The organism is Oceanobacillus sp. NCCP-135, assembly GCF_059698015.1.
The window spans coordinates 1-81364 of record NZ_BAAKSZ010000018.1 but is presented as its reverse complement, the minus strand read 5'-3'; the positions used below and the strand labels follow the sequence as shown (position 1 = coordinate 81364).

85 protein-coding genes, 1 rRNA gene and 2 other annotated features are annotated in these 81364 nt (G+C 38.4%); of the genes, 81 read left to right on the top strand and 5 right to left on the bottom strand.

Annotation, left to right across the window (positions count from 1 at the left end):
* Positions 1-90 precede the first annotated feature (90 nt).
* From rrf to rpsI, 67 genes are all read left to right on the top strand, one after another.
* Positions 91-206: ribosomal RNA gene (rrf, locus tag AC6HVZ_RS13370) — 5S ribosomal RNA — on the top strand.
* Positions 207-587: 381 nt separating this feature from the next.
* Complete coding sequence (locus AC6HVZ_RS13365) at positions 588-1286, top strand: MgtC/SapB family protein (protein ID WP_497558669.1); 699 nt, start codon at positions 588-590, stop codon at positions 1284-1286.
* Between the two features lie 723 nt (positions 1287-2009).
* On the top strand, positions 2010-2477 hold the full coding sequence (locus tag AC6HVZ_RS13360; protein ID WP_497558668.1) for a CtsR family transcriptional regulator: 468 nt from the start codon (positions 2010-2012) through the stop codon (positions 2475-2477).
* Positions 2478-2492: 15 nt separating this feature from the next.
* The gene (gene mcsA, locus AC6HVZ_RS13355) at positions 2493-3041 is read left to right on the top strand and encodes a protein-arginine kinase activator protein McsA (protein WP_497558667.1); all 549 of its coding nucleotides are present in this window, start codon (positions 2493-2495) and stop codon (positions 3039-3041) included.
* Positions 3038-4102 (top strand): protein-arginine kinase McsB, encoded by a 1065-nt coding sequence (gene mcsB / locus AC6HVZ_RS13350; protein WP_497558666.1) that lies wholly within the window; start codon positions 3038-3040, stop codon positions 4100-4102. Before mcsA ends, mcsB begins: the two co-directional genes overlap by 4 nt.
* A gap of 17 nt (positions 4103-4119) precedes the next feature.
* Positions 4120-6546, top strand: coding sequence for an ATP-dependent protease ATP-binding subunit ClpC (gene clpC, locus AC6HVZ_RS13345; RefSeq protein ID WP_497558665.1), 2427 nt, complete (start codon positions 4120-4122; stop codon positions 6544-6546).
* 207 nt (positions 6547-6753) lie between these two features.
* The gene (radA, locus tag AC6HVZ_RS13340) at positions 6754-8127 is read left to right on the top strand and encodes a DNA repair protein RadA (protein ID WP_497558664.1); all 1374 of its coding nucleotides are present in this window, start codon (positions 6754-6756) and stop codon (positions 8125-8127) included.
* 177 nt (positions 8128-8304) lie between these two features.
* Positions 8305-9399: a PIN/TRAM domain-containing protein gene (locus AC6HVZ_RS13335; RefSeq protein WP_497558663.1), complete on the top strand. Its 1095-nt coding sequence runs from the start codon at positions 8305-8307 to the stop codon at positions 9397-9399.
* Positions 9400-9526: 127 nt separating this feature from the next.
* A complete protein-coding gene (gene gltX, locus AC6HVZ_RS13330) occupies positions 9527-10996 on the top strand; it encodes a glutamate--tRNA ligase (protein WP_497558662.1) in 1470 nt (489 codons plus the stop codon).
* Positions 10997-11040: 44 nt separating this feature from the next.
* Positions 11041-11262: a binding site (T-box leader), on the top strand.
* Between the two features lie 79 nt (positions 11263-11341).
* Positions 11342-12010, top strand: a complete 669-nt coding sequence (gene cysE / locus AC6HVZ_RS13325; RefSeq protein WP_497558661.1) for a serine O-acetyltransferase — start codon at positions 11342-11344, stop codon at positions 12008-12010.
* The gene (gene cysS, locus AC6HVZ_RS13320; protein ID WP_497558660.1) at positions 11991-13391 is read left to right on the top strand and encodes a cysteine--tRNA ligase; all 1401 of its coding nucleotides are present in this window, start codon (positions 11991-11993) and stop codon (positions 13389-13391) included. The genes cysE and cysS overlap by 20 nt, the downstream gene beginning before the upstream one ends.
* A 1-nt stretch (position 13392) precedes the next feature.
* Positions 13393-13791 (top strand): Mini-ribonuclease 3, encoded by a 399-nt coding sequence (locus AC6HVZ_RS13315; RefSeq protein WP_497558659.1) that lies wholly within the window; start codon positions 13393-13395, stop codon positions 13789-13791.
* Between the two features lies 1 nt (position 13792).
* The gene (gene rlmB / locus AC6HVZ_RS13310; RefSeq protein ID WP_497558658.1) at positions 13793-14536 is read left to right on the top strand and encodes a 23S rRNA (guanosine(2251)-2'-O)-methyltransferase RlmB; all 744 of its coding nucleotides are present in this window, start codon (positions 13793-13795) and stop codon (positions 14534-14536) included.
* Positions 14537-14538: 2 nt separating this feature from the next.
* Complete coding sequence (locus tag AC6HVZ_RS13305) at positions 14539-15048, top strand: NYN domain-containing protein (protein WP_497558657.1); 510 nt, start codon at positions 14539-14541, stop codon at positions 15046-15048.
* A 111-nt stretch (positions 15049-15159) separates the two neighbouring features.
* Positions 15160-15810, top strand: a complete 651-nt coding sequence (gene sigH, locus AC6HVZ_RS13300; protein WP_497558656.1) for an RNA polymerase sporulation sigma factor SigH — start codon at positions 15160-15162, stop codon at positions 15808-15810.
* A 298-nt stretch (positions 15811-16108) separates the two neighbouring features.
* Positions 16109-16258, top strand: a complete 150-nt coding sequence (gene rpmG / locus AC6HVZ_RS13295) for a 50S ribosomal protein L33 (protein ID WP_497558655.1) — start codon at positions 16109-16111, stop codon at positions 16256-16258.
* 36 nt (positions 16259-16294) lie between these two features.
* Positions 16295-16462, top strand: a complete 168-nt coding sequence (gene secE, locus AC6HVZ_RS13290; RefSeq protein ID WP_497558654.1) for a preprotein translocase subunit SecE — start codon at positions 16295-16297, stop codon at positions 16460-16462.
* A 374-nt stretch (positions 16463-16836) separates the two neighbouring features.
* Positions 16837-17373 (top strand): transcription termination/antitermination protein NusG, encoded by a 537-nt coding sequence (gene nusG / locus AC6HVZ_RS13285; RefSeq protein ID WP_497558653.1) that lies wholly within the window; start codon positions 16837-16839, stop codon positions 17371-17373.
* A 151-nt stretch (positions 17374-17524) separates the two neighbouring features.
* Positions 17525-17950 (top strand): 50S ribosomal protein L11, encoded by a 426-nt coding sequence (gene rplK / locus AC6HVZ_RS13280; RefSeq protein ID WP_497558652.1) that lies wholly within the window; start codon positions 17525-17527, stop codon positions 17948-17950.
* 237 nt (positions 17951-18187) lie between these two features.
* A complete protein-coding gene (rplA, locus tag AC6HVZ_RS13275; RefSeq protein WP_497558651.1) occupies positions 18188-18880 on the top strand; it encodes a 50S ribosomal protein L1 in 693 nt (230 codons plus the stop codon).
* 48 nt (positions 18881-18928) lie between these two features.
* Positions 18929-19078 (top strand) — a sequence feature (ribosomal protein L10 leader region).
* A 61-nt stretch (positions 19079-19139) separates the two neighbouring features.
* Positions 19140-19640, top strand: coding sequence for a 50S ribosomal protein L10 (gene rplJ, locus AC6HVZ_RS13270; RefSeq protein ID WP_497558650.1), 501 nt, complete (start codon positions 19140-19142; stop codon positions 19638-19640).
* 69 nt (positions 19641-19709) lie between these two features.
* Entirely contained in the window at positions 19710-20075 is a 366-nt protein-coding gene (gene rplL, locus AC6HVZ_RS13265; RefSeq protein WP_497558649.1) for a 50S ribosomal protein L7/L12, read from the top strand.
* 151 nt (positions 20076-20226) lie between these two features.
* On the top strand, positions 20227-20838 hold the full coding sequence (locus tag AC6HVZ_RS13260) for a class I SAM-dependent methyltransferase (protein ID WP_497558648.1): 612 nt from the start codon (positions 20227-20229) through the stop codon (positions 20836-20838).
* A gap of 420 nt (positions 20839-21258) precedes the next feature.
* The gene (rpoB, locus tag AC6HVZ_RS13255) at positions 21259-24795 is read left to right on the top strand and encodes a DNA-directed RNA polymerase subunit beta (protein WP_497558647.1); all 3537 of its coding nucleotides are present in this window, start codon (positions 21259-21261) and stop codon (positions 24793-24795) included.
* Between the two features lie 101 nt (positions 24796-24896).
* A complete protein-coding gene (gene rpoC, locus AC6HVZ_RS13250; protein ID WP_497558646.1) occupies positions 24897-28508 on the top strand; it encodes a DNA-directed RNA polymerase subunit beta' in 3612 nt (1203 codons plus the stop codon).
* Between the two features lie 183 nt (positions 28509-28691).
* Complete coding sequence (locus tag AC6HVZ_RS13245) at positions 28692-28943, top strand: 50S ribosomal protein L7ae-like protein (protein WP_497558645.1); 252 nt, start codon at positions 28692-28694, stop codon at positions 28941-28943.
* A 154-nt stretch (positions 28944-29097) separates the two neighbouring features.
* Complete coding sequence (gene rpsL, locus AC6HVZ_RS13240) at positions 29098-29514, top strand: 30S ribosomal protein S12 (RefSeq protein WP_497558644.1); 417 nt, start codon at positions 29098-29100, stop codon at positions 29512-29514.
* Between the two features lie 70 nt (positions 29515-29584).
* Positions 29585-30055, top strand: a complete 471-nt coding sequence (rpsG, locus tag AC6HVZ_RS13235; RefSeq protein ID WP_497558643.1) for a 30S ribosomal protein S7 — start codon at positions 29585-29587, stop codon at positions 30053-30055.
* Between the two features lie 42 nt (positions 30056-30097).
* Positions 30098-32176 (top strand): elongation factor G, encoded by a 2079-nt coding sequence (fusA, locus tag AC6HVZ_RS13230; protein ID WP_497558642.1) that lies wholly within the window; start codon positions 30098-30100, stop codon positions 32174-32176.
* A gap of 123 nt (positions 32177-32299) precedes the next feature.
* The gene (tuf, locus tag AC6HVZ_RS13225) at positions 32300-33490 is read left to right on the top strand and encodes an elongation factor Tu (protein ID WP_497558641.1); all 1191 of its coding nucleotides are present in this window, start codon (positions 32300-32302) and stop codon (positions 33488-33490) included.
* 581 nt (positions 33491-34071) lie between these two features.
* Entirely contained in the window at positions 34072-34380 is a 309-nt protein-coding gene (rpsJ, locus tag AC6HVZ_RS13220; RefSeq protein WP_497558640.1) for a 30S ribosomal protein S10, read from the top strand.
* Between the two features lie 32 nt (positions 34381-34412).
* Positions 34413-35045: a 50S ribosomal protein L3 gene (gene rplC / locus AC6HVZ_RS13215; RefSeq protein WP_497558639.1), complete on the top strand. Its 633-nt coding sequence runs from the start codon at positions 34413-34415 to the stop codon at positions 35043-35045.
* Positions 35046-35071: 26 nt separating this feature from the next.
* Positions 35072-35695 (top strand): 50S ribosomal protein L4, encoded by a 624-nt coding sequence (gene rplD, locus AC6HVZ_RS13210; RefSeq protein WP_497558638.1) that lies wholly within the window; start codon positions 35072-35074, stop codon positions 35693-35695.
* Positions 35695-35982: a 50S ribosomal protein L23 gene (rplW, locus tag AC6HVZ_RS13205; protein ID WP_497558637.1), complete on the top strand. Its 288-nt coding sequence runs from the start codon at positions 35695-35697 to the stop codon at positions 35980-35982. Before rplD ends, rplW begins: the two co-directional genes overlap by 1 nt.
* A gap of 29 nt (positions 35983-36011) precedes the next feature.
* The gene (gene rplB, locus AC6HVZ_RS13200) at positions 36012-36842 is read left to right on the top strand and encodes a 50S ribosomal protein L2 (RefSeq protein ID WP_497558636.1); all 831 of its coding nucleotides are present in this window, start codon (positions 36012-36014) and stop codon (positions 36840-36842) included.
* A gap of 57 nt (positions 36843-36899) precedes the next feature.
* Positions 36900-37178: a 30S ribosomal protein S19 gene (gene rpsS, locus AC6HVZ_RS13195; protein ID WP_497558635.1), complete on the top strand. Its 279-nt coding sequence runs from the start codon at positions 36900-36902 to the stop codon at positions 37176-37178.
* An 18-nt stretch (positions 37179-37196) separates the two neighbouring features.
* Positions 37197-37538 carry a 50S ribosomal protein L22 gene (gene rplV, locus AC6HVZ_RS13190; protein ID WP_497558634.1) on the top strand — a complete coding sequence of 114 codons (342 nt, stop codon included), beginning with the start codon at positions 37197-37199 and terminating at the stop codon, positions 37536-37538.
* Between the two features lie 3 nt (positions 37539-37541).
* The gene (rpsC, locus tag AC6HVZ_RS13185; protein ID WP_497558633.1) at positions 37542-38183 is read left to right on the top strand and encodes a 30S ribosomal protein S3; all 642 of its coding nucleotides are present in this window, start codon (positions 37542-37544) and stop codon (positions 38181-38183) included.
* Positions 38184-38201: 18 nt separating this feature from the next.
* Positions 38202-38636, top strand: a complete 435-nt coding sequence (gene rplP, locus AC6HVZ_RS13180; RefSeq protein ID WP_497558632.1) for a 50S ribosomal protein L16 — start codon at positions 38202-38204, stop codon at positions 38634-38636.
* Positions 38626-38826 carry a 50S ribosomal protein L29 gene (rpmC, locus tag AC6HVZ_RS13175; RefSeq protein WP_010095760.1) on the top strand — a complete coding sequence of 67 codons (201 nt, stop codon included), beginning with the start codon at positions 38626-38628 and terminating at the stop codon, positions 38824-38826. The genes rplP and rpmC overlap by 11 nt, the downstream gene beginning before the upstream one ends.
* Before the next feature lie 26 nt (positions 38827-38852).
* Positions 38853-39116, top strand: coding sequence for a 30S ribosomal protein S17 (gene rpsQ / locus AC6HVZ_RS13170; RefSeq protein ID WP_497558631.1), 264 nt, complete (start codon positions 38853-38855; stop codon positions 39114-39116).
* A 42-nt stretch (positions 39117-39158) separates the two neighbouring features.
* Positions 39159-39527 (top strand): 50S ribosomal protein L14, encoded by a 369-nt coding sequence (gene rplN / locus AC6HVZ_RS13165; RefSeq protein WP_497558630.1) that lies wholly within the window; start codon positions 39159-39161, stop codon positions 39525-39527.
* Positions 39528-39564: 37 nt separating this feature from the next.
* Complete coding sequence (gene rplX / locus AC6HVZ_RS13160) at positions 39565-39876, top strand: 50S ribosomal protein L24 (RefSeq protein ID WP_497558629.1); 312 nt, start codon at positions 39565-39567, stop codon at positions 39874-39876.
* A gap of 27 nt (positions 39877-39903) precedes the next feature.
* Positions 39904-40443 carry a 50S ribosomal protein L5 gene (gene rplE / locus AC6HVZ_RS13155; RefSeq protein ID WP_497558628.1) on the top strand — a complete coding sequence of 180 codons (540 nt, stop codon included), beginning with the start codon at positions 39904-39906 and terminating at the stop codon, positions 40441-40443.
* Between the two features lie 31 nt (positions 40444-40474).
* A complete protein-coding gene (locus tag AC6HVZ_RS13150; protein WP_497558627.1) occupies positions 40475-40660 on the top strand; it encodes a type Z 30S ribosomal protein S14 in 186 nt (61 codons plus the stop codon).
* A gap of 29 nt (positions 40661-40689) precedes the next feature.
* The gene (gene rpsH / locus AC6HVZ_RS13145; protein WP_497558626.1) at positions 40690-41088 is read left to right on the top strand and encodes a 30S ribosomal protein S8; all 399 of its coding nucleotides are present in this window, start codon (positions 40690-40692) and stop codon (positions 41086-41088) included.
* Between the two features lie 30 nt (positions 41089-41118).
* On the top strand, positions 41119-41655 hold the full coding sequence (rplF, locus tag AC6HVZ_RS13140) for a 50S ribosomal protein L6 (protein WP_497558625.1): 537 nt from the start codon (positions 41119-41121) through the stop codon (positions 41653-41655).
* A gap of 32 nt (positions 41656-41687) precedes the next feature.
* Positions 41688-42050: a 50S ribosomal protein L18 gene (rplR, locus tag AC6HVZ_RS13135; RefSeq protein WP_497558624.1), complete on the top strand. Its 363-nt coding sequence runs from the start codon at positions 41688-41690 to the stop codon at positions 42048-42050.
* A 23-nt stretch (positions 42051-42073) separates the two neighbouring features.
* Positions 42074-42574 carry a 30S ribosomal protein S5 gene (gene rpsE / locus AC6HVZ_RS13130; RefSeq protein ID WP_497558670.1) on the top strand — a complete coding sequence of 167 codons (501 nt, stop codon included), beginning with the start codon at positions 42074-42076 and terminating at the stop codon, positions 42572-42574.
* 12 nt (positions 42575-42586) lie between these two features.
* A complete protein-coding gene (gene rpmD / locus AC6HVZ_RS13125; RefSeq protein ID WP_497558623.1) occupies positions 42587-42769 on the top strand; it encodes a 50S ribosomal protein L30 in 183 nt (60 codons plus the stop codon).
* Between the two features lie 31 nt (positions 42770-42800).
* Positions 42801-43241: a 50S ribosomal protein L15 gene (gene rplO, locus AC6HVZ_RS13120; RefSeq protein WP_497558622.1), complete on the top strand. Its 441-nt coding sequence runs from the start codon at positions 42801-42803 to the stop codon at positions 43239-43241.
* Entirely contained in the window at positions 43241-44533 is a 1293-nt protein-coding gene (gene secY, locus AC6HVZ_RS13115; RefSeq protein ID WP_497558621.1) for a preprotein translocase subunit SecY, read from the top strand. Before rplO ends, secY begins: the two co-directional genes overlap by 1 nt.
* A 34-nt stretch (positions 44534-44567) precedes the next feature.
* Complete coding sequence (locus tag AC6HVZ_RS13110) at positions 44568-45212, top strand: adenylate kinase (protein ID WP_497558620.1); 645 nt, start codon at positions 44568-44570, stop codon at positions 45210-45212.
* Between the two features lie 186 nt (positions 45213-45398).
* Entirely contained in the window at positions 45399-45734 is a 336-nt protein-coding gene (locus AC6HVZ_RS13105) for a KOW motif-containing protein (protein WP_497558619.1), read from the top strand.
* A complete protein-coding gene (infA, locus tag AC6HVZ_RS13100; protein ID WP_497558618.1) occupies positions 45712-45930 on the top strand; it encodes a translation initiation factor IF-1 in 219 nt (72 codons plus the stop codon). Before AC6HVZ_RS13105 ends, infA begins: the two co-directional genes overlap by 23 nt.
* Positions 45931-45962: 32 nt before the next feature.
* Positions 45963-46076, top strand: coding sequence for a 50S ribosomal protein L36 (rpmJ, locus tag AC6HVZ_RS13095; RefSeq protein WP_497558617.1), 114 nt, complete (start codon positions 45963-45965; stop codon positions 46074-46076).
* Positions 46077-46182: 106 nt separating this feature from the next.
* Positions 46183-46548 (top strand): 30S ribosomal protein S13, encoded by a 366-nt coding sequence (gene rpsM / locus AC6HVZ_RS13090; RefSeq protein WP_497558616.1) that lies wholly within the window; start codon positions 46183-46185, stop codon positions 46546-46548.
* A 21-nt stretch (positions 46549-46569) separates the two neighbouring features.
* Positions 46570-46962, top strand: a complete 393-nt coding sequence (gene rpsK / locus AC6HVZ_RS13085; RefSeq protein ID WP_497558615.1) for a 30S ribosomal protein S11 — start codon at positions 46570-46572, stop codon at positions 46960-46962.
* A 214-nt stretch (positions 46963-47176) separates the two neighbouring features.
* Positions 47177-48121, top strand: a complete 945-nt coding sequence (locus AC6HVZ_RS13080) for a DNA-directed RNA polymerase subunit alpha (protein WP_497558614.1) — start codon at positions 47177-47179, stop codon at positions 48119-48121.
* A 247-nt stretch (positions 48122-48368) separates the two neighbouring features.
* Positions 48369-48722: a 50S ribosomal protein L17 gene (gene rplQ / locus AC6HVZ_RS13075; protein ID WP_497558613.1), complete on the top strand. Its 354-nt coding sequence runs from the start codon at positions 48369-48371 to the stop codon at positions 48720-48722.
* 149 nt (positions 48723-48871) lie between these two features.
* On the top strand, positions 48872-50140 hold the full coding sequence (locus AC6HVZ_RS13070; protein ID WP_497558612.1) for a hypothetical protein: 1269 nt from the start codon (positions 48872-48874) through the stop codon (positions 50138-50140).
* Positions 50125-50964: an energy-coupling factor ABC transporter ATP-binding protein gene (locus AC6HVZ_RS13065; RefSeq protein ID WP_497558611.1), complete on the top strand. Its 840-nt coding sequence runs from the start codon at positions 50125-50127 to the stop codon at positions 50962-50964. Before AC6HVZ_RS13070 ends, AC6HVZ_RS13065 begins: the two co-directional genes overlap by 16 nt.
* Positions 50940-51809 (top strand): energy-coupling factor ABC transporter ATP-binding protein, encoded by an 870-nt coding sequence (locus AC6HVZ_RS13060; RefSeq protein WP_497558610.1) that lies wholly within the window; start codon positions 50940-50942, stop codon positions 51807-51809. The genes AC6HVZ_RS13065 and AC6HVZ_RS13060 overlap by 25 nt, the downstream gene beginning before the upstream one ends.
* On the top strand, positions 51806-52606 hold the full coding sequence (locus tag AC6HVZ_RS13055; RefSeq protein ID WP_497558609.1) for an energy-coupling factor transporter transmembrane component T family protein: 801 nt from the start codon (positions 51806-51808) through the stop codon (positions 52604-52606). The genes AC6HVZ_RS13060 and AC6HVZ_RS13055 overlap by 4 nt, the downstream gene beginning before the upstream one ends.
* Before the next feature lie 22 nt (positions 52607-52628).
* Positions 52629-53381 (top strand): tRNA pseudouridine(38-40) synthase TruA, encoded by a 753-nt coding sequence (gene truA / locus AC6HVZ_RS13050; protein WP_497558608.1) that lies wholly within the window; start codon positions 52629-52631, stop codon positions 53379-53381.
* Between the two features lie 171 nt (positions 53382-53552).
* Positions 53553-53990: a 50S ribosomal protein L13 gene (rplM, locus tag AC6HVZ_RS13045; RefSeq protein WP_497558607.1), complete on the top strand. Its 438-nt coding sequence runs from the start codon at positions 53553-53555 to the stop codon at positions 53988-53990.
* A 20-nt stretch (positions 53991-54010) separates the two neighbouring features.
* A complete protein-coding gene (rpsI, locus tag AC6HVZ_RS13040) occupies positions 54011-54403 on the top strand; it encodes a 30S ribosomal protein S9 (protein WP_497558606.1) in 393 nt (130 codons plus the stop codon).
* Positions 54404-54550: 147 nt separating this feature from the next.
* Here the strand turns inward: rpsI and AC6HVZ_RS13035 are convergent, their stop codons facing one another.
* From AC6HVZ_RS13035 to AC6HVZ_RS13025, 3 genes are all read right to left on the bottom strand, one after another.
* On the bottom strand, positions 54551-55573 hold the full coding sequence (locus tag AC6HVZ_RS13035) for a tyrosine-type recombinase/integrase (protein ID WP_497558605.1): 1023 nt from the start codon (positions 55571-55573) through the stop codon (positions 54551-54553).
* A gap of 112 nt (positions 55574-55685) precedes the next feature.
* Complete coding sequence (locus AC6HVZ_RS13030; RefSeq protein ID WP_497558604.1) at positions 55686-55991, bottom strand: transposase; 306 nt, start codon at positions 55989-55991, stop codon at positions 55686-55688.
* Positions 55992-56026: 35 nt separating this feature from the next.
* A complete protein-coding gene (locus AC6HVZ_RS13025; protein ID WP_497558603.1) occupies positions 56027-57472 on the bottom strand; it encodes a transposase in 1446 nt (481 codons plus the stop codon).
* Positions 57473-57900: 428 nt separating this feature from the next.
* Here AC6HVZ_RS13025 and AC6HVZ_RS13020 point away from each other — a divergent pair, with 428 nt between their 5' ends.
* Positions 57901-58824: an NHL repeat-containing protein gene (locus AC6HVZ_RS13020; protein WP_497558602.1), complete on the top strand. Its 924-nt coding sequence runs from the start codon at positions 57901-57903 to the stop codon at positions 58822-58824.
* Positions 58825-58831: 7 nt separating this feature from the next.
* Entirely contained in the window at positions 58832-60082 is a 1251-nt protein-coding gene (locus tag AC6HVZ_RS13015) for an MFS transporter (RefSeq protein ID WP_497558601.1), read from the top strand.
* 762 nt (positions 60083-60844) lie between these two features.
* On the opposite strand, the gene AC6HVZ_RS13010 is transcribed toward AC6HVZ_RS13015, so the two are convergent.
* Together AC6HVZ_RS13010 and AC6HVZ_RS13005 are read right to left on the bottom strand one after the other, a co-directional pair.
* A complete protein-coding gene (locus tag AC6HVZ_RS13010) occupies positions 60845-61579 on the bottom strand; it encodes a transposase (protein WP_497558600.1) in 735 nt (244 codons plus the stop codon).
* A gap of 23 nt (positions 61580-61602) precedes the next feature.
* Entirely contained in the window at positions 61603-62100 is a 498-nt protein-coding gene (locus tag AC6HVZ_RS13005; RefSeq protein ID WP_497558599.1) for a helix-turn-helix domain-containing protein, read from the bottom strand.
* A gap of 151 nt (positions 62101-62251) precedes the next feature.
* Between AC6HVZ_RS13005 and AC6HVZ_RS13000 the strand changes: the two genes are divergently transcribed.
* The 12 genes from AC6HVZ_RS13000 (at position 62252) to AC6HVZ_RS12945 (ending at position 81262) form a co-directional block, all read left to right on the top strand.
* Complete coding sequence (locus AC6HVZ_RS13000) at positions 62252-63382, top strand: LPD25 domain-containing protein (RefSeq protein WP_497558598.1); 1131 nt, start codon at positions 62252-62254, stop codon at positions 63380-63382.
* A 90-nt stretch (positions 63383-63472) separates the two neighbouring features.
* Complete coding sequence (locus AC6HVZ_RS12995; protein WP_369405161.1) at positions 63473-63553, top strand: putative holin-like toxin; 81 nt, start codon at positions 63473-63475, stop codon at positions 63551-63553.
* A 342-nt stretch (positions 63554-63895) separates the two neighbouring features.
* Positions 63896-67162 carry a helicase-related protein gene (locus tag AC6HVZ_RS12990; protein WP_497558597.1) on the top strand — a complete coding sequence of 1089 codons (3267 nt, stop codon included), beginning with the start codon at positions 63896-63898 and terminating at the stop codon, positions 67160-67162.
* Positions 67162-67896, top strand: coding sequence for a DUF4391 domain-containing protein (locus tag AC6HVZ_RS12985; RefSeq protein ID WP_497558596.1), 735 nt, complete (start codon positions 67162-67164; stop codon positions 67894-67896). Before AC6HVZ_RS12990 ends, AC6HVZ_RS12985 begins: the two co-directional genes overlap by 1 nt.
* Entirely contained in the window at positions 67889-69724 is a 1836-nt protein-coding gene (locus AC6HVZ_RS12980; RefSeq protein WP_497558595.1) for a site-specific DNA-methyltransferase, read from the top strand. The genes AC6HVZ_RS12985 and AC6HVZ_RS12980 overlap by 8 nt, the downstream gene beginning before the upstream one ends.
* A 16-nt stretch (positions 69725-69740) precedes the next feature.
* A complete protein-coding gene (locus AC6HVZ_RS12975) occupies positions 69741-72728 on the top strand; it encodes a restriction endonuclease (protein WP_497558594.1) in 2988 nt (995 codons plus the stop codon).
* Positions 72729-72863: 135 nt separating this feature from the next.
* Entirely contained in the window at positions 72864-74780 is a 1917-nt protein-coding gene (locus tag AC6HVZ_RS12970; protein WP_497558593.1) for an ATP-dependent nuclease, read from the top strand.
* Positions 74767-76548, top strand: coding sequence for a UvrD-helicase domain-containing protein (locus tag AC6HVZ_RS12965; RefSeq protein ID WP_497558592.1), 1782 nt, complete (start codon positions 74767-74769; stop codon positions 76546-76548). Before AC6HVZ_RS12970 ends, AC6HVZ_RS12965 begins: the two co-directional genes overlap by 14 nt.
* A gap of 409 nt (positions 76549-76957) precedes the next feature.
* Positions 76958-79021, top strand: coding sequence for a catalase (locus AC6HVZ_RS12960; protein ID WP_497558591.1), 2064 nt, complete (start codon positions 76958-76960; stop codon positions 79019-79021).
* A gap of 358 nt (positions 79022-79379) precedes the next feature.
* On the top strand, positions 79380-79652 hold the full coding sequence (locus AC6HVZ_RS12955; protein WP_497558590.1) for a type II toxin-antitoxin system Phd/YefM family antitoxin: 273 nt from the start codon (positions 79380-79382) through the stop codon (positions 79650-79652).
* A complete protein-coding gene (locus AC6HVZ_RS12950; RefSeq protein ID WP_497558589.1) occupies positions 79639-79941 on the top strand; it encodes a type II toxin-antitoxin system RelE/ParE family toxin in 303 nt (100 codons plus the stop codon). The genes AC6HVZ_RS12955 and AC6HVZ_RS12950 overlap by 14 nt, the downstream gene beginning before the upstream one ends.
* 160 nt (positions 79942-80101) lie before the next feature.
* Positions 80102-81262 (top strand): GNAT family N-acetyltransferase, encoded by a 1161-nt coding sequence (locus AC6HVZ_RS12945; RefSeq protein ID WP_497558588.1) that lies wholly within the window; start codon positions 80102-80104, stop codon positions 81260-81262.
* Positions 81263-81364: the final 102 nt, after the last annotated feature.

Here is an 81364-nt window from a genome sequence, read left to right as displayed (position 1 = left end):
TCTTATTTAGTTTTTAGGGTATAAACTAAAAACACTTGCATTTTTTAAGTGAAATGCATATAATATATCTTGTCCTTGTTTTTAGGAATGTCTGGCAGCAATAGCGAAGAGGTCACACCTGTTCCCATCCCGAACACAGAAGTTAAGCTCTCCAGCGCCGATGGTAGTTGGGGCTTTGCCCCTGCAAGAGTAGGACGCCGCCAGGCTTAAAACTTAATTGAAAAAGGCTAAGAAGCATATATTGCTTCTTAGCCTTTTTCTATTTCTACCAAAGTTTAAAAGGAATTACCAAACCATTCACGATCCAATTGAAATAAATTTAAATTTATCTATTATTGGTATTTTTCATTTATTTCATCACCGCATTAAACTTATATAGTTACCTTTTGATATTTTACAGGTGAAATCCTGCTATTTAAGTTTAAAGTTGTGAGGTGGATGCAGTACATAGGATAAAAAACTTATATCATTTATAATTAAAAAGGTATTTCATATATATAAATAGAGTAGTGAAATCACTTTTACTATAATTTTTTTTGAATCTGCTGTAATATAGGAAAATATAGACTAAAAAGGAGGTGTGGGAAATGGGTGCTTTTTTTGATCAATTCATTGGGGATGATTTTTTTATAATTATGACTCGTGTGCTGATTGCTCTAATCTTATCAGGATTAATTGGCTTTGAACGTGAATTAAAAAATCACTCAGCTGGTTTTCGTACACACATTCTTGTTGGTGTTGGAGCTTGCTTAATGATACTGATGTCATTATATGGATTTGAGACATTTATTGAAACATATGATAATGTTCGTTTTGATCCTGCTAGAATACCATCATATGTAATTAGTGGGATAGGCTTTCTTGGTGCTGGTACGATCATTGTTTACGGTGGAACAATTCGTGGCTTGACTACCGCTGCTTCTATCTGGACCGTTGCTGGAATTGGATTAGTTGTTGGTGCAGGAATGTATGCAGCAGCAGTTTTTACAACATTAGTCATCTTGCTAAGCTTAATTTTTCTTAATAATTTTGAAAAACTGTTTACCAGGGGGAGAATTACGAACAATGTAATAGAAATTGTTGCATTACCAGAGCTGAAAATTAATAATATAGTAGCAATTTTTGAAGCGTATCATTTAACTATAAAAAAAGTCGAAATTATAAAAGTAGAAAATAACGTACGAAATATTTTTATTAAAATTGAGCGAAAGAAAGATTTGGATCGTGTATCTTTGTTTGGGGAAATTTCTAGAATTGATCATGTAAAGAATATTTCCGAATTATAACTGTGTGAAAAACCGTATGAAAAGCTTGGCTTATCATCAGGCTTTCTTCCTCCCTAGGAAACTTCAACATTCAAATGCGATGGATAACTTAGGTTCTTGATTAGCTACTTCCAGCTTCAGATCCAGCGCTAAAGCGACTAGCAGATCTTTTGGTAGGGCAAGTAACCGCAGTCTTAGACTTCACAATCCTCCACTATGATATAGAAGGCTTGCTGATCGGCAAACAGTGGCTTAGTCGCACTAATATCCTTGTGGTGAAAGTCAACATCGGCTCGTACCTCACCGTGATTCCTTTTAAATGAACTTGCTTTCGTCCTTAAAGGGGAAAGTTTAGTAAATTTTATCACGCATTAACGGGCTGTAATACCCCCACCTCCAAGCGTGAGAAATCCCAAACGTGAAGGTGGGGGAGGAAGGGAAACCCTCACTGAATGAAGTTTCACTTTATACTCTGGAGTGCATCTCATTGCGAGTCTTTTGGTGGGACGAACATAATGCAGTTCCGGATTGCTCCAATTCGTACGTTGCTAAACCGGTGCTCTTATGCTATTGTCCATCAAATCTATAAAGTTAGATTTTTACCATGTTTTTTTTTTCTATTTTTTGTCTAAAATATATTTATCTGACCAACTTGTTTGCATCTTACATAAATTGAAGTATAATAAAAATAAAGTCAAAGATAGTCAAAGTCAAAGGCTTATAACATAAAGGGGAGGTGACTCCTTGAGTAATATTTCAGATGTAATTGAAAAATATTTAAAAAAGATTTTACAAGCTAAAGGTCAAAATGTAATCGAAATTAAGCGTAGTGAAATAGCTGATCAATTTCAGTGTGTTCCCTCACAAATTAATTATGTGATTAACACAAGGTTTACTGTGGAAAAGGGGTATATAGTAGAAAGCAAACGTGGTGGTGGTGGGTATATTCGAATCATGCGTGTCATATATCAGGATAAATCTGAGCTCATTGATGAGATTATCCGAATGGTAAACCCTAAAGTGACCCAGCAAGCATCCATTGATGTACTTGAGCGGCTTTTGGAAGAAGAAATTATTACCGAACGAGAAGCGAAGATAATTCTAAGTGCAATTGGCAGGAATACGTTAGCGTTTCAGCTTCCACTCCGTGATGAGGTTCGTGCACGCATATTAACAGCGATGCTAACAGCCCTAAAATATCTAAACAAATAAAGGGGGTAAAACAAAATGAAATGTCAAGAATGCCAAGAGCGGCCAGCTACACTTCATTTTACCCAAGTAATTAATGGTAACAAAGCGGAAGTTCATGTTTGTGAGGTTTGTGCAAAGGAAAAAGGCTATATGATGTATCCGGAGGAAGGATACTCTCTTCATAATTTGCTCTCAGGACTATTTAGCTTTGATTCTGCAAAAGTGGGAAGTCATCATGATAATACATTTAAACAAGTACATGAGCTTCAATGTCCAAAATGCGAAATGACATTTTCAGAATTTAAACGGGTTGGTAAATTTGGTTGTGCTTCTTGTTATGAAACATTTTCCGAACGACTTGATCCGATATTTCGCCGAGTACATTCGGGAAATACCAAACATTTTGGTAAAATTCCTAAACGTAAAGGCGGAATTTTGCATGAAAGGAAACAACTGGAAGATTACAAAGTTCAGTTGCAACGTTTAATTGAATCGGAAGCCTTTGAAAAAGCAGCACAGGTAAGAGATAAAATAAAGGAATTGGAAAATCGAAAGGGAGATTTGGAAGCGGGTGATAATTCATGACATTACAGCACTTTATGAATGAAGCGATAAGTCCATGGATGCGTGAGGAAGGACCAGACAGTGATATTGTTTTAAGTAGTCGAATACGTCTTGCCAGGAACTTCTCGGAGGTTTCTTATCCGATATTGGCTGATCTGGAAAAACTGGAAGAAATTCGTGCCTTTTTTAAGAAAGAATATGAACATCGGTCATTCCATGATTATAAGGATTTTGCATTTATTCCCATTAGTGAATTAACGACAGTTGAAAAACGAGTTTTAGTTGAGAAGCACTTGATCAGTCCGCATTTAGCGAAGCATGCACAAGCGGCAGCAACACTGATATCAAAAAATGAACAGGTGTCTGTCATGATTAATGAGGAGGACCATATTCGTATTCAACTATATTTTCCTGGATTTCAATTAAGTAAGGCATTAAAAAAAGCATTTGAGTTTGATGATTGGTTAGAGGAGAAAATTAATTATGCTTTTGATGAAACAAGAGGATATTTAACGAGTTGTCCAACGAATGTTGGTACAGGCATGCGCGCCTCGGTTATGATGCATCTCCCAGCACTTGCAATGACGAAACAAATCAATCGAATGATTCCTGCTATTAACCAATTAGGACTTGTTGTTCGTGGTATTTATGGAGAAGGTAGCGAAGCATTGGGTAGTATTTTTCAAATCTCAAATCAAATTACACTTGGAAAGTCTGAAGAGGATATAATAGACGATTTAGAAAGTGTTGTTAGACAATTAATTGGTCATGAAAGAAAAGCACGAACTTATTTAATGGAGCAATCGAGTACAACGTTAGAGGATCGAATTTTTCGTTCCTATGGTGTTTTGGAATATAGCCGGATCATTGAATCAAAAGAAGCTGCGAGGTGTTTATCCAATGTCCGGTTAGGAATTGATCTGGGACTCATTAAAAATACTTCTCGAAATATACTTAATGAACTGATGGTTCTTACACAGCCAGGATTCTTGCAGCAATATGCAAAGAAAACATTAACAGCAAACGAACGCGATATGCTTCGTGCGACTTTAATACGGGAACGATTACAATTGGAGAAATAGATAGGAGGAAATTCTTTATGATGTTTGGACGTTTTACAGAAAGAGCACAAAAGGTGTTGGCATTATCACAAGAGGAAGCAGTCCGATTAGGCCATAATAATATTGGTACGGAGCATATTCTATTGGGACTTGTACGTGAGGGAGAAGGAATTGCTGCCAAAGCATTGCAGTCTTTAGGTCTTGAGGTACCAAAAATCCAAGAGGAAGTTGAGAAACTTATCGGTGTAGGTAAACAGCCAATGCAATCCATTCATTATACACCGCGTGCTAAGAAGGTGGTTGAATTATCCCAGGATGAAGCAAGAAAGCTTGGCCACTCTTATGTTGGTACAGAGCATATTTTACTCGGGTTAATTCGTGAGGGCGAAGGTGTTGCTGCACGTGTCTTAAATAATCTTGGAGTTAGTTTAAATAAAGCCAGACAGCAGGTGCTGCAACTTTTAGGCAGTAATGAATCACAGGCTGGCAGGCAGGGTCGTGGACAACAGACAAGTGCAAATACACCGACACTTGATTCTTTGGCAAGAGATTTAACTGTCAGTGCAAAAGAAGGAAATATCGATCCAGTTATTGGCCGCAGTAAGGAAATTGAACGGGTTATTCAAGTGTTAAGTAGACGCAGAAAGAATAACCCAGTTTTAATTGGGGAGCCAGGTGTTGGTAAAACAGCTGTTGCAGAAGGATTGGCGCAGCAAATTATTAATAACGAGGTTCCGGAAACATTACGAGATAAACGTGTGATGACACTTGATATGGGAACAGTAGTTGCAGGCACTAAATACCGCGGGGAATTTGAAGACCGCCTCAAAAAAGTGATGGAGGAAATTCGCCAGGCGGGTAATATTATTCTGTTTATTGATGAATTGCATACATTAATTGGTGCCGGTGGTGCAGAAGGAGCGATTGATGCATCAAATATTTTAAAACCATCTCTTTCCCGTGGTGAGTTGCAATGTATCGGGGCAACTACATTAGATGAATATCGTAAATATATTGAAAAGGATGCAGCACTCGAACGCAGATTTCAGCCAATTCAAGTAGATGAACCAACACTGGAGGAAACGATCCAAATTCTAAATGGTTTGCGTGATCGTTATGAGGCACATCATCGTGTAACAATTACAGACGATGCTATTGAAGCGGCAACTAATCTTTCCAACCGCTATATTACAGATCGTTTTCTGCCAGATAAAGCAATTGATCTCATTGATGAAGCAGGGTCAAAGGTTCGCTTGCGTTCCTACACTGTTCCACCAAACCTGAAAGAACTGGAACAAAAACTGGAAGAAGTGCGTAAAGAAAAAGATGCAGCAGTACAAAGTCAGGAATTTGAAAAAGCAGCTTCTTTGCGTGATTCGGAGCAGCGTCTGCGTGAGGAATTAGAAGAAACAAAAAATGATTGGAAGGAAAAGCAGGGTCAAACGGATTCAGAAGTAACGGTGGAGGATATTGCCAGTGTTGTTTCTATTTGGACCGGGGTACCAGTCTCCAAGCTTACAAAGGATGAAAGTGATCGGTTGTTAAACATGGAAGAGACTTTGCATCATCGGCTAATTGGTCAGGAAGAGGCTGTTAATGCAGTATCTAAGGCGATTCGTAGAGCCCGCGCTGGATTAAAGGATCCTAAGCGTCCAATCGGCTCTTTCATTTTCCTTGGTCCAACAGGTGTCGGTAAAACAGAGCTTGCCCGTGCGCTGGCAGAAGTAATGTTTGGTGATGAGGATGCCATGATCCGGATTGATATGTCTGAATATATGGAGAAGCATGCTACATCGCGCCTTGTTGGTTCACCTCCAGGTTATGTGGGATATGAAGAAGGTGGCCAGCTTACGGAAAAGGTACGCACAAAGCCTTATTCGGTTGTATTACTTGACGAAGTTGAAAAAGCACATCCAGAAGTATTTAATATTTTGCTGCAAGTATTGGAGGATGGCAGGTTAACAGACTCCAAAGGTCGTGTGGTAGATTTCCGAAATACCGTAATGATCATGACATCAAACGTTGGAGCAAGTGAGTTAAAACGTAATAAATTCGTTGGGTTCAATCTTGATGAAGAAGGTCAGGAATATAGTGACATGAAGAAAAAAGTGATGGATGAACTGAAAAAGGCATTCCGTCCGGAGTTTTTAAACCGGATTGATGAGACAATTGTTTTCCATTCACTTGAGAAGAAACATATGAAGGATATTGTTGTTCTGATGATTGAACAGTTAAAACGCAGATTAAGGGATCAGGAAATCGAATTATCATTAACCGACAAAGCCATTGAAAAGATTGCGAATGAAGGATTTGATCCGGAATACGGGGCACGCCCATTAAGAAGATCCATTCAGAAAAATATAGAAGATTTATTGTCAGAGGAAATGCTTAAAGAGACCATTGCAAAAGGCCAAAAAGTAAAAGTTGGGCTTAATAATAAGGGAGAGTTTATTGTACTTTCATAGAAAAGTGGATATTACTGAATATTTCTGCTTAAAAGCTAGAAGAGACCAATCTTCTAGCTTTTTTCAAAAAATTTAAAAACCCCTTATCATGGCAATATGTAATTGTGGCATGAATATGGAAATATTTTAAGCAAATTGATAGAGTCCTGTAACTTTTAACGCTTCAAAATCGTATATAATAGAGATATAAAGAAGGGATAGAGAAATGTGGCAAAACGTAAAACGAAGTATGTGTGCCAAGAATGTGGATACGAATCTGCTAAATGGATGGGAAAATGTCCGGGCTGCAATCAATGGAATACATTAGTCGAAGAAATCGAAGCATTGAATGTACGGAACAAGCATACATTTAATGTGGGTTCAAAATCAGCCGGAAAGCCGGAAAAAATCACATCCATTGAATCACAGAAAGAACCACGTGTAACGACCTCGATGAAGGAGTTTAATCGTGTACTTGGTGGTGGAATTGTCCCTGGGTCACTCGTTTTAATTGGTGGAGATCCCGGTATTGGTAAATCAACCTTACTCCTGCAAATATCCTCCCAATTAGCTGAAAAACAACTGCCAGTTCTGTATATTTCAGGGGAGGAATCTACCCGTCAAACAAAGCTTAGAGCAGATAGGCTTGGGGTAAAAGCTGATTTATTATATGTTTTGTCGGAAACCAATTTATTCGATATTGCCAAGCAAATTGAAGAAGTTCGACCATCATTTGTTGTCATTGATTCGATTCAGACCATTTTTCGTGAGGAGGTTTCCAGTGCTCCAGGAAGTGTGTCACAGGTTAGGGAATGTACGAGTGAACTGATGAAAATAGCCAAAACAAATGGAATTCCGATCTTCATTGTGGGTCATGTAACGAAAGAGGGAGCGATTGCTGGTCCGAGACTTCTAGAGCATATGGTGGATGCGGTGCTCTATTTCGAAGGGGAAAGACATCATACTTATCGTATTCTACGTGGTGTAAAGAACCGGTTTGGCAGCACGAACGAAATGGGTATTTTCGAAATGAAGGAAGAGGGACTTCGTGAAGTATTGAACCCTTCCGAGATATTTTTAGAGGAACGCTCACAGGGGGCTGCAGGCTCTACTGTTGTTGCATCAATGGAAGGTACAAGGCCTGTGCTTGTAGAGATTCAAGCATTAATTTCACCATCCAGCTTCGGGAATCCGCGGAGGATGGCTACAGGGATTGATGCGAATCGTGTGCCATTACTAATGGCAGTGCTGGAAAAAAGGGTAGGATTAATGCTACAAAATCAGGATGCTTACATTAAGGTTGCGGGTGGTGTGAAGCTTGATGAACCAGCAATTGATTTAGCGATAGCCGTAAGCATTGCTTCAAGCTTTCGTAATCAGCCAACGAAGCCTGATGATATTTTCGTAGGTGAAGTGGGTTTAACGGGGGAGATCAGACGGGTATCCCGGATTGAACAACGTGTACAGGAAGCAGCTAAGCTTGGATTTAAACGGGTTATTTGTCCAGAGAAAAACTTGGATGGCTGGCAGGTTCCGAAAAGCATTCAGGTTATCGGTGTGAATACAGTACAGGAAGCATTGGATGCAGGGCTAAAAAGATAATAAATCGGGCAGCTTTATTTGATATTCAAAAACGATTATGGTAGAATGATATGTTTTACGAATTGAATGTTTCCTGTAGCTATGCTATGCTTTATTTGAAATCATAGTCTATTTCTTATTTTTATGGGATTATTTTTGGTTTTAAAAGGTAATAATAAAGGTTAGGAGGTGACAGTGGTGCTAAAAAAGATTGTACATTTATTTTTTCTTATTTTGGGTGGTACCATTGGGTATTTATATGTACCAGATATTATAAATTTATTAGATTTTACTGATGCAAAATGGGTAGCATCCCCGTATTTAGGCTTATTAATTGGGGTAATTATATTTTTTATTTTTACTTATTGGCTGGCAGATTATATTGTTGGATTCTTACGATGGGTGGAAGAAGCACTTATAAGATTACCAGCTATGGATTTATTCTTTGGGAGTATCGGTTTAATTGTTGGACTAGTAATCGCCTATTTTATTAATATGCCACTGCAGGATATTAATATCGAAATTGTTTCACAGCTATTACCACTTTTTATTATGATTTTATTAGGTTACTTTGGATTTCAAGTTGGTTTTAGACGTAGAGAAGAATTCAGTAATTTTTTAAATATAAATAAAAAGGACCGGGATAAACGAAAAGTTGCAGCAGAAGATCCGGAACAAAGCCAACCGAAGGCGAAAATATTGGATACGAGTGTTATTATTGATGGACGAATTGCGGATATATGCCAGACTAATTTTCTGGAAGGAACACTGGTTATTCCGCAGTTTGTCTTAGGAGAATTGCAGCATATTGCTGATTCATCAGATGCTTTAAAACGTAATAGAGGTCGCCGGGGACTGGATGTGCTAAATCGTATTCAGAAGGAACTACCTGTTAAAGTAGAAATTTACGAAGGCGATTTTGAGGAAATTCATGAAGTTGATAGTAAGCTGATTAAATTAGCCAAAGTAATTAATGGTATTGTTGTTACGAATGATTTTAATTTAAATAAGGTTTGTGATCTGCAAGGGGTCAGTGTGTTGAACATTAATGATCTGGCAAACGCAGTAAAACCTGTTGTTTTACCCGGAGAAGAATTAATGGTACAGGTAATCAAGGATGGAAAAGAGCATAATCAGGGTATTGCTTATTTAGATGATGGTACAATGATTGTGGTAGAAGAAGGCAGAGATTATATCGGCAAAACAATTGAAGTGTTAATTACGAGTGTATTGCAAACCTCGGCAGGCAGAATGATTTTCGCAAAACCAAAATTACTTGAAAAAGCACAATAAAAAGGGTATAACTTATAGAGGATATAGTAAAAAGTGATAACGAAATAAGTTATCACTTTTTGTTACATGAGGGATAAAAGAAAAAACACTGAATAGATATGTTAAAAGCTAGAGAGGAGCTCATATTATGACGAAAGAAGTCCGTGTAAGATATGCACCTAGCCCAACAGGTCATTTGCACATTGGGAACGCAAGGACGGCATTATTTAATTATTTATATGCAAAGCATTTCGATGGTAAATTTATTATTCGTATTGAGGATACCGATGACAAACGAAATGTGGAAGGCGGCGAAGAAAGTCAGCTTACATTTTTAAACTGGCTTGGTATCGAGTGGGATGAAGGTGCAGATGTTGGTGGACAGTATGGTCCGTATCGCCAAACAGAACGGCTTGAAATCTACAATAAGTATGTTGAAGAATTGCTTGAAAGAAATCTTGCCTACAAATGCTATGTGACAGAAGAGGAATTAGAAGCAGAACGCGAGGAGCAGCGTGCGAACGGACAAGTTCCAAAATATTCGGGAGCCCATCGTAATCTGACTTCTGAACAAATCGCTGCATTCGAAGCAGAAGGACGTAAACCTAGTATTCGCTTACGTGTCCCTGAAAATCATACCTATACATTTGATGATCTGGTACGTGGGAAAATCAGCTTTGAATCAAGTGACTTTGGCGACTGGGTGATTGTAAAGAAAAACGGTATCCCGACCTATAATTTTGCAGTGGCGATTGATGATCATATGATGCAAATCAGTCATGTTCTGCGTGGAGAAGAGCATATTTCAAATACACCAAAACAAATGATGGTCTATAATGCATTTGACTGGGAAGTACCTACCTTTGGTCATATGACATTAATTTTAAATGAAGAACGCAAGAAACTAAGTAAGCGTGATCAGCATATTTTACAATTTATTGAGCAATATCGTAACTTAGGTTATCTACCTGAGGCGCTATTTAATTTTATTACGTTACTTGGCTGGTCTCCAGTTGGGGAAGAAGAAATCTTTGATAAAAAGACATTAATTGAGATATTTGATCCTGAACGTCTTTCAACTTCAGCGGCAATTTTTGATCGCCATAAGCTTAAGTGGATGAACAATGAGTATATTAAAGCTTCTGAGCTTGAGAAGGTTATTGATCTAGCAATGCCGCACTTAATTGAAGCGGGTAAACTACCAGAGAATATGGATGAGGAACAAAGGAATTGGGCAGAAAACGTCATTGCCCTGTACCGGGAACAAATGAGATATGGTGCAGAGATTGTCGAATTAACAGAGATGTTCTTTAATAAAGAGATTACATTTGATGAGGATTCTATGGTTGTGCTACGTGAAGAACAGGTGCCAGAAGTCCTGCAGGTTTTTGCAGATAAGCTGATTCATTTGGATGACTTTACAAAAGAATCAATTAAAGCACAGTTTAAAGCAACACAAAAAGAAACCGGGCATAGAGGAAAAAAATTATTTATGCCAATTCGTATTGCTACAACTGGTCAAAAACATGGACCAGAATTGCCTTTTGCAATAGAACTATTAGGTAAAGAAGTAATTCTTGAGCGCCTGGATAAAGTTTTAAAACAATTAGGAGCTTAATTAATTCACAAACAACACAGAATGTAATATAGTAATAATACGAATCTTGAACGTTGAAGAGGAAAAGTAGAAAACGAATGTTTTACGATAAGAGAGAATCACCACCGGCTGAAAGTGATTTTAAAGCATCGTTTTTGAAGTGCCCCTCGGAGTCCGTTATGGAAATACAGTACATAACGGCGGTACTCTACCGTTAAAGGAGCACGAGTTGGGAGGGTAATCCCCTCCAAACAGAGTGGAACCGCGCAAAAGGAAGCGTCTCTGTGTATTTATTGCACAGAGACGCTTTTTATTTCTTCTTTAAGAATATCTGCTATATAAATCCAAGTAGGGGGAGGTATACGAATGGGATTTATAAAACGAATGAAAGAAGATATGGATGTTGTGTTTGAACAAGACCCTGCAGCACGAACCTATATGGAAGTATTTCTTACGTATTCCGGTCTGCATTCGATTTGGTTTCACCGGATTGCGCATGCTTTTTATAAGAAAAAATTATTTTTTATTGCACGAGTTATTTCACAAGTAAGCCGATTTTTCACTGGTATTGAAATCCATCCAGGAGCAATCATTGGCAGACGCTTCTTTATCGATCACGGGATGGGCGTAGTTATCGGGGAAACTTGCGAAATCGGTGATAATGTCACTGTATTTCAAGGTGTCACATTAGGTGGAACTGGAAAGGAAAAGGGCAAACGGCATCCTACGATTAAGGATAATGCGCTTATATCTACAGGTGCAAAGGTACTCGGTTCGATTACGATTGGGGAAAGCGCAAAGGTTGGTGGTGGATCGGTTGTATTGAAGGATGTTCCGGCCCACTCCACGGTTGTTGGTATCCCGGGTAGAGTAGTGAAGCAAAATGGGGAGAAAGTAAGAAGAGACTTAGATCATCATAAAATACCTGATCCGGTTGCTGATTGTTGCGCACACTTACAACAGGAAATTGATGAATTAAGAGTAGAAATTGCAAAGCTGAAAGAGGGTAAAGCATATGTCGATAACAGTCTATAACACATTAACTCGTAAAAAGGAAGAATTCAGACCACTGCAAGAGGGAAAAGTCAGCATGTATGTTTGTGGACCGACAGTATATAATTATATTCATATTGGGAATGCCCGCCCTGCAATTGTGTTTGATTCGGTACGCAGGTATTTTGAATACAAAGGGTTTACTGTTGATTATGTATTAAATTTTACCGATGTAGACGATAAAATTATTAAAACTGCAAAGGAATTGAAAGAAGAGGTTCCAGCAATTGCAAATCGGTTTATTGATGCTTATTTAGAGGATGTAGGGGCATTAGGTGTCAAAACAGCAACGCATAATCCGCGTGTAACGGATACGATGGATGACATTATCCGTTTTGTTGATACACTTATCGAAAAGGGCTATGCCTATCAAGTGGATGGAGATGTTTATTTTAAACCACGTTCATTTAATGATTACGGGAAACTATCCCATCAATCTATTGATGAATTACGCTCTGGTGCAAGAATTCAAATTGGCGAGAAAAAAGAAGATCCACTTGATTTTGCTTTATGGAAAAAAGCAAAGGATGGAGAAATTGCGTGGGATTCCCCATGGGGAAAAGGGAGACCTGGCTGGCATATTGAATGCTCAGCGATGGCTAAGAAATATCTTGGTGAAACCATTGATATTCATGCGGGTGGACAGGATTTAACGTTTCCCCATCACGAAAATGAAATTGCTCAATCGGAAGCAATGAATGGAAAACCCTTTGCAAACTATTGGATGCATAATGGGTATATTAATATTGATAATGAAAAAATGTCAAAATCACTGGGGAATTTTGTCTTAACAAGGGACTTAATTGAACATCATGATCCGCATGTCCTGCGTTTCTTCATGCTTAGTGTCCATTATCGTAACCCAATTAATTTTACCGAGGAATTATTGGAGGGGGCTCAGAACAGTTTAAATCGCATCAAAACAGCCTATTTAAATTTAGAGCACCGAAAGGATACAAGCATGAATTTAGCTAAGGATACGGATAAATGGATAGAGAAAGTAAATGCTTTTAAAGGACAATTTGAAAAAGAAATGGATGACGATTTTAACACTGCAAATGCCATTTCTGTTTTATTTGATTTATCGAAAGAAGCGAATGTTTACTTGCAGTCTAAACAAACATCATCAAACGTAATCGAGGCATTCCAGGAGACGATTTCCACGCTGCTTTCTGTACTGGGAATTACGTTGCAGGAGGAGTTAGAACTTCTTGATGAAGAAATTGAATCATTAATTAAAGAGAGAGGCGAAGCAAGAAAAGACCGCAACTTTGCTCGGGCAGATGAAATAAGGGATATATTGAAAGGAAAAAATATCATTTTGGAAGATACAGCCCAAGGGGTTCGCTGGAAAAGGGGCTAATATGGAACTTAACGTAAAACAAATGAAAAGTTTAGCCCTCGCCTATATGGGGGATGCTGTATACGAATTACACGTACGTGAGTATTTGCTGCATACTGGTCAGGTGAAACCCAATCAGTTGCATAACCACGCAATTACTTTTGTAGCGGGAAAGGCACAAGCAGCTATTATATTATATTGGTTGGAAAAGGGATATCTTACGGAGGAAGAGGAGCGGATCGTTTTCAGGGGTAGAAATGCAAAATCCGGTTCTATCCCCAAAAACACAAGTGTACAAACATACCGCTACAGTACGGCTTTTGAAGCATTAATTGGCTATCACTATCTTTTAAATAATCAAAGGAGACTAACCGAGTTGCTACAAGCTGCTGTCAGGTTCATTGAGGAGAGGGATGTATAGCATGGATCCAGAAATGATTATTGGAAAAAACCCTGTTATAGAAGCATTGAAGTCGGGTCGCTCCGTTAACAAGGTTTTTGTAACGGAGCAATTAAATTCGAATACATATGCGAAGTTACACCAACTGGCTAAACAAGCTGGAACAATTGTTCAAAAAGTACCGAAAAGCAAATTGAATCAGCTTACCGATGGCAATCATCAAGGGGTTATCGCCTATGTTGCTTCCTATGAGTATACATCACTTGAGGAGTTGTTTGCTAAAGCCGAAGAAAAAGAAGAAGCACCCTTTTTTATTATATTGGACGGGCTGGAGGATCCACATAACTTGGGGTCTATTTTGCGGACAGCTGATGCTACTGGTGCTCATGGGGTAATTATTCCTAAAAGGCGTTCAGTTGGACTCACGTCTTCCGTTGCAAAAACTGCTGCAGGTGCAATGGAGCATATTCCGGTTGCCAGGGTAACCAATATTGCTAATACAATTGATGAATTAAAAGGACGCAATGTATGGATTGTAGGTACTGAAGCAGATGCAACAGAGGATTACCGTATGCTTGATGGTGAATTGCCGTTAGCTCTGGTAATTGGTAATGAGGGAAAAGGGATGAGTCGTCTAGTTAAGAGCAAATGTGATTGGACCCTCAGCCTGCCAATGAAAGGTCAGGTTTCATCGTTAAATGCATCTGTTGCATGCAGTTTATTACTATATGAAGTATATCGCAAAAGGTTTCCGCTTGGTGATTAATGATGATCGTTCTAGTAGTAGATGGTTATAATATAATCGGAGCATGGGACGAATTGCAGCGGCTGAAGGAAAAAGACATGGGTCAGGCTCGTGATCGCTTAATTGATTTGATGGCAGAATACCAGGCATATATAGGCCATCGAGTAATTATCGTATTTGATGCTTATTATGTACGTGGTATTGAAAATAAGTTAGAAACACGAAAAGTGGAAATTATTTTCACAAAGGAAAAGGAAACAGCTGATGAATGTATAGAAAAATTGGTCAAAAAAATAAAAAATGTACGCACCCAGGTTTATGTAGCAACCTCTGATTACGCAGAACAACGAACGATTTTTGGTCAGGGTGCATTACGTAAATCATCTCGTGAGCTTTTTGTTGAATTAAAAAATATTGAAAGAGAAATTGAAGAAACAATAAAAAGCCATCATAAGGTACAGCCTCAATCAAAGATTCACCTTGATCAGAATATACTTGAAACATTTGAAAAGTGGAGAAGAGGGGATAGATAACTTTTTCTCCTGATAATAAATGAAATCGCTTTTATATTGTATTGACGGGCTTGGTGGGCTTCTGTATAATGATTCTAAAGTGACTGCATTGTAGTCAGGGGGTCATTCTTGGTGATTGTCAAGCAATTAGAGGTAAAAAATGACAGCTTAAGTGAACATGCTGATGAAGAAATCATACAACTGTTTCATCAGGGAAACAGCCATGCGCTTGATTTTCTAATACAAAAGTATAGGAATTTTGTGTGGGCAAAAGCACGTACCTATTTTCTGATTGGTGCTGATAAAGAGGATATTATTCAAGAAGGAATGATTGGGCTTTATAAGGCAATCCGAGATTTTGACGGGGACAAGCTTTCTTCATTTAAGGCATTTGCAGAGCTATGTGTAACCAGGCAAATTATTACGGCAATTAAAGCAGCAACAAGGCAAAAGCATATTCCTCTGAATTCCTATGTATCATTGGATAAGCCGATTTATGATGAAGAATCAGACCGAACGTTGTTGGATGTGATTGCAGGATCACGGGCGATAGATCCACAAGAATTATTGGTGAACAGAGAAGAGTTCGTGGATATGGAATTAAAGTTATCTGAATTATTAAGCGAGTTAGAAAAGGAAGTTCTCCATTTATATTTGGATGGCCGTACATACCAAGAGATTTCTATTGCATTAAAACGGCATGTGAAATCAATTGATAATGCACTTCAGCGTGTGAAACGAAAGCTGGAGCAATTGATGGAATCAATGAGAGAAAGCTACTAGGAATATCATGGATATCGGCTTTAGCGGTGGGAGTCTCATGTTGACATAGATGAACAACCATGCTACATTTATATTTGTTAAAATTCTATAAGTATTGGTTTAAAAAAAAGAGGAAAAAGGACACAATTTACTTCGAGCACTCGAAAGGCTATAAAATATGAATCGCACGAAGGAAAGGTGGTTTTTCCTTTCCAAACATTGGAACATATGCAATGAATATGTGAGAGTGCTAACGAAGAATTTCGATCTGCTCTATTTGCTGGAATTTTTGAATAACCTCTATAATTGGGGAGATATAATGAGTAAAAAAATCACTTTAGCGTGTACGGTTTGTTCAAATAGAAATTATTCTACTTCTAAAAATATATCCACAACACCTGTGCGGTTAGAGGTTCGCAAATTTTGTAAAGCATGTGGAGAGCACACACTGCACCGTGAGACAAAATAAATAGCGTATTTTCAGTTATGGTTTGGGGGTACAAGCATGTTCAAGTTTTTAAAAGACGTATCAAGAGAAATGAAAAAGGTCAGCTGGCCAAAAGGCAAGGAATTAACGAGCTATACGATTACCGTTCTTGTAACTGTAACGTTTGTAGCGGTGTTTTTCTTTCTGATAGATCTTGGAATTACCCAGGTTTTGAATTTACTTTAAGGTAATTAGTTGAATAATTATTACGTATTTATGCTATAATGAAAAATAATATCTTAAATTTAGAAAAACCCGGACTAACGGGTTTTTTAATATTGGGGTAATAATGATAAGTGGTATTGATCAAAAGGTTCTTTATAAAAGTTTCGGGAATACACTTCGTTCTCCCTAGCAAAATACTGGAACGGCGCATGCTCGCCGGTATGTTACGCCACTTTTTTATATCTAAAAAAAATGCCACTTTAGGGCGGAACGAGCGGTGCGTGGTCTAAACATGAAAAAGAGCAGTACATTATTCGAAAACGACTGTGTTAAACAACGATATAAAACAAAATTAATCAAAGGGAGGGAAGGGCAAATTACATTGTCCTATTTGCATGGAAAAAAATTGGTATGTCGTTCATACGTATTCCGGGTATGAAAACAAAGTAAAATTGAATTTAGATAAGCGTGTGGAAACAATGGGGATGGAAGATAAGATCTTCAGAGTTATCGTCCCAGAAGATGAAGAAACCGAGATTAAAAATGGAAAAAAGAAAGTGGTCAAAAAGAAATTTTTCCCTGGCTATGTATTAACAGAAATGATTATGACAGATGATTCCTGGTATGTCGTACGTAATACGCCGGGTGTTACGGGCTTTATTGGTTCAAGCGGTGGCGGAACGAAGCCGACCCCTTTGTTGCCTGAAGAAGCAGAAATGGTATTGAAGCGTATGGGTGTTAATGAATCTGTTGTTCAAGTCGATTTTGAGTTAAAAGAAAATGTCCGTGTCACGGAAGGTCCGTTTACTGATTTTGCAGGATCGATTGAACATATTGATGTTGATAAACAAAAAGTGAAGGTTCATGTTAATATGTTTGGCAGGGAAACACCTGTAGAGCTGGATTTTTCACAAGTTGAAAAGATAGGATAAAAAAATTCGGACAAAACCTTGCATTATTTTATTATTCATGCTAAAATTCTTTTGTTATTCATGCCCTCAAACTAGAGGAGCGAAAGTTAAATTTGAGTGGGAGGGGAAATACCCCTATTACCACATCACGGACTTTAAGGAGGTGTGTCTCGTGGCTAAAAAAGTAATCAAGTTAGTGAAATTGCAAATTCCGGCTGGGAAAGCTAATCCGGCACCACCAGTAGGGCCAGCGCTTGGTCAAGCAGGTGTTAATATCATGGGATTTTGTAAAGAATTCAATGCACGTACGCAAGAACAAGCGGGTATGATAATCCCTGTTGAAATTACGGTATTTGAAGACCGTTCATTTACATTTATTACAAAAACTCCACCTGCAGCTGTACTATTGAAAAAAGCAGCTGGTATTGAAACTGGATCAGGTGAGCCTAATCGTAATAAAGTCGCTACAGTAAAACGCGATAAAGTAAAAGAAATTGCAGAAACAAAAATGCCTGATTTAAACGCCGCTGATGTAGAAGCAGCGATGCGCATGGTTGAAGGAACTGCTCGCAGTATGGGTATCACAATCGAGGACTAATCTTTGATAGATATGCATCCAGCGTATTCGAAAAACGTTAATACGGTACAGGTTGCGATTGCTTGCCTACTCGCAACCTTTTTCGTGAAAGTGATATTCTGCGCTCGATGAGGTTAGGTTATGTCGATTTTTCCAATCGGACCGCTGACCATACCCTTTGGCATCTAGAAAAACGCATTAGCGTTTTTCTCAAGTGGGAGGTATTACCGTTATAACCACAATAGAGGAGGAAATAAAATGGCTAAAAAAGGAAAAAAATATCAAGAAGCATTAAAGCTTGTTGATCGTTCAAACATTTATGAGATAACAGAAGCAGTTGCTTTAGCAAAAGAAGCTGCAAAAGCGAATTTTGATGAAACAGTTGAAGCCGCATTCCGTTTGGGAGTAGATCCTAAGAAAGCAGACCAGCAAATTCGAGGTGCAATGGTACTTCCTCACGGTACTGGGAAAACACAACGTGTATTAGTTTTCGCAAAAGGTGAAAAAGCAAAAGAAGCTGAAGCAGCTGGAGCAGATTATGTTGGAGAATCTGATTATATCAACCAAATCAACCAGGGTTGGTTTGAATTTGATGTAATTGTTGCAACTCCAGACATGATGGCTGAAGTTGGTAAACTTGGTAGAGTGCTTGGACCAAAAGGACTTATGCCTAACCCTAAAACTGGGACAGTAACTTTTGAAATAGAAAAAGCTGTAAAAGATATAAAAGCTGGTAAAGTAGAGTATCGTGTAGATAAACAATCTAACATTCATGTTCCGATTGGCAAAATTTCATTTGATAATGAAAAATTAATCGAAAACTTTAAAGCTCTAACAGAACAACTTGTAAAAGTTAAGCCGCAAGCTTCAAAAGGAACATATATGAAGAATGTTTCGATATCTTCTACAATGGGACCGGGAATTAAAGTGGATGTTTCTGATTTTCGCTAATTAGGTATTGACTTTTCGGGATCCATTGGTTATACTGAATTTCGTTATATAAATGAATACGTTATACCGTAGACAGTAGGGGTGCGAATGCACTTAATATCCTGCCGAGGTGTTTATAAACAGATGCGATAATTCGTTTTGATTATCAATTATTATAAAGAGCCTCCATGTCTATATGGGGGCTTTTCTTATATGTCTATAATCCAGGAAGTCTAGGCTTTATGAAGCGGTATGATGAACTAAAGTAGGAGGTGGAATGATGTCTAGTATTATCGAAAAAAAGAAACAGATCGTTGAAGAAATTGCGGATAAGTTCCGTGCAAGTCAAACATCCGTGGTGGTTGATTACCGTGGTCTTGATGTTGCTGAAGTAACAGAATTGCGTAAACAGCTGCGTGAAGCAGGTATCGACTTCAAGGTGTATAAAAACACAATGACTCGTCGCGCGATTGAAGCTGCTGAATTAAGCGAACTAAATGACACATTAGTTGGACCAACTGCTGTTGCGTTTAGTAATGATGATATCGTAGCACCTGCAAGAATTATTAATGATTTTGCAAAGAAAAATGATGCACTTGAAATTAAGGGCGGAGTAATCGAAGGTGAAGTAGCAACACTTGATCAAATCAAAGAACTTGCCAGTCTTCCAAATTACGAAGGTATGGTTTCCATGCTGCTTAGCGTGCTTCAAGCACCTATTCGTAACTTTGCATATGCTGCAAAATCTGTTGCGGATCAAAAAGAAGAACAAGGTGCGTGAACGAACGCCCGTCTATTTTTAATAAAAGGTAACCATTAAAATTAAAAGGAAATTAGGAGGAAATATATCATGACTAAAGAACAAATCATTGATGCGATTAAAGAAATGTCAGTATTAGATTTAAATGATCTAGTTAAAGCAATTGAAGAAGAATTTGGAGTAACAGCTGCAGCACCTGTTGCAGTAGCAGGCGGCGCAGGAGCTGGAGAAGCTGCTGAAGAACAAACTGAATTTGATGTAGTACTTACGGGTGCTGGAGCATCAAAAATCAAAGTTGTTAAAGCGGTACGTGAAATCACCAGTCTTGGTCTTAAAGACGCAAAAGACATGGTTGATAATGCACCAAAAGCAATTAAAGAAGGCGTTTCAAAAGAAGAAGCTGAAGAAGTTAAAGCTAAACTTGAAGAAGCTGGCGCTGAAGTAGAAGTTAAGTAAGTTTTATGTATACTATCTGTGAGCTCGTCGTTTTGCGGCGGGCTCTTTATATCAAATGTGCTTAGCCTAGTTCCGGTTTTATGGTCGGTAGGAATCGAAAGTGTTGCAGGCTTTTCATATCTTCTAAAATTCTATTAAAAGTAGGTGCTAAATGTCTGAGCATTACTTTTCGCAAAAACCTCAATCTAAAAGTTCACCCAAGAAATGGATTTATCAGTTAAAAGGAAAACCATATACATTTACCAGTGATGTAGGTGTTTTTTCAAAAGATGAAGTGGATTTTGGTTCACGATTACTCATAGAAAAATTCAGGATGCCTGCAATTGCCGGTGATTTGTTGGATCTTGGCTGTGGTTATGGCCCTATTGGTATTTCTCTAGCAGATCGTCACGAGGAACGTAATATAGTGATGTCTGATATAAATGAGCGAGCATTAACATTAGCAAAGCAAAATGCAGAAGAAAATCATGTCGAAAACATTGAAATTATCCAAAGTGATCGATTGGTTAAATTAGGTAATCGCAAATTTGCGGCTATTCTAACAAACCCACCGATTAGAGCGGGAAAAAAAGTAGTTTATCAAATGTTTGAGGAATCCAAAGAAGCATTAATGGATCATGGGGAATTGTGGGTAGTTATTCAAAAGAAACAAGGCGCCCCATCCGCCAAAGAAAAAATGGAAGATTTATTTGGCGATGTTGAGGTAGTTGCAAGAAATAAAGGTTATTTTATACTCAGGGCTATTAAATATTTGACCGAGTAATATTCATGTGATAGTATAGGTAAATGCTAACATGGGGATTGTTCTGTCAAGCAGAATAATCATGTAAAATAAAATGTATATTTCATTGGTGATCGGAGACAATGATAAAATCGAGAAAATTTAACGGTGAGGTTTTTTTGGAAAAAGCCTTTTTTCTATTTTATTTTATTTCTAAAGTTGGGAAAATGAATAGTTTATAACCAATGAAATTTGTACTCTTCTTAACCTATTTAGGAAAGCTTGTGATAACTCCGAGATCGCAGGTTTGTTCCGAATGTCTAAGAGAACGTAAGGTATTCGAATTTGTAGGATACGAAAAACAAAAGCTGCAATTATTATTCAGCAATGTTTTTCTAAACATAATAACCATTTTAAGTAGAATAATTCTACGAAAAATGCTTGATTTAAGGGGTGAAGCAGTTGACAGGTCAACTAGTTCAGTATGGACGGCACCGCCAACGCAGGAGCTATGCGCGTATCAGTGAAGTTTTAGAGTTGCCAAATTTAATCGAAATTCAAACAGCTTCTTATCAATGGTTTTTAGAAGAAGGTTTGAGGGAAATGTTTCAGGATATTTCTCCGATTGAAGATTTTACAGGAAACCTATCACTAGAATTTATAGATTATAGTTTAAGTGAGCCAAAGTATCCTGTTGATGAATCGAAGGAAAGAGATGTAACATTTAATGCTCCACTTCGTGTGAAGGTTCGTTTGATCAACAATGAAACAGGTGAAGTTAAAGAGCAGGAAGTATTCATGGGTGATTTCCCGCTTATGACAGATACGGGGACGTTTGTAATTAATGGAGCAGAACGAGTTATCGTGTCGCAGCTCGTGCGTTCACCGAGTGTCTACTTTCATGAAAAAATGGATAAAAACGGAAAAAGGGGCGTTGCTGCCACTGTTATACCCAACCGCGGAGCATGGTTGGAATTTGAAACAGATGCAAAAGATGTCGTTTATGTCCGGATAGATCGAACACGTAAACTTCCTATTACCGTGCTTTTACGTGCGCTTGGATTTGGTACAGATCAGGAAATCATTGATCTTCTAGGGGATAATGAGTACCTTAAGAATACACTTGAAAAAGACAACACAGAAACTACTGAAAAGGCATTGCTTGAAATCTATGAACGCCTTCGTCCAGGAGAACCACCGACTGTTGATAACGCAAGAAGCTTATTGGTATCTCGCTTTTTTGATCCAAAACGCTATGACCTTGCGCATGTTGGTCGTTATAAAATGAATAAGAAATTGCACATTAAAAATCGTCTGTTTAATCAAGTTTTAGCTGAAACAATTGTTGATCGGGAGACTGGTGAAGTTTTAGCAGAGAAAGGCGATAAGTTAGAGCGTAAAATATTAAATAAACTTCTTCCTTACTTAGAGAAGGAAGAAGAAAAACTTGGTGAGAAAGTAATTAAGCTGCATGATGGTGTGCTTGATGATGATATTGTGCTGCAATCGATTAAAATTGTAGACCCTACTGATCCTAGTGGAGAGAGGGAACTCCATATTATTGGAAATGGAAATGTGGATACTTCAATAAAAAATATAACACCAGCTGATATTTTATCATCAATCAGTTATTTCTTTAATTTATTACATCGAGTCGGAGATACGGATGATATTGATCACCTTGGAAATCGCCGACTCCGTTCTGTCGGAGAACTATTGCAAAATCAATTCCGTATTGGATTGTCACGCATGGAACGTGTTGTGCGTGAGAGAATGTCCATTCAGGATACATCCAGTGTTACACCACAACAGCTAATTAATATACGACCAGTGATAGCTTCAATCAAAGAGTTCTTCGGAAGCTCTCAGTTATCACAGTTTATGGATCAAACAAATCCTTTGGCAGAACTAACGCATAAGCGCCGATTATCTGCATTAGGACCAGGTGGTTTAACGCGTGAACGTGCAGGCTTTGAAGTTCGAGATGTTCACTACTCACACTATGGTCGTATGTGTCCAATTGAAACACCTGAAGGACCGAATATCGGATTGATTAACTCGCTATCCAGCTATGCAAAGGTAAACAAGTTCGGTTTTGTTGAAACACCATATCGAAGGGTCGATCCGGATACTGGTAAAGTAACTGCACAAATTGATTATTTAACCGCAGATGAACAAGATAATTATGTTGTCGCACAGGCTAATGCTCACTTGAATGATGACGGTACATTTACTAATCATGAAGTAATCGCACGTTTTCGCGAGGAAAACGTAATCGTACCTCGTGATCAAATTGACTATATGGACGTATCGCCAAAGCAGGTTGTATCTGCTGCTACCGCATGTATTCCTTTCTTAGAAAATGATGACTCCAACCGGGCATTGATGGGAGCAAATATGCAACGTCAAGCAGTACCATTGATTAATCCGGAAGCACCTATTGTTGGTACGGGAATGGAGTATGTTAATGGGAAAGACTCCGGTGCTGCAATGATCTGTCGAAATTCAGGAGTTATAGAGCGTGTTGAAGCAAAAGAAATTATCGTTCGTCGCATCTCTGAAGTAGATGGTAAAGAAGTACAAGGTGATGTAGATCGCTATAAATTACAAAAGTTTATTCGCTCAAATCAGGGGACCTGTTATAACCAGCGACCAATCGTGAGTGAGGGTGATCGTGTAACCAAAGGCGAAATTCTTGCCGATGGACCTTCGATGGAAGATGGAGAGCTTGCGCTAGGTCGAAATGCTCTTGTTGGTTTCATGACATGGGAAGGCTACAACTATGAAGATGCTATCATCATGAGTGAAAGACTGGTAAAGGAAGATGTATACACTTCAATTCACATTGAAGAGTATGAATCAGAAGCTCGTGATACTAAACTTGGACCTGAAGAAATTACAAGAGATATTCCAAATGTTGGAGAAGAGGCACTGAAGGATCTCGATGAACATGGAATTATCCGTGTGGGTGCAGAAGTCACTGATGGTGATATCCTGGTTGGTAAAGTAACGCCAAAAGGGGTAACGGAACTATCTGCTGAAGAGCGTCTGCTCCATGCTATTTTTGGTGAAAAGGCTCGGGAAGTTCGTGATACTTCTCTACGTGTGCCGCATGGTGCGGGAGGAATTGTCTTAGATGTTAAGATTTTTAACCGTGAAGATGGTGATGAGCTACCACCAGGAGTTAACCAGCTAGTCCGTGCTTATATCGTACAAAAACGTAAAATTCATGAAGGGGATAAAATGGCAGGGCGTCATGGTAATAAAGGGGTAATATCCAGGATCTTACCAGAAGAAGACATGCCGTTTTTACCTGATGGTACACCAATCGATGTTATGCTTAACCCATTAGGTGTTCCGTCACGAATGAATATTGGTCAAGTATTTGAATTACACTTAGGAATGGCTGCCAGGCAGCTTGGACTTTACGTTGCATCACCTGTATTTGATGGTGCAAGTGAACAAGATGTTTGGGATACCTTGGAAGAAGCGGGAATGCCACGAGATGCAAAAACGGTTCTGTATGATGGAAGAACTGGAGAACCATTTGATAATCGTGTGTCTGTTGGTGTCATGTACATGATTAAACTCGCCCATATGGTCGATGATAAATTACACGCTCGTTCCACTGGTCCTTACTCACTGGTTACACAACAGCCACTTGGTGGTAAAGCCCAGTTTGGTGGTCAGCGATTTGGGGAAATGGAAGTTTGGGCACTGGAAGCATACGGTGCTGCATATACACTCCAGGAAATTTTGACTGTTAAATCAGATGATGTTATTGGCCGGGTGAAAACGTATGAGTCAATTGTTAAAGGTGATAATGTACCAGAGCCTGGTGTGCCAGAGTCATTTAAGGTACTGATCAAAGAACTGCAAAGTCTTGGAATGGATGTTAAGATGCTTACCAGTGACGAAGAGGAAATTGATATGCGTGAACTGGAAGAGGAAGAAACAGAACAAGCAAGCAAGCTTAACTTGGAAGTGGAAGAAAATTAATAATGAAGGTTGACCTATTAACAGGTCAACCTCCAGCTTTATATTTACAACTCAGGTTGTAAGCTTAAGGGAAATCGGACATTAAAAGGGAGGTTGGCCCCTTGCTAGATGTAAATAACTTTGAGTATATGAAAATAGGTTTAGCTTCATCAGAGAAGATTCGCTCTTGGTCATACGGCGAGGTAAAAAAACCAGAAACAATTAATTATCGTACATTAAAACCTGAGAAAGACGGGTTGTTTTGCGAACGTATCTTCGGGCCGCAAAAAGATTGGGAATGTCATTGCGGGAAGTACAAGCGTGTAAGGTATAAAGGTGTCGTCTGTGATCGATGTGGGGTAGAAGTAACGAAATCTAAAGTTCGCCGTGAACGGATGGGGCATATTGAGTTGGCGGCTCCAGTATCACATATTTGGTATTTTAAAGGAATTCCGAGCCGGATGGGTTTAGTGCTGGACATGTCTCCACGAGCGTTGGAAGAGGTTATCTACTTTGCTGCGTATATCGTCACAGACTCAGGAAATACACCATTAGAGAAAAAACAACTTTTATCAGAGAAGGAATACCGGGCTTATTATGATAAGTATGGAAAATCTTTCAAAGCACAAATGGGAGCTGAAGCAATTCGCAAGCTTCTTCAGGATATTGATCTTGAAAAGGAAGTTGATACTTTAAGAGAAGAACTGAAAACAGCTCAAGGACAACGTAGAACCCGTGCAATCAAGCGTTTAGAAGTATTGGAGTCATTCCGTCATTCAGGAAATGATGCTTCTTGGATGGTACTTGATGTATTACCTGTCATTCCACCCGAAATTAGACCGATGGTACAGCTTGATGGTGGACGTTTTGCTACATCTGATTTAAATGATCTCTATCGTCGTGTGATTAACCGAAATAACCGTCTGAAGCGCCTATTGGATCTTGGAGCACCTAGCATTATCGTGCAAAATGAAAAACGTATGCTTCAAGAAGCGGTAGATGCATTAATTGATAATGGTCGTCGTGGTAGACCAGTTACAGGTCCTGGGAACAGACCATTGAAGTCTCTTTCCCATATGTTGAAAGGGAAACAAGGTCGTTTCCGTCAAAACTTGTTAGGTAAACGTGTGGATTACTCTGGTCGTTCTGTTATCGTCGTTGGACCTCATTTGAAAATGTATCAATGTGGTTTGCCGAAAGAAATGGCGCTGGAGTTATTCAAGCCATTTATTATGAAAGAGCTAGTAGCTAAAGGTCTTGCACATAATATAAAATCAGCTAAACGTAAAATCGAGCGTGTTCATCCAGATGTTTGGGATGTATTGGAAGAAGTAATTAAAGAACATCCTGTACTGTTAAATCGTGCACCGACATTGCATCGATTAGGAATTCAAGCTTTTGAACCAACACTTGTTGAAGGTCGTGCTATTCGCTTGCACCCATTAGTATGTACAGCTTATAACGCTGACTTTGATGGAGACCAAATGGCTGTGCATGTTCCTTTATCAGCAGAAGCTCAAGCTGAAGCAAGAATCCTTATGCTGGCAGCACAAAACATTTTGAATCCGAAAGATGGTAAACCAGTTGTAACTCCATCACAGGATATGGTATTAGGAAATTATTACCTAACATTGGAACGTGAAGCTGCTGTGGGTGAGGGAACTGTATTTAAAGATCTTAATGAAGCCTTAATCTCTTATCAAAATGGATATGTACACTTACACACAAGAGTAGCAGTGCATGCTGCCGGTTTAAATAATAAAACATTTACAGAAGAACAACAAAATCAATTGTTGATAACAACAGTAGGTAAGCTGATCTTTAATGAGATCTTGCCGGATTCATTCCCATATATCAATGAACCTACAAAACACAATTTAGAGGTTGAAACCCCTGGAATGTATTTTGTAGAAGGTGGAACGAATATTAAAGAAGAAATTAAAAAGCGTGAAATTATTAAGCCATATAAAAAGGGCTTCCTGGGTGATATTATTGCGGAAGTGTTTAAACGCTTTAAAGTCTCCGAAACATCGATAATGCTGGATCGAATGAAAGATCTTGGTTTCAACTATTCCACAAGAGCAGGTATGACTGTTGGTATATCAGATATCGTTGTATTAGCTGAAAAAGAACAGATACTTGATGAAGCTCAAGTGAAAGTTGATAAAGTATCCAAACAGTTCCGTCGTGGTTTAATTACGGATGAGGAGCGCTATGATAGGGTAATTGCTATCTGGTCACAAGCAAAAGATACGATCCAGGATAAACTGATGCATTCATTAAGTGATAGAAATCCTATATTTATGATGAGTGACTCAGGAGCTAGGGGTAATGCATCAAACTTTACGCAGCTTGCAGGTATGCGTGGATTGATGGCCAACCCGGCTGGTAAAATTATCGAACTGCCAATCAAATCAAGTTTCCGTGAAGGATTAACTGTGCTGGAGTACTTTATTTCTACCCATGGTGCACGTAAAGGTCTTGCTGATACCGCACTGAAAACTGCAGATTCTGGTTACTTGACACGTCGTCTGGTAGATGTAGCGCAAGATGTAATTGTACGTGAAGATGATTGTGGAACAGATCGTGGTTTAACAGTCTCTAGTCTAATGGATGGGACGGAAATGATTGAACCTTTAATTGATCGCTTAATTGGTAGAACTACTTTTGTTGCGGTAAACCATCCTGAATCTAATGAAGTAATTGTGGAAAAGGATACACTTATTTCGGAGGATCAGGCAAAACAGATTGTTGAAGCCGGAATTGAAGAAGTAACCATCCGATCCGCATTCACATGTAATACAAAACATGGTGTATGTCTAAAATGCTATGGACGTAACCTCGCAACAGGTGCCGATGTAGAAGTCGGTGAGGCGGTAGGGATTATTGCGGCACAATCTATCGGTGAACCAGGTACACAGTTGACGATGCGTACTTTCCATACAGGTGGAGTTGCCGGTGATGATATTACACAAGGTCTCCCGCGGATTCAGGAGTTGTTTGAAGCTCGTAATCCTAAAGGGCAAGCCGTTATCAGTGAAATCTTTGGTACGATCGATGAAATCAAAGAGGTTAAAGATAAACAAGAAATTATCGTTCAAGGTGAGGTAGAACAGCGAGCATATGCAGTTCCATACAATGCACGTATGAAAGTTTCTGTTGGTGATGAAATAATTGCAGGTCAAGAGCTGACAGAGGGTTCTGTTGATCCGAAAGATTTGCTTCGTGTACAGGGTGTGGACGGAGTTCAAGCTTACCTGTTGCGTGAAGTACAACGCGTATATCGTATGCAAGGTGTTGAAATCGGTGATAAGCACGTTGAAGTAATGGTACGTCAAATGCTGCGCAAGATCCGCGTGATTGACGCTGGAGACACAAATGTTCTTCCAGGTTCATTGCTTGAATTGCATCAGTTTAAAAACGCAAACCATACTGTCTTGAATGAAGGCAAGCAACCTGCGATTGGAAAACCAGTATTGCTGGGGATCACGAAGGCATCCCTAGAAACAGATTCATTCTTATCTGCCGCATCATTCCAGGAAACAACAAGAGTTCTTACAGATGCTGCTATAAAAGGGAAACGTGATGAGCTATTAGGTCTTAAAGAGAATGTTATCATAGGTAAACTTGTGCCGGCTGGTACCGGTATGCAAAGATATCGTAATATAAAAACATCGATAGACGAGCTCGAAGAAGTTATAGAAGAAATAGAAGAAACGGAAACGGTTCAATAAGAAATGCGAAAATGCTGTATTTACTTCAAGGGGGAGCAGGCATTTTAGCAGAATATTATTTTTAAACAAGTAAAATAATCAGAAGCACCTAAAATTTATCATTTTATATTGACATAGAAAAATGGGAATGATAAAATATTCAAGGTGCTTCTGATAAAGCTTGTTGCTTTGGAGGATATGAGGGTGTCTTATGATAAAGTGACTAAGGTTCAATCACAAGTGATAATCGGAACAAAACAAACACTTAAAGCCATGAAAAACGGCGAAATAAGTGAAGTGTTTATTGCTGATGATGCTGATGAGCATATAACACAAAAGGTAGTTAACTTAGCGAATGAACTAGACATACCTTGCAAGCGAGTAGATTCCATGGATAAACTGGGAGCTGCTTGTGGCATTGAGGTTGGTGCATCAACAGTTGCGATAAAACGATAGAGCTTTTGGCGCAATAGTCGTTAAAGCTTTGTTTTTTTACTAAAAGATGAACCACCTGGATGTGTGGTATTACAAATAGCCCTAAATGTTAGGCGGTATCTAGTTTTCATACACTAAACGAAACATATACTTGTAAGAAGGGAGGATAAATTTTATGCCTACAATTAATCAGCTTATACGTAAAGGTCGCGTAAGCAAACCAAAAAAATCAGACTCTCCTGCACTTAACAGAGGGTACAATAGCTTTAAGAAAAAAATCACGAATCAAAACTCACCTCAAAAACGTGGCGTTTGTACTCGTGTTGGTACATTGACACCGAAAAAGCCAAACTCTGCACTTCGTAAATATGCGCGTGTTCGTTTGTCAAATAACATGGAAGTAACAGCCTATATTCCTGGAATTGGACATAATTTACAAGAGCACAGTGTTGTGTTGCTTCGTGGTGGCCGTGTAAAAGACTTGCCTGGTGTGCGTTATCACATAGTTCGTGGAGCGCTTGATACAGCAGGGGTTGAAGGTCGTATGCAAGGTCGTTCTAAATACGGTACTAAAAAACCTAAGAAAAAATAAATGATTGCTTTTAAAATACAAATCACGATCTAACGTATAAAACAACACAGCAAAGAAAGGAGGAGGACATATGCCACGTAAAGGACCAGTACCTAAACGCGATGTCTTGCCAGATCCACTTTATAATTCAAAATTAGTGACTCGTTTAATCAACCAAATCATGATCGATGGTAAACGAGGAAAAGCACAAAAAATTCTTTATAATGCATTTGAACTTGTTGGACAAAGAAGCGGACAAAACGCTATGGAAGTTTTCGAACAAGCTATGAAAAATGTAATGCCAGTACTTGAGGTTCGTGCGAGACGAGTTGGTGGTTCAAACTATCAAGTGCCAATGGAAGTTCGCCCTGAACGTCGTCAAGCACTAGGCTTACGCTATATCGTTAATTACTCACGCCTTCGCGGAGAAAAAACGATGGAAGAACGTCTTGCGAATGAAATTCTGGATGCTTCCAATAACACGGGAGCAGCTGTTAAAAAACGCGAGGAATTGCATAAAATGGCAGAAGCAAATAAAGCATTTGCTCACTATCGTTGGTAAGTTAAAACAATCAAAAGCTTTTAAGAGGAAGGAGAAGAATACATGGCTAGAGAGTTCTCCTTGGAAAAGACGCGTAATATTGGTATTATGGCTCACATTGATGCAGGAAAAACCACTACTACTGAGCGTATTCTTTTCTACACAGGCCGTATTCATAAAATAGGTGAAACACATGAAGGTGCTTCACAGATGGACTGGATGGAGCAGGAACAAGAACGGGGAATCACAATTACTTCCGCCGCAACTACTGCTGCATGGAATGACCATCGTATAAATATTATTGACACACCAGGTCACGTGGACTTCACAGTGGAAGTTGAACGTTCATTACGTGTGCTGGATGGAGCAGTAACTGTTCTTGATGCACAATCAGGTGTTGAACCACAAACGGAAACTGTATGGCGTCAAGCGACAACATATGGTGTACCACGTGTTGTGTTCATTAACAAAATGGATAAAATTGGTGCTGACTTTCTGTACTCAACTGGTACATTGAAAGAACGTTTAGGTGCTAATGCTCATCCGGTTCAGTTGCCAATTGGTGCTGAAGATAATTTTGAAGGAATCATTGACCTGATCAACATGGAAGCACATTTCTATGTAGATGATTTAGGTACAAAAGATGAATCCAGAGAAATCCCTGCAGAATACAAGGATAAGGCTGAAGAATTACGCGCTAGCTTGATCGAGGCTGTATCCGAACTTGATGAAGATCTAATGATGAAATTCCTTGAAGGTGAGGAAATCTCCAACGAAGAATTAACGAGTGCTATTCGTCAAGCAACACTAAATGTTGAACTTTATCCTGTGTTTTGTGGATCAGCATTTAAAAATAAAGGGGTTCAATTATTACTTAATGGTGTAATTGATTACCTACCAGCGCCAACAGATGTTGCTGCGATTGAAGGTATTGTACCAGGTACGGAAGAAAAAGTAACACGTCCGTCAGCGGATGATGCTCCATTCTCAGCACTAGCATTTAAAGTTATGACAGACCCTTACGTTGGAAAATTAACTTTCTTCCGCGTATACTCTGGAACGTTGGATTCCGGTTCATATGTGAAGAACTCTGTTAAAGACAAACGTGAACGCGTTGGACGTATCCTGCAAATGCATGCAAACTCTCGTGAAGAGATCTCGAAAGTATACGCTGGAGAAATTGCAGCAGCTGTAGGTTTGAAAGATACCGGAACAGGGGATACACTATGTGATGAAAAAAACCTTGTAATCTTGGAATCAATGGAATTCCCAGAACCAGTTATTGGTGTAGCTATTGAGCCAAAAACAAAAGCTGACCAGGACAAAATGGGTATTGCTTTAGCCAAGCTGGCTGAAGAGGATCCGACATTTAAAACAGAAACAAACGTAGAAACAGGTCAGACAATCATTTCCGGTATGGGTGAACTTCACCTGGATATCATCGTCGATCGTTTGAAACGTGAATTCAAAGTAGAAGCAAATGTAGGTGCGCCGCAAGTAGCGTATCGTGAAACATTCCGTGCTAGTGCTGAAATTGAAGGTAAATTCGTGCGTCAGTCTGGTGGTCGTGGCCAGTATGGACACGTTTGGGTTAAGTTTGAGCCAAACGAAGAAGGTGCCGGCTTTGAATTTGAAAATAAAGTCGTTGGTGGGGTAGTACCACGTGAATACATTCCTTCTGTTGAAGCTGGAATTAAAGAAGCTACTGAAAATGGTGTGTTAGCTGGCTATCCGCTGATTGACGTAAAAGCAACATTATATGATGGAAGCTACCATGATGTTGACTCGAACGAGATGGCATTTAAAATAGCTGGTTCAATGGCGCTAAAAGCAGCGAAAAATAAATGTAACCCAGTACTTTTGGAACCAATGATGAAGGTTGAAATTGTTATTCCAGAAGAATATATGGGAGATATCATGGGAGATGTAACTTCCCGTCGTGGCCGTGTTGAAGGTATGGAGGCTCGCGGTACTGCACAAGTAGTTAAAGGTTTCGTGCCATTAGCTGAAATGTTTGGTTATGCAACTGCATTACGTTCAAACACCCAAGGACGCGGTGTCTTCACGATGCACTTTGACCACTATGAAGAAGTACCAAAAAGCATCTCTGAAGAAATTATCAAGAAAAATGCTGGTGAATAATTGATTTTTATTCAAATCTAACGTATAACATTTAGTAAAGGCTAAGAAATAATAGACAAGGTTATTTCTTAGCTGCATATAAAACATAAAATTACTTTTATTTATTTAAAGGAGGAACTATAAATGGGTAAAGAAAAATTTGACCGCTCAAAAAGTCACGTAAACGTTGGGACACTTGGCCACGTTGACCATGGTAAAACAACATTAACTGCTGCAATTACAACTGTTATGAACAAAAGAAACGGTTCTGGTACTGCGATGGGGTATGACCAAATTGATGGTGCCCCAGAAGAAAAAGAACGTGGAATTACTATCTCCACTTCCCACGTAGAATATGAAACTGAAACGCGTCACTATGCACACGTTGACTGCCCAGGACACGCTGACTATGTTAAAAATATGATCACTGGTGCTGCGCAAATGGACGGAGCAATCCTAGTAGTATCTGCTGCTGATGGTCCAATGCCACAAACTCGTGAGCATATCCTTCTATCACGCAACGTTGGGGTACCTGCTTTCGTAGTATTCCTTAACAAAACGGATATGGTAGACGATGAAGAACTGCTTGAATTAGTAGAAATGGAAGTTCGTGATCTATTAACTGAATATGACTTCCCTGGTGATGAAGTACCAGTAATCAAAGGTTCTGCTCTTAAAGCACTTGAAGGCGATGCAGAATACGAAGAAAAAATCGTGGAACTAATGGCTGCAGTTGATGAGTACATCCCAACTCCAGAACGCGATAAAGAAAAACCATTTATGATGCCAGTTGAGGATGTATTCTCCATCACTGGTCGTGGTACAGTAGCTACTGGTCGTGTGGAACGTGGTGAAGTTAAAGTAGGGGACGAAGTAGAGATCATTGGTCTTAATGAAGCACCTGGTAAAACAACTGTAACTGGTGTTGAAATGTTCCGTAAGCTTCTTGATTATGCAGAAGCTGGAGATAACATTGGTGCACTACTGCGTGGTGTAGCACGTGAAGATATTAACCGTGGTCAAGTGCTAGCAAAGCCTGGTACAATTACACCACACACAAGCTTCAAAGGTGAAGTTTATGTGTTGTCAAAAGAGGAAGGTGGACGTCACACTCCATTCTTCGCTAATTATCGTCCGCAGTTCTACTTCCGTACAACTGACGTGACTGGTGTTATTGAACTTCCAGAAGGAACTGAAATGGTAATGCCAGGGGATAATGTAGAAATGAAAGTAGAATTAATTTCACCAATTGCAGTTGAAGAAGGAACTCGTTTCTCCATTCGTGAAGGTGGACGTACTGTTGGATCTGGTGTTGTATCAACAATCGATAAATAATAGCGTTTATAAAAAACAGATGGCGTGACGACGCTGTCTGTTTTTTTATTGCTTAAGCAATGATAAAAATCAAGTGCTGTGGATAACTTAGATACCTCAGGCAGCTACGTTCAATGCCCAGTAACCATTTGGTCGGACGAACGTAGTGCAGAGGTATATTGCTTCAACTTGTACGTCGCTAAACGGACGCCCCGCACTTTTGTTCTTTTCGGGCAGATACTATACAAACTGCGAATTAGACCGGACAAACCATAAATGATGCTGGACAATCCACAAATATAACTGAACAAAAGCTGGAATAGGTGAATCGAAAGCACGGAACTCGAACATGCAAAAAAAATACCAGAAACCCTTGCAATTACTGAAAAAAGTAAGTATAATACATAGATGTGCAATCACGTATATCTTTTTTAAAAAAAGATGTTGCACTTACCAGCATTTTTCTATATAATATGAATGTTGGTCAAAAAGGCGATGAAGTGGAAGGTTGTTGGAACACCCGGCCCCTTTGCCATGGCGGGTGCTCAAGAAATTTCTGCGGAGAATGTCTATAAAAATATGGGCGAAAGGGAGGGAAAATAATGGCAAAAGAAAAGATTAGAATCCGTTTAAAAGCATATGATCACCGTATTTTAGATCAATCTGCTGAAAAAATTGTAGCTACTGCGAAACGTTCTGGTGCAAATGTGTCCGGTCCGATTCCATTACCTACTGAAAAATCCGTTTATACTGTATTGCGTGCGGTGCATAAATACAAGGATTCACGTGAGCAATTCGAAATGCGTACACACAAACGCTTGATCGATATTGTTAATCCAACACCACAAACAGTTGATTCATTAATGCGTCTTGACTTACCGTCGGGTGTGGATATTGAAATTAAATTATAAAATAATTGTTTTATTATAGGAGGTGCAAGCGGATGACGAAAGGAATCTTAGGTCGTAAAATCGGCATGACTCAGTTGTTTTCTGAAACTGGAGAATTAATCCCAGTAACTGTTATTCAAGCTGAGCCAAACGTAGTTTTGCAAAAAAGAACATTAGAAAATGATGGCTATGAAGCATTGCAAATCGGTTTTGCAGATGCGAAGGAATCACGTACTAATAAAGCGAGTAAAGGTCATGCTGAAAAAGCGAACACAGCCCCTAAGCGCTACGTTCGTGAAATCCGTTACGCAAATCTTGACGAATATGAAGTTGGTCAAGAAATTAGCGTTGATGTTTTTCAAGCTGGAGACAAAATCGATGTAACTGGAAATTCTAAAGGAAAAGGATTTCAGGGAGCAATCAAGCGGCATAATCAACAACGTGGCCCATCTTCCCATGGATCGCATTTTCACAGAAGTCCTGGTTCAATGGGGATGGCAGCTGATCCAGCAAAAGTATTTAAAGGTAAAAAACTACCAGGACAAATGGGTGCTGAACAAGTAACGATTCAAAACCTTGAAGTTGTTAATGTAGATGTAGAAAAAAATCTACTATTAATTAAAGGCAATGTTCCTGGTGCAAAAAAATCATTCGTAAAAATTACGAGTGCAATAAAGGCTAACTAATCATATACACGAAGGGAGGATATGTCATGCCTAAAGTAGCACTATTAAAACAAGACGGAACTCAAGCTGGAGACGTGGAATTAAATGATTCAGTTTTCGGTATTGAGCCAAACACTCATGTTTTACATGAAGCGGTAGTTATGCAACGTGCGGCAATACGTCAAGGAACGCATGATGTTAAAAACCGTTCCGAAGTACGCGGTGGCGGTCGTAAACCATGGCGCCAAAAAGGAACTGGTCGTGCTCGTCAAGGTTCTATTCGTTCGCCACAATGGGTAGGTGGAGGAACAGTTTTTGGACCAACACCACGCAGCTACAGCTATAAATTACCAAAGAAAGTACGTCGATTAGCACTTAAATCTGCATTATCTTCAAAAGTAAAAGAAGAAAATCTAGTAGTTTTAGAAAGCATTGTAATGGACGTACCGAAAACAAAAGAAGTAATTAATATGCTAAATGCACTTCATGTGGATACAAAAGCGTTAATTGTAACTACTGAGAAAAACGAAACAATCATTCGTTCAACAAACAATCTTCAATCAGTTAAAGTTTTAACTGTAGAGGAAATGAATGTATTAGACTTGCTTTCGCATGACAAGCTGATCATTTTGAAAGACGCAGCTGAAAAAGCAGGGGAGGTGCTTGCATAATGAAAGATCCTCGTGATATTATAAAGCGCCCTGTCATTACAGAGAATTCCGCTGATTTAATGGCAGAGAAAAAATACACGTTTGAAGTATATCCAAAAGCGAATAAAACAGAAATTAAAGACGCTGTTGAATTAGTTTTTGGTGTAAAAGTAGAAAAAGTAAACACAATGAACCTCAAAGGTAAATTCAAGCGAATGGGACGTTATGGTGGATACCGTTCGGATCGCAAAAAGGCTATCGTTCAGCTTTCAGAAGATAGTAAAGAACTGGATATCTTTGAAGGCTAAGAAAAAAGTAAGTGAAGGAGGGAAACAAGATGGCGATTAAAAAGTTCAGACCAACTTCAAATGGTAGACGTAATATGTCTATATTGGACTTTTCTGAAATAACTACAGATACTCCGGAAAAATCATTGCTGAGCCCGTTGTACAAACGTGGCGGTCGTAATAATCAAGGAAAGTTAACTGTTCGTCATCAAGGCGGCGGTCATAAACGGCAATACCGTATTATTGACTTTAAACGTGACAAAGACGGTATACCAGGACGCGTTGCTACGATCGAATATGATCCAAACCGTACAGCTAATATTGCATTAGTACATTATGCTGATGGTGAAAAACGTTATATTTTAGCTCCAAAAGGACTTAAAGTAGGGCAACAAATTGAATCTGGTAAAAATGCGGATATCAAATTAGGTAATGCACTTCCACTAGCGAATATTCCTGTTGGGACTGTTATTCATAATGTTGAATTAAAGCCAGGTCGTGGAGGGCAACTTGCACGTTCAGCCGGTGCAGAAGCACAAATTCTTGGGCGTGAGGATAAATACGCACTCGTTCGTATGGCTTCAGGAGAAGTTCGATTAATTCTGATGACTTGCCGTGCCACTGTTGGTCAGGTTGGGAATATTGAAAATGAGCTTATTCGTGTTGGTAAAGCAGGACGTTCTCGCTGGTTAGGTAAACGACCAACTGTTCGTGGATCTGTTATGAACCCGAATGATCATCCACACGGTGGTGGTGAAGGTCGTGCACCAATCGGACGTAAATCACCAATGTCACCATGGGGTAAACCAACACTTGGTTACAAAACACGTCAGCGCAATAAGCCGTCTGATAAATATATCGTTCGTAAACGTAAAAAATAATAGAATTAGATGGCGGGGAATAACGCCCGTCTCTAAAGCCTGAAAGGAGGTTTATCCATGGGTCGTAGTTTGAAAAAAGGACCTTTTGCAGATGACCATCTATTGTCAAAAATCGAGAAACTAAATGAAACGGATAGGAAGCAAGTTGTGAAAACTTGGTCTCGTCGTTCAACCATTTTCCCTACATTTATCGGTCATACGGTTGCTGTATATGATGGACGTAAACACGTTCCAGTTTATATTACAGAAGACATGGTAGGACATAAATTAGGTGAATTTGCGCCAACACGTACGTTTAAAGGACATGCTGGCGATGATAAGAAAACAAAACGCTAATGAGAGGAGGCTACTCAAATGCAAGCAAAAGCCATTGCGAAATCGGTTCGTATTGCTCCTCGTAAAGTACGTTTAGTCATTGATCTGATTCGAGGAAAAAATGTTGGTGAAGCAGTTGCAATATTACGTCATACACAGCGCGGTGCGTCACCGGTTGTAGAGAAAGTTTTAAAATCTGCAGTCGCAAACGCAGAGCATAACTATGAAATGGATGCGGATAATCTGATCATTTCGGAAGCATTTGTAAATGAAGGTGCAACATTGAAACGTTTTCGTCCACGTGCACAAGGACGTGCAAGTAAAATTAATAAACGCACAAGCCACATTACGGTGGTTGTAACAGAAAAGAAGGAGGGATAGTCAGTGGGCCAAAAAGTAAATCCAACAGGTCTTCGCGTGGGTATCATTAAAGACTGGGAGTCAAAATGGTATGCAGGTAAAGATTATGCAGACTTACTACATGAAGATATTAAAATCAGAGAATATCTTGAAAACCGTTTAGCGATAGCTGCTGTTTCTTCTATTGAGATCGAACGTGCAGCAAATCGTGTAAACATAACAATTCATACTGGTAAACCAGGTATGGTAATTGGTAAAGGCGGTTCAGAAGTAGAAGCTCTACGTAAATCATTAAATAGCTTGACTGGCAAACGCGTTCACATTAATATCGTTGAAATCAAAAAAGTAGATCTTAACGCAAAATTAGTTGCTGATAATATTGCTCGTCAATTAGAAAATCGTATTTCATTCCGTCGTGCTCAGAAACAAGCAATTCAACGTGCGATGCGCGGTGGAGCAAAGGGAATTAAAACACAAGTATCCGGACGTCTTGGTGGAGCAGATATCGCCCGTGCGGAACATTATAGTGAAGGAACAGTGCCACTACACACATTACGTGCTGACATTGACTATGGTACAGCAGAAGCTGATACAACTTATGGTAAATTAGGTGTTAAAGTGTGGATCTACCGTGGAGAAGTCCTTCCAACTAAAACTAATAAATAAGGAAGGGGGCAATGTGTTATGTTAATGCCTAAACGTGTTAAATATCGTAGACAACATCGTGGTAAAATGAGAGGCCAAGCAAAAGGTGGAACTACAGTAGCTTTTGGTGAATTTGGTCTACAAGCAACGGAGGCTTCCTGGATTACAAGCCGTCAAATCGAGGCTGCTCGTATTGCAATGACTCGTTACATGAAACGTGGCGGTAAAGTTTGGATTAAAATTTTCCCAGACAAACCATACACTGCAAAACCCCTAGAAGTTCGAATGGGTTCCGGTAAAGGGGCACCAGAAGGATGGGTAGCAGTCGTGAAGCCAGGAAAAATTATGTTTGAAATCGCAGGTGTGGAAGAAGAAGTTGCCCGTGAAGCGTTGCGTCTTGCTTCTCATAAGCTGCCGATCAAAACTAAATTCGTAAAACGTGAAGAAATTGGTGGTGAAATCAATGAAGGCTAATGAAATCAGAGAACTAACCACTGCCGAAATTGAACAAAAAGTTAAATCATTGAAAGAAGAACTATTTAATTTACGCTTTCAACTTGCAACTGGTCAATTGGAAAACACAGCACGAATTCGTGAAGTAAGAAAAGCTATTGCTCGTATGAAAACTGTTGTACGTCAACGTGAACTTAGCGTAAATAACTAGTACTAAGAGAGGAGGTTAACCTCAAAATGACTGAGCGTAATAATCGTAAAGTATATACCGGCCGTGTTGTATCAGACAAAATGGATAAAACAATCACTGTTTTAGTTGAAACCCATAAATTTCACAAATTATACGGAAAACGTGTGAAGTACTCGAAAAAATTTAAAACACATGATGAAAATAATCGTGCTAAAACTGGTGATATTGTTCGTATTATGGAAACTCGTCCGCTATCAGCAACTAAACGTTTTCGTCTAGTTGAAGTCGTAGAAGAAGCGATAATCATATAATTAAAGTTTGCTAAGGAGTATCCGAAGGGAGGTCACAGTGTTATGATTCAACAGGAAACAAGATTAAAAGTTGCAGATAACTCTGGTGCTCGTGAAGTATTAACCATCAAAGTATTGGGTGGATCAGGACGTAAAACTGCTAACATTGGTGATGTAATTGTTTGTTCAGTCAAACAGGCTACACCAGGAGGCGTTGTCAAAAAAGGTGAAGTTGTTAAAGCTGTCATCGTACGTACAAAATCTGGTGCGCGCCGTAAAGATGGATCATATATTCGTTTTGATGAAAATGCAGCGGTAATTATCCGTGATGATAAAAGTCCAAGGGGAACTCGTATCTTCGGACCAGTCGCACGTGAGTTACGTGATGCAAAATTCATGAAAATCGTATCTCTAGCTCCAGAAGTCTTATAAGCGAAAGAATTGACAGTGTCAAGGAGGTGCGTCAAGCATGCATGTAAAAAAAGGTGATAAAGTCAAAGTATTATCCGGTAAAGACCGTGGTAAACAAGGTACTATTTTAGAAGCATATCCGAAAAAGGATCGCGTTCTTGTAGAAGGAATTAATATGATCCAAAAGCACGCAAAGCCTTCACAAGATAACCCACAAGGTGGAATTCTTAACCAAGAAGCGCCAATTCATGTTTCTAATGTAATGCCAATTGATCCTAAGTCCGGTGAGCCAACTCGTGTTGGATATGAAGAACGTGATGGAAAGAAAGTCCGCATCGCTAAAAAATCCGGTGAAGCATTAGATAAATAATTATTAGGCGAAAGGAGGGCAATCATGATGAATGAATTAAAACAAAAATATAAAGATGAAGTATCATCATCTTTAATGAATAAATTCAACTATAAATCTGTTATGCAAGTGCCAACAGTAGAAAAAATAGTCATTAATATGGGTGTTGGTGATGCAGTTCAGAATTCAAAGGCATTAGATGCTGCTGTTGAAGAACTTTCATTAATTTCCGGTCAAAAGCCACTGGTTACTCGTGCTAAAAAATCAATCGCTGGTTTCCGCCTTCGTGAAGGAATGCCAATCGGAGCAAAAGTAACACTTCGCGGTGAGCGTATGTACGAATTCCTTCAAAAGCTTATTGCGGTATCACTCCCACGTGTTCGTGATTTTCGTGGTATCTCCAAGAAAGCTTTCGATGGTCGTGGTAACTATACATTAGGTGTTAAAGAACAGCTGATTTTTCCGGAAGTTAACTATGATAAAGTAAATAAAGTGCGTGGGATGGATATTGTTATAGTAACAACATCCAACACTGATGAAGAGGCTCGTGAACTTCTAACTCAACTAGGCATGCCTTTCCAAAAATAAGCTTTTAGAGCTAACACAAGGAGGAAAAATTGTGGCTAAAAAATCAATGGTTGCGAAACAACAAGGAAAGCACAAGTATAAAGTTCAAGAATATACTCGTTGTGAACGTTGTGGTCGTCCGCATTCTGTAATTCGTAAATTTAAACTTTGCCGTATTTGTTTCCGTGAACTGGCCTATAAAGGTCAAATTCCTGGTGTCAAAAAAGCAAGCTGGTAAACCCCGATTCGGGAAGGAGGTAATGATTAATGGTTATGACAGATCCAATCGCAGATATGCTTACTCGCATTCGTAATGCTAACATGGTAAAACATGAGAAGTTAGAGCTTCCAGGTTCTAAAATGAAAAAAGAAATCGCTGATATCCTGAAACGTGAAGGTTTTGTTTCTGGTTATGAATTTATTGAAGATAACAAACAAGGTATTCTGCGTATTTTCCTTAAGTACGGTGCAGGTGAAGAACGAGTAATTACGGGTATCAAACGTATTAGTAAACCAGGACTGCGTGTTTATGCAAAAGCTGATGAAGTACCACGTGTGCTTAATGGCTTAGGTATTGCTATCGTATCAACATCAAAAGGTGTGTTATCTGATAAAGAAGCACGTTCTCAAGCTGTCGGTGGCGAAGTTCTAGCATATGTTTGGTAATTAACATTTTTTGATAAGGAGGTGCATGGAATGTCTCGTATAGGACTTAAGCCAATTGAAATTCCACAAGGTGTTGAAGTGAAACAAGACGGTAATACCGTTTCTGTTAAAGGACCTAAAGGTGAATTAGCTAGAGTTTTACACAGTGATATAAAAGTTAATATAGTGGATAATGTTATTACAGTTGAACGTCCGAGTGACCATAAAGAACATCGTGCATTGCACGGTACTACTCGTAGCCTGATTAATAATATGGTTGAAGGTGTAAGTAAAGGTTTCGAAAAATCCCTTGAAATTATTGGTGTCGGATATCGTGCACAGAAACAAGGAAATAAAGTTGTGGTTAACGCTGGTTACTCACATCCGATTGAAATCGATCCAATTGATGGCATCGAAATCGATGTTCCTAAAAACACTCAAGTAATTGTTAAAGGGATTGATAAAGAATTAGTTGGAGCAATTGCAGCAAACATTCGAGCAATTAGACCACCTGAACCGTACAAAGGTAAAGGTATTCGTTACGCTAACGAATATGTACGACGTAAAGAAGGTAAAACTGCTAAGTAAGATTAGTTAGGGAGCAGAAAGGAGTGACCTAGATGATCACAAAACCTGACAAAAATGTTACACGTAAAAGAAGACATGCACGCGTTCGTAAAAATCTTTTCGGAATTGCTGAACGTCCTCGTTTAAACGTGTACCGTTCAAATAAACACATTTATGTACAATTAATCGATGATAATAACGGAACTACAGTAGCAAGTGCTTCTACAAAAGATAATGAATACAGTGCTCAAAGTACGAATAATGTAGACGCAGCTAAAGAGGTTGGAGAATTGATCGCTAAACGTGCCCTGGATAAAGGTTATAAATCGGTTGTTTTCGATCGCGGAGGCTACCTTTATCATGGACGTGTCAAAGCATTGGCAGACGCTGCAAGAGAAGCAGGTCTTGAATTTTAAACGATAAAGGAGGGACATACATGATGACAAACATTGATCCAAACAAATTAGATCTTGAAGAACGTGTTGTTACGATCAACCGTGTTGCAAAAGTAGTTAAAGGTGGACGTCGATTCCGCTTTGCAGCTTTAGTTGTTGTGGGAGACAAAAATGGTCATGTGGGCTTTGGTACTGGTAAAGCTCAAGAAGTACCAGAAGCAATTAAAAAAGCAGTGGACGATGCGAAGAAAAACTTGATTACTGTACCAATTGTCGGAACTACAATTCCACATGAAATTCATGGTAGATTTGGTTCTGGTAATGTATTAATGAAACCTGCAGCAGAAGGTACCGGGGTTATCTCTGGTGGTCCTGTTCGTGCAATTCTTGAACTTGCTGGTGTTGGTGATATTTTAACAAAATCGCTAGGATCTAATACGCCAATCAATATGATTCGTGCGACATTAAACGGCTTAACAAACTTAAAGCGTGCAGAAGAAGTTGCGAAACTACGTGGAAAGTCTGTAGAAGAACTGTTAGGATAAGGAGGGAAAACTATGTCTAAAAAATTAGAAATCACCCTCACTAAGAGTGTTATCGGTGGAAAAGATGGGCAGCGCAAAACTGTTCAAGCATTAGGACTTAAGAAAATTCGTCAATCCGTAGTTCTTGAAGATACTCCTGCCATCCGTGGTATGGTTAATAAAGTATCTCATTTAATTTCGGTAAAAGAAGTTTAATAACACATTAGCGTAAAGAGGAGGTGCTCGAATGAAACTTCATGAATTGAAAGCATCGGAAGGAACTCGCAGAAAAAGAAATCGTGTAGGTCGCGGCATGTCTTCAGGTAACGGAAAGACTTCCGGAAGAGGACATAATGGCCAAAACTCACGTTCGGGTGGTGGTACACGTCCAGGCTTTGAAGGTGGTCAAATGCCATTATTCCAACGTCTGCCAAAGCGTGGATTCACCAATATTCATCGTAAAGAATTTGCTATTGTTAACTTAGATGCATTAAATCGTTTTGAAGACGGCACAGAAATTACACCTGAGCTATTACTTGAAGAAGGTGTCGTAAGTAAACTTAAAGCTGGTATTAAAGTGCTAGGTAAGGGTACTGTCGAAAAGAAACTAACAGTAAAAGCTCATAAGTTCTCTGCGTCAGCTATCGAAGCTATTGAGGCAGCGGGCGGTAAAACCGAGGTGATTTAATGTTCCGAACGATCTCCAATTTTATGCGCGTGGGTGATATTAGACGGAAAATAATCTTCACATTGTTAATGTTAGTTGTCTTCCGTCTAGGCACATTCATTCCAGTGCCTTATACAGATAAACAAGCAATTGATTTTATGAATCAGCAAAATGTCTTTGGTTTCCTAAATACATTTGGTGGAGGTGCACTCCAGAACTTTTCCATTTTTGCAATGGGAATTATGCCTTATATTACCGCATCAATTATTATGCAATTACTGCAAATGGATGTTGTCCCAAAATTCACCGAATGGAAAAAGCAAGGTGAGATGGGCCGTAAGAAATTAGCTCAAGTCACTCGTTATGGAACAATTGTACTTGCGTTTGTTCAAGCGATCGCAATGTCAATTGGATTTAATGCAATGGCGGGCGGTATGCTTATTGCTGATCCGGGTATTGATAAATTCCTTATCATTGCTATTGTATTAACAAGTGGAACAGCGTTTTTGATGTGGTTAGGTGAACAAATCACTGCAAATGGAGTGGGAAACGGGATTTCAATTCTTATTTTTGCAGGTATCGTTGCAGCAGTGCCAAATGGTGTCCAACAATTATACAGCCAGTATTTCATCAATCCTGGGGATGAATTGTTTATCAATATTGTTATTGTAACCATTATTGTATTGGTTGTTATTGCTGTAACTGTTGGAGTAATTTTTATCCAGCAGGCATTACGTAAAATACCGGTACAATATGCAAAAAAACTTGTAAATCGTTCTCCGGTAGGTGGACATTCTACACATTTACCGTTGAAAGTAAATGCTGCAGGTGTTATTCCAGTAATTTTTGCAATAGCATTTATTATTGCACCTAGTACGGTTGCTGGTTTCTTTGAAGGCAACAGTATCGCAGCAACAATCCAAAATATTTTTGATTATACGCAGCCGATTGGTATGGTTATATATGTGATATTAATTATTGCTTTCACGTATTTCTATACATTCGTTCAAGTTAACCCTGAACAAATGGCTGAGAATTTACAAAAACAAGGTGGATATATTCCAGGAATCCGACCTGGAAAAAATACAGAAACGTATCTTACACGTGTTATGTATCGATTAACATTTGTAGGTTCAATCTTTTTAGCAGCAGTTTCTGTACTACCTATTGTTCTAGGTGGTCTTGCAAATCTACCTCAAGCAATACAAATCGGCGGCACCAGTTTATTAATCGTTGTAGGTGTAGCATTACAAACAATGAAACAACTCGAAAGTCAGCTTGTAAAACGTCACTACAAAGGATTTATTAAATAGACTTTGCTGCTAGTGAGAAGCGAGGGGAAATTTGTTGAACTTGATATTAATGGGTATGCCTGGTGCTGGTAAAGGTACACAGGCTAAAGAAATAAATGAAAAATATAATATCCCACATATTTCAACAGGGGATATGTTCCGATTAGCAATTAAAGAAGGTACAGGGCTTGGAAGGAAAGCTAAGGAATATATGGATCAAGGTGAACTTGTTCCGGATGAAGTAACCATTGGAATTGTTAAAGAACGTTTGAGTAAAGCTGATTGTGCGGATGGATTTTTATTGGATGGTTTTCCAAGAACCATTGCGCAGGCTGAAGCTTTACAAGAGCTTTTAATAGACATGAAACAATCAATTGACTATGTATTGCATGTAGATGTACCGGAAGATAAACTAATGGAGCGTCTAACTGGTCGTAGAATATGTCCAACATGTGGAGCTACTTATCATGTTATGTATAATCCTCCTGAAAAAGAGGGTATATGTGATAATGATGCTTCCGAGTTAATTCAGCGTGATGACGATAAAGCTGAAACGGTTAAGAAACGTTTGGCGGTTAATATAGAACAAGTAAAACCGTTACTGGATTTTTATCAGGAGAAAGGATATCTTGTAACAGTGAATGGTGATCAGGCTATCGATCAAGTATTCAAGGATATTCAATCAAAAATTGAAAAATAAGTAATTTTACTGTATTTCACCGCACAGGATAGATACAATTCTAAGTGTTAAAAGTTATAATTAGTCGCAAGTTAATTTAGAAAAACGTGTATTGCTTCATATAAAGTGACACATGATTGGATTAGCTAGTAACCCTAAAGTTTCAATGAGCAATATAAACTATAGCCTAAGTGAAGGTGATCGTTGTTGAGCGAAGATGATTCTATTCCACTAATAGGTCAAGTTGTTCGTATAATGCAGGGACGCGAGGCAGGACAATATGCTGTAGTTATTAAAGTGGTTGATAATCGGTATGTCTTGTTAGCAGATGGGGAAAAACGTAAATATGATCGACCAAAGAAAAAGAATATACATCATATTGAACTTATGGATTCTATTTCTCCGGAAGTCCAAAACAGCCTTCTAGAAACTGGTCGTGTCACAAATGGTAAATTACGTTTTGCCATAGCAAAATATTCAAGTGAGGTTGTGACTGATTTGAAGAAGGGAGTAGGGCACGATGGCGAAAGACGATGTAATTGAAGTGGAAGGTACTGTAACCGAAACATTGCCGAATGCGATGTTTCATGTTGAGCTTGAAAATGGTCATACGGTCTTGGCACATGTATCTGGTAAAATCCGTATGCATTTCATCCGCATTCTACCGGGCGATAAAGTAACGGTTGAACTTTCTCCGTATGATTTAACTAGAGGACGAATTACGTATCGTTATAAATAAGGCGAGCTCCGATATAAAAGGAGGTAAAGATGATGAAAGTAAGAGCATCTGTAAAACCAATATGTGAAAAATGTAAAGTAATAAAACGCAAAGGCAGAGTAATGGTGATTTGCGAAAATCCAAAACACAAGCAAAAACAAGGCTAGAAACTTATGTCCTGCGTTTTAGAGATTAGAGCAAGTAGTCGGGTTGGAAGAAATCGGTGAAGTGAGCCGATATACAGATAGTAAAAACAGGAGGTGCAAAAGATTTATGGCACGTATTGCAGGTATAGATATTCCACGTGAAAAACGTGTAGTAATTTCATTAACTTATATTTATGGAATTGGAAAAGTTACCGCACAGAAAATCCTTAAAGAAGCAGGCGTCTCAGAAGATACTCGTGTACGCGACTTAACAGAAGACGAATTAAGTAATATCCGTAAAGCAATGGATGAATATACAATTGAAGGTGATCTTCGTCGTGAAGTATCACTTAATATTAAACGACTAATCGAAATTGGTTCGTACAGAGGAATGCGTCACCGCCGCGGGTTACCTGTTCGTGGACAAAAAACAAAAAATAATTCACGTACTCGTAAAGGACCACGTCGCGCAGTAGCTGGTAAGAAAAAGTAAGTGAAGGAGGTAAGCTAATCAATGGCACGTAAAACAACAAATACACGTAAGCGTCGTGTGAAAAAGAATATTGAGTCAGGTGTAGCACATATTCGTTCTACGTTTAACAATACAATTGTTACTATTACGGATACGCAGGGGAATGCAATCGGCTGGAGCTCTGCAGGTGCACTAGGCTTTAAAGGATCTCGTAAATCAACACCATTTGCTGCACAAATGGCTGCTGAAACAGCAGCTAAATCAGCAGTAGATAATGGCATGAAAAAATTGGAAGTAACAGTAAAAGGCCCTGGAGCTGGTCGTGAAGCAGCCATTCGTTCACTTCAAGCAGCAGGACTGGAAGTTACTGCAATTGTGGATGTAACACCAGTTCCTCATAATGGTTGTCGCCCACCAAAACGTCGTCGTGTTTAAATTTTCTGTATAGAATTTGTCACCCTGTCTATAATGGGTTATGATAGCTAAAAGTGTAAAGGCGTATAAACCTTTAATATAAGGCATCCAAGAGACAAGAAAGTACGAAACCAACACAGGTAGTGAAATGTGAGCCAACTGCCTATTTGAGGAATTTCGGTTAGGCAAAGATGTCTAGCCGGGGTTTCGACGTTTTAAAGGAGGGTTTTATTGGATGATCGAAATTGAAAAACCAAAAATTGAAACGGTAGAAATCAGCGAGAATGCTACTTTTGGAAAATTTGTAGTCGAACCGCTTGAACGTGGATATGGTACCACTCTAGGGAACTCCTTGCGTCGTATCCTATTATCCTCACTTCCAGGAGCTGCTGTTACATCGGTCCAAATCGAGGGAGCGCTACATGAATTTTCAACAATTGAAGGTGTTGTTGAAGATGTGACAACAATAGTTTTGAACCTGAAAAAACTGGCTCTAAAAATTTACTCTGACGAAGAGAAAACATTAGAGATTGATGTGCAGGAAGAAGGAAAAGTTACGGCTGCAGATCTAACTTACGATAGTGATGTAGAAGTGCTAAATCCAGATCTACCTATAGCTACACTAAATAGTAAAGGTAAATTGCATATGAAGATTACTGCAGAACGTGGTCGTGGCTATCGTCCAGCTGATGAAAATAATCATGATGACCGACCAATTGGTGTGATTCCAATTGATTCTATTTTCACTCCAGTTTCACGTGTTACCTATCAAGTAGAGAATACACGTGTAGGACAAGATGCGAACTTCGACAAATTAACTTTTGATGTTTGGACAGATGGAAGCATTCGACCTGAAGAAGCAGTTTCTTTAGGAGCTAAAGTCTTTACAGAGCATCTTAATATTTTTGTGGGTTTAACAGACGAAGCACAAAACGTAGAAATCATGGTAGAAAAAGAAGAAGATCAAAAAGAAAAAGTTATGGAAATGACTATTGAAGAACTTGATCTATCTGTTAGATCTTATAATTGCTTAAAACGTGCTGGTATTAATACAGTTCAAGAACTTGCAAATAAATCTGAAGAAGATATGATGAAAGTCCGTAATTTAGGTCGTAAATCCCTTGAAGAAGTTAAAGTTAAATTAACTGATCTAGGTTTAGGCTTACGTGACGACGACTGATCAATAGATATCTTTAGAGTTAGAACAAAAGTGCAAGCGCCTGTTCAACGGCGTATGGACTGACCTATGTAAGATAAAGGAAAGCCAAAAATGGTTTTTCTTTTGTGCTTGACTTATCGACAACATAGGGTGGAAGTTCACTAGACGTTAGGCGCTGGAGCAGGACATGGCCCTATGCAGTTGTTCAAATAAATAACCTCTAGTTTTAAATATTATTTCTAAACAACGAGAAAGGGAGGGATAGTCCATGGCTAGAAAACTTGGTCGTACAACAGACACTCGTATGGCACTACTTCGTAACCTTGCATCTGATTTAATCATTCATGAACGGATTGAAACAACAGAAGCAAAAGCGAAAGAACTTAAATCTGTAGTAGACAAAATGATTACGTTGGGCAAACGTGGTGATCTTCATGCACGTCGTCAAGCTGCAGCTTTTCTTTATAATCAAGAGGCAAATGAAAACGAAAGTGTTATTCAAAAACTTTTCGATGACGTTGCTGCACGCTACGATGATCGACAAGGCGGATATACACGTGTACTTAAATTAGGTGCTCGTCAAGGTGACGGAGCAAAAATGGCAATCATTGAACTAGTTTAATGAATTGGTACGCGTCAAGGGCAGGACTGAATCTCTCTCACGAGGTGAATCCAAGCCCTTTTTTTGTAGTATTAAAAGGCGAAGTCAACAGTTTAGAATCGGATGCATAAATAAGGTGGGGGGTAGCCGGGTGTTTTTTTGCGCTTGAATTGAAGTGTCCACTGTTTATGACGGCAGCTTCTAGGAGCTGTAGAGAGCGAGAATATCGCCCGGAGAAGCGTGGGTATCGCCCGGAGAGCGGGAATATCGCCCGGAGAGCGAGAATATCACCCGGAGAGCGGGAATATCGCCCGGAAGAGCGAAGGTATCGCCCGGAGGAGCGCGGGTATCGCCCGGAGAGCGTGAATATCACCCGGAGGAGCGCAGGTATCGCCCGGAGAGCGAGAATATCGCCGGGAGAGCGAGAATATCACCCGGAGAGCGAAGGTATCGCCCGGAGGAGCGTGGGTATCGCCCGGAGAGCGAGAATATCGCCCGGAGAGCGAGATTATCACCCGGAGAGCGAGAATATCACCCGGAAGAGCGCAGGTATCGCCCGGAGAGCGGGAATATCGCCCGGAAGAGCGCGGGTATCGCCCGGAGAGCGAGAATATCGCCGGGAGAGCGGGAATATCGCCCGGAAGAGCGCGGGTATCGCCCGGAGAGCGAGAATATCGCCGGGAGAGCGAGAATATCACCCGGAGAAGCGCGGGTATCGCCCGGAGAGCGAGAATATCACCCGGAGGAGCGCAGGTATCGCCCGGAGAGCGAGAATATCGCCCGGAGAGCGAGAATATCACCCGGAGAAGCGTGGGTATCGCCCGGAGAGCGGGAATATCGCCCGGAGAGCGGGAATATCGCCCGGAAGAGCGCGGGTATCGCCCGGAGAGCGGGAATATCGCCCGGAAGAGCGCAGGTATCGCCAGGAGAAGCGTGGGTATCGCCCGGAGGAGAGCGGGAATATCGCCGGGAGAAGCGGGGATATCGTCCGGAGAGCGTGGGTATCGCCCGGAGAGCGGGAATATCGCCCGGAGAGCGGGAATATCGCCCGGAGAGCGGGAATATCGCCCGGAGAGCGGGAATATCGCCCGGAGAAGCGAGAATATCGCCCGGAGAGCGAGAATATCGCCCGGAGGAGCGCGGGTATCGCCCGGAGAGCGAGAATATCACCCGGAGAGCGGGAATATCGCCCGGAGAAGCGCGGGTATCACCCGGAGAGCGAGAATATCGCCCGGAGAAGCGCAGGTATCGCCCGGAGAGCGAGAATATCACCCGGAGGAGCGCAGGTATCGCCCGGAGAGCGAGAATATCACCCGGAGGAGCGCAGGTATCGCCCGGAGAGCGAGAATATCGCCGGGAGAGCACCACCCGCTATACATAAATTAAAAAAATCCCAGGCAGTAGAGTTAGAGGAGGTATTCATATGCGAAGAAAGTTAATAGAGTTCAGAAATGTTTCGTTTCGATATGGAGATGAGGAACCCTGGGTGTTAAAAAATTGTTCTTTTCACGTATATGAAAAAGAATGGCTTGCTATTATTGGTCATAATGGCTCAGGTAAGTCAACTATTGCAAAGCTGATGAATGGATTATTATTCCCACAGGAAGGGGAAATTATCATTGATGGTCAGCAAGTGAACGAGGAGTCAATTTGGGGTATTCGTAAAGAAGTAGGGATGGTTTTTCAAAATCCGGATAATCAGTTTGTTGGAACAACGGTGCAGGATGATGTAGCGTTTGGTATGGAAAATCGTGGTATCCCAAGGGATGAAATGATTATGCGTATTAATGAAACCTTATCAGCTGTGGGAATGCAAGATTATCGTCTTACTGAACCGCATCGCCTTTCAGGTGGACAAAAGCAACGGGTGGCAATTGCTAGCGTATTAGCAATTTCTCCACAAGTGCTGATTTTAGATGAGGCAACAGCCATGTTGGATCCTAAAGGTCGTACAGAAATTATGCAAACTATTTCTGATGTACAGGAAAAAAATGAGCTATCATTAATTATAATCACACATGACTTACATGAGGTTGTTCAGGCAGATCGTGTAATCGTAATGAATGATGGTGAAATTTGGGATGAAGCACTACCTCGTGATATTTTTTCGAAAAAAGAAGCACTTAGGGAAATTGGCCTCGATGTCCCATTTGTTGCCACTTTGGCAGACGAATTAAAAGCTGCTGGTGTATCCATCTCAAAAGAGCCATTAAGTCATGAAGAATTATTGGAGGAACTATGGACATTACATTCAAGAACGTAAGCTATATATATCAGCGTAATACACCATTTGCACATAAAGCTGTGGATGATTTGTCATTTCATATTCCATCCGGTTCCTTTGTCGCAGTTATTGGTCATACAGGCTCAGGGAAGTCTACCCTTATTCAGCATTTAAATGGTCTTGCCATACCAAGTGAAGGCGAAGTAATGATTGGGGATTTCCGTTTAACACATGATGAGAAGCCAAAAAATATGAAAGAATTACGCAGTCGTGTTGGCGTCGTATTTCAATATCCGGAGCATCAATTATTTGAAGAAACCGTTGAAAAAGATATCGCATTTGGTCCTGAAAATTTTGGGGTATCCAAAAGTGAAATAAATGAACGGATCAAAAGAATCATACCAGCTGTAGGACTACCGGAAGACCTACTGGAACGTTCTCCATTTGAATTAAGTGGCGGCCAAATGAGAAGGGTTGCTATTGCTGGCGTGTTAGCAGTTAAACCTGAAGTTCTGGTGTTAGATGAGCCAACCGCAGGGCTTGACCCAAGAGGACAAAAAGAAATGATGGAAATGTTTCATACACTGCATAAAGAACAAGGTCTAACAACAATCCTTGTAACTCATAGCATGGAGGATGCAGTAAAATATGCTGACCATGTTATCATTTTAAATGAAGGGACCAAATATATGGAAGGAAATCCGGAAGTGGTTTTTACACAGAAGGAAGCACTTCATAAGGTGCAGCTTGATGTACCGGAAATGGTTCAGTTTTTAAACTTATTTGAAAAGAAATTTAATCAAAAGGTTCCCTTTAAACGGCAATCGGTTAAAGAAATAGCACAATCTATTCAGCATATCGTTGAGGGGGCTGGAAGGCCGTGAATAATTCATTGATTATTGGTCAATATGTCCCAGGAGAGTCAATTGTTCACCGATTGGATCCGCGGACAAAAATAACGATTATTTTCCTTTTCGTATTCATTGTATTTTTTGCAAATAATCTAGTGAGCTATACAATATTAACGGTTTTTGCTTTAGCCAGTATGTTTATTTCCCGTGTACCAATTCGCTTTATTCTAAAAGGCTTAACACCAGTATGGTTTTTAATTGTATTTACATTTATTTTGCACTTATTCGTAACGAAAGAGGGAACCTTAATTTTTGATTTATATATATTTGAATTTTACACTGGTGGTGTTGTCCAGGGGATTGCGATTTCGATGCGCTTTTTTCTGCTTATCCTTATGACCTCTCTTCTGACATTGACAACAACACCGATAGAGATTACGGATGCAATTGAGGATATGCTTCATCCTTTGAAAAAAATTAAATTCCCAGTACATGAGCTTGCACTAATGATGTCGATCTCACTTCGTTTTATACCAACACTTATGCAGGAAACGGAAAAGATATCAAAAGCACAAGCATCACGTGGAGTTGATTTTAAAACAGGCCCCATTAAAGAACGGGCAAAAGCTGTTGTACCTTTGTTAGTCCCACTGTTCGTCAGTGCATTTAAACGTGCCGAAGAGCTGGCGATGGCAATGGAGGCAAGAGGTTATCAAGGAGGCGAAGGACGTACGAAACTTCGTGAATTAAAAATAGAAAAACGTGATGTCGTTATTTATGTGGTGTTTGCATGTGTGATCGCTGGATTATTTTATACAAGAAATTATTAACTGAAAGAAAGGCTGGAGCAACATGAAAAAAATTAAATGTATTATTAGTTATGATGGTTCCGGTTTTTCTGGTTTCCAAATCCAGCCCAAGAAACGTACGGTTCAAGGGGAATTAGAAAAAGCATTAACAAAAATTCATAAAGGTACTCATGTGCGAATACAGGCCTCTGGACGCACGGACACAGGTGTTCACGCAAAAGGACAGGCGATTCATTTCGAGACGTCATTTGACATCCCTATGGCCAATTGGAAGCAAGCATTGAACACACTACTCCCTGATGATTTATTTGTACAGCAAGTTGCTTTTATGCCTGCTGCTTTCCATGCGCGTTATAATGTTGTGGAAAAGGAATATCGCTATTATGTATGGAATGAAAAAGAAGCCGATGTTTTTAAACGGAATTATACGTATCATTTTCCCTATGATGTGAAGATAGAAGCAATCCAGGAAGCATGCAAATATCTGGAAGGAACACATGACTTTACAACATTTTCCTCTGCTAAGGCTACCACGAAAGGCAGTAAGGAAAGAACACTCTACCTAGCAACATGTAAGAAGCGTGGTTCAGAATTAGAGTTTATTTTCCGAGGAAACGGCTTTTTATACAATATGGTGAGAATTATCGTTAGTGTATTATTAGATGTTGGGCAGGGGCGACGAAAGTCCACTGATATTATTAGATTATTGGATCAAAAGGATCGCCAGCTTGTTGGTGAAACCATTCCTCCTCAAGGGTTATATTTATGGCAAGTGAAGTATAAAGAGGATCAATAAATTATTTGTGCAAATAACACGCTTGCCCCTTGACAAATCCCGCTGTTTTGGTATATTATGATCTATGGCATTTTATTTCTTAAAAACCATGATTAGCCCCGGAATCTAATTATGTTGAATATAGGAATATCGAATTGAAAATGAATTAATGAATTTTGGAGGGAAATTATCATGCGCACAACTTTCATGGCAAATGAGAATAATATTGAACGCAAATGGCTTGTTGTGGATGCTGAAGGTAAGCGATTAGGTCGCTTAGCGAGTGAGGTTGCTGCCATCCTTCGTGGAAAGCACAAACCAACATACACACCACATGCTGATACTGGTGATCATGTAATCATCATTAACGCTGAAAAAATAGAACTTACTGGAAATAAAATCAATGACAAAATATACTACCGTCATTCAAACCACCCAGGTGGATTAAAAGAACGTAATGCAGCTGATATGCGTACAAAATATCCTGAACGCATGCTGGAGCTTGCTGTTAAAGGTATGCTTCCTAAAGGGCCATTAGGTCGTAAAATGGGTAGTAAATTACATGTGTTCAAAGGTTCAAACCACAATCATCAAGCACAAAAACCAGAAGTTTACGAGCTTCGTGGATAATTAAAAGGAGGTAAAATAAATTGGCACAAGTACAATATTACGGCACAGGTCGTCGTAAAAAATCAACTGCACGTGTACGCTTAGTACCTGGTACAGGAAATATAACAATAAATGGTCGTGATGCAAAAGCATATTTCCCATATGAAACACAACTTTTAATTTTGAACCAACCACTTGCTACTACTGAAACTCAAGGAACTTATGATGTTTTAGTAAACGTTCATGGTGGAGGATTTACTGGTCAAGCTGGTGCAATTCGTCATGGTATCGCTCGTGCACTTTTAGAAGCAGATCCAGAATATCGCACTCCTTTAAAACGCGAAGGATATCTGACTCGTGATCCTCGTATGACCGAACGTAAGAAATACGGTCTTAAAGGCGCGCGTAAAGCACCTCAATTCTCAAAACGTTAATAAATCAACAGTTAAAAATCCCTCAACCATCTGTGGTTGGGGGATTTTACTGTGTATGCGGTGCTTTAAAAACAGGGAAAAATTCACACGTAGCATACACGTAACATACAAGTAGCAGACAAATAATTTAAAGAAAAAGCAGCTTTCTTATAGCTTGTCAATTGCCATAAGAAGCTGCTTGATATCTTTATGCGTATAAACTTTATCAGTGATATCTTTAGCTGCGTGACCCATGATCCGTTTGATTGATAGTTTATTTGCATCAGCATTATCCATAAGGGTTGCGAAGGTATGTCTGCAATCGTGTGGTCTATGATTCAATTCTAGTTGTTGCATAATCTTCTTGAATTTCTCATGATAATAAACATAATAACTCAGTTTGTTTCCCTCAAAGTTTGTAATCAGATATTCATTATTGGGATCCATACGATTTTCAATTAATTTATGGACTTTTTTATGAATAGGTATGACCCTATTCGTCCCAGCTTCCGTTTTGAAGCCACCCCGAAAATACCTTTCATCTAATTGAATACTTTTATTTTTTACTTCCACAAGTTCCCCAGGGCGCAAACCAGTGTAAATCATAATTAAAACAGAATCAATGTCATTGAAGCGGTCGATGTTTTCCCACAGAATATTAATCTCATCCAAAGTAAATGGTTTTCTGGAATTCTTTGTATCATTTTTTGGAAGCTCAACAAATCTAGCATAATCTTTATGTGTTAAATCGTTTTCTAAAGCATGTTTATACATTTGATTAAATAATACTTTTATTTTTTTCTTTGTACCCCATGATTTATCACAGTTATCAATCACAGATTGCAGGTGAGCTTTCCTGACTTCATTAAATTTCATATCGTGTAAAGGTTCTGATCTTCTAAAAGCCATTTCATAGCCAAGTTGATTTGACTTTGAAATTTTAGGGAAACGTTCTTTTATTAAGCGTTCATATACTTCTTTAAATGTGAGCTTGCCAGCTGATAAATCATATGGGTTATTATTGTAATCAGCTAATGCTACCATTGCCTCTCTTCTACTTTTATAATATCCTAGATACTCCCGTCTTTGTTTCCCTTCGTCACTCCATCCAGTAGTGACTATGACTGCGAATGGTTTTCTTCGTTTACCGGATAATTTGCATACGGAGCCGTATCCATTTGGATTTTTCAATTTCCTTACCACCTTTCATATCAGCAGGATAGACATATGGGAATATATGTTCTATATATGTGTTAAAAAAAAGAATGCAATATTTGCAGGCTCTTTCTCAAATAGGATGATATCACCCGGTAGGTTCTACTTGCCCGATGAATTCACCTGCCTTTAGCACATTATAGGCGTTTATCAGTTCCATACCAGCTCGTCCGCCACTTCTTCGATACTTCATTTTAATGCGACTATTCATCCCCTCAAGTGGTCCATTACTAATGTCTTTATGTATCAAACTGTTTTTGACGGCCTCATAATCACCAAGCAGCCCATTTGCATATTGCGCGAATGGAGCCATTTCAGAGTCCTTGTATTTATCAATAAATGAATCCAAATCAACTATACTAGCATTATCAAAAACTTTATAGCAATCGCTCAAAAAACTCACACAATCCGTAATTACCGGGTACAAGGCTACTGTTTTTTCAAAAAGTTGTTTTTTTTTGCCCCATTTTCCTTGTTTTCTGATGGAGTACGATCACAATCATGATGATTTTCTTGATCACCATAAATCAGTTCTTTTGCTTTGTTGCTTAATGACGAATTGTCTTCAGTTTGACTCTTTTGTGGAGCGTTTTCTTTCTCCTTTTCATCCTTTTTCGGGCGACTTTCGGACGCTTTCTTAAGCACTTGTTTATAAATCGAATCGCGCGAAACCTTTTCCAATTTTATTTCAGGGGGTTGTGGGGTGGCATCCTTTCTGATTTCCTCTGGCGTTTCTTTGCGGAGCTTAAGGATATACTGATAAATAGCATTTTTGCTCCCATTGAATCCTTGTGCTTGAATGATGGGATGTATCGTTCTGTGGTTTCCCCCTTTTTTTAATTCTGCAATCACTGTTTCTTTATAGGGGGCAACGATGGAGTCGCCAGAAGGATGGGCTTTTGGCTTAAGTGTTTTTATTTCACGCTTGAGCAACATATCCTCATGCCGAATAATGGCTTCGTTGGCTTGATTAACCTCTGACTCTATCTTCTTCTCAACATAGTCCAATGTACTCACTGCAGTTCTACGTAATTGTCGTACCTTTGCGAGGGATATATTCAAAGCATCGGCGATATCAGCAGTTTTAACACCTTGACCGGCCAATTCTAGTATCTTTAATGTGTGCCTGTATTTTCTGGCTTTTGATTCTGTCAACTTGGCCAGTCTGATCCGCTCTTCAACCTTTTCATCAGGCACATAGAAATTTGGTCTGTGAGAAACCATGCTCTCCCTTTGTGTGGCTTGGATCCAGCCGTCCCCTTCGCGAATAAATATAGTGGCTGGAATAGATGACATTAAAATTTCTTTGACGGCCTCTTGGGCATTTTTGATCAAGTGAAAGCGATCCGCCACCTGCGTTTTTCCGCATTCCGCTCCTGCAGAAGAATACGCGCTTGCTCGATCTCTACTAAAAAACGGTGCAGAAGGAAACATCTCAATGGCTTTTTTAGCAGCTTTTTTAGTCGTGCCACGTATGATGATTAAGACCTTATGAGTTTCTGCATCCAATAACACCGTACATCCAGTTGACTTATCCCCTTTGCGAAGATTGATGTCATCAATGGCCAAAACCTTGACATCGTCCCGATTAATATTCGATTCAATTTGCTTGGCAGATGCGACTTTTAAATATCTTGCAATGGAGTCATTACTCACTACAGCTCCCTCTCTTTTGAGTGAATCTTCCGCAGGTTTGCATCCGCTTTCCAATGACCGTTCTACACAGTGTCTTTTGAAACGGATAGTTTTTCGTGCGTTTTCTTCAGCAAACCCATCTAAGCGTTCCACAAAGCGGGTATGATCGCATTTGGGGTTGTCACAAAAATATTTCTTACTACGCACCACATGATAGACGGCCAATCCATCCTGTGGCATGTCTTGTAATGGCTTTTCAAACTATCAGATAGCTTTTCTACAAGCAAGGCACAGGTTGTATTTTTCAAAACGCCTCCGCTGAAAAATCTCCACCTTTTTCTCCTTGCTTTTCGAAATGTTGACGGTATTTGAAAGTTGCCAAGTCAACTATACTCAAAACGGAATGAAATAAATTGACTTGTCTTTTTCTAGTTTACCGTCAAAACCACTAGAGCTTTCGTTCGAGATTACTGCCTTTAATGATAGTTCGTAACGTTACATTTGTGGTGTTTGGTCACCACACTACCAGCCAATATCACTAACTCAAATTTAAGAAAATAAATTCAGGTTATTTATTAAATAAACACAAAAATTTGATAATAAAAATAGTTTGAATTAATTGGTAATATATGTTATATTCAAATTGGCAAATTTTTAGGAGGGATTTTTTGTTTGAGAAGACTAGAAGTCGAACTGAAGTTAGTATTGACATTCATGCTTACAACCTAAGAACTCCTACACACATGGAATGGACAACAAATGGACGATTGATTGTATCGGAACATACGTCAGGAACGATAAAAGATATAACAGATGGTGGAGATCAATCTAAAAATGAACCATTTGTTCATGGGCTTCAAGGTCCTTCGAGTATTGCTCCATTGAAAGATGGACGAATTTACGTTTCTGAAATGTGGGGAAATAGAATAACAGATGTTAGCATTGGAGGAGATGCTACAAACAATCTACCTTCCTTTAATGGATTAAGCGCACCGTATAGCCTCATTTATTTAGATGAAACCTTTTATGTTGTTGAACGTGAAAGCAAAATTAGCAACCGTGTCTCAAAAGTTAACCCAGACACAGGAGATATAGAACATTTTATAACTGAAATACCTGTAATGCCAATGCCTGGGATTGAAAATCTATTACCACCGGAAGCATTCCCGGACAAATGGGAAGATTATTTATTTTCAATAACTTCCTGTACTGGATGGACAGAGCCACCATTTATTAATGGTAAAGCAACAGGAGTTATTAGTAGTTCAGTATTGGGGATTATTGCTAAATATCCAGATAAACCAACTAGATTCATGGATTTAGCTAAAGGAGATAATTTAATTGCTACCGGATTAGATTGGAAAGGCGGAATGAAAACAAACCCTAGTGATGGATTTATTTATCTCACCCAGCCTCAGAAAGGCACAATAATTGCAATCGATCCTAATATAACTAAAGATTATCGATTTGAAGCACCAGTGCTACAAGGATTAACAATGCCATCGTGTTTGAGATTCAATGAAGATGGGTCAGAAATGTATGTTTGTTCTATGGCTACAGGGATTGTATGGAAAATAACTGGGTTTAATTAAAATGGTAATGTTACAAAAAATCTTAAAATCCAATCTATTAAATACACTATCCAATCGAAACTTTTTTAGGTTTTGGTTTGGGCAGTCTGTTTCTGTTTTTGGAGCTTCTATGTATCAAGCCGCCCTGCCATTTTTGGTATTTCATATAAATGGTGGAGCTGCTGAATTAAGTCTTGCCAATACATTTTATATAGCTCCTCAGGCAATTGTTCTGTTATTTGGCGGTGTTTTTACTGACCGCTGGAATCGAAAACATACATTAGTAATATCTGACCTAATTAAATCTTTAAGCGTTTTCCTTATTTTCTTACTTTTGGTGTTTGATGAATTAAAAATGTTTCATGTATATGGATTGACTGCATCTCTTGGAATCGTAAGCACATTTTCTCGACCAACAACAAGAGGTATTATTCCACAATTAGTACAGAAAGATCAATTGGTTAATGCAAATTCCCTTAGAGCTATATCAAGGCAAGTTAGTCAAATGCTTGCTCCTGTAGCAGGAGGCTTTTTCATTTCAGCAGTTGGTATATTTGTTGTATTTGGGATTAATACCTTTACTTTTTTATTTTCAGCACTCTTTATATCAACCATTCACCTATATCATAAAACAACTAAAACAGATGATACAGTAAATAAACAAAGCTATTGGAAAGATTTATTAGATGGTTTTAAAACCGTTAAATCAATAAACTGGTTATTTATCGGTATCTTTGTTTCTTCTATTAATAATATTTTTATTGCATCATTTGATGTCATTGCTCTTCCTATCTATATTAGAGAAACTTTTTATACTTCTCAATTTTCAGGAGCTGAAGTTTATGGTTTTACCTTGTCCTCTATGGCAATCGGTGCTTTATTAAGTGCTTTTTGGATGGGACGCCAAAAAAAGCTACCATCCAGAGGGATACTATACTACACTTTAATAGGAGCAACAGGAATAACTATATTTTTGTTGACATTAACTACTTCAATAATTATTACACTTTTGATTACTACAATCATAGGATTTTTAATGACTACTTTCATTATTGTATGGGAGAGCTTACTACAAGATCTTATTGATAATGATAAATTAGGGCGAATAACAAGTATTGATATGTTCGGAGGGCTTGTTTTGCTTCCTGTCGGTTATTGGATTTTTGGTTTTCTAATAGAAACGACTACTGTATCTCTTGTTATTAAAATAACAGGTTTAGGAATCATTCTTATGGCTTGTATTCCAATGCTGTTTTCATCTGTACGAAGGCTCAAGTAGAGAGTTAACTTTATATGCAAATGGCTATTGATAAAATTTAAGTGTTTTTCATAAACTGTTACTATTTATTTTCAGTTTATACACCCCCAGTTAATTGATTTATATACAAATACTGTTTATGGCGAGTATTATGATTGGTTTGAAAAAGAATAAAAATGAGTACTTTAAAGCAAACACCATCACTACTTATTCTATTAATATTGAATAAATGGTGATGGCTTTTTTCATATCAGATAGCTTTTTTTACAAGCTAGATACAGGTTGTATTTTTCAAAACGCTTTCGCTGAAAAATCTCCACCTTTTTCTCCTTGCTTTTTGACATTTTGACGGTTTTTGAAAGTTGCCAAGTCAACTATACTCAAAAGTGAATGGAGATAAATTGACTTGTCTTTTGGAAGTATACCTATACCGTCAACACCACTAAAGCTTCGTTTCAGATCACTGGGCTCACCCCAATTAATTGTGTCTATTTCTTCCTTTAATGCCCGATTTCTTTAAATTACGTTGTCTTCATAATATTTGGTGCTAGACCACCGCAGTTGACATACACTTCGCTTTCCGCGGGCGGTCTGCGAGCCTTGCTTTTCCCGCAGGAGTCTTCCTGTATGTCAACTGCTGGTTATTCTTCCTAAAACTACAACCATTTAGGAAGTAGCGTTCACTTTGAAACGGGTTGTTTGCATTCCATTCGAATCCGCAAATTAAAATTGTCTAGTGCACGTTGTCGTAAATACGTAGTCATTACTCCCTTGCCCTTTTTATTAGATTTGAAGCAATTCCCCATCAAATTTCCAGTTGTATGCCTTTGCTAAAATTTCATTGTAATAAGCAATCCATGCGCATAGTTTTTCTTCGAGTTGTTTAACGGAACGAAAACTGGAACGCTTATTCAATAGGCGTCGAGTCAAAACACTAAACCAGCACTCAATCTGATTGAGCCAAGACGTATGCTTCGGTGTATAAATGATTTGAATGCGGTGTGAACAATCAGAAAGAAATGCGGCACGTGTCGTCTTGTTTTTGAGAATGCCTGTTTTGCCTTTTACACCAAGGGTCTCCGTATCGATATCAAGATCTTCTTGTTCGATGACGAACCGCACCAGGGATTCGGACATGTGGGTATTCAAATTGTCCATGACAAAGCGATAGCCTGCTTCAGGGTCAAGGGCAACGACATCACGTAAATGCTGTACAAAGTCTGTTTCTGTTCGAGTTGGTTGAATCATTAGTGCTACAATTTTCCCGTCTGTAACCGATCGGGACGCAATCAAACCAGAAGTTCCGCGACGATGGTATTCTTGCTCAATTCGTTCGGCTTGACCAGGCTTCACCGATCCTTTTTCATGAGCATGCTCAAGTGCCTGGATGCCTGTCTTTTCATCCGTTGAATAGACATGGATACCCTGTTCTTCCAATTGCTCCGCATTTTTATAGATGTCGCATACATCTTCCACTTGTTGTTTGAACTGTTCCGGGTCATCAATCTTTGGAAACAACCAGCCTTTGTATTGATCAAGCTTTAAATTGGCCCCATTTTAAAAAAACGCGTCACGGAGCGTGGCGATATGCTGTCAACTATGCCATTTTTAACTGCTTGTCGTGCCAATTCCGATGGGGTCCAGTGGCTTCCTTCTACTCCATAGTCAGATGGTGATTGCAGGGACATGGAGATGATTTGTGCGACCACTTCATTTGAGAACGTTGCCGGTGCTCCGGGACGGTAATCATCCTGAAGAACGGATTCAATTAAACCACGGAGCTCCCGTGGAAAACTCTTTTCACGTCGCGTAATTTCCGTAGTAGCCTGATCATAGCGAATCCGCCACTTTTTTACAGTATTACGATTAAATCCAAGGTTCCGTGCAATTTCTGAATTGGTCCTTCCTGCTGATGCTTCGAGAATAATCGTTGCACGTTGTTTTAAATGTAAGGGCGTATGTGATCCCTTCGATAGGGATTCTAGTATATCCTGTTCTTTTTCGCTCAGTTCTATCGCTACGGCTACTGGTTTAGGCATGGTCGTTCCCTCTTTCGATATAGTGTTTACCTCTATCATAATGGGTCGAGGGGACTATGTCCAGCATTATTTTAATTGATTCATGCCACCTGATTATTTATTTCGGACAACGTGCACTAGTGACCTTCCAGATATTTTTCCAAATAGATGGATGGAAGGGAACATTGCAAACTATCAAAATATGTTAGAAGCCATGCAAAAAGTGGGAGATAAACTAGATGTGACGATTGGCGAGCCTTTGGAGGAGCTAGGTGCTTCAAAAGGTGCGTTTTATCAAGGGATAAATGGTAGGAAGAATCATATTGGTTTAAATCCACGCAATGGTGAATTGCAAAACGTGAAAACATTAATCCATGAATTGGCTCATGCCAAGTTGCATGGTACGCCCGATAAGCATTTCAATCTAACTTCAGAAGAAAAAGAATTCCAAGCAGAAATGACAGCTTATGCCGTTGCATCCTACTTTGATATTGATACAAGTGATTATTCTTTGGGCTATCTTGCCAACTGGACACAGGGCAAGGAATTGAAGGATAAAGCGCAGTTACTTGAAGAAGTAAGGGGAGCAGCTGTAGAGTTTATAGAAACCATGGAGCCTGAATTGATGAAAGAACAGGAGAAAGGCATGGAAAATGGAAAAGATGTGTTCATACAGGCTGTTCACGACAGGAAGGATCTATCAGAACTGACAGAAGTTAATAAAGCGGCGATGGGTTATGTAATTGATCATAAGGAGGAAGAGCATACAAAGGGATTATATTATTATGTGGATGGTGATGTCGTTGTCGGAGTTGATAATTCAACAGGTGAAGCTTGGACGGAGGAATTTGACCATATTGTAAAATGCAAAGCATGGTTAAAGCGATATGATTTGGATATTGAGCAGCCACAAATATTTATTGAATCAACGGAGGCACCAGAATTAGACTCTGATTCGATGATGGATTTTGCAAAAGGTAATGCATTTATGGAGAAGCTGGAGGAAAGATATCAGGATGATAATAGATACTATAAAACACGGTATAGCATTGTTTTTCCTAAGAGCAAGAATTCAAAGATGGAAGTTATTAATATGGAGCGGCTAGATGTTGGTGATGGCGAATTTTTAAATCCTCATCATCAGGCTAGAAAGGAAGGAAATCTTACTGACGAACAACAAATGATGCTTGATGATGCTGTTTATGGTCATTTGCTTGAAAGTGAAAGACTTGATATTAATGATTGGTTGAAAGGCAAAAATGAGAAGAAAAAACTACAAACAGTAGATATGGATATGATGTGATAATCTTCATAGTTTGATATACTTGCTATTAGTGTAATAGGGCTTTCATGGGTGGTAGCTCACCCCTTTTTTGAGAAAGGGGGTGATACGATGACAGTATTCGAAGCATTGATCCTGATGATCACGTTCGCAACCTTAGTTGTAGCCATACTGTCAGAACAAAAAAAGTAACCACCCGATGAATGCCTAGCCGCATTTTGGTTGGTTACTTTTCCGATTCAAACATGTGAGCTGCCCCCTTGAAGGGCTTTTACACACTAGACCGTTCCATGTTAGAGCATGGGCGGTCTTTTATTATTGTATGTGTTTCTACGTATAGTATACCTCAATTTGCATATAAAATAAACATTTGAAATGGCTTCTTTTTATTGAACATTAATCACTTACGCATTTCATTCAAGGAAGATATATCTTATATATATTTAATACCGAAGATAACTTTGGACTGTCACTATTAAAATGGTAGAATAGATGTAATATAGTGCTTTCTTCACTGTATTGGAGGCGGTTATTATGGATTTTAAAATGGTAGATAATAAAGGCGACAATACCCTTATAAATATGCTGAAAGCTGAAATCAAAACTGGTTCTAAAGTTGCGGTGGCATCTGCTTACTTTAGTTTGTTTGCCTTTAATGAATTAAAAAAGGAATTGAAAAAAAGTGGCAACTTTCGTTTCTTATATACAAAACCAACATTTTATAAAAAAGAAAATGATCTAAAAAGGCAATATAAGATCAGTCAGAGTAGTAAGGAAGTAGCACAACAGCCAACATTTGATGGTAATCATTTTGAAATCCAATTACGAAATAAAATGATTTCAAATCATATTGCTACAGAAGCAACTAAATGGATTAAAAAAAAGGTTGTATTTAAAACGATTGTCGGAAATACACAGTTTCCAAAAGAACTTTTAATAGAACAAACGAAAGAAAATGGTAGTCTGCATTTGCAGTCGGAAATTGAGTTTACTGCAGATGGGCTTGGCATCACAGAATCTCATAGGGTTGCAAGTTTCCCTGTTATTTTAAATAATGACCAATTGATTAGGCAATCTATGAAGGAATTTGATCAGATTTGGCACGATGAAGAAAAGGTACGTGACGTAACAAATAAAGTGTTAGATCAACTTAAGCTTATTTATAAAGAAAACTCTCCTGAGTGGCTCTATTTTATTACATTATACAATATTTACTCAGATGAGTTAGAAAGTCTGAATGAAGAAGAAGTCATTAAAGAAGGGACAAATTTTAAGAGCACAGTTATCTGGAATAAGTTATACCCTTTTCAACGTGATGGAGTCGTTGGTATTATTGATAAAATTGAAAAACATAATGGCTGTATTCTGGCTGATAGTGTTGGGTTGGGGAAGACATTTTCAGCGCTTGCAGTTATTAAATACTATGAATTAAGAAATGATCGTGTGCTCGTTTTAAGTCCAAAGAAGCTACGTGATAACTGGACAGTGTATACACAAAACGATAAAAGAAATGTGCTCATTGATGACCGCTTTAATTATGATGTCCTCAATCATACAGATCTTAGCCGTGATGGTGGGTATTCGGGCGAAATCAATCTTGATACAGTGAATTGGTCAAACTACGATCTAGTTGTTATCGATGAATCACATAATTTCCGTAATAACAATCCACGAAAAGATCGGTTAACAAGATATCAGAAATTGATGCAAGAGATTATTAAAAAGGGAGTAAAGACAAAGGTACTCTTACTTTCTGCGACACCTGTCAATAATAAAATGAGTGATATAAAAAATCAAATTGCCTTTATTACTGAGGATCAAGATGACTCACTAAGCAATGATGGCATTGAATCTATTGAATACACACTAAAGATGGCACAAACGGTCTTTAATCGCTGGTCAGAACTACCAGCTCAAAAACGTACAACCGAGAATTTTCTTGACATGATTGATTCCGAGTACTTTCAGTTGCTTGACTTACTTTCGATTGCAAGGAGTAGAAAACATATTGAGAAGTATTACGGCATGGAGGAAATTGGAGAATTTCCGGAACGGCTCAAACCTGAAAATAAAAAGGCAGATATAGATATTGAACAGGCATTCTTGAAGATGGATGAAGTGAATGACCGCATTGAATCTTTGACATTCGGTATCTATAAACCAATGAATTACATCTTGCCAGCGAAAAGAAGGCATTATGAAGAACTCTATGATACTAAAATTGGACGTGGTTCAGGTGTGTTTAAACAAACAGATCGTGAATCTGCTGTCGCATCATTAATGAAAGTAAATATATTTAAACGATTAGAAAGCTCTATTCATTCCTTTAATAAAACGCTCGAAAGACTTGTTGATAGATTAGAGAAGACGATCAATTTACTCACTAGCAACAAACATAACAATATAGGTTCCATGGTTGCTGAAGATATGGAAGATATGGATGATGACGTGCTTGAATCAATCATAGTTGGAAGTGATAAAATAAAAATTGATTTATTGGATATTGACCATGTGAAATGGCTTGATGACCTGGAACATGATTTAAGCATATTAACCGAATTGCTCTCGCGTTCATCTCAAATTAATGCGAATAGGGATGCAAAGCTAGACATACTAAAAGGCTTGATTCATAAAAAAATAGAACATCCAATTAATCCAGCAAACAAAAAAGTCATCATTTTTTCAGCATTTGCAGATACAGCTAAATATTTGTATGAACAATTAGCACATCATTTAAAAGAAATTGGCTTGCACTCGGCGCTTGTTGTGGGTTCTGGGGAAAACAAGGCAACAATGAAGGGTGTTAGAACAAAAGATATTAATGATGTTTTAGTTAATTTCTCACCAATTTCTAAAGAGCGTGGAAAGCTAATAGAAAACTCACATGAAGAAATAGATATATTGATTGCAACAGATTGTATTTCTGAAGGACAAAACTTGCAAGATTGTGATTACCTAATCAATTATGATATTCATTGGAATCCAGTGAGGGTCATCCAGCGTTTTGGAAGAATTGATCGAATTGGTTCACTTAATAAATATATACAACTTGTAAACTTCTGGCCCAATATGGATATTGATGAATATATTAATCTAGAAAACCGGGTAAAAGGCCGAATGAAAATATTGAGTACATCTGCCACAGGCGAAGAAGATATCCTTGATATATCTAGTAAAGAAATGAACGATATAGAATATCGTCGTAATCAATTAAAGCAATTACAAGATGAAGTAGTTAATCTTGAAGATGTATCAGGCGCTATATCTATAACTGATTTGACATATGCAGAATTCAAAAGTGATTTAAGCACAGCTTTAAAGGAGCATGGGAAGGATTTGCAAAAAGCTCCCAAAGGTATGTATGCACTCACGACAAATGAGATGCTTGAAGAGGCAAAGCTAGGAGTTATTTTTTGTTTTCGACAAACTGCAGATTTTGATATGTCGAATAATAGCCTGGCACCGTATATTTTACTATATTTAACAGATGACAGTGATGTTCACTTACATTACGCTCATGCAAAAAAGATTCTTGATTATTACCGAAAACTTTCACTAGGTTTGAAAGAGCCACTTACCCAATTAGTAAAAGGATTTAATAAAGAAACAAATGACGGAAAGGATATGCGACGTTACACAAATCTGTTACGACAATCAATCGATATCGTAAAAGATAAGCATGAAACAGATGTATTTGATAGCTTTTTTACACTTGGTGGTACTTCTATCCAGTCGGAAATGGATTTGGACTTCAATGAGTTGGAACTTATTTCTTTTCTGATTATTAGGGAGGAAGTGTAATGGGAGAAAAAGAAATCTTGCAAGCACTTGAATTACCGAAAGAGACGCATATTTTACGGACTTTTCCCTTTAACAGATTAGCTCCACGCTTTGAGACGAAGGATAAGAAGTTTTTTCAAGCATCAGTGGAGCCACATGGTGTACGCTTACTTGCAACAATAAACACCCATACTACGAATATACCAGCATACGAAGATGAGCAAAAAAATTATCAAGAGATACATTATTTTCAAATTAAAATGAATGACGTAAAAGGTGCAAAGCGGATATATCGTATTATTGCTGAAGCAATGCCTTATCCACTTCTTATCCGTTTTGTCACAAATAAAGAAATTTTATGGATAGGTGCAATCCATGAGAAAATCGAAAAAACAGGATTACTGAAAATGCAGGATGTGTTTAGCTCCAATCCGGAAATTGACGAAAAGTTATATTTAACTAACTGGGCTTTTTCTAGAGCCGATAACTATAACTTGAAGGCATTTTATGAAAATCTGCTAAACCAAATGGTGCATATTGAGCTAAAAGAGAGGTATGAAGCGGTTACTGATCAAGAACTTACAAATAATATTGTTACGCTCGATAAAATCATTGCACTAGAAAAGGAAATCGCCTTCTGCATCAGCAAAGCTAAAAAGGAAACCCAAATGAACAAACGAATTGAATGGCAAATGAAAGCCAATATATTAAAAGAAAAAAAAGAAAAATATATTAAGGGGGAAAATAATGGATAACAATCGTATCTCATCTGGTTCAACAGATTTAACCCAGGCGAATATCGAAAAGATGAAGGAACTATTTCCGGAAATAGTCACTGAAGGAAAAGTGGATTTTGACATGCTTAAAACAGTTCTTGGGGAAGAAATAGACGATAGAAACGAACGTTATAAATTCGAATGGCATGGAAAAAAGGAATCTCTACTGGGATCACAACAACCGTCCAAAGGAACGCTACGTCCTGATAAAGAAGCCAGTAAAAATTTTGATACGACTGAAAACCTTTATATTGAAGGAGATAACCTGGAAGTATTAAAGCTATTGCAGAAGTCTTATAACGGAAAGATTAAAATGATTTACATAGATCCACCTTATAATACAGGAAATGATTTTGTTTATGAAGATGATTTTAAAGATAATATACAAAATTACTTGGAGCAGACAGGTCAAGTAGATGGCGAAGGAAATAAAATGTTAACAAACACGGAGACTAATGGAAGGTACCATACTGATTGGTTGAATATGATGTATCCAAGACTGAAATTAGCGAGGAACCTTCTTAAAGATGATGGAGTTATTTTTATAAGTATTGATGATCATGAAATAGAGAATTTAATGAAAATCTGTAATGAAATATTTGGTGAAGAAAATCTGTTAGCAAATTTTTCTTGGAGAAGAACTGATAATCAGGCAAATATAGGCTACATTGCAAAAGTTAAAGAATATATATTATGTTATTGCAAAAATCGATTGGCAGAAGGATTTAAATTGAATAAAATGCCATTATCTGATGTAGCGAAAAAAGAATATAACTATAGTGATAAGTTCGGTTCATTTAGAAGAAAAAATATACTAGATAAAAGTAGAGGTAAGAAATTCTATAAAATTGCATCTCCAAACGGGGATGTGCTAGAAGGTCCGTGGATGGTGGAAAAAGATGAGTTTAATAAATTAAATTCTGAAGGGAAAATATACTGGGCTAATAATGCAACGCCGTATGGAAAAAGATACTTACACGAAGTTGAAGGGCAAATCATCAGTGATTGGTTAACAAAGGATTTTGGTACAAATCAAAGAGGTAGTAATGAGATAGATAATTTATTTAATAAAAGAGTTTTTGATTTTGTAAAACCAACCCAATTAATTAAAACATTTATTAAAATAGCGACTAATGATAATGACTATGTGCTTGATTTCTTTTCCGGTTCAGCAACAACTGCACACGCAGTTACGAAATTAAATGCCGAAGATGGTGGTAATCGTAGATTTATCATGGTGCAATTACCGGAAGAAGTTGAAGAGAAATCAGAGGCATACAAAGCTGGTTATAAAACAATTTCTGATATCGGACAAGAACGAATTCGTCGTGCTGGGGAGAAAATCATTGAAGAGCATCCAGATAAAGCAGATACCTTAGATATTGGTTTTAAAGTTTTAAAATTAGATAAGTCCAATATCCGTGAATGGAATTTTGATTTTGAGGAATTGGAAGGACAAATTACTTCCTATGATAATATGTTTGTTCCAGATCGCACGGAACTAGATGTGGTCTATGAAATTATGTTGAAATACGGTCTCGAACTCACTTATCCAATAAATAGCTTTCAAGTAGATGACAAGAACATATACGATATTGCATTTGGCAATCTATTTATTTGTTTAGATGGAAAGATAGACACAACGATTGCGCAGGCAATCATTGATAAACGGAATGAATATGGAATTGAGACAAGTTCCGTTGTGCTTGCAGATCATGGTTTCCATGGTAATGACTCTGAAAAATTGAACTGCTTTAAACTACTGGAAGATGCAGGATATCAGAACGAACAGCTGATGACGATATAGGAAAGAGGTGATCATAGTGCAAATTCAATTTAAAGAACTTCAGTATCAGGAAGACGCCATTGAGGCAGTAACACGTGTGTTTGAAGGACACCAGATTCGCCAATCACGATTTACGATTACAAATAATAGTCTTCAGGGGAGTTTGTTTACGGAACAAGGAATTGCAAATAATATTATTTATAATCCGGCTAAGATGCTGCAAAATGTTCAGCAAATCCAAATAGATAATGAGATTCCGACGGCAGATAAGTTATCCGATTCTTTCCCGCAGTTTAATATTGAAATGGAAACAGGTACAGGGAAGACATTTGTATATTTGAAGACCATTTTAAAATTGAATGAGTTTTATGGTTTTAAAAAGTTTGTGATTGTCGTCCCTTCTGTTGCAATACGTGAAGGGGTTATGAAGACATATCAGATCACAAAAGATACCTTTCAACCCGTATTAAAGGATAAATCATATAATACCTTTGCATACAACAGTTCAAAGCTTGGAGAAATAAAGAACTTTGCTCAAAATGACAATATTGAAGTTATGGTTATCAACATCCAAGCTTTTTCTAATCGAGAAGAGCGAAAAGGCACGAAGAATATCATTTATCGTGATGATATAGAAGATATGGGCGGAGTTGCTCCAATTGAGTTAATAGCTGAAACAAATCCGATTATTATTATTGATGAGCCACAAAGTGTGGATAACACCGAAAATGCCCAGGCGGCTATTAAGGCGCTTAATCCGGCAACTGTATTTCGCTATTCCGCAACACATCGGAATAAAAGCTATCCATTACTTTATAAACTGGGTCCCGTAGAGTCCTACCAACAGAAGTTAGTGAAACAAATTGAGGTAGCTGGTATTCGCAATGATTCATATGGTAATGACGCATATATCCGATTGATTAATGTGAAGGCTTTAAAATCAGGGATTACTGCAACTGTTGAGATGTATGTGAAGTCAAAAAATGATGTCACCAAAAAAGAAGTGAAATTGAAACAGGGTGATGATCTGTACATAAAATCAAAGCGAATTGCAGCCTATGAAAAAGTGGGGTTTGTACAGCATTTATCCGCGGAACCTGGTAATGAATCAATCGAGTTTTCTGGAGAACCATCTCACCTTCGTTTGAGTGATATGTTTGCGATAGACAATCAAATTAAGCGGGGACAGATTCGAAAAACGATTGATGAACATTTAGGCCGTGAACTTCGTTTAAATAAGCTAGGAATTAAAGTGTTAAGTCTTTTCTTTATTGATAATGTTGCTAATTATAGACAGTACGATAAAGATAACAATCCCCTGCCTGGTGAGTATGCAAAAATATTTGAAGAGGAATACCAAGATGCTATTAAGAACCCTCGTTATAAGGAATTAAGAGATTATCATATTCCAGTAAATGAAGTACACGATGGTTATTTTGCAGCGGATAAGAGTGGTAAGAAGTATAAAAATACAGGTGGATCGAGTGCGGATGATGAAACAGCCTATGAAATCATTATGAAAGATAAAGAGCAATTGCTCACTTTTTATGATGAAGAAAAAGGACAGACAAAGCGTGCCAACAAACTGAGATTCATTTTTTCCCATTCGGCTTTAAAAGAGGGGTGGGATAACCCGAATGTTTTTCAAATCTGTACGCTAATTGAATCTAAAGATACCATCACAAAGCGTCAGAAAATTGGACGAGGCCTCCGCATTGCAGTGAACCAACAAGGTGTTCGCGTACCAGGGTTTGATGTAAATACATTAACGGTAATGGCAAATGAAAGCTATGATGAGTTTGCACGTGGTTTACAGCAAGAATACGAGGAAGATGGCATGACGTTTGGTGTATTTGCTGACGATGTATTTAGTACAATCGTTATTCATGAGGATGAAGATACGGGACTGAAAGAAGTGCTTGGTAAAGAGAATTCTAGAAAGCTGGTTCATTTCTTTAAAGAAAAAGAATACCTAAATAAACAAAATAAAGGTACAGAAGAACTAGCACGTGCAATGAAAGAGGGAACGTTGGAAGTCCCTGCTGATATTGCTGAAATTAGTGAAACCATCCTCAAACAAATTGGTGACCGAATCCAAATGCAGTTTGATAGCAATAAAATTGATATTAAAGACCGTGGGGAACGTGTAACGGTTAAAGTACAAAAAGAAGCGTTAGCTGAACCATTTCTGAAATTATGGGACAAGATCAAATACCGAACAACCTACTCATTAAATTTTGATACAGAGAAGTTTATACAAGAAGCAGCAACAACATTATCTGAAGACTTGGAAGTACGAATTGCCAAGCTTCAATATTTCAAAGCAGAGCTGGAAAGCAAAGCGTCTGGCATTGAAGTAGCAAAAGAAAGTTATGCCAGTTTTGCAGTATCAGATGCACAGTACAAGGAAGCACCTGATATTATATCGTATTTACAAAATGAAACGAACCTAACACGCCGAACAATCATCGAAACGTTGAAACAAAGTGGCACATTGCGCGATTTCAAACGTAATCCGCAAATGTATATGATGGAGACAGCAAGAATTCTTAATGCAGCTAAGCGAGAAATGATGGTGAATGGCATTAAATATGAACGTATGAAAGAAGCAGTAGCTTATGATCAAAGCCTATTTTTAAAAGACGAGATCATCGAAAGTTATTCAGATGATGTTGTCGCAGCAAACGATACAAGAACCCTTTATAATTACACAATCTGTGATTCCAGTGTTGAAAAGGAATTTGCAGAGCAATGTGAACAAGATAAAGATGTGAAGTTTTATATTAAACTACCATCATGGTTTAAAGTAGCGACCCCACTTGGTGATTATAATCCCGACTGGGCATTACTGAAGGAAGAGTTTGGCAAAGAGAAGCTTTATTTCATTGTAGAAACTAAAGGTGATACAACGAAACAAGAGCTTCGCCCCAACGAACGAGCTAAAATCCGTTGTGGTGAAAAGCACTTTGAGGCGCTAGATACAGGAGTGGAATTTAGGAAGACTTCGGAGTATGCTGAGATTTAGTTTAGAGAGGGAAGGAGAGTTCTATCAGTTATTCTGTCCCTTCCCTTCTTTATTGAAAAGTATGATAAATTAATAGGTTTTATGCTAACCTGAATATTTGCTGGAAACTAATATTTTTATCAAGGGGGAAGTTTATTGTTTCTTAAAGAAGTAAAGTTAAATAATTGGAGGAAATTTAAAGGGGCTGAAGATGGAAGGCCGGGTCTTGTTCTTTGTTTTAAGAAAGGATTAAATATATTAATTGGCGAAAATGATTCTGGTAAGACTGCAATCATTGACGCAATTCGTATGGTCCTAGGAACAAATAGCAGAATGTCAGATTGGGTTACAGATGAGGATTTTTCTGAAGGAACAGATAATATAGAGATAGAATGCATATTTAGTGACTTGTCTGATAAAGAGGAAGCCTATTTCCTTGAATGGCTAACTACTGAGGGAAAACAACTTGATACCACTTTTTTACGAGTTGTCTTTAGAGCTAATAAATACATAGATGTCAATCAAATTGAAAAAATTAATAAGGATATTGTAGCTGGACCTATAAACCATGAGCAGGGGATGCATTCTATTGCTCAAGAGTATTTGCGTGTGACATATTTGAAGCCATTACGCGATGCCGAAAGTGAATTAAAACCCGGATATAGATCGCGTGTAGCCAGAGTAATTGAAGGACTAGAAGCTTTTCGTAGTGAAGGTAAGAAAAATGAAGTGATAGAAGACTTTGAAAATGCATTTAGTGGTTTAGAACATAAATTAAATGAACCTGTTTTAGAGAAAGTGGATGAACATTTAAAAAGATTTTTATCTAAGACGGACTCTAGAGAGGCACAAATTCAAAATAAATCTCTTACTTTTCAAGAAGTATTACGGCGTTTAGAACTTAATTTTAATGATATTAAGAGTGGTTTAGGAAGTACAAACATCTTATTTATGGCATTAGAATTAATTGCATTAAGGGAGCAAGAAATAGGTGCACAATTGACATTAATTGAGGAAATTGAAGCTCATTTACACCCACAGGCTCAATTACGTGTAATTAAATCTTTTGAAAAATATTTAGACGATCATCCTTCTTTGAATGCTCAATATATTTTAACGACACATAGTCCAACTTTAGCGGCATCTGTAAAGTTGGAGAATTTAACTTTAATATTTAGCGACAATGCTTTTCCTATGAGTGAAGAATATACTAAACTTGAAAGTGATGATTATGATTTCCTAGATCGTTTTCTAGACGTAACAAAAGCAAACCTTTTTTTCGCAAAAGGGGTAATCCTAGTGGAAGGATTTGCTGAGAACATTTTAGTGCCAGCAATAGCAGAAGCAATTGGAAGACCTTTACATCAATATGGAATATCTGTAGTGAATGTACAAGGGACTCAGTTTAATCGTTATATTCCCATTTTTTTAAGAAAAAAGGAATCAATGAATTTCCCTGTATCTGTGATAACAGATATGGATATTTCACCAAGGAGCTATTACACGCATAAGTCACAAGAAGCAAAAGAGCAATACTCTCAAATTGAAAAACCACAAACAATTCAACAAATAAAAAATATAATTGATGATGATTGGACCAATGAACAGGTGAAAGAGCATTTTAAAGAGTGGGAATATACTACGGAACAAATAGATTTAATTAGTGATGATGTTAAAAACGAAAAAAAAGAAAAATACCAAGATGATAAAGAAGCAATTAAAATATTTCTAGCAGAACCTTGGACTTTAGAACATTCAATTTCCAAAAGTATGTTGAAAGATGAATTTCAACAAATTATTGTAGGTCTTAGAGAATATAAAAATGAAAAGACCTCAAGTGAAAAGCTAGAAACATGGAAGGAAATAAGTAATACTCATGATCGCGCAACCAAAACATATCAATTTGTGTTAACTAATTCAATTTCAAAAGCAGTGATAGCTCAACGACTCTCTGAAAAGATTTTAAATTTTACAGGTGATGAAAAAGAAAAGTTAGAAAACGATTCTGAATTAAAATATATAATTGATGCAATTAAGCATGTAACTGGCGGTGAATGGATTGCAGACGCTTAAAGTAGCATACGACACATTTTCAGATGAATGGTACAAAAAGGTCGAGGAAATTGTTCTGGGAAATTATAAATTTAATGAGGAACAAAAGAAATTCATTCACTATTCTGAGTCCGCAGTGATTGAAGCTGGGCCAGGCTCTGGAAAAACTACTGCCCTTGCTGCTAAGGTAGCACTACTACTGAAGAAAATCGAAGAAGAAGGTAGTTTAACGGGTGTTTGTGTTATTACTCACACCAATGCTGCAGTAGATGAGATACTTAAAGTTCTAAAAAAGCTGGGGTATAAAGACATTCCTCATCCTCATTTCATAGGAACCATACATGAGTTTTTTAATAAGTATGGCATGTATCCTTTTTTAAAAGGAGCAAATAAAAATTTAGTTGATATACAATTTGCTGAGGAAACAATTCTTAAAAAGCACTTTAGGAATGAGCTTGCAAAAAAACATTTTTGGATAAGGTCAAAAGAACCAAGTTTTATACGGAATTCAAATTATTTAATAAATAGATTAATAAATTCCCATCTATACTTTGATGAGGAAGATGAATTAAATGCAGAAACATATCAAAGTGGAGCTTTTGAAAATTATAAGAATGACTATTTAATCTCCAAAAAAGAATGTTGGGAAAATGGAGTATTTCATGTCAATGACACGTTTTGCTTGGCACAAAAACATTTTAACTTTGCTAGTGTTAGAAGGAGACTTCAAGGGCGTTTTAAATACTTTTTAATGGACGAATATCAAGATGTCTCCCCACTAGCACTGCAATTGCTTAAAGAGATATTTTTGGTGAAGGGAAATATACTCCAAATGATAGGCGATAGAAATCAACATATTGCTTATAGTAATCCGGAGGTTTCTACCAAAGGATTTAAAACATATTACTTAAATCAAACAAATCGTTTTGGTGATAATATTGCTTCTGTATTAAATAAGATGTTTCAGGATAATTTAAAACCAACTGATTCTCAGAAATCACTACAGCCGATTTTACTCTTGTATAAGAATCCCGAAAAACTATCTAATGGTTTCAAATTAATATTAAATCAAAAAGATATATTGATGACAAATGAAGATACGGCTATATTAGTAGCAGCTCGATCCCATGCTCAAATATTGGATGGAAAGATTAATAAAACTAATCAACAGAAATTAAACTCGACTTTTCAAAAGGCTAAAAATGAAATCTATAGATTCTTAGCTGAAAAAACAAAATTCCATATACAATCTATTAAAAGGGAATTACAAAGAGAGTATGCAAGTTATGATTTGAAAATAAATGAGGCACTAATCCAATATTATAGAGGTGCTGTTGATTACAGTTTAATAAGAGATTCAATCAACTTATTTTTCAAAGTCTTTGGATTAAATTCTAGAATAAATAAAAGCAATAGCTTATTTAGGAAATTAGAAGAATTAAAAGAAATTGAATATATTAATCCGACAAAAACATGCCATGAAAATTCATTGAAAACCATACATGACCTTAAAGGACAGACTTTAAAAGCCAATATGGTGTATCTACATAAAAATTCTCGAGAAGAATTCGGTTTTTTAAAAAGCTACACGTCTTTACTGGAACCCCCTGCATATTATAATGAAATAAATAAGAGAGTTGTTTTTGTTGCAATGAGTCGGGCTACTACTTTTTTAGCTGTAGCATTACATTCGGATACTTACGATGCTCTGACGGAAGAGGGACGAATGAAATTGAAAGAAGACTTTAAAATTCAATATTTGAGAGACGAAGCCACTAATTGGCAGTAAAGTCAGTAACTATGGTAAGCAAGTAGTCATTTATTTGAATGGATAGGTTTACAACAACCTGAATTTCAAATACAACCCGAAAGATAAAAAGTATGTTCAATTTCAATTTTGACTGTTTTTAAAACCTGCGGATAATTCCATGTAACATACAAGTAGCATACAAAAACACCTACAAGCCTTGATTTTACTGCCTCCCTCAGTTCTCAAAACGTTAATACAACTATTACTATTTATACAGCTCTTTCTCACGATCCGTGGGAAAGGGCTGTTTTTGTTTTAACACCCTCCTGAAAATCTCGATATATTCAAATAACCATGTATTCCTACACATCATAAAACGGTTCTAAACTCAAAAATAAAGCATATGTATCCAATGGATTGAAAAAACTAATGATAGGATAGTGATGGCGTGGATGAAAAAAGAAATAAAAAGCCCGATGACAAGGATCCAAAGGATGAACAACTGGAACAATACCGTGAAAAAAATACGGGCACAGGGGAGAAACTGACCAGTGATGCAGGGTTAAAGATTTCGAATGACAGGTGGTCTTTGAGAGCAGGAAAGCGTGGACCGGCATTGTTCCAGGACTTTCACTTTTATAAAAAACAGTCACATTTTAACAGGGAACGGATACCGGAAAAGGTGGTTCATGCAAGAGGTGACGGGGCATATGGGGAATTTGAGTTATATAAATCAATGAAACATGTCACAAGAGCTCAGTTTTTACAGGAACCTGGCTGCAAAACACCAGTGTTTGTTCGGTTTTCCAACTTTATTGGAAGCAGGGGTTCCAAGGATACAGCCATCGATATACGTGGTTTCGCAACCAAGTTTTACACACAAGAAGGAAATTACGATATGCTGGCACTATCATTCGCTGTCTTTGCTGTTGCAGATGCCATGAAGTTTGCTGATTTTGTGCATGCGGTAAAACCAAATCCGAGAACCGACGTTCCGCAAGCTACTGTTGCACATGACAATGCCTGGGATTACATTGCCAATAATCAGGAAATTGCTCATTTCATTATGTGGCTTATGTCCAGTCGAGGTCGCCCGAAAAGCTGGAGAATGATGGAAGCCTGGCCTGTTAATACATTTCGGTTTATTAACGAACAGGGTAAATCAACTTTTGTCAGATTTGTATGGAAGCCAATGCTTGGTGTCCATTCATTATTACTTGATGAAGCGAATATTATTGGAGGAGTTGACCCGGACTTCCATCGACGGGATTTACATGATTCCATTAAAAAAGGAGCGTATCCAGAATATGAACTTGGTGTGCAGCTGATTGCTGAGGAAGATGAATTCAAGTATGACTTTGACATTCTGGATGATACAACATTGTGGCCGGAGGAAGTAGTCCCTGTTGAAATCATCGGTAAATTGACATTGAATCGATTGGTTGATAATTTTTTTGCGGAAGAAGAGCAATCTTCCTTTGATCCGTCTACAGTTGTCCCAGGAATTGACTTCACCGATGATCCTGTTCTGCAGGGAAGATCTTTTGCTTATCGGGATACGGATTATCACCGACTTGGCACGGGTAATATTAATAATATACCAGTCAACCAGCCTATTGTCGAAACGAACACGAACCAACGGCAAAGCGATGTGAGACATAGGATAGATGTTGATTCAGTAAACTATCATAAAAATTCCTTAGCTAATAATACACCGGCAGAGACCCCTCCTGAAGAAGGTGGATATGCGCATTATCCTGAAAAAGTAGATGGATATAAGACGAGAGAACGCCCGGGCGAATCGTTCTTTGATCACTTCTCACAGCCAAGACTTTTCTGGAATAGTATGTCACCTGTTGAGAAACAGCAGATTGTGGAAACATTTAACTTCCACCTTGGTTATGTCAAAAGTAAATCCGTCCGTCAGCAAGTTGTCGAGATGTTTGCCAACATTGATAAAGAGATGGCAACTATCATTGCGGATAACATTGGTGTCAATCCACCAACTGGATCCAATGTTCCGGTAACAAAAAGCTCACCAGCCCTTAGCTTGACCAACACTCCACATTATGCATATTCACAAAAAGTCGCTGTTTTAATCGGTAATGATTTTAACGGTGAAGAGGTAACAAATGCGTTGAACGTCTTGCGTCAATATGGTGTTTTTGTAGAATTTGTAAGTGAAAAGTTAGGTACTGTCGTAGGGGCAGATGGTACAAAAATCGAAGTTGATAAGATTTTTGTTTCAACCTATCCGGTCCTGTATGATTCAATTTATATCGTTGGAGGAAGTACTGAAAATGAAGCGAAATTCCATCAAAGTATTATGAATTTCCTAAATGAAGCATATAAACACTACAAACCAATTGGTATAGCCTCAACCGGACAGTCTTATATTAAAAAGTCAGAAAATAATAACTTAGCCGGTGTCGTTTTTGCTGCAAATAATCCGGACTTCGGAAAGGATTTTGTCTCTGCAATTGCTCAACAACGTTTTTGGGATAGAAAATAGTAGATACGTTCATTATAATCTAAAGCTCTTTTTCCTTTATTGGAAGGAGGGCTTTTTAATCGTTACCCTTTCCACTTTCCCCCATTTCCATTATCATATAATTACCGAACAATTTCCGGAGGTGCACAAATTGAATAACATCAAAACATTAACCGAAGAACATTATGATGCGATTTTCTCCCTATCGTGAAACACATGGATATATTAACGTTAACAAGCTATTTCATTTTTGATGAGGTAGCCTGTTTTTTGTTTCAAAAAGGTATATGAATTTAATTTACTCATAATATGGTGTATAATTTACTCTTAATTGTGCTATAATTAACTAAAATAACACATTGAAAAGGAGGAAGTAAATATGCCTACTATTCGTCCTATCTCAGATTTGCGTAATAACGCCAATGAGATTTCAGAGTTCTGTCGAAGCGAACGAGAGCCTGTATTTATCACTAAGAATGGTACGGGAGACATGGTTGTGATGAGTATCGAGAACTATGAGCGCCAGCAAGCTCTAATCGAGTTATACAGTAAGTTATCTGAAGCGGAGGCAGAAATTGAAAACGGTGCTGCTGGTGAAGACTTCTTGGAAGTGGCTCGGAATATGAGGTTAAAGATTCGTGACAAAATATAAGGTACTTATCTTCCCTACTGCGAAACAGGATTTGCACGAGATTATCGACTATATAAATGAGCAATCATACTTTGAAGGTACCAAACTGTATGATGAGATCGTAGAACGTGTGGCATCACTTGCGGAGTTTCCATTTCGATACCCTTTACTGAAAAACCCCGTACTGAGGGCAAAAGGTTATCGAACATTAGTTGTGCATAGTTATCTAGTTTTTTATGTCGTCATTGGTGATGTGGTACAAATAAGACGAATATTGCACGGTAAGCGGCAATATGAATTTCTATTGTAGTATAGTAAAACGTTAAAACCATCATCACCATTTGCACCCAGTCCTTTCTCAAGATTTCTAAGAAAGGGCTGTTTCTGTTTCACCTTACTACCAATTCCTTTCCACATGGCTTTCTTTCCATTATCATATAATTACCGAACAATTTCCGGAGGTGCACAAATTGAATAACATCAAAACATTAACCGAAGAACATTATGATGCGATTTTCTCCCTATCCCAATTTGCATTTCAATATGAATTATCTGAAGAAAAACTGCGTAAAAAACAGGAAGAAGTAAAGAGGCATAAGATCTGGGGCTGGATGGAGGGAGACAATCTGGCTGCAAAACTTCACCTTATTCCATTATCCATTTACATAAATGGCAAGGAATTTGCAATGGGTGGGATAAGCTCTGTGGCAACATGGCCAGAATATCGCAGACAGGGAATGGTTAAGCATTTGCTGAAACATGCATTGAAATATATGAAGGAAAATGGGCAAAGTATATCCTTTCTACATCCATTTTCCTTCAAATTTTATCGAAAATATGGCTGGGAGCAGGCCTTTACAGAGCAGCAGTATATGCTTCCCATAGATAGGCTGAAAAAGAAATGGGACGGGGAAGGCTATATCAGACGCATACAACCTGATATTCCTCTGCTGCATCACTTATATACGGAATATGCAAAGTCGTTTAATGGCATGCTTGTACGTGATGAAAAATGGTGGGAGCAGCGGGTGTTGACCGAGAAGCATCAAATTGCAGTTGCTTATAATGATCAAGGTCAAGCAGAGGGATATTTAATTTTTAATGTACATGAGCAAATACTCAAAGTGACAGAAATGGTATTCAATAATTTAAACGGAAGGAAGCTATTGCTTGAGTTTATTGCCAATCACGATTCAATGGTGGAAAAAGTGGAGCTTGTCGTCCCTGAAAATGACAACCTTGCACTGTTGCTGGATGAACCGAGGTTTGAACAAAAACAAATACCTTATTTCATGGCACGTATTGTTGATGTACTAGCATTTTTAAAAGAATACCCATTTAACAACAATGGAAGATTATCGATTACGATTATGGATGACTTTTTACCAGAAAACAGTGGTACCTATCAACTAAGCGTAGAAGATGGAAAAAATAATGTAACCTTCCTTCCATCGCATAAAGATCATAACCCAATTCAGTGTTCCGTACAAATACTTACAGGTATGCTTCTAGGGTTTAAACGTCCAATGGATTATTATCAGCTTGGTCTATTGCAGGGAAAAGAGAATACTGTCGAACAGCTTGAAAGTCTCATTCCAAATCAACAAACATATTTCGGTGATTTTTTCTAATTTATGACATGGCTGGATATAAAGGCCCAATATTGGAGCTAATTGCGAAGTCTCAAAGTGCAAGTGTCCCAAGGTGTTAAGGACAAGGCAAATTTTATTTTC

Coding starts and splice junctions, on each gene's coding strand:
- AC6HVZ_RS13365 (WP_497558669.1), top strand. CDS start 588: ATGGGTGCTTTTTTTGATCAATTCATTGGGGATGATTTTTTTATAATT.
- mcsA (WP_497558667.1), top strand. CDS start 2,493: ATGAAATGTCAAGAATGCCAAGAGCGGCCAGCTACACTTCATTTTACC.
- mcsB (WP_497558666.1), top strand. CDS start 3,038: ATGACATTACAGCACTTTATGAATGAAGCGATAAGTCCATGGATGCGT.
- clpC (WP_497558665.1), top strand. CDS start 4,120: ATGATGTTTGGACGTTTTACAGAAAGAGCACAAAAGGTGTTGGCATTA.
- gltX (WP_497558662.1), top strand. CDS start 9,527: ATGACGAAAGAAGTCCGTGTAAGATATGCACCTAGCCCAACAGGTCAT.
- cysE (WP_497558661.1), top strand. CDS start 11,342: ATGGGATTTATAAAACGAATGAAAGAAGATATGGATGTTGTGTTTGAA.
- cysS (WP_497558660.1), top strand. CDS start 11,991: ATGTCGATAACAGTCTATAACACATTAACTCGTAAAAAGGAAGAATTC.
- AC6HVZ_RS13315 (WP_497558659.1), top strand. CDS start 13,393: ATGGAACTTAACGTAAAACAAATGAAAAGTTTAGCCCTCGCCTATATG.
- rlmB (WP_497558658.1), top strand. CDS start 13,793: ATGGATCCAGAAATGATTATTGGAAAAAACCCTGTTATAGAAGCATTG.
- AC6HVZ_RS13305 (WP_497558657.1), top strand. CDS start 14,539: ATGATCGTTCTAGTAGTAGATGGTTATAATATAATCGGAGCATGGGAC.
- rpmG (WP_497558655.1), top strand. CDS start 16,109: ATGAGTAAAAAAATCACTTTAGCGTGTACGGTTTGTTCAAATAGAAAT.
- secE (WP_497558654.1), top strand. CDS start 16,295: ATGTTCAAGTTTTTAAAAGACGTATCAAGAGAAATGAAAAAGGTCAGC.
- nusG (WP_497558653.1), top strand. CDS start 16,837: ATGGAAAAAAATTGGTATGTCGTTCATACGTATTCCGGGTATGAAAAC.
- rplA (WP_497558651.1), top strand. CDS start 18,188: ATGGCTAAAAAAGGAAAAAAATATCAAGAAGCATTAAAGCTTGTTGAT.
- rplJ (WP_497558650.1), top strand. CDS start 19,140: ATGTCTAGTATTATCGAAAAAAAGAAACAGATCGTTGAAGAAATTGCG.
- rplL (WP_497558649.1), top strand. CDS start 19,710: ATGACTAAAGAACAAATCATTGATGCGATTAAAGAAATGTCAGTATTA.
- AC6HVZ_RS13260 (WP_497558648.1), top strand. CDS start 20,227: ATGTCTGAGCATTACTTTTCGCAAAAACCTCAATCTAAAAGTTCACCC.
- rpsL (WP_497558644.1), top strand. CDS start 29,098: ATGCCTACAATTAATCAGCTTATACGTAAAGGTCGCGTAAGCAAACCA.
- rpsG (WP_497558643.1), top strand. CDS start 29,585: ATGCCACGTAAAGGACCAGTACCTAAACGCGATGTCTTGCCAGATCCA.
- fusA (WP_497558642.1), top strand. CDS start 30,098: ATGGCTAGAGAGTTCTCCTTGGAAAAGACGCGTAATATTGGTATTATG.
- tuf (WP_497558641.1), top strand. CDS start 32,300: ATGGGTAAAGAAAAATTTGACCGCTCAAAAAGTCACGTAAACGTTGGG.
- rpsJ (WP_497558640.1), top strand. CDS start 34,072: ATGGCAAAAGAAAAGATTAGAATCCGTTTAAAAGCATATGATCACCGT.
- rplC (WP_497558639.1), top strand. CDS start 34,413: ATGACGAAAGGAATCTTAGGTCGTAAAATCGGCATGACTCAGTTGTTT.
- rplD (WP_497558638.1), top strand. CDS start 35,072: ATGCCTAAAGTAGCACTATTAAAACAAGACGGAACTCAAGCTGGAGAC.
- rplW (WP_497558637.1), top strand. CDS start 35,695: ATGAAAGATCCTCGTGATATTATAAAGCGCCCTGTCATTACAGAGAAT.
- rplB (WP_497558636.1), top strand. CDS start 36,012: ATGGCGATTAAAAAGTTCAGACCAACTTCAAATGGTAGACGTAATATG.
- rpsS (WP_497558635.1), top strand. CDS start 36,900: ATGGGTCGTAGTTTGAAAAAAGGACCTTTTGCAGATGACCATCTATTG.
- rplV (WP_497558634.1), top strand. CDS start 37,197: ATGCAAGCAAAAGCCATTGCGAAATCGGTTCGTATTGCTCCTCGTAAA.
- rplP (WP_497558632.1), top strand. CDS start 38,202: ATGTTAATGCCTAAACGTGTTAAATATCGTAGACAACATCGTGGTAAA.
- rpmC (WP_010095760.1), top strand. CDS start 38,626: ATGAAGGCTAATGAAATCAGAGAACTAACCACTGCCGAAATTGAACAA.
- rpsQ (WP_497558631.1), top strand. CDS start 38,853: ATGACTGAGCGTAATAATCGTAAAGTATATACCGGCCGTGTTGTATCA.
- rplN (WP_497558630.1), top strand. CDS start 39,159: ATGATTCAACAGGAAACAAGATTAAAAGTTGCAGATAACTCTGGTGCT.
- rplX (WP_497558629.1), top strand. CDS start 39,565: ATGCATGTAAAAAAAGGTGATAAAGTCAAAGTATTATCCGGTAAAGAC.
- rplE (WP_497558628.1), top strand. CDS start 39,904: ATGAATGAATTAAAACAAAAATATAAAGATGAAGTATCATCATCTTTA.
- rpsH (WP_497558626.1), top strand. CDS start 40,690: ATGGTTATGACAGATCCAATCGCAGATATGCTTACTCGCATTCGTAAT.
- rplF (WP_497558625.1), top strand. CDS start 41,119: ATGTCTCGTATAGGACTTAAGCCAATTGAAATTCCACAAGGTGTTGAA.
- rplR (WP_497558624.1), top strand. CDS start 41,688: ATGATCACAAAACCTGACAAAAATGTTACACGTAAAAGAAGACATGCA.
- rpsE (WP_497558670.1), top strand. CDS start 42,074: ATGACAAACATTGATCCAAACAAATTAGATCTTGAAGAACGTGTTGTT.
- rpmD (WP_497558623.1), top strand. CDS start 42,587: ATGTCTAAAAAATTAGAAATCACCCTCACTAAGAGTGTTATCGGTGGA.
- rplO (WP_497558622.1), top strand. CDS start 42,801: ATGAAACTTCATGAATTGAAAGCATCGGAAGGAACTCGCAGAAAAAGA.
- secY (WP_497558621.1), top strand. CDS start 43,241: ATGTTCCGAACGATCTCCAATTTTATGCGCGTGGGTGATATTAGACGG.
- infA (WP_497558618.1), top strand. CDS start 45,712: ATGGCGAAAGACGATGTAATTGAAGTGGAAGGTACTGTAACCGAAACA.
- rpmJ (WP_497558617.1), top strand. CDS start 45,963: ATGAAAGTAAGAGCATCTGTAAAACCAATATGTGAAAAATGTAAAGTA.
- rpsM (WP_497558616.1), top strand. CDS start 46,183: ATGGCACGTATTGCAGGTATAGATATTCCACGTGAAAAACGTGTAGTA.
- rpsK (WP_497558615.1), top strand. CDS start 46,570: ATGGCACGTAAAACAACAAATACACGTAAGCGTCGTGTGAAAAAGAAT.
- AC6HVZ_RS13080 (WP_497558614.1), top strand. CDS start 47,177: ATGATCGAAATTGAAAAACCAAAAATTGAAACGGTAGAAATCAGCGAG.
- rplQ (WP_497558613.1), top strand. CDS start 48,369: ATGGCTAGAAAACTTGGTCGTACAACAGACACTCGTATGGCACTACTT.
- AC6HVZ_RS13065 (WP_497558611.1), top strand. CDS start 50,125: ATGCGAAGAAAGTTAATAGAGTTCAGAAATGTTTCGTTTCGATATGGA.
- AC6HVZ_RS13060 (WP_497558610.1), top strand. CDS start 50,940: ATGGACATTACATTCAAGAACGTAAGCTATATATATCAGCGTAATACA.
- truA (WP_497558608.1), top strand. CDS start 52,629: ATGAAAAAAATTAAATGTATTATTAGTTATGATGGTTCCGGTTTTTCT.
- rplM (WP_497558607.1), top strand. CDS start 53,553: ATGCGCACAACTTTCATGGCAAATGAGAATAATATTGAACGCAAATGG.
- AC6HVZ_RS13025 (WP_497558603.1), bottom strand. CDS start 57,472: ATGCCACAGGATGGATTGGCCGTCTATCATGTGGTGCGTAGTAAGAAA.
- AC6HVZ_RS13015 (WP_497558601.1), top strand. CDS start 58,832: ATGTTACAAAAAATCTTAAAATCCAATCTATTAAATACACTATCCAAT.
- AC6HVZ_RS13005 (WP_497558599.1), bottom strand. CDS start 62,100: ATGCCTAAACCAGTAGCCGTAGCGATAGAACTGAGCGAAAAAGAACAG.
- AC6HVZ_RS13000 (WP_497558598.1), top strand. CDS start 62,252: ATGGAAGGGAACATTGCAAACTATCAAAATATGTTAGAAGCCATGCAA.
- AC6HVZ_RS12995 (WP_369405161.1), top strand. CDS start 63,473: ATGACAGTATTCGAAGCATTGATCCTGATGATCACGTTCGCAACCTTA.
- AC6HVZ_RS12990 (WP_497558597.1), top strand. CDS start 63,896: ATGGATTTTAAAATGGTAGATAATAAAGGCGACAATACCCTTATAAAT.
- AC6HVZ_RS12985 (WP_497558596.1), top strand. CDS start 67,162: ATGGGAGAAAAAGAAATCTTGCAAGCACTTGAATTACCGAAAGAGACG.
- AC6HVZ_RS12980 (WP_497558595.1), top strand. CDS start 67,889: ATGGATAACAATCGTATCTCATCTGGTTCAACAGATTTAACCCAGGCG.
- AC6HVZ_RS12955 (WP_497558590.1), top strand. CDS start 79,380: ATGCCTACTATTCGTCCTATCTCAGATTTGCGTAATAACGCCAATGAG.